The organism is Streptomyces sp. SID5464 (genome assembly GCF_009862985.1).
In the GTDB taxonomy this organism is placed as follows: domain Bacteria; phylum Actinomycetota; class Actinomycetes; order Streptomycetales; family Streptomycetaceae; genus Streptomyces; species Streptomyces chartreusis_D.
Genome location: NZ_WWIQ01000005.1, coordinates 137273 through 236388 on the forward strand (window position 1 = coordinate 137273; position 99116 = coordinate 236388).

Sequence of the window (99116 nt, forward strand, 5' to 3'; positions counted from 1 at the left end):
GTAGCGGGTGGTGTCGTCGCCGAAGTCGAAGACCCGGGTCCAGTTGGCGTCGTGCGTGGGCCGCACCCAGACGGAGAGGGTGATCGCCGAGGCCCCGCCGAGTACGTCCGCCGGAAGATCCACGTACTGGTAGGAGCCACGCACCTGATCCGCGGCGGTCCCGAACTTCCCGGGAACGCTCAGCACCGCCGGGTCCCGCCGCAGCGCCGCGCGCACCTCGGTCAGCGCCCCCACCATGGTGCCTATCCGGTCGGCGAACACCCGCTCCTTCGTACCGCGGTACGCCTGCGCCAGCATCGTCAGGAAGTGGCCGGTGTAGTGACCCCGCAGGTTGCCGTTGGCCTCACCGTCCAGCCCCTCCCAACCGCCGGGGGCGACCGCACCGCCGGTGGGGAGACCGGCGTTGGCGCGGAACACCTGGAGCAGCCGGTTCACGTCGTAGCCGCGGGCGTGATCGAGCATCAACCGCCGCTTTTCGGCGAACAGCCCGGGCCTGAGAGCCACGTCTTCGAGGGCGAACGGCTGGACGGTCCAGGCGGACGGGGCGGCGGCCACGGCTGTTGCCTCCTGAACGGTGGCCGCGGCTCGGCCGGTCGTGGTGAGGGAGACCGCGGGAGTCGACGCCGCCAGTGCCGCGGCCTGGAGAAGGGATCGTCTGGAGAGGGGCGGGGCCATGTGCTCCTCCACGAAGGGGCATGGTTCGAGATTGCGAACGACGTGCGGGGGGTCGGCCAGACGTTATGCGTGGGGTGAGGAGGCGTCAACGGTGTGGACGGGATTGGTGCTCAGGGGTCGGCGCGGGGCACGCGGGCCAGGGCGGCTCTGATGGTCTCGGCGGGGTCGGGGACGGGGATGCCGAGGTCGTTGAGCAGGGAGACGATCTGCCGGAGGCCGGTGCGCTTGCGGAGGGCCGTCCGGTGCAGGTACTGGAGCGGGAAGTCCTCGACCGCGGGCACCTCGCCTTCGTCGAGCTCGTCCGCGCGGATGAGTCTGCGCGCCTCGCTGAACGAGAGGCCACGGGGGAGACCGTCGTGCGAGGTGGCGATGTTGCAGGCGCGCAGGCGCTTCGCGATCGTCGCGGGCTGGGCTCCCAGCTCCCGTGAGGCCATGAGGATCTGGGCGAACGGCACGGCCTCGTCCGTGCGGGTGAACCACCAGTTGAACGGGCCGCTCTCGCACAGCAGTTCCCGGTCCAGTGAGGTGGGCCGGCGCGGCACCTCCAGGGCGATGTCGAACCCGTAGCTGCGCATGCGGCGGATCTTGAGGCGGAGACCGTCGAGGTCCTGGACACTGCTGAAGACGTTTCCGTAGGGAATCGGCCCCGGCGGGACGAGGAAGTCACCGTAGAGCTCGTCGTCGAGCGCCCAGAGGTCGTCCGTGGAGGCGTCGGCGGGGAACGGATCGGGACGGGCGAAGCCGAGCGCGCAGAGCCTGGCCAGGACCTCCGCCGGCGCCAGGCCCAGTTCCTCCGCCGCATGCAGAGCGTGTCCGGGCGGTGGCGTCCGCGCCCGGTCCAGCCACGGCGGTTCACCGTCCACATTGCTGCTCAGCAGGAGGACGGTCTGCAGCGTCGGACGGTCCGGCAACCCGGCGGGATCCGCGCGCAGGCCGTGGGCGGCAAGCCGTCGGCACACGTCCTGCACGGACAATCCGAGCCGGAGGCTCGCCTGCGCGATGTGCCCCGGCGGGACCTCGGCGCCGGGGTCCAGACAGCCATCCTCGGGCTTCTCCCTGTTCAGCCACAGCAGTTCGTCCTTCTCAGCCGCCTGACATAGCGTCACGGTCGTGTCCGACAGCTGGAAGCCGAAGCCCCGCAGGCGTTCGGCCGTCGCGGCGACGGAGTCGTTCGCGCGTGCCGCTCTCCCCATGAGGTCGGCGGACGTCAGTGGTTCGTGCCTGGTGAGGACTTCCCCGTACTGCGAAGTGAAGGTGGCGCTGTCGGCCGTGGTGAGCTCCGCCCCGGGGGACCAGTGCCGGGGGTCGGCCTCGGGAAAGCCGAGCGCGGCCAACCGCGCGGCCACCTCGCGCGAGGGACGCTGAAGCGCGTCGGCGGCCCGGGCGATGTCGCTCAGGTCGAAGGGCCCGCGGCGCCACCTGCGTGAGTGACCGCTCTGACGGTCGTGCATGAGCAGCCACTGGTCGGAGGGAACCGGCCGCAGGACCGGACGCGGGTCGTCGATCTCCGGACACACCTCCGCGAGCTTGCCCAGAGCCCCTCGGCGGGCGAGGAGCCGCCAGAGGTACACGTGGTCCGGCGCGTGGCCTTCCACATGGCCCCAGGCCCCACCGCCGTAGCGGTTCGCGTCGCGGGGCTCGCCCGGGACGAGGGTGAGGTCCCCCGCGAAGTACCCGGCTCGCGGACCGCCGAACTTCACTCCCCGCAAAGCGGGTTCCCGCCCCCGCGAGAACAGCGCGGAGTCCACGATGTCCGCCAGTGCCGCGCTGTCGTCGGCCACCCTGTTCAGCCACTGGACACCCGGCAGATCGTCTTCCTCGCCCTCCGCCAGGACACCGCTCGCCTTCTCCAGCAGCTCCCGCACCACGGCCGTGACATCGTCCAGCACATGTCTGCGATCCACCGACAGACGCGCCGGAGCCGACGGGCCCCGCAGATTCACCACCGCACCGGTCAGCCCGGGACCCGTCGCCGGGAAGACCCCCTTGCGCACCGTCGGTTCCACCACCACGCCGTCCACCAGCAGCGCGCCACCGTGCTCGCACCACACGACCTGAGCGTCCTGCGGTCCGTCGTCCCAGTCCAACTGGGCTCCGTACGCGTTGAGGCCGGTGTCGGACCGGTCGGGTCTCTGCCGCTCCTTGAGCCGCCCGGGCTCCCATGCGCTGCTCAGCCCGCCCTTCCGGGCCGACGTCGGGAACTCCGCGATGGCGAGCACGCGTTCCAGGACGTCGATCACGGACCAGTTCTCCGGGGCGACGTCGGCACGCAGGTACAGCCGGACCCGGGTGCCCGGCTCGCGCCCCCGGGCGGCCTTCTGCACGATCCGGAAGAGGTGGCCCGGACCGCAGATGGAGACCTCGTACACGGGCCCGGGAACGCCGTCGGCATCCATGCGGCACGTCGTGACCCGGATCTCCTCGGCGAGCATGAAGTAACTCAGCACGCCGATCCCGAACCGGCTGTTCGGGTACAGCGTCACCGGCGGATCCAGCGACTCCCAGCGGGCCCGCTCCAGCTTGAACTCCAGCTGCTCCGCGAAGCGTGCGCCGGCATGGGAGAACACCCCGCGCAGTTCGGCCTCGCCCATGCCGATGCCGTCGTCCTGGCAGTCCAGATACGCCCGGCCGTCCTCGTCGGTGTCCTGCACGAAGGAGATGCGGCCGGTGTACGGCGCGCCGAACGGTTCCGTCGTGCGGTCGAGGCACTCCTGCCGGGCACGCCGGTAGCGGCAGGCGTCGAGCGCGTTCTGGTACAGCTCCCGCACGGCCAGGTCGCGGTCCTTGTACAGCTCGATCCCCATCGCGAGATCGAGGACCCGTCGCCCGTCGCTCCGGAACCTCGCGTAGCCGTCGAAGGTGCCGCGGCTCGGAACCACGCCGTCGGCGGAGAGCCGGGTGGGGAGGTCCGGCATGGGCTGGTTGACCCGTTCCCTGACGGTGCGCCGTATCGCGTGCAGCACGGTGTCGGCCCGGGCGGTGTACTCGCGCAGCCCCTCGACGACCGCCTCGTGACGGCACTCCGCACGGAGCACCGGCAAGTCGCGTGACCCTCCCCAGTGCGCCTGGGTGAGGGTGTGGCGCAACAGGGGCACATCCACCGGATACGGGATGGCGAGGTGCTCGGCGACGATGTCCGGCAGCGTCGTCATCTCGACGGACATGCCGTGGGCGAGGGCGGCGAGGAGGCCGACGCGCTGGTAGCGGATCTGCTGGTGACCGGGGCCGCAGCGGACGCGTTCGTCGGCGGGCAGCAGACCCAGGAACTCGGGGTGACAGATGTCGGGCCCCCTGCGGAGACCGTGCAGCAGCACGGTCACCCTGTCGGCGGTGAGCGCAGCGCCCAGCTCGGCGGCGGACTCGCCCAGTTCCTCGAGAAGCCCGGGGACGGAATCGGCTTCCGAGAACTCCTCGTGCTGCGTGAGCCGGCGGTGGCAGAGCCACCAGCCGACGAGCGGTTCGGCCTCCGGGTCCCGCAGCGCCCGCTGGACGAGCGCCTCACTCTCCTCCGCGAAGATCTCGAACGCCTCCCTGTCCGGCCCGGCGTTGCTCTCCGGGCGCAGGGACCAGGGACGGACCTCCGCGAGCCGCACCGCCCGCCGCAGATAGTGGACCCGGTGGAGGAAGGGGAGCAGGACGAGGAGAGACGCCTCGGCCGGATAGAGGTCGAGGCCGGCCGCCCCGTCCTGGGCGGGCTCACCGAGCAGCCATTCGACGTGGTCCAGGAACGCGGTGGCGATTCGCGCGTCGCACCAGGGATCCTGCTCCAGCGCGCCTTCCAGCTCGTCCCGCATGCGGGCCAGCCGGGCCGCGAGGGCGGTGACGTGCCGCCGGTGGTGGCCGGTGTCCCGGCCGGCCGGCACATGCTGCCAGACGCAGGAGTCGCCGGCCCGGCGTTCCCACGCGTCCATGGCGACGGATCCGGGTGTGGACCCCGTGGGCGGGGCGGCCGCGTGCACGTGCAGTTCGCGGATCGACCCGGCCTGGACGACCGCGCCCGCCACCGTGTCGCCGCTCACGACGTTACGGGTGCCACCCTCCGTCAACCTGCCGCTCCCTTCTGGCGCTTGGCGAAGAATCTATGAGGAGAGCCGCTCGGGTGTGGCCGGTTTCGGCCGAATGGGCAACCGCTGGTCAGTGACTCGACGGGGCCGGCGGTGAAAACGTCGCACGGCTACGGCGTCCGGCACAGCCAGTCGTACGCCGCCCGCGCTGTGAACTCCTCCTGGCCGCCCCGCAGCAGCAGACCGGCGGTGGCGAACTCCGGGGCGTCGGCCTGGGCGGCGACGTAAGGGAGGGCGATGCAGCGCATCCCCGCCGCGTGCGCGGCGGCGGCGCCCGGGGCGGCGTCCTCCAGTACCACGCAGGCCGCCGGGTCCGCGCCGAGCCGGCGGGCAGCCTCCAGGAAGACGTCGGGTGCCGGCTTGCCGTGCGCGACCTCGTCCGCCGAGACGACGGTCCGCAGGTGGGCGTCCAGACCCGTGCCCGCCAGGACCGCCTCGATGGCCTCGGGCGAGGACCCCGAGGCCACGGCCATGGGAACGTCCTCGGCCGCCAGCAGCTCGACGAACTTGCGCATCTCGGGGTAGGCCCGCGTGGAGCTGCGCGCCAGTTCCAGATAGCGGCGGTTCTTGGCGGTGAACAGCTCCTCGACGGAGGCCCGCAGGCCGTACCGCTCGATCCAGTCCGCGACCGTCTCCCGCGTGCTGATGCCGACGTACCGCTCGTGGTCCGTCCAGCTGAAGTCGGTGACGCCGTGCTCCGCGAGGGTCTGCCGGCCCGCCTCGTAGTAGTTCGGCTCGCTGTCCACGAGCGTTCCGTCGAGATCGAAGATGACCGAAGTGCCGCCGAGATTGCTCATGGTTCCAGCATGTCAAAGACCATGATCCACAGACCTCCAGGGGGTCAGGGCCGGACCGCGCGGCCGATCGACTCCACCAACGGAAGCAGCCGGTGGGGGACGCGCTCGCGCAGGGCGATCTCGGTGCGGGTGCGGACGACCCCGGGCAGGCTGATCAGCTTCTGGACGACGTCCTCCAGATGCGCGTTGTCCCGCGCCACGACCCGGGTGAGCAGATCCCCGCCGCCCGTGATGGAGAACGCCTCCACGATCTCGGGCACTGCCGCCAGCGCGTCGCCCACCTCGTCGAGATGACCCTGGGTGACCTCGATGTGCACGAACGCGAGCACCGGATGCCCGAGCGCGGCCGGGGAGAGGGCCGGTGCGGTGCCCGTGATCACGCCGTCGCGCTCCAGACGGTCGAGCCGGGCCTGCAACGTGCCCCGGGCGACGCCGAGGATACGGGCGTACTCGCGCACGCTCGTGCCCGGCTGCTCCAGCAGCAGCCGCAGGATGCGGGTGTCGAGCTCGTCCACGGCCACGCCGCGCCCTCCTCGTCCGTTGGTCCTGCTACGGCCGCTCTCCGGTCCCCTCGGGTGTGCCAATGGCCCAGTCTAGAAGGAGCCTGTTGAGCCAGTGGCGTCCGGGATGCTGATATGGATGCGTCGATGGCGCTGCGGACCCCGCGGCGCCTTTTTCATGCTTTCTCATCCGGCGTTCCGATCCGGTGTGTCGAAGGAGGCGGTAAGTGGTGCTGAAGAGGGTGTTCGTGGCTCCGGATCCGGGGCGGACGCGGTTGCGGTTCGCCGCGCGTGCCGTGCTCGGCATCGCGCTCGCGGTCGCCGTGTGCGGCAGCGCCGGGCACTCCCTCACGGGGGCCGTCACCGGCGGTCTCGCCGCCCTGCTCGCCCTGTTCACCGTCACCGACGCCACGGTCCGCGGGCAGGCGGTCACCACCGCGCTGCTGCCCGCCGTCGGACTGCCCGTGCTCACCGCCGCGGCCGAACTGCACGACCATCCGGTGGCCCGCGACCTCACCTTCCTCGCCGTGGTCGGCGCGGGCGTGTACGCGCGCCGCTGGGGGCCGCGCGGGCACAGCCTCGGCGTGTTCGCGTTCATGACCTTCTTCGTGGCGCAGTTCCTGCACGCCACCACGGACCAGCTGCCCGAGGTGTACGCCGCCGTCCTGCTGTCCGTCCTCGCCGCCGCCGTCGTGCGCTTCGGGCTGTGGTGCTACGAGCGCCGCCTGCCCCCGCCCGCCGCGCCCGCACCGCCGGGCGGCACCGGCCTGGCCCGGGTGACCACCCGGCAGGCGGTCCAGGCGACCGTCGGCGCGGGTTTCGCCCTGCTCGTGGGCCAGCTGGTGTCCGGGCAGCGCTGGTACTGGGCCGTCGGCGCCACCTGGTGGATCTTCGTCAACACCACCTCGCGCGGCGAGACCCTGGTCCGCGGTTTCCGCCGGCTCCTCGGCACGGTCATCGGCATCGCCCTCGGTCTGCTCGTCGCCGTACCCGTGCACGGCGATCCGACCGTCACGGCCGTCCTCGCCGCCTCCTGCGTCTTCGGCATCTTCTACACGGCCGCCGTGTCCTACACCTGGATGATGCTCTGGGTGACCCTCCTCGCCGGGCTGCTCTACGGCCTCCTCGGCGTGCTCGGCCCCGGCCTGCTCGCCCTGCGCCTCGCCGAGACCGGCGTCGGCGCGCTCGGCGCCGCGCTGGCAGTGATCCTCGTCCTGCCCGTCACCACCCACAGCGTCACCGACGCCTGGATCCAGCGGGCCCTGCGCTGTGTCCACGCCTGCACCGCAGAGACCGCCCGGCGCCTGGCGGGCGCGGCCGACGCCGACCCGGCCCCGCGGGTGGCCGAACTGGAACAGTTGCTCGCCCGGGTACGGCTCTCGGTCGCCCCGCTGGTGCACCCGCTGAACCCGATGCTCGGCCGCAAGCGACGCGCCCGGCACGTGCTCGCCCTCCTCGACGACTGCGCCCGGGAGATCCGGGGCCTGGTCGCCGTCGCCGCCGACCCCGAGGCCTCCCACGACGCCCGTCTGGCCGCCGCCTGCTACCGCGTGCAGGCCGCGGTCGAGGCGCTCACCGACGGCGGAGACGTCTCGGTCCAGGCGAACGACCCCGCCACGACGGAACCCGCCCTGGCCCACCTCCACGGTCTGGAACGGGCCCTGGCGGAACTCGCCCGACCGCTCCGCACCCCGTCGGGTTCGCCCTTGGTCGGGGCCTGAGCGCTGCGCGCCCCTGGCAGGTCCGGCCCAGTCCTTGACCGTTTGGTCTAGACCGCGCATGATCGACTGCGCGGTCATTCCGGACGGTCGAGGGACGAGTGCGGGGCGAGAGGGGACAGCGGTGGCTGACGACGGCAGGCGGCGGGCGTACATCGGGTCGTTCACGGCGGCCCGCGATGCCGACAGCGGCGCACTGACCGTCCTGAGCAGCGTCAACGCCGTCCCCGACCCCGCCTACCTGGCTCTGTCCGCCGACGCCGACATCCTGTACGCGGTCAGTGAGACGGCCGAGGGCGCCGTGGCCGCGTACCGCGTCGACGGGGAGAAGCCCGAGCCGGCCGGGCCGCCCGTGCCGGTCGACGGGAACGGGCCGACCCACCTCAGCCTGTTCGCCGGACACCTCCTGACCGCCAACTACGGCTCCGGCAGCGTCACCGCCATCCCCGTCCGCTCCGACGGCACCCTCGCCCGGTCCGCCGCCCACGTGCTCCAGCACACCGGCGCGGGCCCGCACACCCCGCGCCAGCACGGGCCGCACGCCCACCACGTGCAGCCCGACCCGAGCGGCCGCTGGGCCGTCAGCGTCGACCTCGGCACCGACTCCGTGCGGGTGTGCACGCTGACGGACGGCACCCTCGCCCTGCACCGGGAGACCGCCCTGCGGCCCGGCTCGGGCCCGCGGCACCTCGCCTTCCACCCGGACGGGTCGTACGCGTACGTCGTCAACGAACTCACCCCCTCCGTCACCGTCTGCCGCTGGGACGCGGCCGAGGGCGTGCTGACACCGCTGACCGAAACCCCGGTGCTGTCCGGCGCACCGGCGCGCGACGCCTACCCCTCGGGCATCGTCACCTCGCCCGACGGCCGCTTCGTGTGGACCGCCACCCGCGGCGAGGACGTCCTGTCCGTGCTCGCCGTCGAGGGCGAGGAGCTGCGGCTGATCGCCACGGTGCCCTGCGGCGGCCGCTGGCCACGCGCCCTCACCGCGTCCGACGGCTTCCTCTACGTCGCCAACGAACGCTCCGGCGACGTGACCTGGTTTTCCACCGATCCGCGCACGGGCATCCCGCGACGGGCCGGCACGATCGGGGTGACGGCGGCATCCTGCGTGATCCTCGGGTGACCGGGGTGTGGGGTCCCCGCGACGACGAAGGCCCGCCCCGAACCGGGGCGGGCCTTCTCGGTCGTACCGGGGAACGTCAGCGAACCGGCGTGCCCTGAGCCTGCTGCGGCGTGATCCCCAACGCCGTCGTGTACTTGGCCAGCGCCAGCTTCCCGATCGCCGGGTACGGCCCGAGCGACTCCGCTGCGGAGCACTCCGCCTCCTTCGCGGCCTCCTCGACCAGCCCCGGCTCGATCTCCGGGCCGATCAGATACGGCGCGAGGGCCAGCTGCTGCGAACCCGAGGAACGAAGCTGCTCGGCGACGGACGCGATGGATCCCTCCTGGTCCAGGGCCGCCGCCATCACCGGCACGGCGAGGCGCGCGGCGAGCAGCATGCCGGTGATCCCGGCCGCCTGCACGGCCTCGTCACCGCCCACGGACGCCAGGATGATGCCGTCGGCGGCGGTCGCCACGGTGAACAGCCGGGCCCGGTCCGCGCGGGCCAGACCGGCCTCCGAGAGCCGCACGTGCAGCGCCTCGGCGAGCAGCGGGTGCGGGCCGAGGACATCGGTCAGCTCGGCGGCGATCCGGCTCTCCATGACGGCCTGGCGGACCCGGCGCAGCAGCGCGCTGTCCGGGCCGGCGAGCAGCGGCACGACGACGGCGACGGGCCCGTCGGGCTCCCTGACGTCCATGCCGGCGGCCCGCGCCTGCTCGAAGCGGGCGGTGCGCTCCTCGGCGGCATACGTGAGCACGGCCTGAAGCGAGGGGAACTCCGCGTTGTCCCCGTCGAGGTACCCGATGCGGGCGTCGAGGCCGGGCAGCTCGGAGCGGGCGATGCTCACGACCTCTTCGGCGAGGCTGCGGGTGGCGCTACTGGGCGTGCCCGGCACGGCGAGGACGAGCGCGGGCGCGCCCTCGGGAGCCACCAGCGGCTCCGGACGGCGGTGCCGTCCGGGCTGGCGGGGTCGCGGCATTCGTACTGGCAGGCCGGACTCGGGTCCAGTGGGGGAACTCATGGCGCCGCATGTTACTGGCTTCTTGGGCTCCCTTGTTCGGGGAGGGGGCAGGTGAGCGGTATCCGTCCGGTTTTGTCTGATGAGTTACGTACGGATGGAATGACGTGCTGATGGTGTGCGACCGGATCAGTCACCCGAGAGGGTTGTCACGCTGAGCATGGTCCCGTCACCCGGCAGGGTGAGCGGACCGGCGCTCAGCTCGGCCGCCATGCGCACCGAGCCGTGCAGCGGATCGCCCTCGGCCGGCAGCCGCCGCGCGTGGGGGAGCCGCTGCGCCAGTTCCTCGTCGAGGGGTACGAGGAGCGGGGCGCCCATCCTGAACAGGCCGCCGGTGACGGCGACGCGCGGCTCGCCGCCGGACGGGCACACGGCAGCCGCGGAGTCGGCCATGTGCCGGGCTGCCGCGCGCAGGATGCCCGCCGCCACGGGGTCCCCGTCCGCGCAGGCGGCCACCTGAGGCGCGAACGAGGCGAGGACGGCGGGTCGGTCCGGCCGCGGATACAACGCGCCGGGCAGCCCCGCCACGGGACCGAACACCTCCTCGGCGCAGGCCAGCAGCCGGGCCGAGCCGTCCTCCCGCCCGTCGTGGGCCCGCAGCGCGGCCTCCAGCCCGGCCCGCCCGATCCAGGCACCGCCGCCGCAGTCGCCGAGCAGATGCCCCCAGCCGTCCGCCCGACGCCAGCCCGCCAGGTCGGTGCCGATCGCGATCAGTCCCGTACCGCCGGCGATCACGGCACCCGGCCGGGGCCCGAGGGCACCCACGTACGCGGTCACCGCGTCGGCGGCCAGCGCGACCCTCCGTACACCGAACTCCCGGGCCAGGGCGCCCGGCAGTTCGGCGCGCAGACCGTCACCGAGGGACGCGAGCCCGGCCGCGCCGACGACGGCGGCGGTCAGTCGCACCGGACCGGCCTCGGCGGTCAGGGCGCGCACCAGGGGCACGAGCCGCGCCATGAAGTGCTCGGGGTCGATGCCCCGGTCTCCCGTGCGCACCGGCTCGTCGGACGCCCGCCGGGCGAGCGGTCCGCGCTCGGCGGTTCCCACCACCACTCGCAGTCCGGACCCGCCGGAGTCCACGGCGAGGAAGCCGGAGCCTTCCGGCGCCCTGGTCACGGCAGGCGCCAGTCCACCGGTTGGCCGCCCTGGCGGATCAGCAGGTCGTTGGCCCGGCTGAACGGACGGGAGCCGAAGAAGCCCCGGTCCGCCGACATGGGGGAGGGGTGGGCGGATTCCACGGAGGGCAGGTCGCCGAGCAGCGGGCGCAGGTTGCGGGCGTCACGGCCCCACAGGATGGACACCAGCGGCTTGCCGCGCGCCGCCAGGGCCCGGATCGCCTGCTCGGTGACCTCCTCCCAGCCCTTGCCCCGGTGGGCGCCGGGCTTGCGCGGGGCGGTGGTGAGCGCCCTGTTGAGCAGCAGCACCCCTTGCCGCGTCCACGGCGTGAGGTCACCGCTGGACGGCTGCGGCAGGCCCAGATCGGCGTTCAGTTCCCGGAAGATGTTGATGAGACTGCCGGGCAGCGGCCGCACCTCGGGCGCGACCGAGAACGACAGCCCCACAGCGTGTCCCGGGGTCGGATACGGGTCCTGACCGACGATCAGGACCCGTACGTCGTCGAAGGGCTGCTGGAAGGCCCGCAACACGTTCGGCCCGGCCGGGAGGTAGGTGCGCCCCGCGGCGATCTCCGCGGAGGAAGTCCCCCATCGCGGCGACGCGTTCGGCCACCGGTTCCAGGGCCTTCGCCCAGCCCGCTTCGACGATTTCATGCAAGGGTCGTGGTGCCACGGGCGTCACCCTACTGCCGTACGGGCAGCGGCGATCAACCGGTGGCCAAGGGCCGCTCGTAAGCTCATCCCCGCCCCGTCCCCCGCCTCATCCCCTGTCTCGTCCTCCCCCTCAGCCGACGACCGCGGCCCGCACGCACAGCACATCCGGCAGATGCGAGGCGAGCTGCTGCCAGCTGTCGCCGTCGTCCGCCGAGGCGAACACCTCGCCGTTGCGGTTGCCGAAGTAGACGCCCGCCGGGTCCGCGTCGTCCGTGCACATCGCGTCGCGCAGCACCGTGCCGTAGTGGTCCTCCTGGGGCAGACCCGCCGAGAGCGGCTCCCAGCTCTTGCCCGCGTCCGCCGTCCGGTAGACCCGGCACCGGTGGTCGGCCGGGACCCGGTCGGCGTCGGCGTTGATCGGGAAAACGTACGCGGTGTCGCCTCTGTGCGGATGCGCGGCCGCCGCGAAGCCGAACGTGGACGGCAGGCCCTCGCCGATGTCCGTCCACTGCGCGCCCGCGTCGTCGCTGCGGTAGACACCCCAGTGGTTCTGGAGGTAGAGCCGGTCCGGGTTCACCGCGTCCCGCGTCACCTTGTGCACGCACTGGCCGAACTCCGGGTTCGGGTCGGGCAGGAACACCGCGGAGACGCCCGAGTTGGAGGGCGCCCAGGTCGCGCCGCCGTCCAGTGTGCGGAACACACCGGCGGTCGAGACGGCGACCGTCACCGCCTTGGGGTCGCGCGCGTCCGTGAGCACGGTGTGCAGGCCCTCACCGCCGCCGCCCGGCACCCACTTCGACCGGGTGGGGTGCTCCCACAGGGGCCGGACGAGCTCGAACGTCTCCCCGCGGTCCGCCGAGCGGTACAGCGCGGCCGGTTCCGTGCCCGCGTACACCACGTCCGGCTCGGCGGCGGCCGGGTGCAGCTGCCACACCCGCTCCAGGGACGCCCCCGTCTCCTTGGGGAACTTGACAGCCGGCCGGGCCGGTTCCGTCCAGGTCCGGCCCAGGTCGTCGGAGTGGAACACGGACGGGCCCCAGTGCGCGCTGTCGCCGCCGGCCAGCAGCCGCGGGGTCGCGGTGCGGGTGTCGATGGCGACCGAGTACACGGCCTGCGCGTTGAAGTAGGGACTCTCGTCGAACTCCCAGGCGCCGCCGTCCCGCCGGCGCCCGATGAACAGGCCTTTGCGCGTGCCCACGGCGAGCAGTACCTCGGTCATGCCGATCACCTCCGCGGCGTCGTCGTCGACGCCCTCGTCTCAGACACGGGCCAGTCTGCACCCCACCACTGACAGTCACCCCCGGAGCGGACTCCGGCGCAGGTCAGGGCCGTGTCGGCGGCACGTGTGGGCGCCTGTCGCCCCGGCCGCCGAGGGTGCCGCCACCGGCCCCGGCGCCCTCCCCGGGTACGTGCAGTGAGCATCCAGCGGCCCTCTTCCGTATGGGGAGGGCGGCGGGATGGTCGTGCGCTCGTGAGGAGGATGCCTTCGATGGCGTTACGTGGTCCGAAGGTGTGGCTGTGGCGCTGGCGGCGCAATCCGCTCAAGCGGCGCGCCGACAGGGTGGAGGCCTGGGTCGTGCTGGGCGTGTGGCTGCTGACCTTGTTCGTCGGGGTGCTCGCCGGCATGACGGTGAGCCGGTCCGTCGAGAACGGCCTGGCCCGCGAGCGCGTCGAGTGGCGCCCCCTCGTGGCCCGGCTCGCCGAGCGGGCTCCCGGGACGGCCTCCGAGAACGGCGACGTCTCGCGCGCCGAGCACGTGTGGGCGGAGGCACGGTGGACCGCCGCGGACGGTTCCTCGCACTCCGGCCAGGTGCGGGTCCTGGCGGGCAGCCGGGCCGGTTCGCCGATCACCGTGTGGACGGACCGCGAGGGCCGCCAGGTGACCCGCCCCGTCTCCGAGTTCCAGGCCCGCGTACGCGCCTTGCTCATCGGCGGGGTGGCGGGCGTCTGCGCGGCGACCGTGCCACTCGCCGGTGGCCGCGCGCTGCGCCGCCGCATGGAACGCCGCCGCATGGACCAGTGGGACGCCGAGTGGTCCCGCTTCGGCCCGCTGTGGGGGCGCACGGCGGGGTGACCGGGGAAGGCGGTCACCTGCTGACGGGCGACTGGTTCCCTTGCGGTGGGCAGGCTTGTCTCATCGTGACGGGGCGGCTGGTTCCCTTGCGGTGGGCAGGCTTGTCTCATCGTGACGGGGCGGCTGGTTCCCTTGCGGTGGGCAGGCTTGTCTCATCGTGACGGGGCGGCTGGTTCCCTTGCGGTGGGCAGGCTTGTCCCACCGTGACGGGGCGACCGGTTCCCTTGCGGTGGGCAGGCCTGTCCCCTCCTCGCGGGGCGGCCGGCCCTTTCCGGTGGGGCGGGTCGGCCAAGTCCTACGGGGCAGGTCGATCCCAGCCTGACGAGGCGGCCGGCCCCCTTCCGACGGCGCAGGCCTGTTTCACCGGGCGGCGGTCCATCGGGCCGGCGGTCGCGACGGAAGGGGCCGATCCCATCCCGACGGGACAGTCGGTCCCCTGCCGACTGGACAGGCGATTGCGTCACGAGGGGAGCGGACCGTTCCCGTCCCGACGGGCAAGGCCGGTCCCACCCCGACGAGTCCGGGCCCGTCCCGCCCGGCCGCCTTTACCCACCGCCCTGCCGGGCCAGCGCCTCCCGACACAACCGCAGCAGCCCCTCGTCCTCATGGATGTCGTGACTGTCGTAGCCGCCGGAGTCGGCGCGATGCCGTCGGGGCGACGTGAGCTCCGCTCGGAGCAGGTCGTGCAGGGGCGCTCCCCTGGGGCCCAGCGCCGCCACGCACCCGGCGATCGTCGTGCGGGTGCGCGGGTGCTCCGTCCACGCGGCCCGGAGGACGGGAAGGACCTGCTCCTGCTCCGGCTCCCCGGTGATGCGCCACACCGCGCACGCCGCCGCGGCCTGTTCCGACGCTTCCCCGGAGCCGATCATCCGCCGCAGCCCGGGCAGGGCCGCGCGGGCCGCCGGCCCCATCCGTCCGAGCACCTCCGCGGCCGCCGGGGGGCGATACCGGCCACTCCCGGGGTCCGTCAGCCTCCGGAGCAGTACGGGCGCGACGGCTTCCGCCTCCCCCGTGACCGACCACAGCGCGTCCGCGGCCGCGACGGCGCAGTCGGTCTCCAGCAGCCCGCGCAGGTCCGGTATCGCCTCGCGCGCGGCGCTGCCGAACGCCCCGAGGGCACGGACCGCCGCCCCCGTGACGGCGTCGCGCAGCCGCAGCCCGTCCGGCATGCCACGCAGCAGGCGCAGCACCGACGGCAGGGACCGGGCGTCGCCCAGTGCGGTGAGCGCAGAAAGGAGGGGCACGGCCCGCTCGTGCGTGTCGGGCCGGTCGAGCGGAACGCGGGCGAGGCGTCGCCGCAGGGCGGGTGTGAGCGGCGCGGCGGCGCGGCCCAGGTGGGGTATCACCAGGCCCAGGTCGTGTGGTACGACCGGGCCCGCCAGCACCTCGGCCAGCAGGGGCGTGGCCCGCGCGTCCCCGGCCCTGGCCAGCGCCTTGAGCGGGCCGCCCAGCGTCGGTGCTCCCCGCTCCCCGTGACGTATCCGAAGCTCGGGACGGCGGGTCACCAGGGCGTGGAGGTGGTCCGCGGCGGGCAGGGCCAGTTCGCAGAGCTCCACCAGGACGGCGACCGCCGCGTCGTGCAACCGGCCTTCCTCGGCGCCCAGTTGGGCACCTATGAGGGCGACCGGCTCCGCCACGCCGGTGCGCCACTCGCGGAACAGCCCGGCCGACATCCACACGGCGTTGCACCGGTCCAGCGGATCCGGGCTGGTCAACTGCCCGCACAGCAGGGCGACCCGGTCGGCCACCCGGCCGCCGAGCGCGGAGTGCAGGGTCCGCAGCAGCCGGGAGCCCTCCTCGTCCGAGGGACGCAGCCGTCGCAGCCGCCCGGCGAGGGTGTCCACACCGGGACCGCCCTGTGCGCGTCCTCCGCATACGCGCTGCCCGGACCTGTCCCGGAGCAGCCGGACCACGGTCGGCACGAGATCCGCGGGAAGCGACTCCGGTGCGCACCGCGCCAGCTGCCCGAGCGCGGCCAGCCGCAGCCCGGGCCCGTGAGGCGGCCCGCTCAGCGCCGCCAGCAGGCCCACGGCCTCGGCGGCGTGGGCGTCGCCGGCCGGCAGGTGCCGCCGGGCGAACAGGCCGAGGCCCTCGGCCAGGGCGAGCAGGACCCGGTCGTCCCGCTCCACGGTGATCCGCTCCCGCAGCAGGGCGAGCACACGCTCCGGCCGGTCGAGGAACCGCACGAGGGCCGCGGGAGCCGCCCGGCGCACTCCTGCGTCCGCGTCCCCGGCCAGCCGGACGAAGACCTCGGCACCCGCGCGCAGGACGGCACGGGCCCTCGCCGCGAGATCCTCCGACCCACCTCCGCCCCCGTCGGCCCCGCCCTCGTCCCCGTCAGGCCCACCGATGCTGACGAGGAGTTCCACGACTCCCGCCCGGTCGCACACCTCCTCACGGACGGCGAGCGCGAGGAGAAACGGAACACAGGCGAGCGTCGAGTCGTAGACGCCTCCCTGGTGGTGCACGGCGCCGTACATCCGGTCGAGCGCGGTCTCCCGCTCGGCCGGGTCGGCGGAGGCCAGTGCCCGGAGCAGTCCGGGCACGTCCTCCGCGCTGCCGCAGGCGTGCCGCAGCGAGGCCCAGTCGACCTCGTCGATCCCCCTGAACACGTTGTCCTCCCCAGGCGAAGTGCCAACTGACGGGGAGTCTGCACCACGGCACTGACAATGAAGCGGAATCGGGAGATGACTGTGCGCGAACTGTGCGCCCGTTGGCCGACGGCGGCTCGGTCGCCCCGGGCAAGGGGGCTCAGTCGCCGCCGGGCAGCGCGCGCTCCACGATCGCGCCGAGGCCCGCGCCCTCCGGCAGCGTCCCGAACGCGTACCCCCAGTCGCCCCCGAGCCGGCTAGCGCAGAACGCGTCGGCGACCGCCGGCGGGGCGTACCGGACGAGGAGGGAGGCCTGGAGCGTCAGGGCCATCTCCTCCACGAGCCGGCGGGCCGTCGTCGGCGACGCCTCGGACAGCCGGTTCCCGAGCCGCGTCACGGCCGCGTCCAGCCGGGCGTCCGCCCCTCGGGCGAGAGCGAACTCGCTGAACAGGGCCTCGGACGTGCCCGGTTCACGGCTCAGCGCCCGCAGCACGTCGAGGGCGTTGACGTTCCCCGAGCCCTCCCAGATCGACAGCAGGGGAGCCTCGCGGTAGTGCCGGGGCATGCCCGAGTCCTCGACGTAGCCGTTGCCGCCGAGGCACTCCAGGGCCTCGGCGGTGAAGGCCGGGCCCCGCTTGGTCACCCAGTACTTGCCCACGGCCGTGGCGATCCGGCGGAACGCGGTCTCCTGGGCGTCCCCGCGGATCGCCCGGTCGGCCGCCCCGGCCAGCCGCAGGGTGAGCGTCGTGGCGGCCTCGGACTCCAGCGCGAGATCGGCCAGAACGTTGCGCATCAGCGGCTGGTCCACCAGCCGTGCGCCGAACGCGCTGCGGTGCCGCGCGTGGTGCCCTGCCTCGACGAGGGACTTGCGCATCAGCGCGGCCGACATCATCACGCAGTCCAGTCGCGTGCAGTTGACCATCTCGATGATGGTCTTGACGCCCTGGCCCTCGGGACCGACGAGCCAGGCGACGGTCCCGTCGAACTCGGGCTCCGAGGAGGCGTTGGACCGGTTTCCCAGCTTGTCCTTCAGCCGCTGGATGCGGAACGTGTTGCGGGTGCCGTCGGGCAGCACGCGCGGCACCAGGAAGCAGGACAGCCCGCCCGGGCCCTGCGCGAGGACCAGGAAGACGTCGCACATCGGCGCCGAGGTGAACCACTTGTGCCCGCGCAGGGTGTACACCCCGGGTTCGGACGTGGGCGTGGCCGTCGTGGTGTTCGTCCGGACGTCGGAGCCGCCCTGCTTCTCGGTCATCCCCATGCCCGCCAGCAGCCCGCGCTTCTGAGTGGGCACCCGGAGCCCGGGCTCGTACTCCCGGCTCGTCAGCAGCGGCTCGTAGACCTTCGCCAGCTCCGGCTGCCTGCGCAGCGCGGGGACGGCCGCGTACGTCATCGACGTCGGGCAGCCGTGCCCCGCCTCCGTGTGCCCCCACACCAGTCCGCCCGCGGTCCGGGCGACATGGGCGCCCGGCCGGTCGTCCGCCCAGGGGGACGCGGCCAGTCCTTCGGCGACCGCGGTGCGCATCAGGTGGTGCCAGCTCGGGTGGAACTCGACCTCGTCGACGCGGTGGCCGTACCGGTCGTGCGTCCGCAGCTCCGGCTCGTGGCGATTGGCCAGATCGGCCCATTCCTGCGCCTGGACACTGCCGGCCTTCCTGCCGAGCCGCCGCAGGTCCTCCTCGGCCCACCCGGCACCCTCCCGCCGCAACGCTTCCAGCAGGGCAGGGTCCTCGGAGGCGTCGTACGGGGTGAGCGGCGGGGCCTGGTTGGTGACCTCGTGCGTGGCGGGTCCGCCGTACGCCTGCTGTGCGTCGAGTGTCGAGACCATGCGTCGAGTGTTGCACTATCTCTACGGCCGCAGCAATCCTGCAACGCGGAATTCCGCGGCGTACAGTACGTGACCATGCCGATGAACGTCCCGGCGCGGCCCGGCGCGCTCGATCTGCGGCCGCTGTCCGCGCGGTCGGTGGTGCTGAGCCTGCTGCTCGGCACGCATCCGCCCGAACTGCCGGTCAGGCAGCTCGTGCGGCTCGTGGAGGGGTTCGACGTCGGCGGCTCCACGCTGCGGGCGGCGCTCAGCCGGATGGTGGCCGCCGGTGATCTGCGGCGCACGGACACCGGCTACCGCCTCAGCGACCGGCTGCTGGAGCGCCAGCGCCGCCAGGACGACGCCGTGCACCCGCGCACGCGCCCGTGGGACGGCGAATGGGAGATGGTCGTGGTCACCGCGACGGGACGCGGCCCCGGCGAACGCGCCGACCTGCGCGCCCGGCTGACCGCCCTCCGGCTCGCCGAACTCCGCGAGGGCGTCTGGCTCCGCCCCGCCAACCTGGCCCGCACCCTCCCCGGCGACCTGGACCGGGTGGCCCAGCGCTACACGGCCCGCCCGGGCCGGCCGGCCCGCGAGCTGGCCCGGAGCCTGTGGCCGCTGGACGCCTGGTCCGCCACGGCCCGCGCGCTGCTCGCCCACATCGCCGGGGTGCCCCGCCCGGCCGACCGCCTGACCGCCTTCGCCGCCGTCGTGCGGCACCTGCTGGCCGACCCGGTCCTGCCGCCCGGACTGCTGCCCGCCGACTGGCCGGGAGCCGGGCTGCGCGCCGCCTACGCCGACTACCAGCGGGAGCTGATCGGAGAGGTACGCGCGCGCGTGCGGGGCGCATGACGCGAGCGGCCGTGCGCAGCGCCCGCCGGGCGCTGCGCACGGCCGCCTTCACCGTGGGGGGGCCTGAGGGACTACCTGTAGGTGATGTCCGAGGTGGAGTAGAGGCAGTTCTTGCTGTCGGGTCCCGACCCGACGGCGGTGTTGTTGTTGTACTTCTGGCAGGGGACGACCTTGCGGCCGGAGTCGTTGCGGATCGTGATGCCCCGCAGCGTCGCCACGTCGTTGCGGTTGACGTTGATGCCGACGAGCCGGGCGGTGGTGCCCGTGCCGGTCACGTCGATGGTGTTGAGGTTGACCTTGCGGGTGTACTGCGTGGAGCAGTCGCCGCAGGAGCGGTAGAGCGTCTTGAACTCCTGCACAGCGAAGTTGGAGATGTTCAGGGTGCCGCCGCCGTTGTGCTGGAAGACCTTGTCCGCCGCCTTCTTGGCGCCGCCGCCGATCACGTGGTACGTGGCCCCGGTACCGCCGCGGAAGGTGGCGGCGTCCTCGCCGACGTCCTCCCACCAGACGTTCTGGAGCGTGCAGCTGCCCTCGCAGTGAATGCCGTCGGCGGCGGGGGCGCCGAGGATGACGTTCTTCAGCACCGCGCCGTCCGCGAGCTTGAAGATCGGGTCCTGGCCCTCCTCCTGGCCGTCACCGGCCAGGTCTCCGGTGCCGTAGAACCGCTTCATCCCGTAGTCCTTGGTGCCGGACACGGAGATGGTGGAGGAGGTCCCCTGGCTGCCGTTGGGGGTCGGCCAGGTGGCGGCGCTGGCGGTCGGCGCCTGTGTAGTCATGATCATGCCAACCGACAGGCCGAGGGTGGCCAGCGCGCCGGTCAGCGCGCGCCTGCGGGTGCGCGGACGTGTCGCAGAAGTCATGTCCCGATTCCTTCTGTCGTCTGAGCGAATGGGGGTTGCCGAGCGGATGGGGTGTCAGAGCTTTCCGGCGCCCGCACCCGACGTCACCGAGGCGACGACGGACGAGGCCGGCTCCGCCGTGTAGGCGTACGGCGGGCTGGTGAAGCTGCCGACCCGCGAGATCTCGGTGGCGGCTCCTCCGAGATCGTTGCCGCGCAGGTTGGCGTATCCGTCGACGTCGCTGCTGCGGTTCGTGGTGACCGCGACCTTCGTCGAGCGGAAGACGTTGTTCTCGACCAGCATCTGGGCGCCCATGCGCGAGTGGCAGGCGGTGTCGGCGCCTTCGACGTAGTTGTTGTAGAAGTGCCCGGTGCCGAAGCGCAGGCTGGGGATGCGCGAGTACACGTCGGCGAAGTGGTTGTGGTGGTACGTCACCTTCAGCCGGCCGGTGTCCTGGCTCGCGTTGTTGTCGCTGTGGCCGACGAGCGAGCCCTTGAAGTGGTTCTTGAAGGTGTTCCAGGACACCGTGACGTCGTCCGCGCCGTGGTTGACGTCCAGCAGGCCGTCGTAGTGGTCCTTGTCGTGATCGCGGTCGGCCGAGAAGGAGTTGTGGTCGATCCAGACCTTGCTGGACGCCTCGACGGTGATGCCGTCGGCGGGCGCCACCGGCTTGCTGATGTTGAGGTTGCGGATGACGACGTTCGAGACCTTCTTCAGCCGGAGCCCGCCACCGGTGAACCCGGACGCCGAACCCACGCCCAGGACGGTCGTGTTGGACCCGACGTCGACCTGACCGCTGAGCGAGATCAGGCCGTTGACCCGGACGACCTTGGCCGAGTTGCCGGTCACGGCCGACTTGAAGGCGCTCAGCGTGGAGACGGTGACCGCGGAAGCGCTGCCGCCGCCGGTCGTCCCCGCGCCGAACCCGACCGGCGAGGTGTCGGCGGCCCCGGCCGGCTGGGGAACGGCCAGGACCGTCACGGTCGCCAGTGCGGATGCGGCGGCGAGCGCCAGGGTGGATCTGCGGACACGTGTACGTGGGGGATGAGTACGCATGTGGGGTGCGTCCCTTCGTGGTGCCTTCATGGTGCCAGGTCGGTCATGTACATGAATGACGTTCGCCATGTTGCTCACCGTGCGCGCTGTGTGCGGCCGGTCCGGAGGTCCTGCCATGCCTCGGGGGTGCACTTCCCCTGGCCCGGCGGGGTCCGGCGGGCGCCCTGGCGGAGGCGCTTCCGGGTCACACTGCTGAACGGAACGTAGGGGGCAAGCGCTTTCTAGTCAACGCCTCGCGCAGAACACATTCGGCCGGACCTGGTCGGAGCGACGGCGCTGCGGGGAAGAAGCGTGGGAGCGCTTCCATGAGAGCCATGCCCATGTCACCATGCCGATCGGACGCTTCCCTTCACGAGAGGGCGGGTCGATGGGGACTCCGCGCATGCGTACGTTCGTCAACGCGCTCGTGTTCATGCTCCGGGCCGCCGGTCCTCTCCAGGGGATGGGCCCCGCCGCGAGCGGCGAGTACCGCCGGCTGCCCTGGCGGCCGGCCCTGCTGACCCGGACGAACTCCACCTGCTGAACCGCCGCACGACGTCCTGCGAGCCGCACCCGACAACCGAAGGGACCCGGACGTGCCTGCCACCCCCCAGCCCATGACGAGGAGACCGCTGCGGTCGATGCTCCTCGCGCTCCTCGCCGCGCTGCTGCCGCTGCTCGCGGCCACCGCGCTCACCGCGCCGACGGCCGCCGCCCGCGAACCCGCCCCCGAATCGTCCCGTGAGAAGGCCGTACCCACCGCGACCCTCACCGAGGTCACCAACTTCGGTACGAACCCCAGCAACCTGCGGATGTACCTGTACGTGCCGGAGAGCGTCACGTCGAACCCGGCGGTCGTCGTCGCCGTGCACTGGTGCACCGGCTCGGGCCCGGACATGTACAACGGCACCGAGTACGACACCCTGGCCGACCGGTACGGGTTCATCGTGCTCTACCCGTCCGTGACGCGCAGCAGCAAGTGCTTCGACGTCTCCTCGCCCCAGGCACTGCGCCGCGGCGGCGGCAGCGACCCGGTCGGCATCAAGTCGATGATCGACTGGGTGACCCGCACCTACGACGCCGACACCCGCCGGGTGTTCGCCACGGGCATCTCCTCCGGCGCGATGATGACGAACGTCCTGCTCGGCGACTACCCCGACGTGTTCGCGGCGGGCGCCGCCTTCTCCGGGGTGCCGTTCGCCTGCTTCGCCACCACCGACGGCTCCGAGTGGAACAGCAACTGCTCGGGCGGCACCGTCACCCACACCCCGAAGGAGTGGGGCGACCTGGTCCGGGGCGCGTACCCCGGCTACAGCGGGCCCCGTCCGCGGATGCAGATCTGGCACGGCACCGAGGACGACGTGCTGCGCTACCCCAACTTCGGGGAGCAGATCAAACAGTGGACGAACGTACAGGGCGTGAGCCAGACTCCGGCCGTCACCGACACGCCCCAGTCCGGCTGGACCCGCACGCGCTACGGCGGCACCGGTGACCAGGCCCCCGTGGAGGCCGTCAGCCTCCAGGGCATCGGCCACAACGTGTACGCCCAGGGCATGGCATCCCGCGTGCTCACCTTCTTCGGCCTCGACAAGTCGGGCCCGGCTCCCCAGCCCCAGCCCGGCGCCTGCAAGGTGACGACCGCGGTGAACGCCTGGAACACCGGCCTGACCGCCTCCGTGACCATCACCAACACCGGTACGACGACGGTCAACGGCTGGAAACTCGGCTTCACGCTCCCGGCGGGGCAGACGGTCACGGGCGGCTGGGGCGCCACGTACACGCCCTCGTCCGGGTCGGTGACCGCGGCCAACGTGTCCTACAACGGCACCATCGCGCCGGGCACGAGCGTGACCATCGGCTATCAGGCCGGTCACGGCGGCAACAGCGCCGCTCCGGCCGCGTTCACCCTCAACGGGACGGCGTGCGCGACCGGTTGACGCGGGCGCTATGCCTCGAAGTGCGGGTGCCGGCTCAGACCGACCGGTGGTACTGGTCCGGCACCCGCACCTCACCGCCGAGCTCCCGCGCCGCCTGCCGGGCCCACGACGGGTTGCGCAGCAGTTCGCGGCCGAGCAGGACCGCGTCGGCCTCACCGTTGGCGAGGATCTTCTCGGCCTGCTCGACATCGGTGATCAGCCCCACCGCGGCGACCGGCAGCGTCGTCTCCTGCTTCACCCGGGCGGCGAAGGGCACCTGGTAGCCGGGGCCGGTGGGGATGCGGACGCCGGAGGCGTTGCCGCCGGTGGAGACGTCCAGCAGGTCGACGCCGTGAGCCCGCAGGTCGGCGGCGAAACGGACGGTGTCGTCCGCGGTCCAGCCGCCCTCGTCGAGCCATTCGGTCGCCGAGACACGGAAGAACAGCGGCTTGTCCTGCGGCCACACCTCCCGTACGGCGTCGACGACTTCCAGTGCGAAGCGGGTGCGGTTCTCGTACGAGCCGCCGTAGGCGTCGGTGCGGTGGTTGGAGTGCGGAGAGAGGAACTCGTTGATCAGGTAGCCGTGGGCACCGTGGATCTCCGCGATCTCGAATCCGGCGGCGAGCGCGCGGCGGGCCGCGGCCGCGAACTGGCCGACCACGTCCTTGATCTGGTCGACGGTCAGCTCGGCCGGGACGGGGTGCCGGTCGTCGAAGGCGATCGGGCTCGGCGCGACGGACTCCCAGCCGTGGGCGTCCGGGCCGACCGGCGCGCCGCCCTTCCAGGGGCGGTCGGTCGAGGCCTTGCGGCCGGCGTGGGCCAGCTGGATCGCCGGCACCGTGCCCTGTGAGACGAGGAAGCGGGTGATGCGGCGGAACGCCTCGACCTGCGTGTCGTTCCAGATGCCGACGTCGTACGGCGAGATGCGGCCCTCCGGGGACACCGCGGTGGCCTCGACGATGATCAGGCCCGTGCCGCCGGTGGCGCGGGCGGCGTAGTGAGCGAAGTGCCAGTCGGTGGGGACGCCGGTCTCCGGGCCCTCCGGTGCGGCCGAGTACTGGCACATCGGGGGCATCCACACGCGGTTCGGGATCGTCACATCGCGCAGGGTGTAGGGCTCGAAGAGCGCGGTCACGGCGGACTCCATTCGTCACGGGGCCGATGTCGACTCGTACGATAGGCATCGTAGTACGGAGGATGTCAAACTACGAGGGTTCTCGTACTATGGGATCCCCGAAGGAAAGTGGAGCCGCCGTGACCTCTCCCGCCGTCAGCAGCCGCGACCTGCCGCATCCCGTGTGTGACGAGATTCGGCTGGAGGGGGTGCTGCATGCGCTGTCCGACCCGATGCGGTTGCGGATCGTGCGGGAGCTTGCCGGGGTCGGCGGGGAGCTGTCCTGTTCGCACTTCGACCTGCCGGTCACGAAGTCCACGACCACGCATCACTTCCGGGTGTTGCGGGAGAGCGGGGTGATCCGGCAGGTGTACCGGGGCACGGCCAAGATGAACGGGCTGCGGCGCGATGATCTGGATGCGCTGTTCCCGGGGCTTCTGGACGCGCTTCTCGACGCCGCGGCTCGGCAGGCCGTCCGTGGTGGCTAACCCACGTCGCCGTGCGCGGCGGTCATGAGGGACTGCCAGTCCGGAAGCTTCACCACGTTCCTGCCGAGTGACGCTCCCAGCACTGCCTCTGCCTGTTCGATCGACTGCCAGCCCGTCCACTCGATCGGGTCGGCTCCCGCTGCGCGCAGTGCCGCGAGCGGGTCCTCGGGGACGTCCTTGTGGATGAGGACCGGGGCGTCCTCCAGCAGGGACGTCGCCGTCTCCTTCGCGCAGGGGCGGTTCGTGCCGATGACGCCTGTCGGGCCCCGCTTGATCCAGCCGGCCACGTACTCGCCCGGTGTGACGACGCCCTCGCGCAGGACGCGCCCGGCCAGATTCGGCACCGTGCCGCTGTCCGCGTCGAACGGCAGCCCCTCCAGCGGCACCCCGCGATAACCCACCGAGCGCAGCACCAGCTGGGCCTCGATGTCCTCGAACCGACCCGTGCCCGCCACGCCGCCGTGCCCGTCCGGCGCCGTCCGCTCGAAGCGCACCGCACCCACGTGGCCCTGCTCTGCGAGCAGTTCGACCGGGCGGAGGAAGAAGCGCGGCCGGATCCGGCGCGGGGCGCCGCTCGGCGGTGTCTCGGACCAGCCGCGCAGTACCTCCACGTTGCGGCGCTGCGGGGCGGGCAGGGTGGACGGGTCGGCGTATCCGGGGTCCAGGGCCAGCTCCGCCGGGTCCACGGTGACGTCGGTCTCCGGGAGGGTGCCCAGCTCGCGCAGTTCCTTGGTGGTGAAGCGGGCCTGCGACGGGCCGCGCCGGCCCACCATGTGGATCTCGGTCACCCGGCTCGCCGCCAGTGTCGTCAGGGCCGCCTGAGGCATGTCGGTCGGGCTGAGCTCGGCCAGGCCGCGGGCCAGCATCCGGGTGACGTCCACGGCGACGTTCCCCACGCCGATCACCACGGCCGACCGGGCGTCGCGCAGGAACCCGGCGTCCACGGCGTCCGGGTGGGCGCTGTACCAGGACACGAACTGTGTCGCCGACCAGCTGCCCGGCAGGTCCTCCCCGGGGATGCCGAGATGCCGGTCGGTGGCGGCGCCCACGCAGTACACGACCGCGTGGTAGAGCTCCCGCAGCCGGGTGACCGGCACGCCACCGGGGCCGGCATGGACGCCTCCGAGGAACCGGACCCGGTCGTGCTCCAGGATCGTGCGCAGGTTGTTCTGGAGCGACTTGATCTTCTCGTGGTCCGGGGCCACGCCGTAGCGGACCAGGCCGTACGGGCACGGCAGCCGGTCCAGGACGTCGACGCGCACCTCGGGGTCCTGCTGGACCAGGCTCTGGGCGGTGTAGCACCCGCTCGGCCCGGAGCCTACGACGGCGACTCGCAGCACGGCGGAACTCCTTACCCGGGGATTCCGAAGGCTCTCACGAGAGCGCTCATGCCTCCAGCATCGCACCGGCCGGGCTCCGCTGACAGGGTGCTGTGCTCCGCTCGGGCGCGTGTCCGATCTGTATGGAATGTGATCATTCGGTTACGTTCTGTGTGTGCTGGAAGCATCCTTTCTTAATCTGTCTGATCGCTCTCCGGTGGACAGCGCGGTGTCCGTGCGGCCCGCGTGGGAGGTGCGGGAGAACGAGAACGCCACGCGATGGTTCGACGTCCGGCTGGCCTTCACGGACGGCGCCCACGTCGAGGCACTGGCCGTCGTGGCCGGGGGATGCGTCGGCGTGGAGGACGTACGCGCACAGCCCGCGCTGTCCCTCGACGACCTGGCGGTGCTCGCCGACTGGATCGAGGACTCGCTGGCCGAGGCGTGCGACGCCGGTGCCGGGACGGCTCCCGGAGGCCGCGCAGGCCAGGGGCGGCGGGCCCGGCCGGCCTGGCCGCGCGGTGCGCAGGGGCGGTGGCTGGTGGCGCAGGAGTACCGCGCTGCCCAGCAGGACGGTGCAGATCCGGTCCTCGCCGTGATGTGCGCGACCGGACACAGCCGTCGGACGTCCCTCAGGCTGATCGGCCAGGCCCGGGACGCCGGGCTCCTGGCACCGCGCCGCGCCCGGCGCTGAACGGGCCGGCGCCGGGTGCCGCCAGAGTCCGCTGGAGCATGTCCCGCATCCGTGTGATCTCGCTCGTCTGCTGGGCGATCACCTCGTCGGCCATCTCCTCGATACGGATGTTGTTGCCCTGCCCCTTCACGTCGGTGGCCATCGTGATCGCGCCCTGGTGATGGGTCGTCATCAGCGTCAGGAAGAGCTGGTCGAACGCCCTCCCGTCGGCCGCTCGGAGCTTCTTCAGCTGTGCCTCGGTCGCCATGCCGGGCATCACGGAGTGCTCGTGCCGCTCCGCCTCCAGCGGCTTGCCGTACGACTTCAACCAGCCCTTCATGGCCTCGATCTCCGGCTTCTGGGCGGCGGCGATCCGAGCGGCGATCCGTTTCACCTTCGCCGACTCGGCGCGCTGCGGGGCGAGTTCGGTCATCACCAGGGCCTGGGCGTGGTGTTCGATCATCATGCGGGCGTAGGAGACGTCCGCCGCGTTGGGGGAGTCGTTCTCCGAGCGCCGGCCGGCCTCCTCGGCGGACAGGGTGCGGTTCGGCTCGCCGGGCTCGCCCGGTGCGATCACGGCGGGCCCGTCCGCCGCGGCAGGCTTCCGGTCCGGGCCGGAGTCGCAGCCCCCGGTCATGAGCACGGCCAGGGCGACCAGCCCCGTCGCGACGACGGACGTACGGGACGCGCGGCGGAAGAGCACAACGACCTCCTGTGGCAGGCGGGTTGGTGGATACCTCGTGATGCTGACGACCGTTCGGGCATGCTCCGCGGGTCATTGACCGAGTGGCTTCTTTACGATCCTGTTGGCGCCTGTTGGTATGTGCATGACGAGGACGATACTGCGTGGTGCGTGAACCGTTCCGCAGCGAACGGCACCAGGGAGGAAAACAGTGATCCTGTTGAACGACCGCAGAACACGCCGCAGACGCCTGGGAGCCTGTGCGATCGCCGGCGGACTGCTGGCCGCGCTCCTCGTGGCGGCGCCGGCAGGGGCCACCCCCGACCCGGGGGACGTGCCGCCCACGCCGAAGGAAGTCTCCAAGAGCGCGCAGGCCGAGGCGCGCGAGGCCATCGAAAGCGGCGAGATACCCGGCCAGGACGTGATCGTCCACTCCGCCAACATCGAGCACCTCGCCAACATCCCCAAGGACGTGCTGCCCGGCACCAACACGGACCTGGCCTTCCAGGGCAGATACGCCATCGCCGGCAACTACGACGGCTTCCGCATCTTCGACATCAGCAACCCGAAGTCGCCGAAGACGGTCGCCCAGGTGCTGTGCCCGGGCTCGCAGAACGACGTCTCCGTCTCCGGCGACCTGCTGTTCCTGTCCACCGACTCCTCACGCAGCGACAGCAGTTGCAGCAGCACCACGCAGCCGGCGACCGAGAAGTCCTCGTGGGAGGGCATGAAGGTCTTCGACATCAGCGACAAGCGGAACCCGAGGTACGTCGCCGCCGTCGAGACCGCCTGCGGCTCGCACACCCACACGCTGGTGCCTCAGCGGCGGAACGTCTACGTGTACGTCTCGTCGTACTCGCCGAGCGCGGCCTACCCCGACTGCCGGCCACCGCACGACGGCATCTCCGTCATCAAGGTGCCGCGCAACGCCCCCGAGAAGGCGGCGGTCGTGGGCTTCCCCGTGCTGTTCCCCGGTGAGGGACCGGACGGCGGCGGCAATCCGGGCGGGCCCACAAACCCGGGCGTCTCCAAGACCACCGGCTGCCACGACATCACCGTGCTGCCCTCGAAGGACCTGGCCGCGGGCGCCTGCATGGGGGACGGCATCCTGTTCTCCGTCGAGGACCCGGAGCACCCGAAGGTCATCGACCGCGTGCAGGACAACGTCAACTTCTCCTTCTGGCACTCGGCGACGTTCAACCAGAAGGCGAACAAGGTCGTGTTCACCGACGAGCTGGGCGGCGGCCCCGCGGCCACCTGCAACGCGGCGACCGGGCCGAACCGCGGTGCCGACGGCATCTACGACATCGTCGGCAAGGGTGACGAGCGCAAGCTCGTCTTCCGCAGCTACTTCAAGATCCCCCGCCACCAGGCGGACACCGAGAACTGCGTGGCCCACAACGGCTCGCTGATCCCGGTGAAGGGCAGGGACCTGATGGTCCAGGCCTGGTACCAGGGCGGTGTCTCCGTCTGGGAGTTCACCGACTCGTCGAAGCCCAGGGAGATCGCCTACTTCGAACGCGGCCCGATGAGCACCGACCGGCTGACCTTCGGCGGCTCGTGGTCGGCGTACTACTACAACGGCTACATCTACTCGAACGAGATCACCAAGGGCTTCGACGTCCTGAAGATCAAGGACCGGCGCACGGACCCGGCACGGTGGGTCCACCTGCGTGAGCTCAACGTGCAGACACAGCCGGACTACTTCGGCTGACCCTGCGGACCGCACCCCGGTGCGTCCCCGGTCGCGAAGAACCGCGACAGATCCCTGTCGCTCCTCCCGCCGGAGGCTCCGGCCTCCGGCGGGACACCCAGCTCCCAGTCGAGCCGGTAGCGCTTGAACAACTCGGCCCGCAGCACCGGGACCGGCATCGGAACACCCGGCACCAGGGCGGCGTACACGGCACCCATCAGCAGGGCCCGCAGCATCGGGTAGTCGCTGTCGACGTCCCGTGACCCGTGCCGGGCGACGGTGTCCCGCAGCAGTTCGGCCAGGCGCCGCTGTTCCGGGCAGGGCATGAAGCCCTCGGCCTGCAACAGCCCGGCCATGTGCTGGCGCATCAGCACGGGCCGGTCCCTGGCCAGCCCCAGGATCGCGTCGATGGCCCGCGCCATCCGCTCCCGGCCGTCCTCGGTACGCGGCTCGCGCTCCAGCGCCTCCTCCAGCGTGCGGTGCATCAGCCGGTGCACGGCGGACTGCACGAGCTGGCGCTTGCCCGGGAAGTAGTACGAGACCAGACCGCGGGCCGAACCCGCCCGGTCGGCGATGTCGCCGAGCGTCGTGGCCTCGAAGCCGCGCTCGCCGACCAGCTCGACCGCCGCCTGGAGAAGCCGCTCCTTCGAACGCCTCCGCAACTCTTCATTGACCGAGGCGCTGCGCGGGGACATGCTGTAACTCCTGCGTTGACTGGCTGCCAGCCAACTATACTCGTAGGCGTCCGGCCAGGACCGTGAGGTCCGGACCGGCGATGCCGTCTGCCTCGGGCGACACGGGGGATCGTCCGAGGCGGGCGAGCAGACGACCTGGTGGTGGCCTCGGGCTACTGGTTTCCGCGGGGTCAGCTCACCAGGTCCAGGACCGGCCGCAGCCCGTCCGGCCGGTCGGTCACCGGCAGGTGGTCCACGAAGTGCACTTCACACCCCAGGGCGGCGGCCCCGCCGTCCGCCCTGCGGTCGTCGCCGACCATGAGCGTCCGGCGCGGATCCGCGCCGAGCGCCTCGCAGGCGGTGGCGAACAGCCGCGGGTCGGGCTTCTGGATGCCGTGCTCGTACGACAGGACGTACGCGTCGACGTAGCGGTCCAGGCCGTGCTCGCGGAACACCGGGCGCAGGTCCCAGCCGATGTTGCTGACCACCCCGACGGGGACGCCCCGCTCCCGCAGCGTGCGCAGCACCTCGACGGCGTCCGGGTACGGGGTCCACGCCGCCGGTGTCATGTGGCGGTCGTACAGCGCGTCGTGCCACGCCGGGTCGGGCAGCGTGACCTGGCGGGAGAGGCCGGTGTAGGCGGCCCGGTGCAGTGCGGCACTCTGGTCGCGGATCAGCCAGGCGTCGGCCAGTTCCTCCGGCACCCGAGCGGGATCGCCACCGCCCGGCAGCGCCCCGACTGCCTCCAGCGCCTGCGCGGTGACGGTGAACTCGGCCTCTGTGAAGGGGACTTCGGCATCGGCCACGACACCGCGCAGCCAGGATTCGGTGGACTCGACGCGGAAGAGCGTTCCGGAGAAGTCGAACAGCACAGCCGTCATGGGGGCGATCCTACGAGGCGGTGTCCGGGTGGGTACGCGGCTGCCGGTGCTCGTGCGTCCACACCGCCAGAGCCACCACCAGCGCGCCCAGCAGCCAGCCGCCCACCACGTCCGTCGGCCAGTGGACGCCCAGCCAGACACGGGTGAGTCCGACACCGATCACGGACACGACGGCCACGGTCACGGCCGTACGCCACACGGCACGGCCGACGCCGTGCCGGTGCAGGAGCCACAGGAAGAGGCCGCACACCACCGTGGCGGTCATGGCGTGGCCCGACGGGAAGGCCGAGTAGTGGGCCGAGTCGACGGGGTCGGGCCAGACCGGGCGGGGGCGGTCCACCAGGGCCTTGAGGGCCTGCTGGAACAGCGTGCCCAGCGTGACGGCCAGCGCCAGCCACGCCGCCGTCCAGTGCGCCGCGAGGCGCACCACCAGCCACACGACCACGACCGCGCACAGCGCGCGCATGGTCCACGGGTCCCACACCCAGTCCGTGAGGATGCGGCACGCCTGGGTGATGCCGGATTCCTCGACCGCCCAGCGGTGGGTGGTGGCGGAGATGTCTCCGTCCGCGTTGATCAACGGGCTCCATCTGGCCGCGACGAGGGTCAGCAGCAGAGCGGAGCACAAGGCCAGTACGCCGGCCGACCGGGCGGCGGTGCCGTGCTGCGGGCGGGGCGGGGAGTCGAGGGACCGGGTGTGCATGATGCGATCCTCGCCGAACCGGGGGCTCCGGATCCAGTACGGAGCCGATCTTCGCTACCCGAACCGCACACTCCGGCCATCGGGACGCGATCGTCACGCCTTTGGCATCGGCACGGATTTCACCGGCGCCCCGGACCATGCATTCGGGCTATCCCAGCGCCCGCAGCCCCGGTACGAACGCCACCAGCACCGGCACCACGGGCACCAGGGCGGCAGCCGCCGTCAGCCGCAGCCGGCGTGCCGGGGACAGCCGGTCCGGGGGAGTGAGCAACCGGTGCACCCGCGCCGGGACATGTGCCTGCGGCGTCGGGCAGGGGCCGAACACGCCGCGGTGCTCGTTGAGTTCGACCAGGGCCAGGGCCGTGGTCAGGCGGCCGAAGCGGCGGGACGCCGTGTCGTCGGCGGCGAGTTCGACCAGGCGGTGCATCTCGTCGCGGAACGCGGCGAACACCGGCACCTGCGGAAAGCCGCCCGCCAGCGCGGAGGAGCAGTTCAGCAGCCAGTCGTGCCGCGCCCGCGCGTGCCCCTGCTCATGGGCGAGCACGGCGTCCAGTTGCCGGCCCTTCAGCCGGCGCAACGCGGCCGTGGTGACGACCAGTTGCGGCGGAGCGCCGGGCTGCCACCAGGCGTCGGGCCGCTCGCTCTCCAGGACGACGAGTCGGCCGGACACGGCCACCTCGCCCGGCAGCAGCGGCGCCCTGACCAGCAGATCGGCACGTCGGCGGCGGCGCCGGGCGCGTGCCCCGCCGATCTCGCGGACCAGCATCGCCGCGCTCCACAGCCCGCCGCCGGCCAAAGCCACGGCGGTGGTCGCCGCCCAGGGGCCGGCCGTACCGAGGGCGTAGGCCTCGACGACCGGGCCCGGCGCCGTCGCGAAGACGTGCCCGCCGACCGCGTGCCAGGCGGCTGCCGCGCTGAGCGTCATCGACAGCGCACAGCACACGAGCAGGGCCACCACCACGCACTGCCACACCCACAGCGCCACGACCGGCTCACGATCCGGCCAGTCCGCCCGGGCGAGCAGCCGGGGAGCGGCCACTGCGATCAGGGCGCCGAGCAGCAACAGTGCCGCGGGGAGCATCATGAGGCGCAGCCTACGAGTGAGGCACGGCTCAGGGGTACGACTTGTGGCGCCAAAGTGACGCAGGCAACGGATCCGTACGGCCCGCCGGGACGGTCCTGCTCACAGCGTCAGCAGCATCGCCACCATCGCGATCCCCATGGACAGCCGGCAGGCCCGCGCCAGTTCCGGCCGGTCGCCCCACCCGGCGGACCCGCCTCCCCCGGCCCCGCTGCCCGCCACGGCGGCCACCGGCACCAGCCGGACGCCGGTCAGCAGCACGTACCCGGCGAAGTAGAGCAGCAGCGCACCGGTCAGCAGCGGGACCCCAGATCCCCCCTGACCGTGCGCGTGGGCGGGAGCGCCGGCCATGACGACGGACATGTAGACCATGGCCCCGGCCCCCACCAGGTGGTGGAGGTGGTGCGCGCCGGCCCGCGCCGCCCACAGCGCGGGGACCGCGGCCGCCCCGAACACCACCGCGTAGGCGGGCCAGGCCCACGGCGGCGGAGTGAACACCGCCGCCGGCACCGCCATCGCGGCCATCCCGAAACCCATCAGCGCCTCACCGCCCGCGGTGCTGCGCTGCTCCCCGGCGCTGCCGCGCATCCGCACCAGGCAGTAGGCGCCGGTCACCGCGCAGAGCACCACCAGTAGCCAGCCGGACGAAGCCGGTCCGTGCACGCGCACCCTCCCCGCTCGACGGTCGGTCAGCTCGGCAGTCGGTCCATCGATGCCCGGGCCATGCGGCGCGCACGCAAGCGCAAGGGTGTACACGGGGAGCATTCGAGGGAGCACGCGAGGTGACAGCATGTCTTTTATGAGTAAAACACCTGCTAACCTTGTCTCCTATGAGCAGTGCGACCCCCGTCCCCGTCTCCCCACCTGCCCGGCGTCTCCCGCTGGCGGGCGTGCTGCGCGTCGGCCGTCCCTCGGACATCTGGTTCAAGCCCGCGCTGAGCGTGGTCGCGGCGATCGCCCCTCCCAACCTCACCCTGCTGGCGCTCGGCCGGCTCGACCTGGCGATGTACACGATGGCCGGATCCCTGTGCGCGCTGTACGCGCACAACCGGCCCTACGCCGCCCGGGCCGGAGCCCTGGTGTGGGTGGTGCTCGGCATGCTCGGCGGGCTCGCCGTCGCCCTGGTCGCGGCCTCGCTCACGGGCAGCGCCGTGGTCCTGGTCACCGTCGGCGCTCTGCTGGCCGCCGCGCAGAAGGTGCTGTGCGACGCGACCCGTGTCGGGCCACCCGGCCATGTCGTCCTCACGTTCGTCAGCTCCGCCTCGCTGTTCGTGCCGCAGACCCTCGCCCAGGTCCCCGGCCATCTGGCGTTGGCCGCCGCGACGGGTGTCTGGGCCTGGCTGGTCTGCATGGCCCCCGCGCTGGTCCGCCCGCACGGGCCGGAGCGCCGCGCCACCGCCGCCGCGCTGAAGGCCGCCGCCGCGTACGCCGACACGGGCGGCACCGGCGAGGGCCAGGCCCGGGCCCGCGCCGCGGGCTACGCCGCCGTACAGGCCGCCTGGCAGTCGCTGTCGTCCACCAGCGCCCGTTCCCGCACCCGGCGCGCGCTCGAACGGCTCGTCGTCCGTGCCGAGGTGGCCCTCGCCGCGCCGGCGGAGGCGGACGCCGGCCGTCTGCGGGCGTGGGCCGGCGCGCTGCGCGGTACCGGGCCCGTCCCGCAGGCCGGGCTGCCGCGGGCCGCCGCCGACGAACTGCTCGGTGTCGACACGGCCCGCGGGCTCTGGGCGCGGCTCGGCCCGCTGACTCCGCTCGCCGTACGCACCGCACTCGGCTGCGCGCTCGCCGGCTACGCCTCCCTGGCCCTCGGTATCGGCCGCCCCTACTGGGCCCTGGTCACCGCCGCCTCGCTCTACCAGGCGAACATCGCCCTGACCTGGAGCCGGGCCGTCCAGCGCGTGGTGGGCAACGTCGCCGGAGTGCTCGTCTTCGCGGCCGTCGTGCCGCTCGCGCACCTGGGCCAGGCGGCCCTCGTGGTGTGCTGCCTCGCGTTCAGCTTCGGCGCCGAGCTGCTCATCAGCCGCAACTACTGGCTGGGCAGCGTCTGCGTGACCCCCATGGCCCTGCTCGTCACCGAGTTCGCCGGGTACCGGGAGCCCGGCGAGCTGATGACCGAGCGGCTCGTGGACACGGTCGTCGGCGCCCTGGTCGGCTTCGTCGCCGCAGTGGCCGTCACCAACCGGCGTGCGGGCGACCGCGTCGAGCGCGCCCTCACCGCCGCCGACCGGGCCCGCGAGCGCACCGCCCGCCTCCTGGCCGAGCCGCACCCCGACGCCGCCGCCCTGGGAGCCGCCCGTCGCGGCCTCGCCGTCGCCCTGGCCGATCTGCGCGCCACCGCCGACGCGGCGGCCGGCGAATGGTGGCAGCGCGCCCTGCCCCAGGAGCGGGTCGTACTCGCCGAACAGTCAGGACACCGTACGCTCGCCGCGACGGCACGACGCCAGGGGCTGCTCCCGGACCGGGGCACGGACACGCAGACGGAGGACGCACGGCCATGACGGCGACGGATGGACCATCGCCCAACGGGGGCGGGCCGGGGGACGGCCCGGAGCCGACGACGGGGGCTTACGGGGCCTCTGCGGCCGGAGGGAGCCCGGGCGGTGAGACCCCTGCTGCCGGAGGGGCCCCGATCGGTGCGGACCCCGGCGGTCACCGGCAGGGCGACACCGTCGCCGCCGTCGTCCGGCAGTGGCAGGCCGTTCATCCCGGGCTCGACACCGGGCCGATGGAGATCATCGGGCGGATCAACCGTTGCGCCGCCCTCCTTCAGCAGGCCGAGGACGCGCCGCTGCGCAGGGCGGGGCTCAGCCGGCCCGAGTTCGATCTGCTCGGCGCGCTGCGCCGCACCGGGCACGAGCTGACGCCCGGGGAGCTGGCCCGGGAGACCTTCTCCTCGGGCGCCGCCGTCACCAAGCGCCTCAAGCAGCTGACCGAACGGGGCCTGGTCGAACGCCGCGGCGACACCCGCGACCGCCGTGTCGCCCACCTCCGCCTCACCGACGCCGGACGCGAACTCGTGGACGGCGTCCTGCCCGCCCAGCTCGCCTACGAGACCGCCGCCCTGTCCGGCCTGGACGCCCCCGGGCAGGGCGAACTGGCCGCCCTGCTCGGAGAGTTGCTCGCCCAACTGGAGGGCCGCCTGGGCGCGCTGCGGAGCTGAGCCGTCCACCGGCGGCGGCCGGCTCGGGCCGCAGCAAGCCCGGGCCACGGGTCAGAGCACCTCGTGTGCCGTGCGGCGGTGCGTGGAGCGGCGGTCCTCGATGGCAGGCCAGCGGTCGCCGTAGATGTTCCGGGTGATGGCCGGCTCGCGGACGAAGTCGTGCGGGAAGCCGAGCGGCACCGCGCTCACCTGGTCGAGGCGGGCGAGGGCGTCCGCGTCGAGACGGACGTCGACGCTGCCCAGATTGTCGGCGAGCTGGCTCTCCTTGGTCGCCGCGATGATCGGGACCACGTTGCCCGGCCGGGCCAGCAGCCAGGCCAGCGCCACCTGGGCCGGACTCCAGCCGCCCTGCTCGGCGACCTCCAGGACGGCACTGATCACCGCCTCCTCGCGCGGGTCGACGTCACCGCCCGTGGCGCCCAGCCGTCCCGCCTCGCCCCTGCGGTACTTGCCGGTGAGCTTCCCGGCCGCGAGCGGTGCCCAGGCCAGCACCGCCAGGTCGAAGGCCCGGGCCTGGGGCAGCAGTTCGCGCTCCGGGGTCCGCTCCAGCAGGCTGTAGCGCAGTTGCGAACCGGCGAACGCGGTCCAGCCCCGCAGCTCCGCCAGCGTGTTGGCCTGGGCGATCTCCCAGGCCGGCCAGTCCGAGACACCGACGTACAGCACCTTGCCCGTGCGGACGAGGTCGTCCAGGGCCCGCATGACCTCCTCGACGGGCGTGAAGTTGTCCCGGGCGTGCACCCACAGCACGTCCAGCCGGTCGGTGCGCAGCCGCTGAAGGCTCGCCTCCACCGACTGGACCAGGTTCTTGCGGTGGTTGCCCGCGGCGTTGACGTCGCCGTCGCGGATCCCGCAGGTGTACTTGCTGGCCAGCACGAACGTGTCGCGCCGGCCCTGCAGCAGCTCACCCAGGATCCGTTCCGAGCTGCCGTCGGTGTAGTTGTTGGCGGTGTCGATGAAGTTGCCGCCCGCCTCCGCGTAAGCGTCGACGATCCGGGCGCTGGCCTCCTTGCCGGCGCCCCAGCCCCAGTCGTCGCCGATGGTCATCGCGCCGAGGCTCAGCTCGCTCACGCGCAGACCGGTCTTGCCGAACAGTGTGTAACGCACGGTCTCTTCCCTCCGGGCAGGTCGTCCGCCCGACGCTAGAAGCTGGAGCGCACTTCAGCGCAAACCACGGCCCCGGCGGTCACACACCGTCGCCTCAGCCCTCCTCGCCCGCCCCGTACACGCCGAACATGGCCCCCTGCGGGTCCCGCAGCACCGCGATGCGCCGACCGCCGGGCAGGGAGGTGGGGACCATCAGGACGTCGCCCAGCTGCTGGACGACGGCGGTCGTGGCGTCCACGTCCGCCACGGCGAAGTACGGCAGCCAGTGCGCCGGGACCTCGGGCGGGAACTTGTCGTCCATCGTCACCATGCCGCCGAAGTCCGCCCCGCCGACGCCCCACTGGGTGTACCGCTCCGAGGCCTTGACGGTCCAGCCGAACACCCGGCCGTAGAAGGCCACGGCCTGCTCGGGGCCCCTGGTGTACAGCTCGGCCCAGCCCAGCGAACCGGGCGCGTTGAACAGCCCGGCGCCCGGGAAGGTCCCCGCCTGCCACAGCTGGAACACGGCACCGGTCGGGTCGGCGGCCACCGCGAACCGGCCCGCGTCGAACACGTCCGTCGGGCCGAACAGCACCGTCCCGCCCGCCTCGGTCACTTCACGCACGGCGGCGTCCGCGTCGGTCACCGCGAACGCCACGTTCCACGCGACCGGCTGCGATGGCTGGTACAGCGGGGCGAGCGCGGCGACGGCCGCGTCCCCGAGGTGGGCGACGGTGTAGCCGCCCGCCTCCTGACGCGGGTCCGTCTCGGGCCGCCAGCCGAACAGCCTCGTGTAGAACCGCTGGGCCGCCTCCAGGTCGGTGGTCCCCAGCTCGGTCCAGCAGGGCCCGCCGGTCACCGGTGCGTCGAGCTTCATGGCGTTCCTTCCGCAGGGAGTCCCCGGGCATGAGCCCCTCCAGCACGCTAAGCCGCAGCCCGTCGTCCCTGCCATCCGGGGAAACCCACTGGTGTGCCGCACCGGCCCCGGCATACCCTCGTCCCCGTACCGCACCGCGTGGCGGCCTCCAGCTCCTTCACCTGCCCGGAGGTCTCCCATGCCCGCGCTCGAGGTGCGCCCCTTCCGCCGAGCCGACCGCGACCAGCTGACCGACCTGGTCAACATGCACGTCGCGGCCGTCGTCCCCCGCGTCTCCGTCTCCGTGAACACCGTCCTCAGCGACCTGGAACGGCAGCCCGGAGAATTCATCACCGACCCGTGGGTGGCCGAGCGGACGACGCTCGTGGCCGAGCAGCGCGACTGCGTCGTCGCCGCGGCCCACCTGCTGCGCTACCGGGCCGACGCCGCGGTCGGCGAGTCCTACCGGGACGCCGCGGAGATCAATTGGTTCGTGTGCCGTCCGGCGGCCTCCTTCTGGCCGGACGCCGACCAGGCCGCGGACCTGCTGATGCGTGAGTGCCTGGCCCGGTGCGCCCGCTGGAACGCCCGCGTCCGGTACGCCGACGGCGCGCTGCCCGCCCCCCTCGTCTACGGGCTGCCCCGCAACTGGCCGCACATCCGGGCCGTCTACGAACGCGCGGGCTTCCAGCACGTCGGGGACACCGAGGTCATCCTGATCGCCCGGGTGGCCGACCTGCCGGAGCCCGAGCCCCGGCCGGGCGTCACGATCGAGCGCACGCTGGGGGAGTGCGGCACCCGCTTCACCGCCCGCGCCGGCACCCGCGCCCTCGGCTTCGTCGAGATCGACACGGCCCTGGCCCGCCCGGAACGCCACGCCCGTGCCGCCGGCCTGGCCGACATCGGCAACCTGCACATCGACCCCGCGCAGTACGGCACCGGTCTGGAGCGCCGGCTGCTCGCCGGGGCCGCGGACTGGCTCCGCCTGTGTGGCGTGGACCGGCTCGTCGCCTACGAATCCGCCGCCGACAGCACCATGCTCGACCATCTGACGGGCGCGGGCTTTCGCGAACTGACCCGCACCGACCGGGGCTGGGAGCACCGCCCCGGAGGGCCTCAGATGCCCGGCCGGTAGCGCATCGGGTGGTCCGCCGGGACCTCCACCAGCACGATCGGCGTCCCGTCCGGATCCGCGATCCACATCTCGACCAGCCCCCAGGGCTCCTTCACCGGCGGCCGTACGATCACCACGCCCTTCGCCCGCAGCTCCTCCTGCGCCGCCGCCGCGTCGGCGACCTGGAGCCACAGGCGCGTGACAGGCGCCGGTGGGGTATCGGACCGGCCGGAGACCTCCAGGAAGCCACCGCCGAGGAAATAGACCGTCCCACGGTCCGGCCCCGTACCGAACTCCCGGTACACGGCGAGCCCGAGCTGTTCGCCGTAGAAGGCACGGGACCGCTCGGGGTCGGTGGGACGGAGCAGGATCCGGCTGCTGAGTACATGCACCATGCAGCGGAGCCTAGTGGTGCAGTTACTCTCATCCCTGCCCGAGCGCGCCACCGAACGGAGACGTACGCCCATGGACACCGACGCCACCGGACTGACCTTCCGCGATGCCACGGACGCCGACGTGGACGAGCTGGTCGCATTGATCGAGTCGGCGTACCGGGGCGACGCGAGCCGAGTCGGGTGGACCACCGAGGCGGACATTCTCCAAGGGCAGCGGACCGACCCGGAGGGGGTGCTGGCCGTCATCAAGTCGCCCGACGGCCGGCTGCTGACGGTGGAGCGGGCGGGGCGGATCGTCGCCTGCTGCCAGCTGGAGCACCGGGGTGACCACGCCTACTTCGGGATGTTCGCGGTCAGTCCCCGGCTCCAGGGCGCCGGCCTCGGCAAGGTGATCATCGCGGAGGCGGAGCGGCAGGCCCGCGAGACGTGGGGCGCGACGGAGATGCACATGACCGTGATCTCCGTACGCGAGGACCTCATCGCCTGGTACGAGCGGCGCGGCTACCGCCGTACGGGACGGACGACCCCGTTCCCGTACGGCGACGAGCGCTTCGGCATCCCGCAGCGCGACGACCTGAAGTTCGAGCTGCTGATCAAGGAGCTCGCCTAGGGGACACCCCGTGGCCGGGTCCCCCCTGGCCACTACGCCGTGAAGCGGCCCGTGCGCTTGATGTCCGGGTGGTCGGTGGTCGCGCCGTCCAGGCCGAAGGCGCGGACGAGACGCAGATGGTCCTGCGTGTTGACCACCCAGCCGATGATCCTCAGGTCGGCCTTGCGGGCGCGCTCCACGATCTCCAGGGTGAGCCGGCGGATGTTCAGGCAGACGGTCTCGGCACCGGCCTCGACGGCGCGGTCCACGATGTCGGTGCCGTAGCGGCTGGCGATCAGCGCGGTGCGCACACCCGGCACCAAGGGCTTGATCTCGGCGATCGCCTCGTCGTGGAACGAGGACACCTCCACCCGGTCGGCCAGCCCGCGCCGGTTCATCACCTCGGCCAGCGCCCGCGCCGCCTGCACGTCCTTGATCTCCGCCTGGAGCGGCGCCTGCACGGCCTCCAGGACCTCCTCGAAGACCGGTACCCGCTCGCCCCGGCCCGCGTCCAGGGCCCGCAGCTCGGCGAGGGTCTTCTCGGCGATCGGCCCGCTGCCGTCGGTCGTGCGGTCCACGTCCGTGTCGTGCATCACGACGAGCGCGCCGTCCTTGCTCAAATGCAGATCGAGTTCGATGGCGTCGAGGCCGGCCTCCTGCGCGGCGACGAAGGACCGGAGGGTGTTCTCGGGTTCCACACCCATGACTCCGCGGTGACCGATGGTGAGGAAGTTCAATTCGCGACTCTCTTCCGTCGACAGGCGGCACTGGGGGCCTGACGGCCCCCCTGACCGTATCGCCTGTACCCGCCCTGTGCAGAGGGTGAGGGCATGGTCGGCGCGCGTGCGGGCACAAGCATGGTCGACAGGAAAAAGTGCGGTGAAGGCCGGGGTAGGGCAGGATATTTTCCCGAGGTAGCCCTTGCTGGGAGGAACCTCGTGTGTATACGGTCGGGTTACGCGAGATTCTCCCGTGGAAGGTGGGACATGACGGAAATTCTTGTGCAGGTGGGTTCGGAGGAGCGGGTTCCTCCCGTGGCCAGGGTGGCGGACCACCCGGCATGGCCCGTGCTCAAGGATGCCGTGGAGCGGATCCGGCCATGGCAGTCCAAGGACGGGTCGATCGACTTCGACGCCGACGGCGCGCCCGACCCGGCCGACGCCGAGCTCGCCGTCCGCCAGGTCACGGACGCGGTCCTGGAGCTCTCCCCGCTGCTCCCGCACGACCGCGCCTACCACGAGGCCCTGGCCAAGGACCTGACCCGGTGGGCCGACGGCGGCTTCCAGGTGCCCGACTTCCTCGACTCGCTGCTGGCCTTCCAGCCCGCCGCGAACCGCGCGGACGGCCTCCAGCACCTGGTCGTCTTCCCGATGTACACGCAGAACGGCAATCCGGACCGCAACCTCGAAGCGGTCGTGCTGCGCATGGTCTGGCCGGACTGGCTGGCCGAGCTGGAGCGCACCCGCTACGACAACCCGCTGTTCTGCGGCATCAAGTTCGAGGACTTCACGGCGGGCTACGACACCAACTCCGCCGTGCTCTTCCCCGAGACCATCGCCGTGCGCGAGGCCCCCGAGCGGTTCAGCTGGGGCGGCATCTTCTGCGACCGTGAGGCCGCCCGCTTCCGCCGCGTCACCGACGCCGCCGTCGAGATCCTCGGCCTGGAGCTGCCCGAGGACATCGCCGCGATGGTCCACGACCAGAAGCGCTGCGAGGAGGCGTTCGTCCTGTGGGACATGGTCCACGACCGCACCCACAGCCACGGCGACCTGCCGTTCGACCCGTTCATGATCAAGCAGCGCCAGCCGTTCTGGATGTACGGCCTGGAGGAGCTGCGCTGCGACCTCACCGCCTTCAAGGAGGCCGTGAAGCTGGAGAAGGACGGCGTCCCGCAGGCCCGTGACGTGCAGGTCGCGGTCCTCTTCGACCGTATGTTCCGCTTCCCGGTCACCGGTGAGCGCGTGCGCAACTACGACGGCCTCGGCGGCCAGCTCCTCTTCGCCTACCTGCACAAGCACGACGTCGTCCGCTGGACCGACAACAAGCTGTCCATCGACTGGGAGCGCGCCCCGCAGGTCACCAACGAGCTGTGCGCCGAGATCGAGCAGCTGTACCGCGACGGCATCGACCGCCCCAAGCTCGTCCACTGGTTCGCCGGGTACGAGCTGGTCTCCACCTACCTCGCGCCGCACCCGGGCTCGAAGTGGGCCAAGGGACCCGAGGCGCTGGACGTGACGCAGCCGCCGCGGAAACTCGTCGATGACGTGCTTCCGGACGAGTTTCCGCTGAGCATGTTCTATGAGGCACTGTCCAAGAAGCTGAAGAACGTGATCGCCTCCACCAAGGGCATCACGGCGGACGGCGCCGAGCGGATCGCCGCGTGAGCGATCGGCGAAGCCAGAACACTGCTCAGGAGGCGAAGACCATGGCGGGGAACGGGGCGCTCAGCGGCGCGGTGATCGCGGTGGCCGGAGCGGGCGGGCCCGCGGGCCGGGCCGCGCTGCTCAGGCTGGCCGAGGCGGGGGCCACCGTCATCGGCTCGGACAACGACCCGGAGCGGCTGGCGGAGGCGGTGGACGCGGCGAGCTACGCGACCGGCGGCGCCACCGTCACCGGTGACACGGTCGACCTGCTCGACCTGCGGGCCACCCGCGACTGGGCCACCCGCATCGAGAAGGACTTCGGCCGCGTCGACGGCCTGGTCCATCTCGTCGGCGGCTGGCGCGGCAGCGAGACCTTCACCCGGACCAGCCTCGACGACTGGGACTTCCTGGAGATGCTGCTCGTGCGTACCGTGCAGCACACCTCCCTGGCCTTCCACGAGGCACTCCAGCGCAGCGACCGCGGACGGTACGTGCTGATCAGCGCGGCGGGCGCCAGCAAGCCCACCGCGGGCAACGCCGCGTACGCCGCCGGCAAGGCGGCGGCCGAGGCGTGGACGCTGGCCATGGCCGACTACTTCCGCAAGGCCGGGGGCCCCGAGGGCCCGACCTCGGCGGCTACGATCCTGGTGGTGAAGGCACTGGTGCACGACGCCATGCGCGCCGACCGCCCCAACGCGAAGTTCGCGGGCTTCACCGACGTCAAGGACCTGGCCGAGGCCATCACCGGCATCTGGGAGAAGCCCGCCGCCGAAGTGAACGGAAACCGTCTGTGGCTCACCGAGAAGCCGTGAACCCGCCGAAGACCGACGCCCGTCGCCATCACGACCCCGAGGTCCGCGGTTTCGCCAGCGACAACTACGCCGGCGCCCACCCGGAGGTGCTCGCCGCCCTGGCCCTGGCCAACGGCGGGCACCAGGTCGCGTACGGCGAGGACGCGTACACCGAGAACCTCCAGAGCGTCGTCCGCAGCCACTTCGGGGCCACCGCCGAGGCGTTCCCGGTCTTCAACGGCACCGGCGCCAACGTCGTCGCCCTCCAGGCGGTCACCGACCGCTGGGGCGCGGTGATCTGCGCCGAGAGCGCGCACATCAACGTCGACGAGTGCGGGGCGCCCGAGCGGGTCGGCGGCCTGAAGCTGCTCACCGTGCCCACGCCCGACGGCAAACTCACGCCCGAGCTGATCGACCGGCAGGCGTACGGCTGGGACGACGAGCACCGCGCGATGCCCCAGGTCGTCTCCATCGCCCAGGCCACCGAGCTGGGCACGGTCTACACGCCGGACGAGATACGCGCCCTGTGCGAGCACGCCCACGCACACGGTATGAAGGTGCACCTGGACGGCTCCCGGCTGGCCAACGCCGCCGCCACCCTGGACGTCCCGATGCGCACGCTCACCAACGCCGCCGGCGTCGACATCCTCTCCCTGGGCGGCACGAAGAACGGCGCCCTGTTCGGCGAGGCGGTCGTGGTCCTGAACCAGGACGCCGTCAGCCACATGAAGCACCTGCGCAAGCTGTCCATGCAGCTCGCCTCCAAGATGCGCTTCGTCTCGGTGCAGTTGGAGGCCCTGCTCGCCCGGGACCTGTGGCTGCGCAACGCCCGCCGCTCCAACGAGATGGCCCAGCGCCTCGCCGAGGGCGTACGTGCCGTGCACGGCGTGGAGATCCTCTACCCGGTGCAGGCCAACGCGGTGTTCGCCCGCCTGCCGCACGACGTGAGCGAGCGCCTCCAGAAGCGGTTCCGGTTCTACTTCTGGGACGAGGCCGCCGGCGTCGTCCGCTGGATGTGCGCCTTCGACACGACCGAGGAGGACGTGGACGCGTTCGTGGCGGCACTGAAGGAGGAGATGGCCCGCTGAGACCGTCTCCTCCCGAGCACCGCGTCAGTTGACGACGATCCGCGCGCTGTTGTTGCGCAGGTTCGGGTCGAACTCCCTGATGCTCAGCTCTGGGTCGTCGTTGAGCGTGGCGACGGTGGTGTGCGCGCCGCGCACCACGCGGTCGATCCGCAGCGGGATCTCGAACGTGTACGACGCCTTGTCGTGCAGGTATATAGGCGTCCGGCAGAAGTGGGTGGTGGGGGACGTCCCGTCCTCCGCCGTCCAGCAGTCCTCCTCCGGCAGGGGGCCGACCGTGGTGCCCTCCGGCGCCCGGAACCGCACCGTCGCCACGGCGGCGCCCGCGCCCAGCGACGCCACCCAGGCCGGACCGCGGTTGAGCACGGTGACACGGGCGGTCACGGTGTCACCGGCGGCCCCGCCCACCCTGCTGCCGCCGAGTTTCAGGTCGGCGGTGTTCCGGGCGTTGAGCATGACGGCCCGGTAGTTGTCCTGTGGGTCGAGGTCGGGGTCCGCCGCCGCGGCCCGGGCGGCGGCCAGGGGACGCAGGTCCAGCTCGGCGCCCGTGCCCCGGGTCCACGTCCAGTCGCCGCGCATCTCCTCCAGCGCCTCGTCGGAGTACGGGTGGACGGAGTGGTCGAACCGCTCGTACAGCGCATTCCGGCCCACGCCGAGACCGGTGTTCAGCGCGTATCGCTGCCCGGGTGCCACCGCCTCGTCCAGCACGCACAGAGCGGACGTACCGGTCTCGTGCGCCCGGTACTCGCAGTTGGCGTGCCGCTGTTCGAAACGCAGCCCGTACGAGGCGTCGAGCCACAGCAGCGTGCGGTCCGCGGTGCGGTTGCCGCTGTTGGACAGCGTCGCCCGCACGCTCGTCCTCGAGCCGGGCCTGAGGCCGTGCTGGTCGTCGGCCTGGCTGAGCCCGAGGTCCGGCCCGTTGCCCACGCCGACCCGTGTCTCTGCCGGGTGGGACGTCGCCTCTCCGGCGACGGCCGAGTAGCGCACGTACCCCGAGGCGCCGACGTCCGCTCCGGGCAGCGCGCGCAGCCCGAACGTGGCGGCCGGCACGCTCTCCGTCCCGGCGGGCATCTCGGGGACGTCGCAGACCGCCTTGACCTCCGACTCCGGCTCGCAGTTCGCCGGCCACGACACCCGCGCGAAAGAGGCGATCTCGCCGACGTCGACGGTCAGTCGCCCCGCAGGCACCCTGTCATCGGCCACGTCACGGCTGACCCGCACGGCCAGGCTGCGCTCGGGCGCGCCGCCGTCCGCGTCCGCGCCCGGCAGTACCGTCTCGTACGGCGCACTGATCCACAGCTGGTTCTCCTGGGCGTACGCGGGCCCGGCCCCGACTCCGGCCGCCAGGGCGCAGCTCACGAGTGCGGCGCCGAGCAGGCGCTGTGGGTCCTTCATGTCTTCCCCCTTGTCACGGACCTGCTGAGGCCGAGACCCGTGGCGCGGGGGAAGGGTTGCGGCGGGGCGAGTGGTTGCGGCGGTGTTCAGCCGTTCTTGCCAGTGATGCATGTTTATGCAGTAAACGGAAAATATATTGACCTGGTGGCGATCTCGTCCCTATGCTCTGCGTGCATGCAGCTGATCCAGGAAACCCCCGATCTCTCCGCCTACTTGGCCGCTGACGAGGCGATAGACCATCATCATCCGCTGGTGCGCGAGACAGCGGCCACGTTGGCCAGGGGTGTGGCGAACTCGTATGAGTATGCGCGGGATGCGTTCGAGTTCGTGCGCGACACCATCCCGCACTCGCAGGATGCGGGGGACCTCCGCGTCACCTGGCGCGCCTCCGATGTCCTGGAACAGCGCACCGGCATCTGTTATGCCAAGGCCCACGCGCTCGCGGCGCTGCTGCGGGCCGAGGACATCCCGACCGCGTTGTGCTACCAGAAGTTCGATGTCGTGCACGGTCTGGTCGCCGTGCGGTTCAACGGCGCGTGGCACCGGCAGGACCCCCGGGGCAACAAGCCGGGAGTGGACGCGCGGTTCTCCCTCGACGGTGAGCGGCTCGCCTTCACGCCCGACCCCGAACTCGGCGAGACGGACTGTCCGGTCCTGTACGCCGCGCCTCACCCGGTCGTACTCGACACCCTCAAGTCGGCCGGCGACCGGCCTCACCTGTGGAGGACACTCCCCACCGCGCTCTGAGGCGGGACCGGAGCCCGGGCCGGCCGTGCCCGGGTGTCAGTGCGCCTCGGCCTCCCGGACCTGCTCCGGCGTCGGAGCCGTGCCGCCGAGGTGGGCCGGCATCCACCAGGTGTCGTCCGGGCCCTTCGGGCGTACGGGATAGGCGCGCTGGGCGGCCTCCAGGAGTTCCTGGACGCGCTCGCGCAGCTGGCGGGTGATCGCGCCCGCGTACTTGTCACGGGAGGCCTCGATCGCCTCGCCGACCCGGATCGTGATGGGGATGTGGCTGCGCTTGAAATTGCGGGGGTGGCCCTTGGTCCACAGCCGCTGTGTGCCCCACACCGCCATCGGGATCAGCGGGACACCGGCCTCCTGTGCCAGGCGCGCGGCGCCCGACTTGAAGCTCTTCAGGGTGAACGACTGCGAGATGGTCGCCTCCGGGAAGACCCCGACGATCTCGCCCGACCGCAGCGAGTCCAGGGCGTGCGCGTAGGCCGCCTCGCCCTGCTTGCGGTCCACGGGGATGTGCTTCATCCCGCGCATCAGCGGGCCCGAGATCTTGTGGCGGAAGACGGACTCCTTCGCCATGAAGCGCACGAGACGTTTCTGCGGCAGTGCCGCCAGGCCGTTGAAGACGAAGTCCAGGTAGCTGATGTGATTGCTCACCAGCACGGCGCCGCCCGAGCGCGGGATGTTCTCCGAACCCTGACAGTCGATCTTGAGGTCCCACGCCTTGAACAGCGTGCGGGCGAAACCGACGACGGGACGGTAGACGAGCTCTGCCATGGGCGGGTCGGACCCTTCCTGCTCTGCCTGGGAAGGGATTCCCAGTGGAAAGTTACGCAGCCGTAGGTTTACGGCTTGTCGCAGATCGTGCCCGAAGAACGGCCGGGTAGCCAGTCCCCGTGCCCGCCCGTGAGGAGATTCTCGTCACGTCGCCGCCGGATCCCACCTCGTGCTTTTACGCCCCCATTACTCCGCGCGTACCGTCACCCGCCGCATGAGCAGGTACATCTCGCACCCGAGGCAGTACCCGAACACGGCGTTCAGGAAGGCGGCCGCGAGCGCTGCGCCGGTCGCCGCGAGACCCAGCCAGCCGGGTCCCAGGCTGTAGCCGACGAGCCCTAGTCCGGCGAAAACCAGCCCCACCGCCTGGGCGAAACGTGGCGGTTCGGGCGGCTCGAAGGCGGTCGGCGGCCCGAGCCGCGGCCGTACGGCCTTGGCGAAGAGCAGGCCGTAGGGCGACCGGGTCACCCCGCCCGCCGCGCCCAGCAGGAACGCCAGCGTCTGCCAGGCCAGCAGCCACGCGTTCCCCGTGACCAGGACGACCGCCAGGACGACGGTCGTCACGGCCGCGCCGAAACGCGGCCCTCGTGCATCGATGTCCATGGGAACCAAGCATTCCGCAGCACGGCCCGATTGGGTGGGCGGGAATCTTTGCGGTCTCGTGAACGCTTGCAGCAGGTGATGACCGGACTGGTGGTGTGCGTACTGGTGCTCGCGGCGGCGAGCGCCTATGGAGTGCTGCAACGGCGGCGGAGCGGGAGAGTGCGAGTGCGCGGGCGGGACGACGGCAAGCGGCTGGACCCGGCCGAGCTGGGCGCGGAACTGGGCGAGCGGGCCACGCTCGTGCAGTTCTCCAGCGCGTTCTGCGCGCCCTGCCGGGCGACCCGGCGGGTCCTCGGCGAGGTCGCCGGCATGGTGCCGGGTGTCACCCACGTCGAGATCGACGCCGAGGCCCATCTGGACCTCGTGCGGCGGCTGGACATCCTCAAGACCCCGACCGTGCTGGTCCTCGACGCCGACGGCCGGGTGGTGCGGCGGGCCACCGGGCAGCCGCGCAAGGCCGATGTGATCGCCGCGCTGGGGGAGGCGGTGTGAGGGACGCGACCCGGTCAGTGAGCCATCTCCCACATCCGGGAACGAACTTGACTGCGCCAACCATTTATCGTCAGCCTGACCCCATGCCTGCGGACCTTCTCGCCACGCCCGACCTCCTGCGCTCGGTCTTCCGACGGCACGCGGCAGGGGTCGCCGTGATCACGGCCCGTGGCGACGCCGGCCCGGTGGGCTTCACCGCCACCTCCCTGGCCTCCGTCTCCGCCGAGCCGCCCCTGCTGTCCTTCGGGGTCGGCACCGGCTCCTCCAGTTGGCCCGCGATCGCGGTGGCCGAGCATGTCGGCGTGCACATCCTCGGCGAGCACCAGCAGGAGCTGGCGGCCACCTTCGCCCGCAGCGGCGCCGACCGCTTCGGGCCGCCCACCGCCTGGCGGGACGGGCCCGAGGGTGTCCCGGTGCTCGACGGCGTGCTGGCCTGGCTGGTGGGCCGGGTCGTCGCGCGCGTGCCCGCCGGTGACCACCGGATCGTGATCGCGGAGGTCGTGCGCGGCGACTCCACGGGCACCGCCCGGCCACTCCTCTACCACCAGGGACGTTTCAACCGCCTGCGCGACTGATCCGCGTGTCCCCCGTGCTGCGGGACCGTCGAGTTCCGGTTACGCTGCGTTGCGAAGGTCACAGTTCAAAGCGCTTGCTTAGCGGGAACGAACTGGGTGTACTGACGAGTAATATTCCGCTCGGAGCGTGGGTCGCCCCGACCGGGATCGGCCGCTTGAGGCGCCTATGCTGCCTGCAAGTAGGCAGCATGGAAATGACGATGCAGTAGGAGAGCCGGCGTGAGCTTGAGGATCGTTGTCACTGTGAAGTACGTGCCCGACGCCACTGGCGACCGGCACTTCGCCGATGACCTGACCGTCGACCGGGACGACGTGGACGGTCTGCTCTCCGAGCTCGACGAGTACGCGGTCGAGCAGGCGCTGCAGATCTCCGAGAACTCCGACGACGACGTGGAGATCACCGTCCTGACGGTGGGCCCCGAGGACGCCAAGGACGCCCTGCGCAAGGCGCTGTCCATGGGCGCCGACAAGGCGATCCACGTCGAGGACGACGACATCCACGGCACCGACGCCATCGGCACCTCCCTGGTCCTGGCCAAGGCGATCGAGAAGGCCGGCTACGACCTGGTCATCTCCGGCATGGCCTCCACCGACGGCACCATGGGCGTCGTCCCCGCGCTGCTCGCCGAGCGTCTGGGCGTGCCGCAGGTGACCCTGCTCTCCGAGGTGTCGGTCGAGGACGGCACGGTCAAGGGCCGCCGCGACGGCGACGCCGCTTCCGAGAACCTGGAGGCGTCCCTGCCGGCGGTCGTGTCGGTGACCGACCAGTCGGGCGAGGCGCGTTACCCGTCCTTCAAGGGCATCATGGCGGCGAAGAAGAAGCCGGTGGAGTCCTGGGACCTGTCCGACCTCGACATCGAGGCCGAGGAGGTCGGCCTGGAGGGCGCCTACACCACGGTCGACAACGCGGCCGAGCGTCCGGCCCGTACCGCGGGCACGATCGTCAAGGACGAGGGCGAGGGCGGCAAGCAGCTCGCTGAGTTCCTCGCGGGCCAGAAGTTCATCTGAGCCCCGCATTCGCTGACCGCCCCTCATCTTTCGCAAGCAGGAGAGAAGAAGTCCCATGGCTGAAGTTCTCGTCTACGTCGACCACGTGGACGGTGCCGTCCGCAAGCCCACCCTGGAGCTGCTGACCCTGGCCCGCCGCATCGGCGAGCCGGTCGCCGTCGCGCTGGGCAACGGCGCCGGTGACACCGCCGCCACGCTCGCCGAGCACGGCGCGGTGAAGGTCCTCACGCACGAGGCCGCCGAGTACGCCGACTACCTGGTCGTACCGAAGGTGGACGCCCTCCAGGCCGCCCACGAGGCCGTTTCCCCGGCCGCCGTGCTGGTCCCGTCCTCCGCCGAGGGCAAGGAGATCGCCGCCCGTCTGGCGCTGCGTCTGGGTTCGGGCATCATCACCGACGCCGTCGACCTGGAGGCCGGCGACGAGGGCCCGGTGGCGACCCAGTCGGTGTTCGCCGCGTCCTTCACCACCAAGTCCCGTGTGTCCAAGGGCACCCCGGTCATCACGGTCAAGCCCAACAGCGCGGCCGTGGAGCCGGCTCCGGCCGCCGGTGCGGTCGAGGCGCTGTCGGTGTCCTTCTCCGCGCAGGCCACCGGCACCAAGGTCACCGGCCGTACGCCGCGTGAGTCGACGGGCCGTCCGGAGCTGACCGAGGCCGCGATCGTGGTCTCCGGTGGCCGTGGCGTCAACGGCGCGGAGAACTTCGCGATCATCGAGGCCCTCGCCGACTCCCTCGGCGCGGCCGTCGGTGCCTCGCGCGCCGCCGTCGACGCCGGCTGGTACCCGCACACCAACCAGGTCGGCCAGACGGGCAAGTCCGTCTCGCCGCAGCTGTACATCGCCTCCGGCATCTCCGGCGCGATCCAGCACCGTGCCGGTATGCAGACCTCGAAGACGATCGTGGCGATCAACAAGGACGCCGAGGCCCCGATCTTCGACCTGGTCGACTACGGCGTGGTCGGCGACCTCTTCGACGTCGTCCCGCAGCTGACCGAGGAGATCAAGACCCGCAAGGGCTGATCGACCCGGGCTGCAGAAGGCCCCCGTGACCGCACGAACGGTCACGGGGGCCTCTCTCATCCCAGGGTCATCGAGGCCTGCACCGGCAGATGGTCGCTCGGATACGTCCCGTCCACGCTGAAGGTGTTCATCCCGGCCCAGTGCGTGGTCACCCCGGGCGTGGTGAGGATCCAGTCGATGCGCCGCCCGCCGGGCCTGAGCTCCCGGTAGCCGTGGTGCGTCCCGTACGCCGGACTCCGTGAGGCCGCCGCGTCCCAGGCGTCCACCAGTCCGATGTCCAGCATGAGGTCGTACACGCGGTTGTCGTGGGCGGCCGCGTTGAAGTCGCCGGTGACGATGACCGGTAACGACCGGTCCCACCCGGCGATCGTCTCGCCGATGAGTCCCGCCGAGCGTTCGCGGGCGTACTGGCTGACACTGTCCAGGTGGGTGTTGAGGACGTAGAACTCCCTTCCCCCGTCGGCGAGATCGGCAAAACGGACCCAGGTCACCATGCGCAGCCAGTCCGCGTCCCAGGTGTTCGAGGCGATCGTGTACGGCGTGTCGGACAGCCAGAAGTGGTCGAACTCGACCGGGTCGAGTCTGCGCGTGTCGTAGAAGATCGCCATGAACTCGTCCTTGCTGCCGCCCCCGCGTCCGGTGCCGATCCACTCGTAGTGCCCGCCGAGATCCCTCTCGATCATGCGCACTTGCTGGTAGAGCCCTTCCTGGGTGCCGATGACGTGCGGTCGCTCGCGGCGCAGCAGTTCTCGCATCACCGGCCGGCGCACGGCCCAGCGCGGTGTCTCGTCGACGACGGTCGCGAAGCGCACGTTGAACGTCATGACGTTCAGGGCGCCCGCGTGCTCGCCGGCGGAAGCGGGGTGTGTGGGCCCTGCGGTGGTGAGCAGCGGTCCTGCGACGGCGGCGGCCGCCGCTGCCTTGAGTCCGTGGCGGCGCGTCACTCCGACCTCGTTCGGCACGTGTTCTCCCTCCCCTTGCACGTCAGGATGAAGCTTGCCTTGTGAATACGGAAGATGCGGGCGGGTCGGCAGTGACAGAGGGTGAAGGATAGGGAATCCCGTCGCAAGACGGTGTTGACCAGCGGGAAGGTCGGCCGATAGCTTCGCTCTACGGATTGTTGATTCCGTACAGCGGAAAACAGGAGGGTCTCGGAATGGGTCAGGGCCAGCAGGAGAAGGTGGCGACGAGCCTCGCGGGCGCCGTCAGCGAGGAGATCAGCGCCTCCCTCGCGCCGGTCGACGCCGAACTGGAGCGCCGCTACCCCGGAGACCCCGGCACCCGCCAGCCCGTCCACACCGTCTACGTCCCCGGCGACGTCTTCGTCGCCGACACCGTCCGCTCCTGGGGCGATCGTGCCCTGGCCGCCCTCGACGAACACGCCCCGGACGCCGCCTCCTTCGCCGCCGTCCTCGGCCTGGCCGACGAACTCGCCGAGCCCGTCCACGCGCGCGTGCGCGCCAAGCTGGAGCGCGAGCCGATCGAGGACCTGCGCGTCGACTTCGAGGACGGCTACGGCAACCGCCCCGACGCCGAGGAGGACGAAGCCGCGGCCCGCGCCGCCCGGATCGTCGCCGAGGCGTACGAGGACGGCACCGCGGCCCCCTACATGGGCATCCGCATGAAGTGCATGGAGGCGCCCGTACGGGCCCGGGGCATCCGCACGCTCGACATCTTCCTCACCGGCCTGATGGAGGCCGGGGGGCTGCCCGACGGACTGGTGCTCACCCTGCCCAAGGTGACCTACGCCGAGCAGGTCACCGCGATGGCGCGGCTGCTGGACGCCTTCGAGAAGACGCACGGCCTGGAGCCCGGCCGGATCGGCTTCGAGATACAGATCGAGACCAGCCAGTCCGTCCTCGCCGCCGACGGCACCGCCACCGTCGCCCGCATGATCCAGGCCGCCGAGGGTCGCGCCACCGGCCTGCACTACGGCACCTTCGACTACAGCGCCTGCCTCGGCGTCTCCGCCGCCCACCAGGCCAGTGACCACCCCGCCGCCGACCACGCCAAGGCCGTCATGCAGGTCGCCGCGGCCGGCACCGGCGTGCGCGTCTCGGACGGATCCACCAACGTCCTGCCCGTCGGCCCGACCGAGAAGGTGCACGCCGCCTGGCGCCTGCACTACGGCCTCACGCGCCGCGCCCTGGCCCGCGCCTACTACCAGGGCTGGGACATGCACCCCGGCCACCTCCCCACCCGGTACGCGGCCGTCTTCGCCTTCTACCGCGAGGGCTTCGAACAGGCCGCTGCCCGCCTCGCCCGGTACGCCAACCGCACCGGCGGCGACGTCATGGACGAACCCGCCACCGCCAAGGCCCTCAGCGGCTACCTGCTGCGCGGCCTGGACTGCGGCGCCCTGGACATCGGGGAGGTCGCCCGGCTGACCGGCCTCACCCGCGCCGACCTGGAGAGCTTCGCGGCACCCCGCCGGGGCGACCTGACGGCGTCCGCCTGACGGTTCCTCTCCCACGGTCCGGCCCTACGTACCGGCCCTGTCACAGCAGTCGCCACCGACTCTCGTCGTCACCGCCGCCCCGTAGTCTGTACGCCACGTACGGACGTGTCAGTGGACCCTGTGGGGTCGGAGGAACGGGGCAGCGGTGTCTACGGGGGAGTACGTGCAGGGGGACGGGGCCGGCCGGCTGCTGGCGGGCCGCTACCGCGTCACGGCCCGGCTGGGGCGCGGTGGCATGGGCGTCGTCTGGAAGGCCGTCGACGAGGTCCTCGGCCGTGAGGTGGCCGTCAAGGAACTGCGCACCTACACCGACGCGGCCGGCCCCGAACTGGCCGATCTGCAACTGCGGATGCAGCGCGAGGCGCGTGCGGCGGCCCGGGTGCGCCACACCGGTGTCATCGCCGTGCACGACATCGCCGAGGTCGACGGCCGCCCGCTCATCGTCATGGAGCTGGTCGACGGGCCCTCCCTGGACGACGTGCTGCGCGACCGCGGCACGCTGGACGCGCGCGAGGCGGCCGGAATCGGCGCCAAGGTCATGGACGCCCTGGCCGCCGCCCACCGCGCGGGCGTCCTGCACCGCGACGTGAAGCCCGGCAACATCCTGCTCGACCGCTCGGGCCGGGTCGTCCTCACCGACTTCGGCATCGCCACCATGGACGACCCGGGCGACGGTTCGGCCACGCACCTCACCCGCAGCGGGGAACTCGTCGGCTCCCTCGACTACCTGGCCCCCGAGCGGGCCCAGGGCGCCGACCCGGGCCCCGCCTCCGACATCTGGGCCCTGGGCGCCACGCTCTACGCGGCCGTCGAGGGCACCTCGCCCTTCCGCCGTACGTCCACGTTCTCGACGCTCACCGCGATCGTCACCGAGCCGTTGCCCGAGCCCCGCCGCGCCGGCCCTCTCGCCCCCGTCCTCCAGCAGCTGATGGACAAGCGCCCCGAGGGCCGCCCGAAGGCCCACCAGGCCCGCGAGATGCTCCAGGCCGTCGCGGACTCGGGCGGCACGGACACGCCGACGTCATCATTGCGAGGGCCGGTTCCCTCGCCCCCGCGGCCTGAGACGGAGCGCAGTGTCCCCTCGGTACCGCCGGGATTCGGACCGCCCCAGCAGGTCCAGCCGGGTGCCGCCGGGCCGCCCGAGGACGCGGGCACACCGGGCTTCGGCACCGCTGCCGCCTTCCGGTCCACCGGCACGCCGGGACAGCCCGGATCGGCCCCGGGCTTCGGGCCGGCCGGGCCGGGCAGTACCGGCCAGGGCGCCTCCGCTCCCACCGGCCCCATGAACTCCCGCGCCACGCCTCGCCGTAAGAACCGCGTCCTCCTCGTGGCCGCGGCCGTCACCGTCGTGCTCGCGGCGGCAGGTGCCACGGTCGCCGTGCTGAGCGATTCCGGCGGCACCGATCCGGGCCCGCGAACCGACGCCGCCCGTGCGGATGGCGCGGCCTCCGCGTCCGGGTCCGGTCGTACCGACGACGGTTCGAACGCCCCCAGGCCCGAGGGGCAGGGCGACGAGCAGGGGAAGGCCCCGTCGAAGAAGCCCGGGGGCGGGAAGGGGTCGGAGCCCACCGGGCGGGCGACCACCCCGGCCCCCGCCGAGTCCTCCGGCGGCACCATCGGAGGGACCTCGGACGGCGCCCCCGGAGGCGGCGGTTCCGGCGAGGGCGGCGCGACAGGCGGCGGCTCCACCACGCCCGCCCCGGTCTGCCACGCCATCGGCGGCGGCAAGTACAACTGCCAGGTCTGGAAGACCGCCACGTCGTACACCGCCTCCGGCGCCGAGGCCGGCGTCCTCAAGGCGGGCACCAACTACTTCTACTGCCAGCAGAACCTGGGCCGGCGAGAGACCGACGGCCGGTGGACCAACGTCTGGTGGGCGAAGACGGACGACGACAGTGGCAACACGGACGTCTGGGTCAGCGACGTCTACATCAAGGGCGGCGACAACGACGCGCCCGTCCCCGGGCTCCCGGTCTGCTGAGCGCGCAGCGACACCGCCGCGTACCGCTCCAGCCCCGAGGCCGTCACCAGTTTCTCCTCGACGAACAGCCGCGTGCCCCGTTCGCACAGCCGCCGGTCGGAGCGGGCCCGCGCGCAGAACTCCTCGGGCACGACACCGAACAGCTCTCGGAAGCGGGGCAGGCCGACGAGCAGCTCGGTGAGCAGCACCCGCTGGCCCGGGTGGGCGCGCGGCACGCCGGTGCCGTCGTGCAGGACACCGTGCCGGTTGACGTACGCGTACGCGCCGGGCAGGCGGGTGCCGTCCGCGAGGTCGACGCGCACGTCGGGCGCGGGCAGCCAGGCACGCTCGTAGTTGCCGGCCGGCAGCGGCACGCCCTCGCTCGCGTCGATCACGGCGAGCTGCTCGGCGTCGAGCCAGATGACGAACAACTCCCGCACGGTGTCGGGGGCGCTGACGGGCGAGGCCGACACGTACCCCATGCGGCTCACATGCGCCGACACACCGGCGTCGACGCCCGTCACCCGGGCCTTCACCATGGGGATCGGCGACATGATCCCGAACTCCTCCATCTTGTGCCGCAGCTGCCCCGGGCAGGCGTTCGAGCCGATGGCGAGAACCGGGGTGCGGTCCTCGTGCACCAGCCGGTCCAGCGGCAGGAAGCAGTCCCCGTCGAGGAGCCCCGAGTCGGCGGGCCACGCGCCCGGATAGGTCAGGGGGTGCTCGCGCGGGGCCCCGGCCAGGCCGAGGGCTCGCAGCGTGCGATCGGTGAGGTGCTCCATGCGCTCCGTATGCTCCATGGGCCGCTCAGTCCGCCGGGGGCAGCTCGCCCGAGCCGCGGGTGATCAGCCGGGTCGGCAGCTCGATGCGCTCGGGGGTGACGAGGGTGCCGTCCAGCTGCCGGAAGAGGCGTTCCGCGGCGGTACGGCCGATGGCCGCCGCGTCCTGGGCGACGACGGTGACGCCCGGCTGGAGCAGGTCGGCGAGCTCGATGTCGTCGAAGCCGACCAGGGCGACCCGGCGGGCCTGCTCGGCGAGCACGCGGATCACGGTGACCGTCACTCGGTTGTTGGCGGCGAAGATCGCGGTGACCGGGTTCCGGCCGGACAGCATCCCCTCGGCCGCACTGCGCACCCGCTCGGGGTCGGTGGCACCCAGGGACATCCAGGAGTCCGCCACCGGTATGTCCGCGTCCTCCATCGCCGCCCGGTAGCCGCGCAGCCGCTCGGCTGCGGTGTGGATGCGGGGCATGTCGCCGATGAAGCCGATCCGGCGGTGCCCGTGCGCGATGAGGTGGGCGACGCCGTCCCGGGCACCGCCGAAGTTGTCCGAGAGGACCACGTCGGCGTCGATGTGCCCGGCCGGCCGGTCCACGAACACCGTGGCGACACCAGCCTTGAGCTCCGGCTCCAGATACCGGTGGTCGTCCCCGGCCGGGATCACCACCAGCCCGTCCACCCGCCGTGCGCACAGGGCCAGCACCAGCTCCTGCTCGCGGTCCGGGTCCTCCGCGCTGGAGCCGTTGATCAGCAGGGCGCCGTGCGCGCGGGCCACCTCCTCGACCGACCGGCTCAGCGGTCCGTAGAACGGGTCCGCGAGGTCCTCCAGGACCAGTCCGATGCTCGCCGTACGGCCCTTGCGCAGCACCCGCGCGCTGTCGTTGCGGCGGAAGCCGAGGGCGTCGATCGCCTCCTGGACACGCCGCTCCGTCTCCGGGGTCACGCCCGGCTCCCCGTTCACGACGCGGGAGACCGTCTTGAGCCCGACCCCGGCGCGTGCCGCGACGTCCTTCATGGTCGGCCGGGTGCCGTAGCGCGGTGCGGATCGGAGGTTGGTCTCGGGCACGGTGCGGTGTCCTGTCCTGTCGTCTACTGGAGTGCGTCGGTCCTGGATTTGTATGAGGATGTGGCGTCGAGCATAGAGCCTGGACAACGTTGTCAGGCTCGGGGGAGACTGTCCACCGCAATCTCCGGACCGTGCTCCGCTGCTGGCCGGCCAGTCCTTTCACCGTAGACGGGGAGTTCCGACACTCATGCACACCGACCTCGTGGCCGCGCTCGACATCGGCGGCACCAAGATCGCCGGCGCTCTGGTGGACGGCCAGGGACGGATCCTGGTCCGCGCCCAGCGGCCGACGCCCGCCCGCGAGGACGGCGACACCGTGATGCGGGCCGTGGAGCAGGTGCTCGGTGAACTCACCGGGTCGCCGCTCTGGGGACGGGCCACGGCCGTCGGGATCGGCAGCGCCGGCCCGGTGGACCGGTCGGCGGGCACGGTGAGCCCGGTGAACGTGCCCGGCTGGCGCGACTACCCGCTCGTCGGGCGCGTCAGGGCCGCGGCCGGGGACCTGCCCGTCGAGCTGATCGGTGACGGTGTGGCGATCACGGCGGCCGAACACTGGCAGGGCGCAGCCCGCGGCCACGACAACGCGCTGTGCATGGTCGTCTCCACGGGCGTCGGCGGCGGCCTGGTGCTCGGCGGCCGGCTGCACGCCGGGCCCACCGGTAACGCCGGCCACATCGGACACATCAGCGTGGATCTCGACGGCGATCTGTGCCCGTGCGGCTCGCACGGCTGCGTGGAGCGCATCGCGAGCGGCCCCAACATCGCCCGGCGCGCCCTGGAGAACGGCTGGCGGCCCGGTCCCGACGGCGACACCTCCGCCGCCGCGGTGGCCGCCGCGGCCCGGACCGGCGACCCGGTCGCCGTCGCCTCCTTCGAGCGGGCCGCCCAGGCCCTGGCCGCCGGGATCGCCGCGACGGCGACCCTCGTGGAGATCGACATCGCCGTGATCGGCGGGGGAGTGGGCAAGGCCGGCGACGTCCTGTTCGCCCCCCTGCGCAAGGCCCTGAGCGCCTACGCGACGCTGTCCTTCGTCCGGCACCTGACCGTGGCCCCGGCCCAGATGGGCACCGACGCCGGGCTGGTGGGCGCGGCGGCGGCCGCACTGGCGAGGCGGACGGACGCGGCCGCGGCGGGGGTGTGAGAACGGGCAGGAACGTTCAGGCGGGCTCTCCGGCGCCCGGCACATTCCTGAGCCCGGAACGTCCCTGAGCCCGGCATGTTGTGATGCGGAGGGAACCACTCCGCCGCGGGCGCCATCTGGTCCGGCGTGGGTGTCGGAATCCTGTTCTTCGGGCTCGCCTTCATGGGCGGATGGGCGGCGGCGATCGGCGCGCTGGTGTACGCCGCCGTCACGCTCGTGCGCGTCTGGCCGGAGCACTGGATGCGGCGCCGCGGACACCCCGTGGCACGGCTGCTGGTGCCGGCGCGCGCGTACCTGCGCTTCGACGTGGCGCTCGCCGTGACGGCCCTGCTGGCCGACCTGTGGCTGGTGTCGGCAGCCATCGTGTTCGGGGCGGACGGTGTCTTCACCGAGGACTGGATGGGCTACCCCGGCATGACCGACCCCACCGGGCAGGGGTACCAGGCCGGAGTGGTGAGTGCGCTGCGCACCACGGCGTGGTGGACCTTCGGGGTCGCGGTGTTCGGCCGGTGCTGGATCACGGCCGGCGTGCAGGTGTGCCTCCTGCCGCTCGCCGCGTGGTGGATCGGATCGTTCGACACGTACTACACCTGACGGGCGCCGGACCGGGATACCGGGCTTTCTCTCGGAAAGGGACCGAATGTCCGTGCGATGTGGCACGATCGCGCATGTGAGCAGCAGACCCGCCCCGGCGCAGCGCCTGCGCGACCTCGCACTCCTGCGCCGTGTCAAGGACCGGATCGACCGGGAGTACGCACGGCCGCTGGACGTCGAGGCGCTGGCCCGGGGTGTGCACATGTCGGCCGGCCATCTCAGCCGCGAGTTCAAGCTCGCCTACGGCGAGTCTCCGTACAGCTATCTCATGACGCGCCGCATCGAGCGCGCCATGACGCTGCTGCGCCGCGGGGACCTCAGCGTCACCGAGGTGTGTTTCGAGGTCGGCTGCTCGTCGCTGGGCACCTTCAGCACCCGCTTCACCGAGCTGGTCGGCATGCCGCCCAGCGCTTACCGGCGCCAGGCGGTCCTCGCCACCGCGGGAATTCCGTCGTGCGTGGCGAAACAGGTGACCAGACCGATCAGGAATCGAGAAGCGCCCACCCCGGGCCGAAACTAGCGTGATGGCCATGGACCTCACCATTCACGCCAGTTTCCTTCCGCACGACGACCCGGACGCCGCCCTGGCGTTCTACCGCGACACCCTCGGCTTCGAAGTGCGGGGCGACGTCGGATACCAGGGCATGCGCTGGATCACGGTCGGCCCCGTCGGCCAGCCCGGCACGAACATCGTGCTGCATCCGCCGGCCGCCGACCCCGGCATCACCGAGGACGAGCGCAAGACCATCGCCGAGATGATGGCCAAGGGCACCTACGCCAGCATCGTGCTGGCCACCCGCGACGTCGACGCCGCCTTCGAACGGGTGCAGGCGGGCGATGCCGAGGTGGTCCAGGAGCCCACGGACCAGCCGTACGGCGTTCGTGACTGCGCCTTCCGCGACCCCGCGGGCAACATGGTCCGCATCCAGCAGCTCAAGCCGTGACGGCCCGGCAGCAGCCGGCCCACGGATCCACCCGCACCACCCCCGCGCCGCACCTCCGGGCCGGCGCGGGGACACCAGATCGTCCGACCGCGGCAGCCCCGCCCGACAGATGGAGACCGATGAGCATGGCCACGAGGACGGACAGACAGTCGTCCGGGCCGCACGTCGCCGACAGCCACGATGTGATCCGTGTGCACGGCGCGCGCGAGAACAACCTCAAGGACGTCAGCATCGAGATCCCCAAGCGCCGGCTGACGGTGTTCACCGGCGTTTCCGGCTCGGGCAAGAGCTCGCTCGTGTTCGACACGATCGCCGCGGAGTCGCAGCGGCTGATCAACGAGACCTACAGCGCCTTCCTCCAGGGCTTCATGCCCAACCGGGCCCGGCCCGAGGTCGACGTGCTCGACGGGCTGACCACCGCGATCGCCGTGGACCAGCAGCGGATGGGCGGCGACCCCCGTTCCACGGTCGGCACCGCCACCGACGCCAACGCGATGCTGCGCATCCTCTTCAGCCGGCTCGGCAAGCCGCACATCGGCCCGCCCAGCGCGTACTCGTTCAACACCGCCTCGGTCCGGGCGAGCGGCGCGATCACCGTCGAGCGCGGCGCCAGGACCAAGGCCCAGAAGGCGACCTTCGAGCGCACCGGCGGCATGTGCAACCGCTGTGAGGGCCGCGGCAAGGTCTCCGACATCGACCTCACCCAGCTCTACGACGACTCCAAGTCGCTGTCCGAGGGCGCGTTCACCATCCCCGGCTGGAAGTCGGACAGCCAGTGGACCGTGCAGCTCTACGCCCAGTCGGGCTTCGTCGACCCGGACAAGCCGATCCGCGAGTACACCAAGAAGGAGATGCACGCCTTCCTCTACGGGGAACCGGTCAAGATCAAGGTCAACGGCATCAACCTCACCTACGAGGGACTGATCCCCAAGATCCAGAAGTCGTTCCTGTCCAAGGACAAGGAGGCGATGCAGCCGCACATCCGGGCGTTCGTGGAGCGGGCGGTCACCTTCACCGTCTGTCCCGAGTGCGACGGCACCCGGCTGAGCGAGGGCGCCAGATCCTCGAAGATCGACGACATCAGCATCGCCGACGCCTGCGCGATGGAGATCAGGGACCTGGCCGAGTGGGTCCGGAAGCTCTCGGAGCCCTCCGTGGCGCCGCTGCTCACCGCGTTGCAGGGGACGCTCGACTCGTTCGTGGAGATCGGCCTGGGCTATCTCTCGCTCGACCGGCCGGCGGGCACGCTGTCGGGCGGCGAGGCGCAGCGCGTGAAGATGATCCGCCACCTCGGCTCGTCGCTCACGGACGTCACCTACGTCTTCGACGAGCCGACCATCGGCCTGCACCCGCACGACATCCAGCGGATGAACGACCTGCTGCTGCGGCTGCGGGACAAGGGCAACACGGTGCTCGTGGTGGAGCACAAGCCGGAGGCGATCGCGATCGCCGACCACGTCGTCGACCTCGGCCCCGGCGCCGGCACGGACGGCGGCACGGTCTGCTTCGAGGGCACGGTCGAGGGGCTGCGGGCCGCGGACACCGTCACCGGCCGTCATCTCGACGACCGGGCCGCCGTCAAGGAGACGGTCCGCAAGGCCAGCGGCGCGCTGGAGATCCGGGGCGCGACGGCGAACAACCTCCGGAACGTCGACGTCGACATCCCGCTCGGAGTGCTCACCGTCGTCACCGGTGTCGCAGGCTCCGGCAAGAGCTCCCTCCTGCACGGGTCGGTCCCCGCCGATGCGGGGGTCGTCTCGGTGGACCAGAGCCCGATCAAGGGCTCGCGGCGCAGCAACCCCGCGACGTACACCGGGCTGCTGGACCCGATCCGCAAGGCGTTCGCCAAGGTCAACGGTGTGAAGCCGGCCCTGTTCAGCGCCAACTCCGAGGGCGCCTGCCCCACCTGCAACGGCGCCGGCGTCATCTACCTCGACCTCGGCATGATGGCCGGCGTCGACACCCCCTGCGAGGACTGCGAGGGCAAGCGGTTCCAGGCCTCGGTGCTGGAGTACCGCCTCGGCGGCCGTGACATCAGCGAGGTGCTCGCGATGTCGGTGGCCGAGGCCGAGGAGTTCTTCGGCGCCGGCGAGGCGCGCACCCCGGCCGCGCACAAGATCCTGGAGCGGCTCGCCGACGTCGGACTCGGCTACCTCACCCTCGGCCAGCCGCTCACCACGCTCTCCGGCGGCGAGCGACAGCGCCTCAAGCTGGCCACGCACATGGCGGACAAGGGCGGCGTCTACGTCCTCGACGAGCCGACCACGGGCCTCCACCTCGCGGACGTGGAGCAACTGCTCGGTCTGCTCGACCGGCTCGTCGACTCCGGCAAGTCGGTCGTCGTCATCGAGCACCACCAGGCCGTCATGGCGCACGCCGACTGGATCATCGACCTCGGCCCCGGCGCCGGCCACGACGGCGGCCGGATCGTCTTCGAGGGCACACCGGCCGACCTCGTCGCGGCCCGCTCCACCCTGACCGGGGAGCACCTGGCGGCGTACGTGGGCGCCTGACGCGGGTCCCAGGGACTGCCGTGAGGCGAGTGCGCCACGGTGTACGCGGCCGCACGGCAGTCCGCAGCAACCCATCCTTCACATAAGTCGCAAAAAGGGCGAATAGCGGCACGCTTCGAGGGCACTCCGTCTGCGAAACCCCACACAGAACGGAGCCGCTGATGATCATCAAGAAGATGCACGAGATGGGCGTCCGCAGCGAGCACGCCTACATGGCCGCCATGGCATCCGTCGGCCTCAGCGTCGTCGCCTGGATGGGCTCTCTGAAGGTGGAACCCGGCACCAACGTCGCCCGCGCCGACCGCTGGGGCATCTTCGTCGGTGAATGGGCGCCCACCTTCTTCGGTCTCGGACTCGCCCTGTCCCACTACGAACAGCAGGACGGCACGCTCACCGCCGACGTCCACGAGTTCCGCCAGGCGCAGAAGGCCGGCTGAACGGCCCACTCCGGCGAGCGCCCGGCGCCGTTCCCGCGCACCCTGGTGCCATGGCGTCCGTGAAGCCCGTCGTGGTCTACCCGCCCGCCGCGGACGGTGGCCGGCGGGTACGCGTGGACGACCAGTTCCTCGGGATCGCGTACGGGCTGCTGGATGTCGCAGAGTTCCTGCGGCGGGCAGGGATCGAGGATGCCGACGAGGCGTACGTGGCGGCGACGGGCCTGATCGAGTGGCGCGGCGGCGGCCCCGGCACCTGGGGGTAAGGGGCCCGGGTGAAGCCGACCGCTTCCCCCGAACGGCCCAGCGGCGTGACCCCGGAGCGGGTCCGGCCGTTGAGTCGGGCATGAAGAAGCGCAGCATGCTCGCCATCGCCTCCCTGGCCACCGGCTTCGTCGTCGCCGCGGTCACTCCGTCGCACGCCATCGGGGAGAAGCTCCCCGCCATCAACGTGGACGAGACCCTCAAGACGCTCGACCAGGCCGTCGGCAAGGACGGCCTGTCCGTGGCCGGGAAGGATGGCGTCCAGAAGAAGAAGGGTCCCCAGAAGAAGGGCACCCAGAAGAACAAGGGCTGACGGGCCGCTCCGGCCCCGGCCACGGCGCCGTCGCTCCTCGCTCGCGGGGGGCGCCGGCGCCGTCGTCATGCGCCCTCAACTGCGGCTGGTTTCCGTGGCAGGGTGGAGCGGGCAAGCCTCAGGGGGCCAACAGAAGAGGGGGACCTGTGACCGTCGTCTGGATCAACGGCGCGTTCGGTGCGGGGAAGACCACCACCGCACAGGAACTGATCGAACTGATCCCGAACAGCACGCTCTTCGACCCCGAGGTCATCGGCGGAGCGCTCCGGTATCTGCTGCCGCCCAAACGCCTCGCGGAGGTCGGCGACTTCCAGGACCTGCCGATCTGGCGACGCCTCGTGATCGACACGGCGGCCGCGATGCTCGCCGAGCTCGGCGGGACCCTGGTGGTCCCCATGACGCTGCTGCGCCAGGAGTACCGCGACGAGATCTTCGGCGGCCTGGCCGCCCGCAGGATTCCGGTCAGCCACATCCTGCTCGCTCCGGCCGAAACGATACTGCGGGAGCGGATAGCGGGCCGTGAGGTTCCACCGGACGCGCCCGACGGCGAGCTGCGAATACGCCAGTGGTCCTTCGACCACATCGAGCCGTACCGCGCCGCCCTCGCCTCCTGGCTCACCGCCGACGCCCACCCGGTCGACACCAGCGACCTCACGCCCCACGAGACCGCCGCCCGGATAGCCGAGGCCGTCAACAGCGGATCCGTGCCCGTCTGCGACATCGTGCAGACGCCCGAGCCCACCGCCGAGACACTCGCCGCCGGAGTGCTCCTCTTCGACGAACAGGACCGGGTGCTGCTCGTCGACCCCACCTACAAGGCCGGCTGGGAGTTCCCCGGTGGGGTCGTCGAACCCGGTGAGGCGCCCGCCCGCGCCGGTGTGCGGGAGGTCGCCGAGGAGACCGGCATCCACCTCGACGAGGTACCGAGCCTGCTCGTCGTCGACTGGGAGCGTCCCTCGCCCCCCGGGTTCGGAGGACTGCGGCTGCTCTTCGACGGCGGCCGCCTCGACTCCGCGGAGGCCGGACGGCTGCTGCTGCCCGGGCCGGAGCTGCGCGACTGGCGGTTCGTCACCGAGGAGGAGGCCGCCGACCTGCTCCCGCCGGTGCGCTACGAGCGGCTGCGCTGGGCCCTGAGGGCACGCGAACGCGGAGCGGCGTTCTATCTGGAAGCCGGTGTGCCGGTCGGCTGACGTCGAGCTCTCCGCTCGTGCCCTTTACCCGGCGCGGGGGATTCCGAGGGAAAAGCAAAAGGAAACGTCCGAGGGGCCACTGCCAATCGCTGCCCAAGGAATCTCCCGCACTCCCTCACGCGGCGGGTAATCACATTCCCATTGCTCGTCAACACTTTTCCATGACCGCAAACAATCCCTTTTCTGGCCCCTGCGCGGCTTGACCGGACTCGCACGTCGTTGCGAAAGTCCGCAGAGTCTCACGGCGGCGCTTACGACCGCCACTCAATTTCCTTGCCTCAGGGGCAGATCCGGGATGTCCGTACGATGACCACGCAACACCAGCCGGCCGACGCCGGCGGCGGCACCGCGCTGCTGACCGAGCCGTCGACGCAGGACCTCCGCCCCGCCGACACGGTCGTCGCCGGCCGCTCACCGGCTCGCATGGCCTGGAAGCGGATCCGGCGGGACAAGGTCACCATGGCCGCCCTGGTGGCCACCCTCCTGTTCATCGCGATCGCGCTGCTCGCGCCGGTCCTCACCGCGCTGACCAGCTGGGGACCGATCACCCCCGACAACAAGGCGATCAACCCCGACACGGGCAACTTCCCCTACGGATCCCTGGGCGGCATCAGCGCCCAGCACCTCCTCGGCGTCGAACCCGGCACCGGCTACGACCTGTTCGCCCGCATCGTCTACGGCCTGCGCACCTCCCTCTACGTGGGTTTCGCCTCGGCCGTGCTGTCCACCGCGGTCGGTGTCGTGGCAGGGCTCGCGGCCGGCTACTTCGGCGGCTGGGTCGACTCCCTGCTGTCCCGGGTCATGGACGTGATGCTGGCGTTCCCGCAGCTGCTGTTCATCATCGCGCTCACCCCGGTGATCCAGAACGCCCTCCAGACCAACAGCCACGGCGGTACCGACGAGAACCTCCGGCTGCTCGTCCTGGTCCTCAACATCGCCGTCTTCGCCTGGGCGTACACCGCCCGTCTGGTGCGCGGCCAGGTGCTGTCCCTGCGCGAACGGGAGTTCGTCGACGCCGCGCGGCTGATGAGCGCCGGCCGGCGGCACATCCTCTTCCGGCAGCTGTTGCCCAACCTGTGGGCGCCGATCCTGATCTCCTTCGCCCTCGCCGTCCCGCAGAACATCACCACCGAGGCGGCCCTGTCGTACCTGGGCGTCGGCGTCATCCCGCCCAACCCCGACTGGGGAGCGCTGCTGTCGGACGCCTCCCAGTTCTTCCTCCAGGACCCCATGTACCTCTTCGTGCCCGGCGTCCTGCTCTTCCTCCTGGTCCTGGCGCTCAACCTGCTCGGTGACGGGGTCCGGGACGCCCTGGACCCCCGCGCCCGGCGCGGCTGACAAGCCACCCCTTCCCGAGTGTCGGCCCGGCGGCCCCACGAACGGCCGCCGAGCCCGTAGCAAGAAACGGAGTTTCCTCAATGACGCGCAGCACGCGCAGATCGCGCACGGTCGCTCTCACGGCAACCGCCGTGGTCATCGCCCTGGGGGCCACCGCATGCGGGGGTTCCTCCAGCAACACCGGCAGCGGCTCCCCGTCGAAGGGCGGCACGCTGACGATCCTCGACGACGCCGACTTCAACCACATCGACCCTCAGCGGACGTACACCACCGAGGGTTCGAGCATGGACTACGAGCTCGTCCGCACCCTCACCGGATGGGACGAGACGGGGTCCCAGCCCAAGCTGGTCGGCGACCTGGCGACCGACACCGGAACACCCACCAAGGGCGCGACGGTGTGGACCTTCCACCTGCGTCACGGGGTCAAGTGGCAGGACGGCTCCGAAGTCACCGCCCAGGACGTCAAGTACGGCGTCGAGCGGGCCTTCTCCCCGGACATCAACGGCGGTCCGCCGTACGCCAGTCAGTGGCTGGTCGGCGGCGACTCCTACAAGGGCCCGTACCAGGGCAAGCAGCTGGCCTCGATCCAGACGCCGGACAAGTACACCCTCGTCTTCCACCTCAACCAGCCGGTCGCCGACTTCAACGAGACGACGGCCATGACCGGGTGGTCGGCGGTGCCCAAGGCCCACGACACGGGTGCCACGTACGACACGCATGTCTGGTCCGACGGGCCCTACATGATCAAGTCGTACACCAAGAACAAGGAAATGGTCCTCGTCCGGAACAAGAACTGGAGCCAGGCGACCGACCCGATCCGCCAGCAGAACCTCGACGAGATCGACGCGAAGTTCGGGCAGGACCAGGCCGCCATCGACCAGCAGATCAAGTCCGACGGCGGCTCCGCCCAGACCGCGATCACGCAGACCCCGATCGCCGGCTCCGACCTGACGACGATGGCGGGCGACCCGTCGCTCAAGTCGCGCTACTACAAGATCCCGGCCCCGGGCATCAACTACATGGCGATCAACATGAACCGGGTCAAGGACATCAAGGTCCGCGAGGCGATCGAGTACGCCGTCGACAAGACCACCGTGCGCGGTGCCTTCGGCGGTTCGGCCTACGGCAACTACGCCACCACGATGCTCGCCCCCGGCATCGACGGCCACAAGGACTTCAACCTCTACAGCAGCAACCCCGCCGGTGACCTCACCAAGGCCAAGGCCCTGATGAAGCAGGCCGGCAACCCGAAGCCGACGATGTCGCTCGCGGTGGAGAACATCCCCACGCACGAGCACTTCGCCGACGCTGTGAAGACCGCGCTCGCGAAGATCGGCATCACGGTGAACATCACCCCCATCGACAAGAACAACTACTTCAGCACCGTCGACAACGTGAAGAACCAGTACGACCTGACCTGGGGCGACTGGATCGCGGACTGGCCCAACGCCTCCACCGTGCTGCCCACCCTCTTCGACGGTCGGCAGATCAAGAAGCTCCCGCAGTCCAACAACGACCTCTCGTACCTGAACGACCCGAAGGTCAACGCGCAGATCGACAAGATCGGCAAGATGACCGACATCAAGCAGCGCAACGCCGCCTACGGGGACCTGGACGAGCAGATCCTGAAGGACGCCGCCGTGGTCCCGCTGATGTACATGAACTTCAGCGAGGTGAGCGGCTCGAAGGTCGGCGGTGTCATCGACGACTCGATCATGGCCGAACCCAGCCTGGTGCACGCCTACATCAAGCAGTGACGCATCCCCTCTGAACCCCGCCGGCGGCAAGGGCCGCCGGCGGGCATCCCCCTCACGTCAGGTCCCGGCACCCCATGTTTCGTTACCTCATCAGACGCCTGCTGGCAGCAGCCGTGATCATGCTGGTGATCACCACGATCACCTTCTTCATCTTCTTCGCGCTGCCGTCCAACCCCGCCCTCCTGGCCTGCGGAAAGACCTGCTCGCCCTCCCGTCTCGCGGAGATCAAACACTCGCTGGGCCTGGACCAGAGCTACCTGACGCAGTACTGGGAGTTCGTCAAGGGGCTGGTCGTGGGCCGTGACTACGGCGACCAGAGCGTCCGCATCCACTGCGGCGCGCCCTGCCTCGGCATCTCCTTCCAGACCGACACCCCCGTCCTGACCACCCTGCTCCAGGACTTCCCGGCGGACCTGTCCCTCGGACTCGGCGCCGCGGTGGCCTTCCTGGTCCTGGGCGTCGGCCTCGGCACCGCGGCAGCGGTCCGCAGGGGCCGGGCCGCCGACAAGGCGGCGGTGGGACTCGCCCTGTTCGGCGTGTCGGTGCAGATCTACTTCATCGGTCTGCTCCTGCTCTACCTCTTCGTCGACAAGTTCCAGATCCTGCCGACCTCCGGATACACGCCGATCACCCAGAACCCGGCCGCCTGGTTCCAGGGCCTGATCCTGCCGTGGACCACCCTGGTCATCGTCTACCTCGCGATGTACACCCGGCTCACCCGCTCCTCCATGCTGGAGGTCTTCGCCGAGGACTACATGCGCACCGCCCGCGCCAAGGGCCTGCCGGCCGCCACCGTCGTCCTCAAGCACGGACTGCGGGCCGCCATCACCCCGATCATCACCATCTTCGGCATGGACGTCGGCTCCCTGATCGGCGGCTCCGCGGTCATCACCGAGTCGGTGTTCGGCATCAACGGCATCGGCAAGCTCGCGGTCGACTCCGTCCAGAACTCCGACCTGCCCGTCATCCTCGGCACCACGCTCTTCGCCGCGACGTTCGTCGTCCTCGCCAACGTGGTCGTCGACCTGGTGTACGGGCTCGTCGACCCGCGCGTGCGCCTCGCCTGAGACCCTCTTTCGTCCTTAGGAACACCCGTGTCCGTTCAGACCTCACCGCAGCCCGCGGACGTCACACCCGCGCCCGCGCCCTTCCTCGACGTACGCGACCTGAGGGTGCACTTCCCGACCGAGGACGGCCTCGTCAAGTCCGTCGACGGCGTCTCCTTCACCCTGGAGAAGGGCAGGACCCTCGGCATCGTCGGCGAGTCCGGCTCCGGCAAGTCGGTGACCTCGCTGGCCCTGCTCGGACTGCACAAGGGCACCCGCGCCCGGGTCTCCGGCGAGATCTGGCTGGAGGGCAGGGAACTCGTCGCGCTGCCCGAGGCCCAGATGCGCGAACTGCGCGGCCGCACGGTCTCCATGATCTTCCAGGACCCGCTCTCCGCGCTGCACCCCTTCTTCACCGTCGGCTCCCAGATCGCCGAGGCCTACCGCGTGCACCACAAGGTCTCCAAGAAGGAGGCCAAGGACCGCGCGGTGGAGATGCTGAAGAGGGTCGGCATCCCGCAGCCCGAACGCCGGGTCAGGGACTACCCGCACCAGTTCTCCGGCGGCATGCGCCAGCGCGCCATGATCGCCATGTCCCTGGTCTGCGACCCCGCCCTGCTCATCGCCGACGAGCCCACCACCGCCCTGGACGTCACCGTCCAGGCGCAGATCCTGGACCTGATCCGCGATCTGCAGGAGGAGTTCGGCTCCGCCGTCGTCATCATCACGCACGACCTCGGCGTGGTCTCCGACGTCGCCGACGACATCCTGGTCATGTACGGCGGCCGCCGGATCGAGTACGGCACCACCCGCGAGGTCCTCAAGCAGCCCGAGCACCCCTACACCTGGGGCCTGTTGCAGTCGATGCCGCACCTCACCGGCGACGTCGGCGAACGGCTGAACCCGATCCCCGGCACCCCGCCGAGCCTGATCAACCTGCCGGACGGCTGCTCCTTCCACCCCCGCTGCGCCTACAAGGGCTGGGCCCCGGAGGGACGTTGCACCGTGGAACGGCCCGAGCTGCGCCTCGTCTCCGGCACCGGAGGGCACCTCGCCGCGTGCCATCTCACCGACGAGGCCAAGCAGGAGATCCGCGGCGGGACCGGCCCGGACGACCGCGGCGCCGACGCCGCACGGGCCGCGCAGTGACGGCGGCGGACGAAAGGGAGCATGACGTGAGCACCACCCAGCCCCTCACCGGGCAGACCACCGACCGCCCCACCGGGGAGAACCTCCTCGAAGTGCGCGGTCTGCAGAAGCACTTCCCCCTCCGGCAGGGCATCATCTTCCAGCGGCAGATCGGAGCCGTACGAGCCGTCGACGGCATCGACTTCTCGGTCGGGCCCGCCGAGTCGCTGGGCCTGGTCGGCGAGTCCGGCTGCGGCAAGTCCACCACCGGCCGTCTCATCACCCGGCTGCTGGAACCCACCGGTGGCTCCATCGTGTTCGACGGCGAGGACATCACCCACCGGCCCGCCGCGCGGATGCTTCAGGCTCGCCGCAACCTCCAGATGATCTTCCAGGACCCGTACTCCTCGCTGAACCCCCGGCACACCGTCGGCACCATCATCGAGACGCCGATGCGGCTCAACGGCATCAACCCGCCCCAGGGCCACAAGCGGCGCGCCCAGGAACTCCTGGAGACGGTGGGACTCAACCCCGAGCACTACAACCGCTACCCGAACGAGTTCTCCGGCGGGCAGCGCCAGCGCATCGGCATCGCCCGCGCCCTCGCCCTGCGGCCCAAGCTGATCGTGGCCGACGAACCCGTCTCAGCGCTGGACGTCTCCATCCAGGCGCAGGTCGTCAACCTGCTCCAGGACCTCCAGCGGGAGTTCGGCATCGCCTTCGTCTTCATCGCCCACGACCTCGCCGTCGTACGGCACTTCTCCGAACGCGTCGCCGTGATGTACCTCGGCAAGATCGTCGAGGTGGCCGATCGGGAGTCGCTCTACACCCGGCCACGGCACCCCTACACGCACGCGCTGCTGTCCGCCGTGCCCGAGGCCGACCCGGACGCCACGCAGCGCCGCGAGCGCATCAGGCTGGCCGGCGACGTGCCCTCGCCGATCGACCCGCCGTCCGGCTGCCGCTTCCGCACCCGCTGCTGGAAGGCCCAGGACAAGTGCGCCACCGAGGAACCGCGACTGGTCAGCGCCGAGGGCAGCCCCGCGGGCCATCTGACCGCCTGCCACTTCCCCGAGGAGCCGACCGTCGCGGCGCGCGAGGAGGACATCGTCCTCGATCCGGCGCTCGGCTAGGCGCGCGCTGCGTTCCTCAGCGCCCGGGCCGCCTGCCCCAGCACCGGGTCCCCGTGACCGAAGCAGGCCACGTCCGCGTCGAGCTCCGCCAGTCGCCCGCAGGCGGCGAGGATCTGGCCGCGATCGAGGTTGAACACACCGGGGATCACCGAGCCGTCCACCGGTGACGCCGCAACCGTGTCACCCGTGAACAGCACGCCGTGCTCCGGGAGATGGAGCGCGATGCTGCCCGGCGTGTGGCCCGGCACGTGGACGACGTGCGCGCCGCCGCCCACATCCAGCACGTCCCCGCCCGACACCGCGGTGACCGTCCCGGGCCGGACGTGGTCGCCCTCGGGCAGGTGCTCGAGCGCGGGCTCGTGCAGCTGCCGCTCCCAGTCCTCGAACACCGGCTCAGGGCCCGGGACTTCGCCCCGTACGACGGGCGCCTCCAGCCGATGCGCCAGCACCTCCCCACCGCTGAGCGCGGCGAACTCGCCCGCGCCGCCCGCGTGGTCCCAGTGGAAATGGGTGAGCACGATCCGCCGTACGTCCCGCGGATCACGGCCGAGCGCTGTCACGGCCTCGGCGATCGGGGCGCCGGAGCGGGGCGGCCCGGCGTCGATCAGCGTCAGCTCGCCGTGGCCGGCGCGGTCGTCGCCGTCGCGCCAGAGGTAGGCCTGGCCGACCGGGAAGCGCAGCAGGTGGAGACGGGGGAGGAGCTCTACGACGTCCATGGGACGACCGTAGAAAGGGCCCCCGTCCCCGGACGAGGGCCTCTGCCGAGGGCAGAGCGGTCAGCCCGCCGCGTAGTTGCGCAGGAACAGCGCCTCCGCCACCGACAGCCGCTCCAGCTCCTCGGGGGAGACGCTCTCGTTCACCGCGTGGATCTGGGCCTTTGGCTCGCTCAGCCCGATGAGCAGGATCTCCGCGTGCGGATAGAGGGCGGCGAGCGTGTTGCACAGCGGGATGGAGCCGCCCTGACCGGCGTACTGCATCTGCTGCCCCGGGTACGCCACCGCCATCGCGTCCGCCATGGCCTGGTACGCCGGGCTGGTGGTGTCGGCGCGGAAGGCCTGGCCCTGGCCGATCTGCTCGGTGCTCACCCGCGCACCCCACGGCGTGTGCGCCTCCAGGTGCGCCTGGAGCAGCTTGGTCGCCTCGGCCGCGTCCACGCCCGGCGGCACCCGCAGGCTGATCAGCGCCCTGGCACTCGCCTGCACGGACGGGGTGGCGCCGACGACGGGCGGGCAGTCGATGCCGAGGACCGTCACGGCCGGGCGCGCCCAGATGCGGTCGGCGACCGTCCCGGAGCCGATCAGCCCGACGCCGTCCAGCACCTTGGCGTCCTGCCGGAACCGCTCCTCGTCGTACTGGAGCCCCTCCCACGCCGAGTCCCCGGTCAGTCCGTCGACGGTCGTCGAGCCGTCCTCGGCGCGCAGCGAGTCCAGCACCCGGATCAGGGCGGCCAGCGCGTCGGGCGCGGCACCGCCGAACTGGCCCGAGTGCAGATTGCCGGCGAGCGTGTCGATCCGCACGCGGACGAGCGTCATACCGCGCAGGGTGGACGTGACGGTCGGCAGCCCCACACGGAAGTTGCCCGCGTCGCCGATGACGATCGTGTCGGCCTCCAGCAGGTCGGGGTGCGCCTCCGCGTACCGCTCCAGGCCGCCCGTGCCCTGCTCCTCAGAGCCCTCGGCGATCACCTTCACATGGACCGGGACGCCGCCGTTCGCCTTGAGCGCGCGCAGCGCCAGCAGGTGCATGACGACGCCGCCCTTGCAGTCGGCGGCCCCGCGCCCGTACCAGCGCCCGTCCCGCTCGGTCAGTTCGAACGGCGGGGTCGTCCAGCCGGCCTCGTCCAGCGGCGGCTGCACGTCGTAGTGGGCGTAGAGCAGGACGGTCTTCGCGCCCTCCGGGCCGGGCAGGTAGCCGTAGACGGACTGCGTGCCGTCGGGGGTGTCGAGCAGGGCCACGTCCTGGAAGCCCTCGGCGGCGAGCGCGTCCGCGACCCAGCGGGCGGCGCCCTCGCTCTCGCTCCTCGGGAACTGGTCGAAGTCCGCCACCGACCGGAAGGCCACCAGTTCGGTGAGCTCTTCCTTCGCCCTGGGCATCAGCGAGGCGACGGTCTCGGCGACCGGATTCGACGACATGGGCACGCTCCTTGTAGGTGCGACGTTGTAGCAGTGAGTGCCGTAGATCCTCCCACAGCGGCCTTCGGCGAGGTCCGCCGTAGGATGCGGGAGACAGCAGGGGCAGGCGGCTTGATCGGGAGCAGTAGACCATCGTGAGCAGCGAGAACTCTTCGGCGGACGACGTGCGACAGGTGTGGGACGTCGTCGTGGTGGGCGCGGGACCCGCGGGCGCTTCGGCCGCGTACGCGGCGGCGGTCGCCGGCAGACGCGTGCTGTTGCTGGAGAAGGCGGAGCTGCCGCGGTACAAGACGTGCGGCGGCGGCATCATCGGCCCCTCGCGCGACGCCCTCCCGCCCGGCTTCGAGCTGCCGCTCAGGGACCGTGTGCACGCGGTGACGTTCTCGCACAACGGCCGCTTCACGCGCACCCGCCGGTCCAAGCAGATGCTGTTCGGGCTGATCAACCGGCCCGAGTTCGACCAGCAGCTCGTCGAGCACGCGCAGAAGGCGGGCGCCGAGCTGCGTACGGGTGTCACGGTCCAGCGGGTCGAGCAGCACGGCTCGGCGGTGCCCGACCGGCGCACGGTCGCCGTGATCCTCCAGGGTGGCGAGGTCCTGCTCGCGCGGGCCGTGGTCGGCGCGGACGGCAGCGCCAGCCGCATAGGGGCGCATGTCGGGGTCAAGGTCGACCAGGTGGATCTCGGCCTGGAGGTGGAGATCCCGGTGCCGGAGACCGTGGCCGAGGACTGGCAGGGGCGGGTGCTCATCGACTGGGGTCCCATGCCCGGCAGTTACGGCTGGGTCTTCCCCAAGGGCGACACCCTGACGGTCGGGGTGATCTCCGCGCGGGGCGAAGGCGCCGCGACCAAGCGGTACTTGGAGGAGTTCGTCGGGCGGCTGGGCCTCGCCGGCTTCGAACCGAGCATCTCCTCCGGGCACTTGACCCGCTGCCGGGCCGACGACTCGCCGCTCTCGCGCGGGCGGGTGCTGGTGTGCGGGGACGCGGCGGGGCTGCTGGAGCCGTGGACCCGGGAGGGCATCTCCTTCGCGCTGCGGTCCGGGCGGCTCGCGGGGGAGTGGGCGGTACGGATCGCCGAGGCGCACGACGCCGTGGACACGCGCCGGCAGGCCCTCAACTACGCGTTCGCGGTCAAGGCCGGGCTCGGTGTGGAGATGAGCGTCGGCAAGCGGCTGCTGGCCGTGTTCGAGCGCCGCCCCGGCCTGTTCCACGCCGCGGTGACGAGCTTCCGCCCGGCCTGGAGGGCGTTCAAGGAGATCACGCAGGGATCGACGTCGCTGGGCGAGATCGTCCGCACGTATCCGGTGGCCCAGAGGGCCCTGACCGCGCTGGACCGCCGTCCCGCCGCGACGGGCGACGAGGTCAGCCCGTCACAGTGATCTCGAAGACCGGGTGGTCGGGGGCGATCCGGCGCAGCTGGTCGTCCGGGGAGTCGGGACCGACGCCGTTGAAGAAGACCCCGACCTCCGCCTTCCAGCGCTTGAGGTAGGCGCGCAGGATCGGGGTCTTGTCGTCGTCGGCCACCTCGGCGGCGGTGAAGGCGTCCACGCGCTTGCCGAGGTGCAGTTCGCCGCCGCCCGCCGCGCGCATGTTGTGCGTCCACTGGACGTGGCCGCGGGGTGCGACCAGGTACTGCCGGCCGTCCAGGGTCAGCAGGTTGACCGGCGTGGTGCGCCACTGGCCGCTCTTGCGGCCGCGGACGGCGAGGACGCGGGAGCCCCAGACGCTGATGCCGCGGCGGGTCAGCCAGCTGACGAGCCGGTTGAAGACGTTGACGGTGAACCAGCCGGGCTTGCGGACGTGCGTGGACATGGGGTCCCCCCTGTTGGGTGTGGAGCGGTGCTCTCTTTTGTGAGCACTGCTCTCGCTCGGTGGTGCCAGTCTGCCCCAGGCCGACACCCCAAAGCAAGAGCACTGCTCTCATTTATGTTCACCGATCTCGTTCATGGGCACCGCTCACGTTTGTGTGCACTGCTCTGCTTTCATGGCACACTGCCCCGCATGAGCACCGCACACGGCGCCCGTGCCCGGGCCAGGATCGAAGTCACCGCGGCCATCAAGGACGAGGCCCGCAGACAGCTCGCGGCCGAGGGCGCCACCAGGCTCTCGCTGCGGGCCGTCGCCCGCGAGCTCGGCATGGTCTCCTCCGCGCTGTACCGCTACTTCCCCAGTCGTGACGACCTGCTGACCGCCCTCATCATCGACGCCTACGACTCCCTCGGCGAGGCCGCCGAGGCCGCCCACGACGCGGCCGCAGGCTCCGGCCCCCTGCAACGCTGGATCAGCGTGTGCGAGGCGGTGCGGCGCTGGGCGCTCGGCCATCCGCACGAGTACGCCCTCATCTACGGATCACCCGTCCCGGGCTACACCGCCCCCGACACCACCGTCCCGGCCGCCGCCCGCGTCGGTCTCCTGCTCATCGGCATCGTGCGCGACGCGTACCGCGGCCTCGGCCTGGCCCGGCCCTCGCTCCCGGCGGACCTGCGCCCGGAGGCCGAGCGGATGGCCGCCGACCTCGCGCCGGACCTCCCGCCCGAAGTGGTGACGGTGCTCGTCGCGGCCTGGGCCCAGCTGTACGGGCTGGTCGGGTTCGAACTGTTCGGGCAGTTCAACCGGGTGGTGGAGAACCGGGAGGCGTTCTTCCGGCACGCGGTGGGGCAACTCGCCCATGGGGTGGGGCTGGTGTATCCGCAGAACGGGCCTGCCGCCGAGAACCCGGTGTCCTGACGGACGCCCTACTTCCCGGACGTCGTACTTCCTCGGGAGTACGCGTGATCACCACGCCCGGGTGACGCCGCCGTGGGCCGGCGGCGTCTAGCGTGGCCGGTATGGACGAGCAGCGGGTGCGGGGCGGTCCGCCTCAGTGGTGGAGGCACGGGCCTCCCTGGTGGGACCGGTGGGGGGAGGGGGAGCGTGCGCCCCGGTGGCCCTGGCGGTCCACCGTCGCCGTCACGGTCTTCGTCCTGGTCGGCTCGAACTTCGCCGCTCATGGCCAGGAGGGCGAGCGGGCGGCCCTGGACCCCTTCGCGCGGGTGCTGCTGGTGGTGGCCGGGGCGCTGCTGCTGTGGCGCAGGCGGTATCCGGTGGCCGTGGTCTTCGGTACAGCGGGTGCCGTCATGCTCTACCTGGGGGCCGGGTATCCGTACGGGCCGGTGCTCTTCACCGTCGCGCTGGCGTGCTTCAGCGCGATCGTCGCCGGGCATCGCCGGGCGGCGTGGGCGGCGATGGGCACGCTCTGGGCCGGGCACGTCCTGGTGGCGCACTGGCTCTACCAGTGGTTGCCGCCGTCGGGGGACTCCGCCGTCTCCTGGGGCGAGGAGTTGGTGGTCGCCACCTGGGTGGTGGCGATCGCGGCGGTGTCGGAGCTGTTCCGGGTCCGGCGCGAGCAGTGGATCCGCGAGCGGACCGAGCGTGCCGAGGCCGCGCGGCGGCGGGCCGACGAGGAGCGGTTGCGGATCGCGCAGGAGCTGCACGACGTGCTCGCCCACAGCATCTCCGTGATCAATGTGCAGGCGGGGGTCGGCCTCGCGCTCCTCGACTCCGATCCCGAACAGGCCCGTACGGCGCTCACCACGATCAAGGCCCAGAGCAAGGAGGCGCTCGGCGAGGTGCGCCAGGTGCTCGACACACTGCGCGCGCCGGGTGACGCGCCGCGCGCCCCCGCGCCCGGGCTGGACCGGCTGCCCGAGCTGGTGGAGCAGGCGGCGAGCGCGGGTCTCACGGTGGACGTCGAGGGGGAGCTGCCCCGGCTCGCGCCCGGCACGGACCTCGCCGCCTTCCGGATCGTCCAGGAGGCCCTGACCAACGTCGTGCGGCACTCGGGCTCGCGGCACGCACGCGTGCACCTCGCGCACGACGCGGACGTGCTGCGGCTGCGCGTCGACGACGACGGGCCCGCGACCGGCGCGGAAGCGGGCGGCAGCGGCAACGGGCTGGCCGGTATGCGCGAGCGGGCCGCCGCGCTGGGTGGCACCATCGAGGCGGGACCGCGCCCGGACGGCGGTTTCCGGGTGCTCGCCGTACTGCCGCTGACGGCTTCCGCCGGCAAGTGAGCAGGAGACGGGCCGCAGAACCGCCTGCCGGAGACGAACCACAGAACCATCTGAGGAGGACCGGTGATCCGCGTACTGCTCGCCGACGACCAGTCACTGGTCCGGGCCGGGTTCCGGGCGCTGCTGGACGCGCAGCCCGACATCGAGGTGGCCGCGGAGGCCGCCGACGGGGAGGAGGCCGTGCGCGGGATCCGCGAACTGCGGCCCGACGTCGTCCTGATGGACATCCGCATGCCCGCGCTCGACGGCCTGGCCGCGACCCGCCGGGTCACCGAGGACCCGGACCTGAAGGACGTCAAGGTGGTCATGCTCACCACCTTCGAACTCGACGAGTACGTCTTCGAGGCGATCCGCTCGGGTGCCTCCGGCTTCCTGGTCAAGGACACCGAGCCGGACGAGCTCCTGCGCGCCGTACGGGCGGTGGTCGCGGGCGACGCGCTGCTCTCGCCGGGGGTGACGCGCCGCCTGATCGGCGAGTTCGCGGCCCGCTCCAAGGAGCCCGCGGCGGCCGACGCGCTGGCCGGGCTCACCGAGCGGGAACGGGAGGTGATGGCCCTGGTCGGCATCGGCCTGTCCAACGAGGAGATCGCCCGCCGCCTGGTCGTCAGCCCGCTCACCGCGAAGACCCACGTCAGCCGCACGATGGTGAAGCTTGGCGCCCGCGACCGGGCCCAACTGGTCGTGCTCGCCTACGAGTCCGGGCTGGTACGGCCGGGCTGGCTGGGCTGATCCGCCGAGCGGAACCGGACCAGCACACTGACGACCCGGGCGACGAACAGGACGGGAGTGAGCACCAGTCCGGTGTGCAGCAGCAGACTCTCCGGCGTGTCCGGGAGGTCGAAGAGCAGCGCGGGACCGGCCACGGCCCCGAAGACGACCGCCGCCGCGAAGGCCGCACTGCACAGCGCGTACCCGATCTCGACGGTCATCGCATCGCGTTCGGCCTGAGTGCGCCGTCCCCCGTGACTGGTCATACGGCGAGTCAAACAGCAGTGTGCCCGGCGGGCAAGGTGTCCCGCCGGGCACACTCGGAGGCGTTCCCCCTAGTCGCGCACGGCGACGCGCTCCGCCTCCTTCGGGGTGGCCTTGTCCTGCGGGGTGGACTTGGCGACCACGACGGACGGCTGTTCCCGCCGGGTCTTCAGGCCCGTGAGGGTGATCAGCAGGCCGGCGAGGGCGATGAGCGTCACGACCAGCAGTCCGGGCCGGTAGCTGTCGAGGACCGCCTGCGGGGAGGGATCGCCGCCCTCGGGGGAGTTCGCGGTCACCACCGCCGTCACCACGGCGAGGAAGATCGCGCCGCCCACCTGGACCGAGGTGTTGAGCAGGCCGGAGACCATGCCCTGCTCGTGCTCGTCGACGCCGTTGGTGGCCTGGACGTTGAGGGACGGGAAGGTCAGCGCGAAGCCGGAGCCGACCAGCAGCATCGTGGGCAGGATCACCGCCGCGTAGACCGGGTCGAGGTCGATGCGCAGGAACAGCACGTAGCCGGTCACCATCAGGGCGAAGCCCAGCACCATCAGCCGGGCCGTGCCGAACCGGTCGATGACGGCGCCCACCTTCGTCGCGGACAGGGCCACCAGCGCGCCCGCCGGCAGGAAGGCCAGGGCCGTGTGCAGCGCCGACCAGCCGAGCAGCTGCTGCATGTAAAGGGTCACCAGGAACTGGAAGCCGATGTAGCTGCCGACGAACGTCAACGCGCCCAGCTGGGCCCGCACTTGCGGCCCAGAACGCAGCACGCCGAGCCGGATCAGCGGGCTCGGGCTGCGCCGCTCGACGGCGACGAAGGCGGCCAGCAGGACGGCGACGGCGGCGAAGGACAGGATGGTCCGGGCCGATCCCCAGCCCACCTCGGGAGCCTCGACGACGGTGAAGACGAGCAGCAGCATCGAGGCGGTGCCGAGGACGGCGCCGGGGATGTCGTAGCCGCCCTTGCCGCGCTCGCGCTCGGTGCGCGGCAGCAGCTTCAGGCCCACGAGCAGGGCGATCAGCGCGATGGGAGCGGGCAGGAGCATCGTGAGCCGCCAGCTGGCCTCCGTGAGCAGGCCGGAGAAGACCAGGCCCATCGAGTAGCCCGTGGCGCCGCAGGTGGTGTAGATAGCCAGGGCGCGGTTGCGCAACGGGCCTTCGGGGAACGTCGTGGTGATGATCGACAGGCCGGCGGGGGCCGTGAAGGCCGCGCTCAGGCCCTTGACGAAGCGGCTGGCGATGAGCAGCGGTCCGGAGTCGACGAGACCGCCGAGCAGCGAGGCCAGTGCGAAGACGCCCAGCGCCACCAGGAAGACCTGGCGCCGGCCCAGCAGGTCGGCGGCGCGTCCGCCGAGGAGCAGCAGGCCCCCGTAGCCCAGGATGTAGCCGCTGACGATCCATTGCAGGGCCGAGGTCGACAGGCCGAGGTCGGCACCGATGGAGGGCAGCGCCACGCCGACCATGGACACGTCCAGGGCGTCCAGGAACATCGCGGCGCAGAGCACCAGCAGGGTGCCCCACAGCCGGGGAGTCCACCGTCCTTCGGACGTGGGAGAGGTGAGCGGAGAGGTCATGCCCGAGAGATTACATGCGTATGCATGAGATGCAAGCGCATTTAATTCAGGTGCAACAATCCCGGTTCTCTGTTACGGTGCGGCGCATGGCGGCGAAGCAGGCCGAGCAGGCGCTCGTGGAACAGTGGCGCGACATTCTGGCGCTGCATGCGCGCACACAGTGTGAACTCGACCGGGTTCTGCACGAACACGGCCTGTGCGCCAGCGACTTCGAGGTGCTCGACGTCCTCGCCGGATGCCGGGCGGCGAAGGGCACTCCCTCCTACCGCGTCCAGGAGATCTCCGAGCGGGTCCATCTCAGTCAGAGCGCGCTCTCGCGGCTGATCGCCCGGCTGGAGAAGGAAGGGCTCGTCGAGCGCTGCATGTGTCCCGAGGACCGGCGGGGCGTCCGCGTCGCTCTCACGGCGAAGGGGCGCTCGCTGCACGGTGAGCTGCTGCCCGTGCAGCGTGCGGTGCTGGCGCGGATGCTGGCGGACGGCTAGGGCCTCCCGAGCGACAGGCCCCGGCCCGGTCAGATCCCTGAGGTCTCCCGCCACAGCTCGGCGAGCGCCTGGTCGCCCGTGACCGACGGCAGAGGAGCCCGGTTCCACAGTGCCAGGTACAACTGCTCGGCCGGGCCGGACAGTTCGCACTCGGCGTCCCCGGACGCGCCCGGCGTGGTCACCGGCGGCTCGGGTGACAGCCGTACGGTCCACACCGCGCCGGTGTCGTCGGTGCGCACGTGCAGGACGCGCGGCTCGGGGGTGCGGACCCGGCTCCTGGCGCGGGCGTGGAAGCCGCGCAGCAGTTCGTCGATGCCGTCGGTCGCGAAGTCCGGGGTGACGGCGGTGACGCCGGTCCCGCGTGCGGACTCCGCGTCGACCCGGTGCACCGCCGTCTCGTGTGCCTGCCGCCGGGTCCAGAAGGCCAGCGCGGACGGCGCGGGCAGGAAGGACCAGCACTCCACATCCGGTGCGGCGGCGGCCAGCGTGCCGACGAGGCGGCGGTGGCTGTCGCGGTACCAGGCCACGAGCTCCGCGCCGTCTAGGTCCGGGGCGTCACCCAGTGGACGGCGCTCGGTGTACCGCTCGGTGACGTACGACGCGGCCCAGCGGTGCACCGCACCCGTGTGCCGCAGCAGATCGCGCACGTGCCACTCCGGGCACGTCGGCACCTTCGCGTCGGTCCCGGCCTCCTCGGCGGCCGCGGCCAGCAACCGGCCCTCTGTCTCCAGCGCTCGAAGGAACTCGGCGGTCTCCATGGCGCGAGTCTGCCGTATGGAGCGCACTCCAGGCCCCGGAATTTTCGCCGGGGCGCTACGGCAGCGGTGTGCCGCCCGTGGCGTTGACGATCTCGGCGGTGATGTACGACGCCTCCTGGGAGGCGAGGAAGACGTACGCCGGTGCCATCTCGGCGGGCTGTGCGGGCCGCCCGATGGGTGCCTGCTTGCCGAACTTCTGGGTGTCCGGCATCGTCGCCGGGATGAGCGGCGTCCACACCGGGCCGGGCGCCACGGCGTTGACGCGGATGCCCTTGTCGATCAGCATCTGCGCCAGCCCCTGCGTGAAGGTGACGATCGCGCCCTTGGTCGTCGCGTAGTCCAGCAGATGCGGACTGGGCTTGTAGGCCTGCACGGACGTGGAGTTGATGATGCTGCCGCCCTCCGGGATGTGCGGCAGGGCCAGCTTGCACAGCCAGAACATGCCGTACAGGTTGGTGCGCAGCACCCGGTCGAACTGCTCGGTGGAGATCGCCTCGATGCCCTCGGGCTGCGACATCTGGTACGCCGCGTTGTTCACCAGGACGTCGATCCTGCCGAACTCCGCGACGGCACGGTCGATCAGCGCCCGGCAGTTCTCCTCCTCCCGTACGTCGCAGGAGACGGGCACGGCACGCCGCCCGGCCTCCTCGACCAGGCGGGCGGTCTCGGCGGCGTCGTCCTTCTCGTCGTCCAGGTGGGTGAAGAGCACGTCGGCTCCCTCCCGGGCGAACGCCAGGGCGACCGCGCGGCCGATCCCGGAGTCCCCGCCGGTGATCAGGGCCTTGCGGTCGGCCAGCCGGCCGCTGCCCCGGTAGGACTCCTCACCGTGGTCCGGGGGCGGGTCCATGGGCCCGGTCCAGCCCGGGTGCGGCTGGTCCTGGGAGGGAAACTCCGGGGTGGGGTGCTGCTCGCCGGGGTGCTGTTGATCGGTCACGGGTCTGCCTCCTTGTCCATGGCGTACGGCCCGGTGATCACAACGGGCGAGGCCCCGGGTACCCCGATGCCGGGGTACGGATCACCTGGCTGTGGAAAGGTGGCGATGCCGTCGAGCCGGATCAGCGTGCTGCGGCGCGACGCGTCGCGAAACCGATGGCCGCTGCCACGGCGGCGAGGATCGCCACGCTGGTGAGCGCGGCCGGGAGGGAGAACCAGTCCGCCATGAACCCGATGGCGGGCGGCCCCATCAGCATGCCGCCGTAACCCAGTGTGGAGGCCGTGGCGACTCCGCTGGGGCCGGCGAGCGCGCCCGCGCGTTCCACGGCCACGGGGAAGAGGTTCGCGAGGCCGATGCCCGTGACCGCGTATCCCAGCAGGGCCGCCCACAGGGCGGGGGCGAGCGAGCCGAGCAGCATCCCGGCCGCCGCTGTTGCGCCACCCGCCACGACGGTCCGGGTCTGCCCCAGACGCTCCAGGAGCGTGGTGCCGGTCAGACGGCCCACCGTCATGGCGAGCGCGAAGCAGGAGTAGCCGAGGGCCGCGGCACCCGGCGAGGCGTCCAGGTCCTCTTCGAGGTGCAGGGCGCCCCAGTCGGCGAGTGCCCCCTCGCCGTACGCGGTGCAGCCGGCGATGAGACCGAAGACGAGCACCAGTCCCCGGGTGCGGCCGTCCAGGCGGCGCGGGGCGTCCTTTGCCGGCCGTTCCCGTTCCGTCGGCACCGGTGGCTCGTGCCGGAGCAGTGTGGGGGCCGCCACGGCGGTCACGAGCAGTCCGACGACGGTGAGCAGCAGCAGGTGCCGGGTGGGGGAGAGGGAACCCGCGACCAGGGCGCCCAGCCCCGCCCCGAGCATGCCGCCCAGGCTGAACGCGGCGTGGAAGCTCGGCATGATCGGCCGCCGCATCGCGGCCACGAGGTCCACGGCGGCGCTGTTGAAGGCGACGTTGATCCCGCCGTACGCGGCGCCGAAGACCAGCAGGACGAGGCCGAGCGCGAGGGCCGAGTGGGTCAGCGGGGGCAGGGCGACGCTGAGGGAGAGCAGGACGGCGCAGACGACCGTGACCCGGTGGTTGCCGTAGCGGCGGCACAGGCGGCCGGTGAGGATCATGGTGACGACGGCTCCGGCGGAGACGCCCAGGAGAGCGAGGCCCAGGGCGCTGGCGGAGGCGTCGGTCTGTTCCTTGATGGCGGGGATGCGGACCACCCAGCCGGCGAAGACGAAGCCGTCGAGGGCGAAGAAGACGGTGATCGCTGTGCGGAGTCCGGTGAGGGAGTTGCCGTTGCCCGGCACGGCACTGTGCGTTCGGGATTTGTTTATTTGCGGCACAAACTCAGGCTAGGTGGGTGCGGGCGCCACGACAAGGTGCGACGCTGGGACGAGAGTCATTCGCCGAGGGAACTCGGGAGCGTACATGGGACGTGACGTGCCGGCCCTGGTGTTCACGCGGGAGGACCGCCGTCGGTACCGGGCCAAGATGCACACCGACCTCGAAGTGCTGGCGCGGATGCTGCGCGAGTCCAGCTTCGAGAGCGAGCGGCCCCGGGTCGGGCTGGAGATCGAGCTCAACCTGGTGGACGACCACGGGCTGCCCGCGATGCGCAACACCGACGTGCTCCAGGCGATCGCCGACCCCGCCTGGTCGAGCGAGCTGGGCCGCTTCAACCTGGAGATCGACATCCCGCCGAGGGAGCTGACGACCGGCGGCCCCGGCGCCTGGGAGCAGACGATCCGGGACGCCCTGAACCACGCCGAGGACCGCGCCGCGGCCGTCGGCGCGCACCTGATCATGGTCGGCATCCTGCCCACCCTGGACGAGGCGGACGTCAGCGAGGCCGCCCTCTCCGGTGACCCGCGGTACCGGCTGCTCAACGAGCAGATCTTCGCGGCGCGGGGCGAGGACCTGCGGATCAGGGTCGACGGCGTGGAGCGCCTGTCGACGTACGCCGACACCATCACTCCCGAGGCCGCCTGCACCAGTACCCAGTTCCATCTCCAGGTCGCCCCCAAGCAGTTCGCGGACTACTGGAACGCGGCCCAGGCCATCGCGGGCGTGCAGATCGCCCTCGCGGCGAACTCGCCCTTCCTGTTCGGCAAGGAGCTGTGGCGCGAGACCCGCATCCCCCTGTTCGAGCAGGCCACCGACACCCGCCCCGAGGAGATCAAGGCCCAGGGCGTACGGCCACGGGTGTGGTTCGGGGAGCGCTGGATCACCAGCGTCTTCGATCTCTTCGAGGAGAACGTGCGCTACTTCCCGGCCCTGCTGCCGCTGTGCGAGGACGAGGACCCGCAGCAGGTGCTCGATCGCGGCGGCGCTCCGCAACTGGGCGAACTGACCCTGCACAACGGCACGATCTACCGCTGGAACCGCCCCGTCTACGCCGTCACCGAGAGCGGGCCGCATCTGCGCATCGAGAACCGGGTGCTGCCCGCCGGTCCCACCGTGGCCGACATCATCGCCAACGGCGCCTTCTACTACGGCCTCACCCGGGCCCTCGTCGACGAGGACCGGCCGGTGTGGACGCGCATGTCCTTCGCGGTCGCCGAGGAGAACATGCACACCGCGGCCCGCGACGGCATCGACGCCCGCCTGTACTGGCCCGGCGTGGGTGAAGTGCCGGTCACGGAACTGGTGTTGCGGCGTCTGCTGCCGCTGGCCCACCGGGGTCTGGAGCTGGCCGGCATGGACGCGGCCTGGCGCGAACCCCTGCTGGGCATCGTGGAGCAGCGCTGTGTCACCGCCCGCAACGGCGCCCTGTGGCAGGCGGAGACGGTCCATCATCTGGAGAAGGCCGGCGTCTCCGACCGGCGTGCGGCGCTGCGGCAGATGACCAGGACGTACATGGACTACATGCACATGAACGCACCCGCGCACACCTGGCCCGTGGACTGACCGCCGTGACATCGCCGGGTCACGCGGGGCTGGGGGCGGCCTGGCCTCCCCATTCCTCGGCGGCCGTCAGCGGGACGGCAGCGGGCGGCCGCGCCGAGGTCGTCAGCTCGATCCGCCGCCCCTCGGCCGACGAACGCAGCAACGCGGTCATCGTCTCCAGCACGTGCAGGGCGAGTTCGCCGTTCGCGCGCGGTGCCCGCTGCCCGTCGGCGGCGATGAAGTCGAGCAGCCCGACTCCGCGTGTCCCGTCGACGTAGCCCGCGGACGGCGGAAGCGTGCGCCACCGGGTGTCGCCGAGTCCGAAGAGCCGTACGTCGCCGTCGAAGCGGTTCGGATCCGGGACGGCGAGGGTCCCCGCCTCGCCGTGCACCTCGATCGGGGACGCCGTGGTGGCCACCCCGTCGAAGCTCGTCGTGATCGTCGTCAGCGTCCCGCCCACGTGCTCCAGCACACCGGAGACATGGCTGTCCACCTCCACCGGTATCCGCTCGCCCGTGCGCGGACCGGAACCGATGACCCGCTCGGCGCGCAGCCGGCTGGACGCCCCCGTCACGGCCCGCACCGGACCCAGCAGATGGATCAGGGACGCGAGGTAGTACGGCCCCATGTCCAGCAGGGGGCCGCCGCCCTCGGCGTAGTAGAAGTCGGGGTGCGGGTGCCAGCGTTCGTGGCCCGGTGTGACCATCACGGCCGAGGCGAACAGGGGGCGTCCGATGCGCCCCGCCGCCACGGCCGCCCGCGCCGTCTGGACCCCGGTGCCCAGCACGGTGTCCGGCGCGCACCCCACGCCGACACCCGCCCGAGCGGCGGCCGCCATGACGGCGTGGGCGTCGGCGAGCGTGGCGGCGAGCGGCTTCTCCCCGTAGACGTTCTTGCCGTGGCCGATGGCCCCGAGGGCGATCGCGGCGTGCGCCCCGGGGGTGGTGAGGTTCAGCACCGTGTCCACGTCCGGGCTGCTCAGCAGCTCCTCCACGGCCAGCGCCCGGACGCCGGGCAGTTCGGCGGCGACCGCTGCCGACCGGGCGGCGTCGAGGTCGGCGACCGCGGTCACCCGCACGGCGGAACGGCCGACGAGCGTGTCCAGGTACGCGCGGGAGATGACGCCGAGCCCTACGACGCCGATGCGGTGCGCGTCGCCCACAGCATGCCCCTCTCGATGATGGTGCGGACGTTGGGGTTCTCCAGCACGTCGACGCTGTGCCCCGGTGTCGTCACCACGATCCGCCCGGCGCCCCACCGGCGGGTCCAGACCGCCGGTGAGGTGACCGGCCGGTGCCAGGGCTCCCACGGCCGGGTGGGGTGCTTGGTGGTGGCCAGGACGTCGACGAGGTCGTCGTGGAGCACCCAGTACTGCTCGGTGTCCAGCTCGAAGTCCTCGATGCCCGCGGTGACGGGGTGCTCGCGGCCGGCCTCGGTGAGGGTGATGGTGTGCGGCAGGAAGTTGTCCTCCGGCCCGCCCCGGCGTTCGCACGGCTCCTTGCCCGGGTGCGTGGCGAACTGCCCTCCGACCAGGTGGAGATAGTCGGAGGAGGCGCGGAACGAGTCGGCGATGCCGCCGTGCCAGCCGGTGAACCCGGTACCGGCGACGACCGCGGAGCTCAGTCCCGCGAGCTGCTCGCGCGTGATCTCCGACATCGTCACGCACTGCACGATCAGGTCGGTGCCGGCCATCTCGGCCGCGTCGGCGTAGACGTCGGTCGACTCCTCGACCCGGACGGCGTATCCGTTGCTCCGCAGGAAGGGCAGGAACAGTTCCGTCGCCTCGACCGGCTGGTGCCCCTCCCAGCCGCCCCGGACCACCAGTGCTCTCTTCTGCGTCATCGTGATCTCACTATGCGGCGGGCGCCCGCGCTCACGAAAGGGGGCCGGGCGTCACGAAAATTTCGCTGTCGAGGCTCGGGCGCCGACCGTCCAACAGGCCGCGGTGAAGCGGACTTCCGAGCCGTGCACGAAGGGATCGAAGGCGGCACGGACCGTCTCGACGACCCGGGCGCGGGTCTTCTCGTCCACCTCGGGCAGGTACATGCCGAGCGCACCGAGCCGGGTGAAGTAGCGGACCAGTTCCTTCTCGGGCAGGGTGCAGACCACGTCGACCGGCCGGATGTCGATCGCGGCCCAGCCGCTCTCCGTCAGGATGCGCCGGACCTTGTCCGGGTCCGCGAAGGCGAACTGTCCCGGCTCGTCCGGCCTGGGGACGGGCAGCTCCGGGAGCAGGGGTGCCGCGGCGCGCTGGGCCGTCGTCATGAACGGGTTCTCGGACGGATCGCGCCAGACGACGAACCGGAGCGCGGCCTCGTCCCGGGCGGCGCGCCGGAGGTTGGCGAAGGCCCGTACGGAATCGCGGAAGAACATGACGCCGAACCGCGAGATGACGGCGTCGAAGGTGCCGGGATCGAAGGCGTGGTCCTGCGCGTCGTCGCAGATGAAGGACGCCGGTACGGCCTCCTGTTCGGCGTACTCCCGGGCGGTGGAGATCATCGGTTCCGAGATGTCGATGCCGACACAGCGGCCGGCCGGGCCGAGGCGTCGCGCGACGGCCAGCGTGATGCCGCCCGTGCCGCAGCCCACCTCGAGTACCTGCCTCGCCTGTTCGGCCGCGACGGCATCGACGAGGAGCTCCTCGAAGGGCCGGAACATCTCGTCCAGCACCCCCTTCAGATCACCCCAGGCGTGACCGGCGCGCCCCTTCCAGCGTGCTGCCTGCTCGTCGCCGGCCCTGCGCGCAGCGTCCATGAGTCTCTCCTTCTGGTTGCCTTCGGCGTACCGGGATGACAGCGTTCTACTTCAAGTCGACTTGAGGTCAAGGCAATGACAGAGCTGGACATCGCCGAAGTGGCGCACCGTGCCGGGGTTCCGGCCTCCACACTGCGCTATTACGAGGAGAAGGGGCTGATCTCCTCGACGGGCCGGCGGGGCCTGCGCCGGCAGTACGACCCCGGCGTACTGGAGCGGCTGGCGCTGATAGCGCTGGGGCGAACGGCCGGGTTCTCGCTCGACGAGATCGCGCACATGTTCGCGCCGGACGGACGGCCGCGGATCGACCGGCAGAGGCTGGCGGCCAAGGCGGACGAACTCGACCAGAGGATCCGTGAACTGGGTGTCCTGCGTGACTCCCTGCGGCATGCCGCCGCGTGCCCGGCGCCGAGCCACCTGGAGTGCCCCACGTTCCGCCGTCTTCTCGACGCCGCGGCGTCCGGAGCTGTCGCGCCGCCGAGGAAACGGGCTCCGAAACCACCGTGAAACCCCTGGCGCAGACCATGCGTATTTCAAGAATCATCCTGAATCTCATGAGAATTCTCTTGAACAGGGTTCGTACGGCATAACCGGCCGACGCGGTGCCGAAGACTGTTCTCCATGGCTACGACAGTGCTCGCCGCAACACCCCCTTCCGGTACCGGACGTCGCCCTCCCTGGAGATCCCCTGAGGGTGAACCCGGTTATGCACGCCCAGCGCTGATCGTCGTCACCGTGCTCGCCGCCGTGCTCTACGCATGGGGGATCAACCACAGCGAGTACCACACCTTCTACGCGAACGCCGTCCGCAGCATGACCGAGAGCTGGAAGGCCTTTTTCTACGGCTCATTCGACCCCGGAAACTCCATCACGCTCGACAAATTGCCGGGATTCCTGTGGCCCCAGGCGCTCTCGGCCCGGATCTTCGGGTTCCACCCGTGGGCACTGACCCTGCCCCAGGTCCTCGAGGGCGTGGCGAGCGTGCTGGTGCTGTATCGGGCGGTGCGCCGCTGGGCCGGTGTCAACGCGGCACTGGTCGCCGCCACGGCGTTCCTGCTGACGCCGGTGGCCGTGGGGCTCTTCCGCACCGCGGTCGAGGACCCCGCCTTCACCCTCTGCATGCTGCTGGCGGCCGACGCCACCCAACGCGCCGCCCAGAGCGGCCGGCTGCGCCCGCTGCTGCTCGCCGGTGTGTGGGTGGGCCTCGGCTTCCAGGCCAAGATGCTGGAGGCGTGGGCGGTGCTGCCCGCGCTCGCCCTGGTCCACCTCCTGTCGGCGCCGCTCCCGCTGCGCAGGCGGCTGGTGCACCTCGGCGTGTCCACCCTGGTCATGACCGCCGTCTCGGCGTCCTGGATCCTCGCGGTCACCCTGACCCCGGCCCAGGACCGGCCCTATGTGGACGGCACCACCGACAACTCCGCGGTCAGCATGGTGGTCGGCTACAACTTCCTGAACCGGTTCTCCTCGCTCGGCATCAGCGCGGCCTCCACGGGCAGCGTGAGCGCGACGCAAGGAGGGGGAGCCGGAGGGGCGGGCAGCGGCGGCGGCCGGTACGGCGGCAGCGGAGACCGTGAGGACCACGGCGGCAGGTCCGACGTCCCGAAGGCATGGGCCGGAGCGCAGCGGGCCGGTGAGGGTGGCGGTCGCGGCGGATGGGGCGGTGGCCAGGACGGCTGGTCGAAGATGTTCGGCGCGTCGCTCGCCTCGCAGACCGGCTGGCTCTACCCGATCGCCGCCGTCGCCGTCGTGTGCGGACTGCTCTGGCGCCGGGGCACACCGCGCACCGACCGGATCCGCTCCGGATTCGTCCTGTGGGGCACCTGGCTGGCCACGTACTTCCTTGTCTTCAGCGCGGGCAGCGTCGGCGGCCACACGTACTACATGGGCATCGTCGCGGTACCGCTCGCCGCGCTCACCGGTGCTGGGATCGCACTGCTGTGGGGCGCCTACCGGGCAGGCGGCCGCCGTGCCTGGGTGCTGCCCGGCGCGGTGGCCGCCACGGCGGCGTGGAGTGCGTATCTCGCCGCCGCGTTCCCGTCGTTCCTGCCGTGGCTGGCGCCCGCGGTGGGTGTGCTCGGTCTCGCCGCCCTCGTCCTGTTGGCGCGGGCCCGTCCCGGACGCGCTCCGACCGTGGGGCGGCTCGCCCTCGCCGGGCTCGCGGCGTCCCTCGCGGCGGTCCTGATCGCGCCGAGCGCGTGGGCCGTGCAGGTCTTCAACCCCGCCTACGGCAGCACCGGTATGGGCTCGGTCGGTCCCTCCGGCAGGAGCGGCGGGCAGGGCCTGGTGCGGTCGGCGGCGGTGCGGACGGGCCGACTGCCCTGGGGCGGCGGGACGGGGCGCGGCTATCAGGCGACGTTCGGCAACAGGGCGACCGCCGACCACCAGGCCACCCGTGGGGGCACGGACGGCTTCGGCGGCATGCCCGGCACGGGTGGCACGCGTGGCACCGGCGGGTTCGGCGGGTTCGGCGGGTTCGGCCTGAACGGCCGACTCACCGCGTCCCAGCGCGAGTTGCTCGACTACACCACCGCGCGCCAGGACTCGGCCGCATACGTCTTCGCCACCACCAGCTGGAGCACCGCCTCCCCGTACATCCTCGCCACCGGCGCTCACGTCCTGCCGCTCGGCGGCTTCAGCGGCAGCGTGCCCTTCCCGACCGAGGCGGGGTTCCGGCACCTGGTCGACGCCGGCAAGCTCCGGTTCGTACTGCTGGGCGGCGGCCGAGGCACGCGCGCCGTGTTCGGCGGTGGCAAGGGGACGACGGACGCCGACCGGATCACCGACTGGGTCCAGTCCGCCTGCACGCGCGTGCCGGCCTCCGCCTACGGCGGCACGGACTCCGCCACGGCCCCGACGCTGTACCGCTGCGCCCCCGGCGACTGACAGGGCCGAATCGAAAAGGCGGCGTCGCCACTTGGTCCAATCCTGGACCGCGCTTTGCTCATTTTCCGTTGTCCACTCCGCAGTCCGAGCCTAACCTCGGCTGCGAACTGCGGGAGGCCGTAATGCTGACGACCGTCAGAGAACAGGCAACGGGTCTTACCAAGGACCAGCGAAACGCCTTTGTCGCCGCCTATTTGGGCTGGATGATGGACGCGTTCGACTATTTCCTGGTAGTCCTCGTCTACAGCGAGATAGCCGACGATTTTCACGTCTCTCTCACCGATATGGCCTTCCTGACCACGGCGACGCTGGTGATGCGGCCGGTCGGTGCGCTGCTGTTCGGTATGTGGGCGGATCGCCGTGGCCGCCGCATACCGCTCATGGTCGACGTCGTCTTCTACTCGGTCGTAGGTTTCGCGTGTGCCTTCGCCCCCAACTACGCCGTGTTGCTGGTGCTGCGGCTGCTGTACGGCATCGGGATGGGCGGCGAGTGGGGCCTGGGCGCGGCGCTCGCCATGGAGAAGATCCCGGCCGCCAGGCGCGGCTTCTGGTCGGGCCTGCTGCAGAGCGGCTACTCGCTGGGCTATCTGCTGGCCGCCGTGGCCTTCTTCGTCGTCGAGCCCGTATTCGGCTGGCGGGGACTGTTCGCGTTCAGCCTGCTGCCCGCCCTGGTGTCGCTGTGGGTGCGCAGCCGGGTGAAGGAGAGCGAGGTGTGGGAGAAGAGCGTCCAGCTCAACCGCACCCCGGCGTACAAGGTGTTCAAGGACCCCGCGGTGCTGCGGCGCTTCGTCTACCTGGTCGCGCTGATGACCGCGTTCAACTGGATGTCGCACGGCACCCAGGACATCTACCCGACCTTCGTCAAGAAGGGCCTGGGCCTGTCGGCGAACACCTCGATCGCGATCGCCGTGGTCTACAACATCGGCGCCATCATCGGTGGTGTGGTGCTGGGCGCGTACTCCGAGCGGCTGGGCCGCCGCCGCACGATCATGATCGCGGCGGCGGGTGGCCTGGTCGTGGTGCCGTTCTTCGTCCTGTCCAGCACCACCGGCTGGTTGATGCTCTCGTCCTTCCTGATGCAGGTGTGCGTACAGGGAGCCTGGGGCGTCATCCCGGCCCATCTGACCGAGATGAGCCCGGACGCCGTCAGGGGCTTCTACCCGGGCGTCACGTACCAGCTCGGCAACCTGATCGCCGCGCTCAACCTGCCGATCCAGGAGGCCCTCGCCGAGCGCCACGGGTACCCGTCGGCGATGGCGTGGACCGTCGTGCCCACCCTGGCCGTGGTGATCGTGCTGAGCGCGATCGGCAAGGAGGCCAAGGGCATCCGCTTCGGAAGCAGCGGTCCGCAGGCCCCGAGCACGGCGGCGACGAGCACGGCCCAGCCCTGACGGGCAGCACGCGGCTCACGCCGGGCGAGGCCCCGCCACCGCGCAAGCTCCTGGGCCCCCGGGCAGTTTTGTTCGGATCACCGGGCGGACCAGCACCGCTCGAGGGTGTTGCGCTGCTTGTGGGTCTCGCGGTCGAAGGCCGGGGTCTGCTGCCTCGGCTGCCCCGACGGAGCCGGTGGCTCCGCTGTGGGGCGTCCTCGCCGATGGGGAACGCGTAGGCGGGCCATGACGTCGGTGAGGCAGGTGCGTCGCCGGCCTGTCCGGCGGTGATGCAGCGGGCATCGGCAGCGAGGCGGATCCATGTGGTCAGTCCGCCGCGGGACCGACCGATGGCGTGGTCGTCCGGTTCGCCGGCCGGGGCCCTCTGCAGGCCCCGGCCGCGTGCTGGTGGGCCTCGTGGAGTCGACGGAGGCCCGCCCGGTTGAAGTCCTCCTCCGCATCGGCTTGGGCCACCAGCGTGGTGAACACCCGCTCCCGGATGCCATCGACGGCCCACATCCGCCGCCGGTTGTAGACACCCCGCCAGTTGCCGTACTTCTCCGTCAGGTGGACCCACTGCGTCCACCTGACGGTCGCGGCGCCGGAGGGCGGGCTGCTGGCCTGAGACGCCCTCCCCCGGGTGTCTCACGCCGTCGGTAGGCTCAGCATCCGGTACGCCGATTCCGGGGAACGCTCATCACAGCGCACCTAGCCGGCAATACAGCACCAGCGAAAGCTGGCCGAGTTTTTGACGACTTCTTTTGCCGCTTATTCCGTTCCCTCGACAGGAGGGTGGTCTCCTGTTGGATAACGTGGGCCCGAGCCATGGCCGGAAATCAGAGGCCCGGGGTTCCTGATTCGCCCCACATCACGCCACGCCGATGTGATGCTCCCCACGAGCCCCGAATGAAAGAGGGCGATCGGGCAAGGCTCACGTTCATGTCTCATATGCACACCCCTCGGCGGGGGACGTGACGGCGGCCGCGACCGGGGCGACCGGGACCCTGCCCGCCGCAGCGAACACGGCCGGGGCCGCCCCCACGACTCCGGTGCCCTCCCTGCCGTCACTCACGGGACTGCGATGGATGGCCGCGCTGCTGGTCTTCGGGCTGCACGTACGCAATCTCGGCTACTTCGGGGGCACCGGCCAGCACATCGCGACGTGGGGGTTCGGGGCCGGGGCCACCGGGGTGTCGTTCTTCTTCATCCTCTCGGGCTTCGTCCTGATGTGGTCCGCACGGCCCGGTGACCGCGCGCCGGCGTTCTGGTGGCGGCGCATCGCCCGGATCTACCCGGTCCACCTCGCCACCGCCGCGGTCGCGCTGCTCATGGGACTCACCCTGGCCCGTCAGACGGAGCCCACGCCGGCCCAGGCACTGGCCAATGTGCTGCTGCTGCACTCCTGGTGGCGCCCTTGGTGGCAGACGCTGGACCCCGTCAGCTGGTCGCTGGCCTGCGAGGCCTTCTTCTACGCCGTCTTCCCGCTGCTGGCGCTCCCGCTGCGCCGCATGGGCGCCCGGGGGTCCGCCGCCCTGGCCGGGGCGTCGGTGCTGGCCGTGCTGGTCCTGGCCTGGGCGGACGCGCAGCACTGGCTGGGCCAGCCGCTCTACTCCTTCCCCGCGGCCCGCCTGCCCGAGTTCGTCCTCGGTGCCGCTGTCGCCCGTATGGTGCTGCTCGGCCGGTGGCGCGGGCCCGGCCTGGAGGCCTCGCTCGCGGTGGCGATCATCGGCTACTTCCTCGTCCCCCACGTCCCCGGCGGATACCCGGCCGCAACCTGCACCATCATGGGATTCGCCCTGCTCATCCCGGCGGCGGCCGTCGCCGACCTGCGGGGCCTTCCCTCGCTGTGGCGGCACCGAAGGCTGGTGCGGCTGGGTGAACTCTCCTTCGCCTTCTACATGATTCACCTGCTTGTCCTGCGGATGGGCACCGACCTGCTCGGCACATCCCCGCATCTCGGCGTGCTGCCGGCGCTGACCGCCACGGCCGTCGCGTTCACCGTGGCGCTGGGGCTGTCCTGGGCCTTGTACGAGGGTGTGGAATGCCCTGCCAGACGACTGCTGCTGCGCGGCACCCGTTTCACAGCGGGAGACTCCGGCGTCGGGCCGGCCGACTGAACCGCCGATGTGTATAAGAGACAGGTCGACAGGTACATCCGCAGGATCTCGCTCTTGGGATAGGCGTGAGCGAGCTTGACGGCCAGCGCGACCTGCTCCAGCTGGTCGCGGCGGGTGCGTTGCCCGTAGGTGTAGAGCATCCTCGCGAGTTGCTGCACGAGGGTGGCTCCTCCTGCGTCGCCTCCGTGGCCGCGTGCCCACTCCACCAGGGCGCGCAGCACACCGACAGGGTCGATGCCGGGGTTGTGCCAGCAAACGCGCGTCCTCTGTGGCCACCAGCGCCGCGGCGACCTTCGGGGGCGTGGGGGCGTCGGTGTCGCTCACTGCGTGGGCGACGGGTTGCGCGCGCACCCGGGCCTCCGCGTCGGCCACCCCGGGTGTGGCTGCCAGGAGGACACCTCCCACGGCCGCGAGCACCATGACCGCGCTGAGGCCGAGGCCGCACACCCGGGGTGAGGAGACGGCGCAGCCACCAGGGCAGCGGGCGCCGGTGTACGAGCCGGTCGAACGCGGTACGCAACGGAAGACGGAGCGGGCGATACCGAAGAGCACCGCGGCTGCGGCGCCGGGGCACCGGCGGCCAACCTGCCGAATGGTCTGGGGCGACCGACGCGAGATACGACAGCCATCATGCTTGAACCCCCCTGGACTTGCCTTGATTCCTTATTACGCGCCTTCCGCGTGAAATTGCCATAAGTCCTTGGTAGGGAATCGTTGCGGTACTTCTCAGATGCGTCCCTTTCAAGGGTCAAGGTTTGGCAGCTTCCTTCTGGGAGCGTTCAGTTGGTCCCTAGGCTGACGGGTGACGCCGTACACGCCGGCCGACGAGGAGACTCCGTGACGACAATGAGGCGGGCGCCGGAAAAACGCCGGCCCATGAAGGAGATGGCGTATCTTGCCGCCTTCGCGGTGGTCTCGGTGCTCGCCCTGGTCGGGTGCGGAGCGAGCGCGAACTCGTCGGCGTCGCCCCGGCCAGGCGACATCACGATCAAGCCGGTCAGCGACGCGTCCGGCCGAGCCGAGCCGGATCAGCCCATTCACTGCGCGGCCACCCACGCGAAACTGACCAAGGTCGCGGTCACCCGCCCGAACGGGTCCCTTGTCGACGGCACCCTCGACACGGCGACCGGGACGTGGCGACCGACGCACCCGCTCGGTCTCGACGCCCGCTACACGGTCACCGCGACGGCCACCGGCTCGGCCGGCACATCGGTGACCAAGCGCCTGAACATCGAGACGATCGATCCGTCCGGCACCGTCACGGCGCAGTCCATCACCCCGGCCACAGGGGCCCAGGTGGGCGACGCCCAGCCGGTCGTCGTCGTCTTCACCAAGCCCGTGACCGACGAGGCCGCCCTGCAGAAGGCACTGTCCGTGACCGACACCCACCACGTCACCGGTGCCTGGCACTGGGTGACCGACCGGCGTGTCGACTACCGTCCCCGAACGTACTGGCCGCTGGGGGACAAGATCACCGTGACGGGCGACCTCGATGGCGTGAACGCCGGGAAGGGCCTGTGGGCGACCGGCGACTACACCCACACCTTCACGGTCGACTCCGACGTGCACGCCGTCGTCGATCCCGGCACCCAGAGCATGGCGGTCTACCGAGGTAGCCGACTGCTCCGGAAACTCCCGATATCGAGCGGCGGGGCGCACTACCGGACCTGGGGCGGCTACCTGGTGGTGCTGGACAAGGAGGCGAAGATCCGGATGACCTCGTGCAGCGTCGGCCTCAGCTGCACTCCCGGAAGCCCCGACTACTACGACCTGCCGGTCCTCTGGGACGTCCACCTGACGTGGACCGGTACGTACATCCACGACGCGTCGTGGGACAACGCGGCCATCGGCCGGGTGGACAACTCCCACGGCTGCGTCCACCTGAGCGCCTCCGACGCGAAGTGGTTCTACACCACCGTGACGCCGGGAGATCTGGTCCAGGTCATCAATCCGTCCAAGCCGGTGGCGCTCGACAACGGGGACGGGGACTGGAACCTGTCCTGGGCCCGGTGGAGCACCCCCGACGCCACCCGGTGAGGGCGCTTCCATGAGCTTCCCCCGTGCGACCTGATCGTGGTCGGATCCGGCCTGTACGGTCTGACCGTCGCGAACGCGCGGCCACCCGACTCGGCAAGCGGGTGCTCGTCCTGGAGCGCCGTCCGCACCTCGGGGGCAACGCCCGCTCCGAGCGCGAGTCGACGACGGGCATCGAGGTGCACCGCCATGGTTCGCACGTCTTCCACACCTCCAACGAACAGGTCTGGCAGTACGTGAACCGGTTCACGGAGTTCACGTCCTACCGCCACACGGTGTGGGCCACCGCGGGCGGGGCGGTCTACTCGCTGTCCGTGAACCTCGGCACGATCTGCGCCCACGCCGGCCGCCGCCTGGCCCCGAGGAGGCGAGGGCGATGATCTGCGGACTCGCGGAGGAGTCCGCTAGAGCCGCCCGCCGAGACCGGCCGTCTCGACCGGTACTTCGGGTACTGCGAGGGCCGGCTCGGGTGGCGGATCCTGGACTTCGAGCAGGAGCTACTGGGGGTCGGCGACTTCCAGGGCACGGCGGTGATGAACTCCACCGACGAGGAGGTGCCGTTCACTCGCATCCACGAGTTCCCGCACTTCCACCCGGAGCGTGACCACCCGAAGGACCGGACGGTGATCGTCCGGGAGTACTCCCGCTTCGCCGGTCCCGGCGACGAGCCGTACTACCCGGTCAACACGGCCCAGGGCCGCGCCGTCGTGGCTCGGTACCGCAAACTCGCGCGGAACGAGCGCGGGGTCTTCTTCGGGGGACGGCTCGGCGCCTACGCCTACTTGAACATGCGCATGGCCATCGCGTCGGCGCTGGCCCTCGTCCGCAACCGGCTGCAGCCGTACTTCGGGAAGCGCTGACGCGTCCGCCCCGGACCGTCGTACGGGCCGAGGCGCTGTCCGCGGGTGTGGCCGGTCGTGTCAGACGAGTTGCAGCCACTGCCAGCCCGCGGCGACCACGGGCTCCGCGGCATCGGCCAGCCGGCCCCGCAACGAGGCCGCCTCGGCACGGGCCGCGGTAATCACCTCCGACGGGAGCCGGTACTCGGTGATGGCCTGCTCGAACTCGTCCTCGTCCACGAGCAGGACGGTGCCGTCCGCGAGCCTGGCCAGGTCGAGTTCGAGGTCGACGTAACTCCAGCCGGCCGCGTCGAGGACGGGCGGGGTGCAGATGTCGACGCCGATCCAGTGCTCCTTTCGCCACCACCACGCAGCCCACCAGCCGGAGGCCGGCATGAGCTGCACACCGTCGCTGGGCACCACCAGCGGCCGGCCGTCGCTCCTGCGGTGCGTCTCGCCCTCGGCGCAGAACAGCCAGGTGCCGAATGCGTCGGTGCCCAGCACCCGGGCGTCCCACTCGGTCGCGAGCCGCGGCCCGTCCCCTCCCGGCAGAGCCCACTTGCGCTTCTGAACCCGGATGCGCGACCCGGTTCCCTCGGCTGTTCCGGTCACCGGAGAAAGCCCCTTTCCGCACTCCAGCCGTCGGCGGTGTCCGCCTCCAGCTGCCGCAATCTAGCAGTGGCCACCTGGTCGAATCCGTCCAGGAAGTACTCGTCGCCGGGACGCGGTTCGATCGGTAGACGTCGCCCAGCAGGTCGACCTGCACGGCGAGCTGGGGGTGGGCCGTCGGGTGCATGTCCCCGTGCGGCACGCGCACCAGGCGGCCGCCCGCCCCCATCCGCTCGGCGTGCAGCGCGTAACCGTGATCCACCCGCAGCGTCGGCGCCGCCGTCTTCTGCTCCGACTCCCGCGCCCCGGTGGGCACGGCGAGCCCCCTCGCCCCGGAGGAGGTCCGGCCGCCCGCGCCGTGGCGGGTGCACCGGACCCGGGTCAGCGAGTACTCGATGATCTGCCCCCGCGGGGAGGGACACTGCGCCGAACACGGGCCGGACTACGAACACCGCACCACCGTGACCCTGTGACCAAGGGTCACCCAGCGTCCGAAGTCCTCACGCCCCGCGTTTTGGAACAGCACTTCTCCTGCGCTGCATCAGCGCTGTACGAGCGCTGACCGGCCTCCCGCGACAGTGGGATCACCGCTCCCGCCAGGGAGGACGGAGACCGAAAGGGACCGCCACATGGGTACCGCGAGGACACCGCAGCGCAGGGCCATACTCACCGGCGGGCTGGCCGCCACCGCGGCCATGCTCACCGCCTGTTCGTCGAACCCGGACGCCTCGAACGCGGGGAAGACATCGGCTGTGGGCGCGGCGAAGTCCCCCTCTCCCTCGCCCGCGGCGGGCCCGCGACCGGACTCGCCCTGGGCGGCGTTCGCACGCCTGATGGACGGCAACAAGCGCTGGGTGGACGGAAAGCTCCAGCACCCCGACCGTGACCCGGAGCGGCGGGAGTTCGTCGCCGAGGCACAGGACCCCTACGGCGTCATCCTCTCCTGCATCGACTCCCGCGTCCCGCCGGAGCTCGTCTTCGACACGGGCCTCGGCGACCTGTTCGTGATGCGCACGGGCGGGCAGGTCGTGGGACCGGTGGTCGTCGGTTCCGTGGAGTACGGGCCGATGACCACCGGCACCCCGCTGATCGTGGTCCTCGGACACCAGCGCTGCGGTGCGATCAAGGCGGCTTACGAGGCGATGCGCGACGGCAAGAAGCTGCCCGGCAACCTCCAGGCGATCTCCGACGCCCTGCGGCCGGCCTACCGGGAGACCGCCAGGACGAAGCACACCGACCCCGTCGACGCCATGGTGCGGATCCACATCAAGCAGACGGCCGCCGAGCTGCGGAGCAACAGGGACCTCGCCCCGCTCGTCAAGAAGGGCGACCTGGCCGTCGTCAGCGCCTACTACTCGCTCGACACCGGCCGCGTGGAGGTCCTCACCGGCGCGCCCTCCGCCTGATGCGCAGGCAACGACGACCGGGCGGGAAAAAACGTTCACGCCCGGTCACGTTATACTTGCGGCGCCCATGAAGGCCACCGTCGTGCCTGGTCGCACGGCTGCAACAGCGAGGGGGTGGACGCCATTCCGGCACGCCCCGCCCGCATCCAGGACGTCGCGGCCGCCGCCGGCGTCTCGGTGTCCACCGTGTCGAACGTGCTCAACCGGCCCGAGCGCGTCACCGCACAGACCGCCGAGCGCGTCCGCACGGCCGTCGCCGCGCTCGACTACGTCCCCCACCCCGGAGCCGCCGGACTGCGCACCGGGCGCGCCTCGGCCATCGGCCTGGTGCTGCCCGACGTGACCAACTCCTTCTACGCGCGCATCGCCCGGGGCGCCGCGGACGCGGCCTACGACCACGGCTACTCCCTCGTCCTCTGCCACAGCGCGGACGCCCCGGAACGGGAGCAGGGCTACTTCAGCATGCTCGTAGAGCAGCGGGCCGTCGGCGTCGTCGTCGTGCCGCTCAGCGCGGACCCGGGCCGGCTCGCCCGGCTGCGCGAGCGGGGCATCCCGCTCGTCCTGGCCGACCGGGCGATGCCCGACCGGGACGGCTGCTCGGCCTCCGTCGACGACATCGCCGGCGGCCGGATCGCCGTACAGCACCTCCTCGACCGCGGGGCACGCGACATCCTCGTCGTCAACGGTGAGCGCGGCATACGCCAGTGCGCCGACCGCTACCAGGGCGCCCGGCAGGCCGTGCGCAGCCGGCGCGAGGCGCGGCTGGACCAGGTCGTCGCCGAGCGGATGACCGTCGCGTACGGCACACAGATCGCGCACGGGCTCGGCGAACTGCCCGACGGGGTCTTCTGCACCAACGACTTCCTCGCCGCGGGCCTGTGCCGCGGGCTGACCGACCGGGGCGCGCGCATCCCCGAGGACGTACAGGTGGTCGGCTACGGCGACCTCGACATCGCGACCTTCGGCGCCACCACGCTCACGACGGTCCGGCAGCCGGTCGAGGACCTCGGCCGGGCGGCCGTGGAGATGCTGCTCGACGAGATCGAGGCCCGCGCGGACCACGTCCACGAGACCCGGGTCTTCGCCCCCGGCCTCGTCCTGCGCGACTCCACCCGCCCGCCCGCCGACGACTAGGGCCTGTCGTTTGGATCACGTCGCAGACGCGGGG

General features: G+C 71.7%; 94 protein-coding genes and 2 pseudogenes (1 of these 96 cut by a window edge). 53 read left to right on the forward strand and 43 right to left on the reverse strand.

What is annotated here, in order from left to right:
* The 4 genes from GTY47_RS05495 to GTY47_RS05510 all read right to left on the reverse strand — a co-directional run.
* Window positions 1-675: the beginning of a beta-L-arabinofuranosidase domain-containing protein gene (locus tag GTY47_RS05495; protein WP_029180996.1), read on the reverse strand. Its footprint begins 2148 nt before the window's first position; only the first 675 of its 2823 coding nucleotides appear in the window; the start codon lies at window positions 673-675; its stop codon lies off the left edge, out of view.
* 110 nt (window positions 676-785) lie between these two features.
* Complete coding sequence (locus GTY47_RS05500) at window positions 786-4694, reverse strand: ATP-binding protein (RefSeq protein WP_231911195.1); 3909 nt, start codon at window positions 4692-4694, stop codon at window positions 786-788.
* Between the two features lie 155 nt (window positions 4695-4849).
* Window positions 4850-5536, reverse strand: a complete 687-nt coding sequence (locus GTY47_RS05505; RefSeq protein ID WP_010037506.1) for an HAD family phosphatase — start codon at window positions 5534-5536, stop codon at window positions 4850-4852.
* 44 nt (window positions 5537-5580) lie between these two features.
* Complete coding sequence (locus tag GTY47_RS05510) at window positions 5581-6057, reverse strand: Lrp/AsnC family transcriptional regulator (RefSeq protein WP_010037507.1); 477 nt, start codon at window positions 6055-6057, stop codon at window positions 5581-5583.
* Between the two features lie 209 nt (window positions 6058-6266).
* Between GTY47_RS05510 and GTY47_RS05515 the strand changes: the two genes are divergently transcribed.
* Both GTY47_RS05515 and GTY47_RS05520 read left to right on the forward strand, forming a co-directional pair.
* Complete coding sequence (locus tag GTY47_RS05515) at window positions 6267-7757, forward strand: FUSC family protein (protein ID WP_029180997.1); 1491 nt, start codon at window positions 6267-6269, stop codon at window positions 7755-7757.
* A gap of 121 nt (window positions 7758-7878) precedes the next feature.
* Window positions 7879-8880 (forward strand): lactonase family protein, encoded by a 1002-nt coding sequence (locus tag GTY47_RS05520; protein ID WP_010037509.1) that lies wholly within the window; start codon window positions 7879-7881, stop codon window positions 8878-8880.
* Between the two features lie 76 nt (window positions 8881-8956).
* On the opposite strand, the gene GTY47_RS05525 is transcribed toward GTY47_RS05520, so the two are convergent.
* The 4 genes and pseudogenes from GTY47_RS05525 to GTY47_RS05540 form a co-directional block, all read right to left on the reverse strand.
* Window positions 8957-9880 carry a hypothetical protein gene (locus tag GTY47_RS05525; protein ID WP_029180998.1) on the reverse strand — a complete coding sequence of 308 codons (924 nt, stop codon included), beginning with the start codon at window positions 9878-9880 and terminating at the stop codon, window positions 8957-8959.
* Between the two features lie 126 nt (window positions 9881-10006).
* Window positions 10007-10993 carry a BadF/BadG/BcrA/BcrD ATPase family protein gene (locus tag GTY47_RS05530; protein ID WP_010037513.1) on the reverse strand — a complete coding sequence of 329 codons (987 nt, stop codon included), beginning with the start codon at window positions 10991-10993 and terminating at the stop codon, window positions 10007-10009.
* Window positions 10990-11665 (reverse strand): annotated as a pseudogene (locus tag GTY47_RS05535) (uracil-DNA glycosylase). Before GTY47_RS05535 ends, GTY47_RS05530 begins: the two are co-directional and overlap by 4 nt.
* A 111-nt stretch (window positions 11666-11776) precedes the next feature.
* Window positions 11777-12874 (reverse strand): sialidase family protein, encoded by a 1098-nt coding sequence (locus GTY47_RS05540; protein ID WP_086012486.1) that lies wholly within the window; start codon window positions 12872-12874, stop codon window positions 11777-11779.
* Window positions 12875-13135: 261 nt separating this feature from the next.
* Here GTY47_RS05540 and GTY47_RS05545 point away from each other — a divergent pair, with 261 nt between their 5' ends.
* A complete protein-coding gene (locus GTY47_RS05545; protein ID WP_010037516.1) occupies window positions 13136-13720 on the forward strand; it encodes a hypothetical protein in 585 nt (194 codons plus the stop codon).
* 545 nt (window positions 13721-14265) lie between these two features.
* Here the strand turns inward: GTY47_RS05545 and GTY47_RS05550 are convergent.
* Window positions 14266-16332, reverse strand: coding sequence for a hypothetical protein (locus GTY47_RS05550; RefSeq protein ID WP_010037519.1), 2067 nt, complete (start codon window positions 16330-16332; stop codon window positions 14266-14268).
* A 139-nt stretch (window positions 16333-16471) separates the two neighbouring features.
* Entirely contained in the window at window positions 16472-18139 is a 1668-nt protein-coding gene (locus GTY47_RS05555) for a DNA alkylation response protein (RefSeq protein WP_010037522.1), read from the reverse strand.
* Between the two features lie 75 nt (window positions 18140-18214).
* On the opposite strand from GTY47_RS05555, the gene GTY47_RS05560 reads away from it, so the two are divergent.
* On the forward strand, window positions 18215-18973 hold the full coding sequence (locus GTY47_RS05560; RefSeq protein WP_010037525.1) for a PaaX family transcriptional regulator C-terminal domain-containing protein: 759 nt from the start codon (window positions 18215-18217) through the stop codon (window positions 18971-18973).
* 71 nt (window positions 18974-19044) lie between these two features.
* Here the strand turns inward: GTY47_RS05560 and GTY47_RS05565 are convergent, their stop codons facing one another.
* Together GTY47_RS05565 and GTY47_RS05570 are read right to left on the reverse strand one after the other, a co-directional pair.
* Window positions 19045-19833: a pectate lyase gene (locus GTY47_RS05565; protein ID WP_010037527.1), complete on the reverse strand. Its 789-nt coding sequence runs from the start codon at window positions 19831-19833 to the stop codon at window positions 19045-19047.
* A gap of 54 nt (window positions 19834-19887) precedes the next feature.
* A complete protein-coding gene (locus GTY47_RS05570; RefSeq protein ID WP_010037529.1) occupies window positions 19888-20868 on the reverse strand; it encodes a polysaccharide lyase family 1 protein in 981 nt (326 codons plus the stop codon).
* A 382-nt stretch (window positions 20869-21250) separates the two neighbouring features.
* Between GTY47_RS05570 and GTY47_RS05575 the strand changes: the two genes are divergently transcribed.
* Window positions 21251-21391, forward strand: a complete 141-nt coding sequence (locus GTY47_RS05575) for a hypothetical protein (RefSeq protein ID WP_010037531.1) — start codon at window positions 21251-21253, stop codon at window positions 21389-21391.
* Window positions 21392-21464: 73 nt separating this feature from the next.
* Window positions 21465-22784, forward strand: coding sequence for a PHB depolymerase family esterase (locus tag GTY47_RS05580; RefSeq protein ID WP_231911196.1), 1320 nt, complete (start codon window positions 21465-21467; stop codon window positions 22782-22784).
* A gap of 34 nt (window positions 22785-22818) precedes the next feature.
* Here GTY47_RS05580 and GTY47_RS05585 read toward each other — a convergent pair whose 3' ends face one another.
* Complete coding sequence (locus GTY47_RS05585) at window positions 22819-23898, reverse strand: NADH:flavin oxidoreductase/NADH oxidase (RefSeq protein WP_010037535.1); 1080 nt, start codon at window positions 23896-23898, stop codon at window positions 22819-22821.
* A gap of 119 nt (window positions 23899-24017) precedes the next feature.
* On the opposite strand from GTY47_RS05585, the gene GTY47_RS05590 reads away from it, so the two are divergent.
* The gene (locus GTY47_RS05590) at window positions 24018-24365 is read left to right on the forward strand and encodes a helix-turn-helix domain-containing protein (RefSeq protein ID WP_010037536.1); all 348 of its coding nucleotides are present in this window, start codon (window positions 24018-24020) and stop codon (window positions 24363-24365) included.
* Here the strand turns inward: GTY47_RS05590 and GTY47_RS05595 are convergent.
* Complete coding sequence (locus GTY47_RS05595; protein WP_010037539.1) at window positions 24362-25705, reverse strand: FAD-dependent oxidoreductase; 1344 nt, start codon at window positions 25703-25705, stop codon at window positions 24362-24364. The genes GTY47_RS05590 and GTY47_RS05595 overlap by 4 nt on opposite strands.
* 208 nt (window positions 25706-25913) lie before the next feature.
* Here GTY47_RS05595 and GTY47_RS05600 point away from each other — a divergent pair, with 208 nt between their 5' ends.
* Complete coding sequence (locus GTY47_RS05600; RefSeq protein ID WP_029180999.1) at window positions 25914-26378, forward strand: DUF6214 family protein; 465 nt, start codon at window positions 25914-25916, stop codon at window positions 26376-26378.
* Here the strand turns inward: GTY47_RS05600 and GTY47_RS05605 are convergent.
* A complete protein-coding gene (locus tag GTY47_RS05605; protein WP_010037541.1) occupies window positions 26317-27060 on the reverse strand; it encodes a DUF305 domain-containing protein in 744 nt (247 codons plus the stop codon). The two genes, GTY47_RS05600 and GTY47_RS05605, sit on opposite strands and share 62 nt — an antisense overlap.
* A gap of 190 nt (window positions 27061-27250) precedes the next feature.
* Between GTY47_RS05605 and GTY47_RS05610 the strand changes: the two genes are divergently transcribed.
* The gene (locus tag GTY47_RS05610) at window positions 27251-28753 is read left to right on the forward strand and encodes a hypothetical protein (protein ID WP_010037542.1); all 1503 of its coding nucleotides are present in this window, start codon (window positions 27251-27253) and stop codon (window positions 28751-28753) included.
* Here the strand turns inward: GTY47_RS05610 and GTY47_RS05615 are convergent.
* The 5 genes from GTY47_RS05615 to GTY47_RS05635 all read right to left on the reverse strand — a co-directional run bounded on the left by GTY47_RS05615 (window position 28741) and on the right by GTY47_RS05635 (window position 32734).
* Window positions 28741-29427: a TetR/AcrR family transcriptional regulator gene (locus tag GTY47_RS05615; protein ID WP_010037544.1), complete on the reverse strand. Its 687-nt coding sequence runs from the start codon at window positions 29425-29427 to the stop codon at window positions 28741-28743. The two genes, GTY47_RS05610 and GTY47_RS05615, sit on opposite strands and share 13 nt — an antisense overlap.
* A gap of 170 nt (window positions 29428-29597) precedes the next feature.
* On the reverse strand, window positions 29598-30287 hold the full coding sequence (locus GTY47_RS05620) for an HAD-IA family hydrolase (protein ID WP_010037545.1): 690 nt from the start codon (window positions 30285-30287) through the stop codon (window positions 29598-29600).
* A 10-nt stretch (window positions 30288-30297) separates the two neighbouring features.
* Window positions 30298-30990, reverse strand: coding sequence for a phosphatase PAP2 family protein (locus tag GTY47_RS05625; protein ID WP_010037547.1), 693 nt, complete (start codon window positions 30988-30990; stop codon window positions 30298-30300).
* 148 nt (window positions 30991-31138) lie between these two features.
* Window positions 31139-32074: a M56 family metallopeptidase gene (locus tag GTY47_RS05630; RefSeq protein WP_010037548.1), complete on the reverse strand. Its 936-nt coding sequence runs from the start codon at window positions 32072-32074 to the stop codon at window positions 31139-31141.
* A gap of 99 nt (window positions 32075-32173) precedes the next feature.
* The gene (locus GTY47_RS05635; RefSeq protein ID WP_010037549.1) at window positions 32174-32734 is read right to left on the reverse strand and encodes a DUF5134 domain-containing protein; all 561 of its coding nucleotides are present in this window, start codon (window positions 32732-32734) and stop codon (window positions 32174-32176) included.
* Between the two features lie 167 nt (window positions 32735-32901).
* Here GTY47_RS05635 and GTY47_RS05640 point away from each other — a divergent pair, with 167 nt between their 5' ends.
* Both GTY47_RS05640 and GTY47_RS05645 read left to right on the forward strand, forming a co-directional pair.
* The gene (locus GTY47_RS05640) at window positions 32902-34566 is read left to right on the forward strand and encodes an FUSC family protein (RefSeq protein WP_029181000.1); all 1665 of its coding nucleotides are present in this window, start codon (window positions 32902-32904) and stop codon (window positions 34564-34566) included.
* Window positions 34563-35228: a MarR family transcriptional regulator gene (locus GTY47_RS05645; protein ID WP_102514917.1), complete on the forward strand. Its 666-nt coding sequence runs from the start codon at window positions 34563-34565 to the stop codon at window positions 35226-35228. The genes GTY47_RS05640 and GTY47_RS05645 overlap by 4 nt, the downstream gene beginning before the upstream one ends.
* A 51-nt stretch (window positions 35229-35279) precedes the next feature.
* Here GTY47_RS05645 and GTY47_RS05650 read toward each other — a convergent pair whose 3' ends face one another.
* Both GTY47_RS05650 and GTY47_RS05655 read right to left on the reverse strand, forming a co-directional pair.
* Complete coding sequence (locus GTY47_RS05650; RefSeq protein ID WP_010037552.1) at window positions 35280-36332, reverse strand: aldo/keto reductase; 1053 nt, start codon at window positions 36330-36332, stop codon at window positions 35280-35282.
* A gap of 94 nt (window positions 36333-36426) precedes the next feature.
* On the reverse strand, window positions 36427-37188 hold the full coding sequence (locus GTY47_RS05655) for a VOC family protein (RefSeq protein WP_010037553.1): 762 nt from the start codon (window positions 37186-37188) through the stop codon (window positions 36427-36429).
* A 178-nt stretch (window positions 37189-37366) separates the two neighbouring features.
* Here GTY47_RS05655 and GTY47_RS05660 point away from each other — a divergent pair, with 178 nt between their 5' ends.
* Window positions 37367-38302 (forward strand): hypothetical protein, encoded by a 936-nt coding sequence (locus tag GTY47_RS05660; protein WP_010037555.1) that lies wholly within the window; start codon window positions 37367-37369, stop codon window positions 38300-38302.
* On the opposite strand, the gene GTY47_RS05665 is transcribed toward GTY47_RS05660, so the two are convergent.
* Window positions 38284-38676 (reverse strand): VOC family protein, encoded by a 393-nt coding sequence (locus GTY47_RS05665; RefSeq protein WP_010037556.1) that lies wholly within the window; start codon window positions 38674-38676, stop codon window positions 38284-38286. The genes GTY47_RS05660 and GTY47_RS05665 overlap by 19 nt on opposite strands.
* A gap of 70 nt (window positions 38677-38746) precedes the next feature.
* Here GTY47_RS05665 and GTY47_RS05670 point away from each other — a divergent pair, with 70 nt between their 5' ends.
* On the forward strand, window positions 38747-39286 hold the full coding sequence (locus tag GTY47_RS05670; RefSeq protein ID WP_010037557.1) for a GNAT family N-acetyltransferase: 540 nt from the start codon (window positions 38747-38749) through the stop codon (window positions 39284-39286).
* 32 nt (window positions 39287-39318) lie between these two features.
* Here the strand turns inward: GTY47_RS05670 and GTY47_RS05675 are convergent, their stop codons facing one another.
* Window positions 39319-40002: a glycerophosphodiester phosphodiesterase family protein gene (locus GTY47_RS05675; RefSeq protein ID WP_010037560.1), complete on the reverse strand. Its 684-nt coding sequence runs from the start codon at window positions 40000-40002 to the stop codon at window positions 39319-39321.
* A gap of 249 nt (window positions 40003-40251) precedes the next feature.
* Between GTY47_RS05675 and GTY47_RS05680 the strand changes: the two genes are divergently transcribed.
* The 3 genes from GTY47_RS05680 to GTY47_RS05690 are packed head-to-tail and all read left to right on the forward strand — an operon-like array spanning window position 40252 to window position 43507.
* On the forward strand, window positions 40252-41649 hold the full coding sequence (locus tag GTY47_RS05680) for a DUF6421 family protein (RefSeq protein WP_029181002.1): 1398 nt from the start codon (window positions 40252-40254) through the stop codon (window positions 41647-41649).
* Window positions 41650-41690: 41 nt separating this feature from the next.
* Window positions 41691-42440 carry an SDR family oxidoreductase gene (locus tag GTY47_RS05685; protein WP_010037562.1) on the forward strand — a complete coding sequence of 250 codons (750 nt, stop codon included), beginning with the start codon at window positions 41691-41693 and terminating at the stop codon, window positions 42438-42440.
* Entirely contained in the window at window positions 42437-43507 is a 1071-nt protein-coding gene (locus GTY47_RS05690) for a low specificity L-threonine aldolase (RefSeq protein ID WP_010037564.1), read from the forward strand. Before GTY47_RS05685 ends, GTY47_RS05690 begins: the two co-directional genes overlap by 4 nt.
* A gap of 24 nt (window positions 43508-43531) precedes the next feature.
* On the opposite strand, the gene GTY47_RS05695 is transcribed toward GTY47_RS05690, so the two are convergent.
* Window positions 43532-44899 (reverse strand): hypothetical protein, encoded by a 1368-nt coding sequence (locus GTY47_RS05695; protein ID WP_010037565.1) that lies wholly within the window; start codon window positions 44897-44899, stop codon window positions 43532-43534.
* A 174-nt stretch (window positions 44900-45073) separates the two neighbouring features.
* Here GTY47_RS05695 and GTY47_RS05700 point away from each other — a divergent pair, with 174 nt between their 5' ends.
* Window positions 45074-45646, forward strand: coding sequence for a transglutaminase domain-containing protein (locus GTY47_RS05700; protein ID WP_010037566.1), 573 nt, complete (start codon window positions 45074-45076; stop codon window positions 45644-45646).
* A gap of 36 nt (window positions 45647-45682) precedes the next feature.
* On the opposite strand, the gene GTY47_RS05705 is transcribed toward GTY47_RS05700, so the two are convergent.
* On the reverse strand, window positions 45683-46411 hold the full coding sequence (locus GTY47_RS05705; RefSeq protein WP_010037568.1) for a lysophospholipid acyltransferase family protein: 729 nt from the start codon (window positions 46409-46411) through the stop codon (window positions 45683-45685).
* Window positions 46412-46597: 186 nt separating this feature from the next.
* On the reverse strand, window positions 46598-47014 hold the full coding sequence (locus GTY47_RS05710) for a DUF4395 domain-containing protein (RefSeq protein ID WP_010037569.1): 417 nt from the start codon (window positions 47012-47014) through the stop codon (window positions 46598-46600).
* 78 nt (window positions 47015-47092) lie between these two features.
* On the opposite strand from GTY47_RS05710, the gene GTY47_RS05715 reads away from it, so the two are divergent.
* From GTY47_RS05715 to GTY47_RS05730, 4 genes are all read left to right on the forward strand, one after another.
* Window positions 47093-47506, forward strand: a complete 414-nt coding sequence (locus GTY47_RS05715) for a thioredoxin family protein (protein WP_029181003.1) — start codon at window positions 47093-47095, stop codon at window positions 47504-47506.
* 83 nt (window positions 47507-47589) lie between these two features.
* A complete protein-coding gene (locus tag GTY47_RS05720) occupies window positions 47590-48081 on the forward strand; it encodes a flavin reductase family protein (protein WP_010037571.1) in 492 nt (163 codons plus the stop codon).
* A 219-nt stretch (window positions 48082-48300) separates the two neighbouring features.
* Complete coding sequence (locus tag GTY47_RS05725; RefSeq protein ID WP_010037573.1) at window positions 48301-49089, forward strand: electron transfer flavoprotein subunit beta/FixA family protein; 789 nt, start codon at window positions 48301-48303, stop codon at window positions 49087-49089.
* Between the two features lie 55 nt (window positions 49090-49144).
* A complete protein-coding gene (locus tag GTY47_RS05730; protein ID WP_010037574.1) occupies window positions 49145-50107 on the forward strand; it encodes an electron transfer flavoprotein subunit alpha/FixB family protein in 963 nt (320 codons plus the stop codon).
* A gap of 56 nt (window positions 50108-50163) precedes the next feature.
* Here the strand turns inward: GTY47_RS05730 and GTY47_RS05735 are convergent, their stop codons facing one another.
* Window positions 50164-51069, reverse strand: a complete 906-nt coding sequence (locus tag GTY47_RS05735) for an endonuclease/exonuclease/phosphatase family protein (protein ID WP_010037575.1) — start codon at window positions 51067-51069, stop codon at window positions 50164-50166.
* A gap of 194 nt (window positions 51070-51263) precedes the next feature.
* On the opposite strand from GTY47_RS05735, the gene GTY47_RS05740 reads away from it, so the two are divergent.
* Together GTY47_RS05740 and GTY47_RS05745 are read left to right on the forward strand one after the other, a co-directional pair.
* Window positions 51264-52565, forward strand: a complete 1302-nt coding sequence (locus tag GTY47_RS05740) for an aldolase/citrate lyase family protein (protein WP_010037578.1) — start codon at window positions 51264-51266, stop codon at window positions 52563-52565.
* A gap of 145 nt (window positions 52566-52710) precedes the next feature.
* Window positions 52711-54546, forward strand: a complete 1836-nt coding sequence (locus tag GTY47_RS05745; protein ID WP_010037579.1) for a serine/threonine-protein kinase — start codon at window positions 52711-52713, stop codon at window positions 54544-54546.
* On the opposite strand, the gene GTY47_RS05750 is transcribed toward GTY47_RS05745, so the two are convergent.
* Both GTY47_RS05750 and GTY47_RS05755 read right to left on the reverse strand, forming a co-directional pair.
* Window positions 54492-55325, reverse strand: coding sequence for a hypothetical protein (locus GTY47_RS05750; protein WP_231911197.1), 834 nt, complete (start codon window positions 55323-55325; stop codon window positions 54492-54494). The two genes, GTY47_RS05745 and GTY47_RS05750, sit on opposite strands and share 55 nt — an antisense overlap.
* Window positions 55326-55332: 7 nt before the next feature.
* On the reverse strand, window positions 55333-56370 hold the full coding sequence (locus GTY47_RS05755) for a LacI family DNA-binding transcriptional regulator (RefSeq protein ID WP_010037581.1): 1038 nt from the start codon (window positions 56368-56370) through the stop codon (window positions 55333-55335).
* Window positions 56371-56557: 187 nt separating this feature from the next.
* On the opposite strand from GTY47_RS05755, the gene GTY47_RS05760 reads away from it, so the two are divergent.
* From GTY47_RS05760 to GTY47_RS05825, 14 genes are all read left to right on the forward strand, one after another.
* Window positions 56558-57511, forward strand: a complete 954-nt coding sequence (locus GTY47_RS05760; protein ID WP_010037582.1) for an ROK family protein — start codon at window positions 56558-56560, stop codon at window positions 57509-57511.
* Between the two features lie 126 nt (window positions 57512-57637).
* Window positions 57638-58105: a hypothetical protein gene (locus tag GTY47_RS05765; protein WP_010037583.1), complete on the forward strand. Its 468-nt coding sequence runs from the start codon at window positions 57638-57640 to the stop codon at window positions 58103-58105.
* 76 nt (window positions 58106-58181) lie between these two features.
* Entirely contained in the window at window positions 58182-58625 is a 444-nt protein-coding gene (locus GTY47_RS05770) for a helix-turn-helix transcriptional regulator (RefSeq protein WP_029181005.1), read from the forward strand.
* A gap of 10 nt (window positions 58626-58635) precedes the next feature.
* Window positions 58636-59049: a VOC family protein gene (locus GTY47_RS05775; protein WP_010037586.1), complete on the forward strand. Its 414-nt coding sequence runs from the start codon at window positions 58636-58638 to the stop codon at window positions 59047-59049.
* A 119-nt stretch (window positions 59050-59168) separates the two neighbouring features.
* The gene (locus GTY47_RS05780) at window positions 59169-61562 is read left to right on the forward strand and encodes an excinuclease ABC subunit UvrA (protein ID WP_010037588.1); all 2394 of its coding nucleotides are present in this window, start codon (window positions 59169-59171) and stop codon (window positions 61560-61562) included.
* A 161-nt stretch (window positions 61563-61723) separates the two neighbouring features.
* Window positions 61724-61999: a hypothetical protein gene (locus tag GTY47_RS05785; RefSeq protein WP_010037589.1), complete on the forward strand. Its 276-nt coding sequence runs from the start codon at window positions 61724-61726 to the stop codon at window positions 61997-61999.
* Window positions 62000-62049: 50 nt separating this feature from the next.
* Window positions 62050-62262 carry a hypothetical protein gene (locus GTY47_RS05790; protein WP_010037590.1) on the forward strand — a complete coding sequence of 71 codons (213 nt, stop codon included), beginning with the start codon at window positions 62050-62052 and terminating at the stop codon, window positions 62260-62262.
* An 80-nt stretch (window positions 62263-62342) separates the two neighbouring features.
* A complete protein-coding gene (locus tag GTY47_RS05795) occupies window positions 62343-62573 on the forward strand; it encodes a hypothetical protein (protein WP_040902865.1) in 231 nt (76 codons plus the stop codon).
* 146 nt (window positions 62574-62719) lie between these two features.
* The gene (locus GTY47_RS05800; RefSeq protein WP_010037596.1) at window positions 62720-63763 is read left to right on the forward strand and encodes an NUDIX hydrolase; all 1044 of its coding nucleotides are present in this window, start codon (window positions 62720-62722) and stop codon (window positions 63761-63763) included.
* Between the two features lie 306 nt (window positions 63764-64069).
* Window positions 64070-65101, forward strand: a complete 1032-nt coding sequence (locus tag GTY47_RS05805) for an ABC transporter permease (RefSeq protein ID WP_010037597.1) — start codon at window positions 64070-64072, stop codon at window positions 65099-65101.
* Between the two features lie 80 nt (window positions 65102-65181).
* Window positions 65182-66858 carry an ABC transporter substrate-binding protein gene (locus tag GTY47_RS05810; RefSeq protein ID WP_010037600.1) on the forward strand — a complete coding sequence of 559 codons (1677 nt, stop codon included), beginning with the start codon at window positions 65182-65184 and terminating at the stop codon, window positions 66856-66858.
* 74 nt (window positions 66859-66932) lie between these two features.
* The gene (locus GTY47_RS05815) at window positions 66933-67925 is read left to right on the forward strand and encodes an ABC transporter permease (protein ID WP_010037602.1); all 993 of its coding nucleotides are present in this window, start codon (window positions 66933-66935) and stop codon (window positions 67923-67925) included.
* A gap of 27 nt (window positions 67926-67952) precedes the next feature.
* Window positions 67953-69053 carry an ABC transporter ATP-binding protein gene (locus tag GTY47_RS05820; RefSeq protein WP_010037604.1) on the forward strand — a complete coding sequence of 367 codons (1101 nt, stop codon included), beginning with the start codon at window positions 67953-67955 and terminating at the stop codon, window positions 69051-69053.
* A 26-nt stretch (window positions 69054-69079) separates the two neighbouring features.
* On the forward strand, window positions 69080-70165 hold the full coding sequence (locus GTY47_RS05825) for a dipeptide ABC transporter ATP-binding protein (RefSeq protein ID WP_010037607.1): 1086 nt from the start codon (window positions 69080-69082) through the stop codon (window positions 70163-70165).
* Here the strand turns inward: GTY47_RS05825 and GTY47_RS05830 are convergent.
* Together GTY47_RS05830 and GTY47_RS05835 are read right to left on the reverse strand one after the other, a co-directional pair.
* Window positions 70162-70881: an MBL fold metallo-hydrolase gene (locus tag GTY47_RS05830; RefSeq protein WP_010037610.1), complete on the reverse strand. Its 720-nt coding sequence runs from the start codon at window positions 70879-70881 to the stop codon at window positions 70162-70164. The genes GTY47_RS05825 and GTY47_RS05830 overlap by 4 nt on opposite strands.
* A gap of 60 nt (window positions 70882-70941) precedes the next feature.
* Entirely contained in the window at window positions 70942-72297 is a 1356-nt protein-coding gene (locus GTY47_RS05835; protein WP_010037618.1) for a dipeptidase, read from the reverse strand.
* A 134-nt stretch (window positions 72298-72431) separates the two neighbouring features.
* Here GTY47_RS05835 and GTY47_RS05840 point away from each other — a divergent pair, with 134 nt between their 5' ends.
* Window positions 72432-73676 (forward strand): geranylgeranyl reductase family protein, encoded by a 1245-nt coding sequence (locus GTY47_RS05840; protein ID WP_010037621.1) that lies wholly within the window; start codon window positions 72432-72434, stop codon window positions 73674-73676.
* Here GTY47_RS05840 and GTY47_RS05845 read toward each other — a convergent pair.
* Window positions 73660-74109 (reverse strand): nitroreductase family deazaflavin-dependent oxidoreductase, encoded by a 450-nt coding sequence (locus GTY47_RS05845; protein WP_010037626.1) that lies wholly within the window; start codon window positions 74107-74109, stop codon window positions 73660-73662. The genes GTY47_RS05840 and GTY47_RS05845 overlap by 17 nt on opposite strands.
* Window positions 74110-74298: 189 nt before the next feature.
* Between GTY47_RS05845 and GTY47_RS05850 the strand changes: the two genes are divergently transcribed.
* The 3 genes from GTY47_RS05850 to GTY47_RS05860 all read left to right on the forward strand — a co-directional run bounded on the left by GTY47_RS05850 (window position 74299) and on the right by GTY47_RS05860 (window position 77078).
* Entirely contained in the window at window positions 74299-75024 is a 726-nt protein-coding gene (locus GTY47_RS05850) for a TetR/AcrR family transcriptional regulator (RefSeq protein WP_010037628.1), read from the forward strand.
* A gap of 101 nt (window positions 75025-75125) precedes the next feature.
* On the forward strand, window positions 75126-76349 hold the full coding sequence (locus tag GTY47_RS05855; protein ID WP_010037631.1) for a sensor histidine kinase: 1224 nt from the start codon (window positions 75126-75128) through the stop codon (window positions 76347-76349).
* 63 nt (window positions 76350-76412) lie between these two features.
* Window positions 76413-77078, forward strand: coding sequence for a response regulator transcription factor (locus GTY47_RS05860; protein WP_010037633.1), 666 nt, complete (start codon window positions 76413-76415; stop codon window positions 77076-77078).
* Here the strand turns inward: GTY47_RS05860 and GTY47_RS05865 are convergent.
* The gene (locus GTY47_RS05865) at window positions 77039-77323 is read right to left on the reverse strand and encodes a DUF6332 family protein (protein WP_029181009.1); all 285 of its coding nucleotides are present in this window, start codon (window positions 77321-77323) and stop codon (window positions 77039-77041) included. The genes GTY47_RS05860 and GTY47_RS05865 overlap by 40 nt on opposite strands.
* A gap of 69 nt (window positions 77324-77392) precedes the next feature.
* A complete protein-coding gene (locus GTY47_RS05870; protein WP_010037639.1) occupies window positions 77393-78892 on the reverse strand; it encodes an MFS transporter in 1500 nt (499 codons plus the stop codon).
* An 86-nt stretch (window positions 78893-78978) separates the two neighbouring features.
* On the opposite strand from GTY47_RS05870, the gene GTY47_RS05875 reads away from it, so the two are divergent.
* Window positions 78979-79374: a MarR family transcriptional regulator gene (locus GTY47_RS05875; protein WP_010037642.1), complete on the forward strand. Its 396-nt coding sequence runs from the start codon at window positions 78979-78981 to the stop codon at window positions 79372-79374.
* Window positions 79375-79403: 29 nt separating this feature from the next.
* On the opposite strand, the gene GTY47_RS05880 is transcribed toward GTY47_RS05875, so the two are convergent.
* From GTY47_RS05880 to GTY47_RS05890, 3 genes are all read right to left on the reverse strand, one after another.
* Window positions 79404-80132, reverse strand: a complete 729-nt coding sequence (locus GTY47_RS05880) for a maleylpyruvate isomerase family mycothiol-dependent enzyme (protein ID WP_010037643.1) — start codon at window positions 80130-80132, stop codon at window positions 79404-79406.
* 55 nt (window positions 80133-80187) lie between these two features.
* A complete protein-coding gene (locus GTY47_RS05885; protein WP_010037644.1) occupies window positions 80188-81066 on the reverse strand; it encodes an SDR family oxidoreductase in 879 nt (292 codons plus the stop codon).
* A 121-nt stretch (window positions 81067-81187) separates the two neighbouring features.
* A complete protein-coding gene (locus tag GTY47_RS05890; protein WP_010037645.1) occupies window positions 81188-82357 on the reverse strand; it encodes an MFS transporter in 1170 nt (389 codons plus the stop codon).
* Between the two features lie 121 nt (window positions 82358-82478).
* On the opposite strand from GTY47_RS05890, the gene GTY47_RS05895 reads away from it, so the two are divergent.
* On the forward strand, window positions 82479-83957 hold the full coding sequence (locus GTY47_RS05895) for a hypothetical protein (protein WP_010037647.1): 1479 nt from the start codon (window positions 82479-82481) through the stop codon (window positions 83955-83957).
* A gap of 19 nt (window positions 83958-83976) precedes the next feature.
* On the opposite strand, the gene GTY47_RS05900 is transcribed toward GTY47_RS05895, so the two are convergent.
* The 3 genes from GTY47_RS05900 to GTY47_RS05910 are packed head-to-tail and all read right to left on the reverse strand — an operon-like array spanning window position 83977 to window position 86690.
* The gene (locus tag GTY47_RS05900) at window positions 83977-85098 is read right to left on the reverse strand and encodes a Gfo/Idh/MocA family oxidoreductase (RefSeq protein ID WP_010037649.1); all 1122 of its coding nucleotides are present in this window, start codon (window positions 85096-85098) and stop codon (window positions 83977-83979) included.
* Window positions 85068-85778 carry a ThuA domain-containing protein gene (locus GTY47_RS05905; protein ID WP_010037650.1) on the reverse strand — a complete coding sequence of 237 codons (711 nt, stop codon included), beginning with the start codon at window positions 85776-85778 and terminating at the stop codon, window positions 85068-85070. Before GTY47_RS05905 ends, GTY47_RS05900 begins: the two co-directional genes overlap by 31 nt.
* 51 nt (window positions 85779-85829) lie before the next feature.
* Window positions 85830-86690, reverse strand: a complete 861-nt coding sequence (locus tag GTY47_RS05910) for a class I SAM-dependent methyltransferase (protein ID WP_010037652.1) — start codon at window positions 86688-86690, stop codon at window positions 85830-85832.
* 75 nt (window positions 86691-86765) lie between these two features.
* Between GTY47_RS05910 and GTY47_RS05915 the strand changes: the two genes are divergently transcribed.
* From GTY47_RS05915 to GTY47_RS05925, 3 genes are all read left to right on the forward strand, one after another.
* Complete coding sequence (locus GTY47_RS05915) at window positions 86766-87197, forward strand: helix-turn-helix domain-containing protein (protein WP_010037654.1); 432 nt, start codon at window positions 86766-86768, stop codon at window positions 87195-87197.
* A gap of 228 nt (window positions 87198-87425) precedes the next feature.
* A complete protein-coding gene (locus tag GTY47_RS05920) occupies window positions 87426-89573 on the forward strand; it encodes a glycosyltransferase family 39 protein (RefSeq protein ID WP_010037656.1) in 2148 nt (715 codons plus the stop codon).
* A 122-nt stretch (window positions 89574-89695) separates the two neighbouring features.
* Complete coding sequence (locus GTY47_RS05925) at window positions 89696-90964, forward strand: MFS transporter (RefSeq protein ID WP_029181010.1); 1269 nt, start codon at window positions 89696-89698, stop codon at window positions 90962-90964.
* Window positions 90965-91173: 209 nt separating this feature from the next.
* Here the strand turns inward: GTY47_RS05925 and GTY47_RS40680 are convergent.
* Window positions 91174-91295 (reverse strand): annotated as a pseudogene (locus GTY47_RS40680) (IS5/IS1182 family transposase); the annotation flags it as partial.
* A gap of 619 nt (window positions 91296-91914) precedes the next feature.
* Here GTY47_RS40680 and GTY47_RS05930 point away from each other — a divergent pair.
* The 4 genes from GTY47_RS05930 (at window position 91915) to GTY47_RS40690 (ending at window position 95954) form a co-directional block, all read left to right on the forward strand.
* Window positions 91915-93060: an acyltransferase gene (locus GTY47_RS05930; protein ID WP_010037671.1), complete on the forward strand. Its 1146-nt coding sequence runs from the start codon at window positions 91915-91917 to the stop codon at window positions 93058-93060.
* An 846-nt stretch (window positions 93061-93906) separates the two neighbouring features.
* Window positions 93907-95097, forward strand: a complete 1191-nt coding sequence (locus GTY47_RS05940) for an Ig-like domain-containing protein (protein ID WP_078602787.1) — start codon at window positions 93907-93909, stop codon at window positions 95095-95097.
* A 23-nt stretch (window positions 95098-95120) separates the two neighbouring features.
* Window positions 95121-95474 (forward strand): NAD(P)-binding protein, encoded by a 354-nt coding sequence (locus GTY47_RS40685; protein ID WP_231911199.1) that lies wholly within the window; start codon window positions 95121-95123, stop codon window positions 95472-95474.
* A gap of 99 nt (window positions 95475-95573) precedes the next feature.
* Window positions 95574-95954, forward strand: coding sequence for a UDP-galactopyranose mutase (locus GTY47_RS40690; protein WP_231911260.1), 381 nt, complete (start codon window positions 95574-95576; stop codon window positions 95952-95954).
* Between the two features lie 60 nt (window positions 95955-96014).
* On the opposite strand, the gene GTY47_RS41805 is transcribed toward GTY47_RS40690, so the two are convergent.
* On the reverse strand, window positions 96015-96545 hold the full coding sequence (locus GTY47_RS41805) for a DUF402 domain-containing protein (protein ID WP_010037674.1): 531 nt from the start codon (window positions 96543-96545) through the stop codon (window positions 96015-96017).
* A 305-nt stretch (window positions 96546-96850) separates the two neighbouring features.
* On the opposite strand from GTY47_RS41805, the gene GTY47_RS05955 reads away from it, so the two are divergent.
* From GTY47_RS05955 to GTY47_RS05965, 3 genes are all read left to right on the forward strand, one after another.
* Window positions 96851-97015: a hypothetical protein gene (locus GTY47_RS05955; protein ID WP_158688399.1), complete on the forward strand. Its 165-nt coding sequence runs from the start codon at window positions 96851-96853 to the stop codon at window positions 97013-97015.
* 156 nt (window positions 97016-97171) lie between these two features.
* Window positions 97172-97948 carry a carbonic anhydrase gene (locus GTY47_RS05960; RefSeq protein WP_010037676.1) on the forward strand — a complete coding sequence of 259 codons (777 nt, stop codon included), beginning with the start codon at window positions 97172-97174 and terminating at the stop codon, window positions 97946-97948.
* Window positions 97949-98062: 114 nt separating this feature from the next.
* Window positions 98063-99082 (forward strand): LacI family DNA-binding transcriptional regulator, encoded by a 1020-nt coding sequence (locus GTY47_RS05965; RefSeq protein WP_010037678.1) that lies wholly within the window; start codon window positions 98063-98065, stop codon window positions 99080-99082.
* The last annotated feature ends 34 nt before the right edge of the window (window positions 99083-99116 follow it).

What these genes read in the sequence shown, in the direction of transcription:
- GTY47_RS05505 (WP_010037506.1), bottom strand. Translation starts at nt 5,536, where the DNA reads ATGAGCAATCTCGGCGGCACTTCGGTCATCTTCGATCTCGACGGAACG.
- GTY47_RS05525 (WP_029180998.1), bottom strand. Translation starts at nt 9,880, where the DNA reads ATGAGTTCCCCCACTGGACCCGAGTCCGGCCTGCCAGTACGAATGCCG.
- GTY47_RS05545 (WP_010037516.1), top strand. Translation starts at nt 13,136, where the DNA reads ATGGCGTTACGTGGTCCGAAGGTGTGGCTGTGGCGCTGGCGGCGCAAT.
- GTY47_RS05555 (WP_010037522.1), bottom strand. Translation starts at nt 18,139, where the DNA reads ATGGTCTCGACACTCGACGCACAGCAGGCGTACGGCGGACCCGCCACG.
- GTY47_RS05560 (WP_010037525.1), top strand. Translation starts at nt 18,215, where the DNA reads ATGCCGATGAACGTCCCGGCGCGGCCCGGCGCGCTCGATCTGCGGCCG.
- GTY47_RS05565 (WP_010037527.1), bottom strand. Translation starts at nt 19,833, where the DNA reads ATGACTTCTGCGACACGTCCGCGCACCCGCAGGCGCGCGCTGACCGGC.
- GTY47_RS05570 (WP_010037529.1), bottom strand. Translation starts at nt 20,868, where the DNA reads ATGCGTACTCATCCCCCACGTACACGTGTCCGCAGATCCACCCTGGCG.
- GTY47_RS05575 (WP_010037531.1), top strand. Translation starts at nt 21,251, where the DNA reads ATGCGTACGTTCGTCAACGCGCTCGTGTTCATGCTCCGGGCCGCCGGT.
- GTY47_RS05580 (WP_231911196.1), top strand. Translation starts at nt 21,465, where the DNA reads ATGACGAGGAGACCGCTGCGGTCGATGCTCCTCGCGCTCCTCGCCGCG.
- GTY47_RS05615 (WP_010037544.1), bottom strand. Translation starts at nt 29,427, where the DNA reads ATGTCCCCGCGCAGCGCCTCGGTCAATGAAGAGTTGCGGAGGCGTTCG.
- GTY47_RS05620 (WP_010037545.1), bottom strand. Translation starts at nt 30,287, where the DNA reads ATGACGGCTGTGCTGTTCGACTTCTCCGGAACGCTCTTCCGCGTCGAG.
- GTY47_RS05625 (WP_010037547.1), bottom strand. Translation starts at nt 30,990, where the DNA reads ATGCACACCCGGTCCCTCGACTCCCCGCCCCGCCCGCAGCACGGCACC.
- GTY47_RS05630 (WP_010037548.1), bottom strand. Translation starts at nt 32,074, where the DNA reads ATGATGCTCCCCGCGGCACTGTTGCTGCTCGGCGCCCTGATCGCAGTG.
- GTY47_RS05640 (WP_029181000.1), top strand. Translation starts at nt 32,902, where the DNA reads ATGAGCAGTGCGACCCCCGTCCCCGTCTCCCCACCTGCCCGGCGTCTC.
- GTY47_RS05645 (WP_102514917.1), top strand. Translation starts at nt 34,563, where the DNA reads ATGACGGCGACGGATGGACCATCGCCCAACGGGGGCGGGCCGGGGGAC.
- GTY47_RS05655 (WP_010037553.1), bottom strand. Translation starts at nt 37,188, where the DNA reads ATGAAGCTCGACGCACCGGTGACCGGCGGGCCCTGCTGGACCGAGCTG.
- GTY47_RS05660 (WP_010037555.1), top strand. Translation starts at nt 37,367, where the DNA reads ATGCCCGCGCTCGAGGTGCGCCCCTTCCGCCGAGCCGACCGCGACCAG.
- GTY47_RS05665 (WP_010037556.1), bottom strand. Translation starts at nt 38,676, where the DNA reads ATGGTGCATGTACTCAGCAGCCGGATCCTGCTCCGTCCCACCGACCCC.
- GTY47_RS05670 (WP_010037557.1), top strand. Translation starts at nt 38,747, where the DNA reads ATGGACACCGACGCCACCGGACTGACCTTCCGCGATGCCACGGACGCC.
- GTY47_RS05680 (WP_029181002.1), top strand. Translation starts at nt 40,252, where the DNA reads ATGACGGAAATTCTTGTGCAGGTGGGTTCGGAGGAGCGGGTTCCTCCC.
- GTY47_RS05685 (WP_010037562.1), top strand. Translation starts at nt 41,691, where the DNA reads ATGGCGGGGAACGGGGCGCTCAGCGGCGCGGTGATCGCGGTGGCCGGA.
- GTY47_RS05695 (WP_010037565.1), bottom strand. Translation starts at nt 44,899, where the DNA reads ATGAAGGACCCACAGCGCCTGCTCGGCGCCGCACTCGTGAGCTGCGCC.
- GTY47_RS05700 (WP_010037566.1), top strand. Translation starts at nt 45,074, where the DNA reads ATGCAGCTGATCCAGGAAACCCCCGATCTCTCCGCCTACTTGGCCGCT.
- GTY47_RS05705 (WP_010037568.1), bottom strand. Translation starts at nt 46,411, where the DNA reads ATGGCAGAGCTCGTCTACCGTCCCGTCGTCGGTTTCGCCCGCACGCTG.
- GTY47_RS05710 (WP_010037569.1), bottom strand. Translation starts at nt 47,014, where the DNA reads ATGGACATCGATGCACGAGGGCCGCGTTTCGGCGCGGCCGTGACGACC.
- GTY47_RS05715 (WP_029181003.1), top strand. Translation starts at nt 47,093, where the DNA reads ATGACCGGACTGGTGGTGTGCGTACTGGTGCTCGCGGCGGCGAGCGCC.
- GTY47_RS05720 (WP_010037571.1), top strand. Translation starts at nt 47,590, where the DNA reads ATGCCTGCGGACCTTCTCGCCACGCCCGACCTCCTGCGCTCGGTCTTC.
- GTY47_RS05730 (WP_010037574.1), top strand. Translation starts at nt 49,145, where the DNA reads ATGGCTGAAGTTCTCGTCTACGTCGACCACGTGGACGGTGCCGTCCGC.
- GTY47_RS05740 (WP_010037578.1), top strand. Translation starts at nt 51,264, where the DNA reads ATGGGTCAGGGCCAGCAGGAGAAGGTGGCGACGAGCCTCGCGGGCGCC.
- GTY47_RS05750 (WP_231911197.1), bottom strand. Translation starts at nt 55,325, where the DNA reads ATGGAGCATACGGAGCGCATGGAGCACCTCACCGATCGCACGCTGCGA.
- GTY47_RS05760 (WP_010037582.1), top strand. Translation starts at nt 56,558, where the DNA reads ATGCACACCGACCTCGTGGCCGCGCTCGACATCGGCGGCACCAAGATC.
- GTY47_RS05775 (WP_010037586.1), top strand. Translation starts at nt 58,636, where the DNA reads ATGGACCTCACCATTCACGCCAGTTTCCTTCCGCACGACGACCCGGAC.
- GTY47_RS05780 (WP_010037588.1), top strand. Translation starts at nt 59,169, where the DNA reads ATGAGCATGGCCACGAGGACGGACAGACAGTCGTCCGGGCCGCACGTC.
- GTY47_RS05785 (WP_010037589.1), top strand. Translation starts at nt 61,724, where the DNA reads ATGATCATCAAGAAGATGCACGAGATGGGCGTCCGCAGCGAGCACGCC.
- GTY47_RS05790 (WP_010037590.1), top strand. Translation starts at nt 62,050, where the DNA reads ATGGCGTCCGTGAAGCCCGTCGTGGTCTACCCGCCCGCCGCGGACGGT.
- GTY47_RS05795 (WP_040902865.1), top strand. Translation starts at nt 62,343, where the DNA reads ATGAAGAAGCGCAGCATGCTCGCCATCGCCTCCCTGGCCACCGGCTTC.
- GTY47_RS05805 (WP_010037597.1), top strand. Translation starts at nt 64,070, where the DNA reads ATGACCACGCAACACCAGCCGGCCGACGCCGGCGGCGGCACCGCGCTG.
- GTY47_RS05810 (WP_010037600.1), top strand. Translation starts at nt 65,182, where the DNA reads ATGACGCGCAGCACGCGCAGATCGCGCACGGTCGCTCTCACGGCAACC.
- GTY47_RS05815 (WP_010037602.1), top strand. Translation starts at nt 66,933, where the DNA reads ATGTTTCGTTACCTCATCAGACGCCTGCTGGCAGCAGCCGTGATCATG.
- GTY47_RS05830 (WP_010037610.1), bottom strand. Translation starts at nt 70,881, where the DNA reads ATGGACGTCGTAGAGCTCCTCCCCCGTCTCCACCTGCTGCGCTTCCCG.
- GTY47_RS05835 (WP_010037618.1), bottom strand. Translation starts at nt 72,297, where the DNA reads ATGTCGTCGAATCCGGTCGCCGAGACCGTCGCCTCGCTGATGCCCAGG.
- GTY47_RS05845 (WP_010037626.1), bottom strand. Translation starts at nt 74,109, where the DNA reads ATGTCCACGCACGTCCGCAAGCCCGGCTGGTTCACCGTCAACGTCTTC.
- GTY47_RS05850 (WP_010037628.1), top strand. Translation starts at nt 74,299, where the DNA reads ATGAGCACCGCACACGGCGCCCGTGCCCGGGCCAGGATCGAAGTCACC.
- GTY47_RS05855 (WP_010037631.1), top strand. Translation starts at nt 75,126, where the DNA reads ATGGACGAGCAGCGGGTGCGGGGCGGTCCGCCTCAGTGGTGGAGGCAC.
- GTY47_RS05865 (WP_029181009.1), bottom strand. Translation starts at nt 77,323, where the DNA reads ATGACCAGTCACGGGGGACGGCGCACTCAGGCCGAACGCGATGCGATG.
- GTY47_RS05870 (WP_010037639.1), bottom strand. Translation starts at nt 78,892, where the DNA reads ATGACCTCTCCGCTCACCTCTCCCACGTCCGAAGGACGGTGGACTCCC.
- GTY47_RS05875 (WP_010037642.1), top strand. Translation starts at nt 78,979, where the DNA reads ATGGCGGCGAAGCAGGCCGAGCAGGCGCTCGTGGAACAGTGGCGCGAC.
- GTY47_RS05880 (WP_010037643.1), bottom strand. Translation starts at nt 80,132, where the DNA reads ATGGAGACCGCCGAGTTCCTTCGAGCGCTGGAGACAGAGGGCCGGTTG.
- GTY47_RS05895 (WP_010037647.1), top strand. Translation starts at nt 82,479, where the DNA reads ATGGGACGTGACGTGCCGGCCCTGGTGTTCACGCGGGAGGACCGCCGT.
- GTY47_RS05905 (WP_010037650.1), bottom strand. Translation starts at nt 85,778, where the DNA reads ATGACGCAGAAGAGAGCACTGGTGGTCCGGGGCGGCTGGGAGGGGCAC.
- GTY47_RS05910 (WP_010037652.1), bottom strand. Translation starts at nt 86,690, where the DNA reads ATGGACGCTGCGCGCAGGGCCGGCGACGAGCAGGCAGCACGCTGGAAG.
- GTY47_RS05915 (WP_010037654.1), top strand. Translation starts at nt 86,766, where the DNA reads ATGACAGAGCTGGACATCGCCGAAGTGGCGCACCGTGCCGGGGTTCCG.
- GTY47_RS05925 (WP_029181010.1), top strand. Translation starts at nt 89,696, where the DNA reads ATGCTGACGACCGTCAGAGAACAGGCAACGGGTCTTACCAAGGACCAG.
- GTY47_RS05940 (WP_078602787.1), top strand. Translation starts at nt 93,907, where the DNA reads ATGAGGCGGGCGCCGGAAAAACGCCGGCCCATGAAGGAGATGGCGTAT.
- GTY47_RS05960 (WP_010037676.1), top strand. Translation starts at nt 97,172, where the DNA reads ATGGGTACCGCGAGGACACCGCAGCGCAGGGCCATACTCACCGGCGGG.